We start from the raw sequence: 104,402 nt of genomic DNA on the forward strand, positions 1-104,402 counted from the left end.
CCCAATCCTGCACCGCTTCCGGATCCGACGCGCCCCATCTAGAGCGGAAACGGTCCGATGAGGCCAGGGCTGCCTCCAGCTGCGCCAGCTGCTGGGCCGCACCGGCCTTGGCGGCCACCAGCTCCTCGACCTGGTACAGCAGCCGCGCCAGGCGCTCCACGCCGATACGCACGGTCGGTTCGAAGTGCGGTGCTTCGGTCGTTGCCGCAGGTGGCGCCGCTGGGGCGGGGGCCGCGGCCGACGGGGCGGGTGTTTCGGGAGCTGCGGCTGCCGGAGCCTGCGACGGGCCGGCCTGCTCGAGCTGCTCCAGCCGCGGCAGCAGCTCGGCCATGGCGCCTGGCGGGCCGGCTCGCTCCACCAGCACCCGGGCGAGGGCCGCCACCGTGTCCTGCAGGGCGTCGGCCAGCTCCATCGACCAGGCCAGCCGGCCGCGTTGTACGCCGGCCAGCAGGTTCTCGGCCGCGTGGCACACCGACTCCACCAAGTGCTCGCCCACCGCGCGCGCCGCGCCCTTGAGGCTGTGGGCGGCGCGGAACAGGGCCTCGAGCGGCTGGCCCGCTTCGTTGCCGCCGCCCGCCTGCTCGAGCTGCGCCAGGCACACCTCCATCCGGCGGACGTGCTCGACCGCCTCGGCCTGGAAGATGGCCGCCAGCTTGCGATCGAAGTGCGGGTCGGGGTTGGGCATGGCGCAGCAGGGTGCGGCGGATCGGCTAGACGCGGAACTGTTCCACCACGCCCTTGAGCCGCAGCCCGAGGTTCTTCAGTTCGTGTGCCGCGGCCTCGCTCTGCCGGCTGGCCGCCACGTTCTGCGCACTGGCCTGGTTGATGTTCTGCATCGCGTAGGCGACCTGGTCCATGCCGATGGCCTGCTGCTGGGCCGAGGCGGCGATCAGGGCGGCGGACTGGGCCGACTCGGCGATGGTATCGGTCATCGAGCGGATCGAGCGGGCTGCCTTTTCCGACAGCTCGGCCCCGGCGCTCACCGCCTTGCCGGCCTGCTCCATGTCGAGCACCGCCGCGCTGGTCGCCTTCTGGATGTCGCCGAGCAGGGCGCGGACCTGCACGGTCGCCTGCTTGGACTGTTCGGCCAGGCTGCGGATCTCCTGCGCCACCACCCGGAAGCCGCTGCCTTCCTCGCCGGCACGCGCGGCTTCGATGGCGGCGTTGACGGACAGCAGGTTGGATTGGTCGGCCAGGTCGCTGACGGTGGCGATGATCTCGCCGATGGCCGTGCCCTGGTCGGCCAGCCGGATCACGCTGCCGGCCATGGAATCCATCTGCTGGCGGATCTGCTGCATGGCCTGGATCGATTCCTCCATGGCCTGCAGGCCCGCCTGCGAGGCCTCGACCGAGCGCTGGGCGGCACCTTGCACGTGCGTCGCCTTGTCGGAAGCCACCTGGGCCGTCTGCTTGACCTCCTCGGCCGTGGCCGAGGTCTCGGCCACCGCGGAAGCGGTCTGGGCGGAACTGGCGGAGACCTGCGCGGTCGACGCCGAGATTTCGCTGGCCGAGGAGCCCAGCACCCCGACGCCGTCGCTGATCTCGCGCATCACCTGGCGCAGCCGCTCCACCATCTGGGCGAAGGTACGGCTGAGCACGCCCATCTCGTCCTTGCGCGCATGCGTGCGCAGCTCCACCGTGAGGTCGCCGGCGGCGATCCGCTCGGCGGCGTCCGACAGTTCGCGCAGGGGGCCGGCCAGTATCCGGGTGAGCAACACGGTCAGGGCCAATCCCCCCAGCATCGCCAGCGCGGCGATCAGGACCAGCCAGCGCATTGCGGTGGTGGCCTGCCGCTCCGATTCGGCCACCGCCTCCGCGGCGCTGCGCGTGGCGTGGGCGATCAGCTGGTCGACCAGGGCCCCCATCTGCTGGTCGCGCTGCAGCTGCACCCCGGTGAACAGTTCCCGCGCCTCGTCCGTGCGGCCCTGGTCCAGCAGCGGCAGGATCTGCTGCGTGCGCAGCTGGTAGGAGGCCTCCCGGATGGCCTCGAATTCGCGCAGCAGGTTGCGCTTCTCGTCGATGCTGCCCCTGCGTGCGCTGACCCGTTGCAGCTCCGCCTGGACCTCGCGGCTCTTGGCCAGGATCCGGTCCTGCAGGTGCTCCTTGCGCACGTCCTTGCTGGCGACCATCAGCAGCGCCATGCTGGCATTGATGGCGTTCTGTTCCGCGCGGATGTCCTTGAGGGCGACCATGGTCGCCAGCTCGACGTCCACCAGGTCGCGCTGCGACTGCCGCATCGCGGACAGCGCCACGTAGGCGAACACGATGGCCGCCGCCGCGCACAGGCTGGTGAGGGTGAAGGCGATGAACAGCTTGGTTCGGGTGGGGAGGTTCAGGTAACCCTGCATCGGCGTTGTCCCTGTCATTGGAAGTGGTGGACCGGCGGACCGGGTGGCGTAGCGGCGGAACGCCCCGGCAAGGACAGCAGGCGTTCGCCGTCGAGGACGACGAGTCCGGCGGCAGTCACGCCGCGCACGATGTCCGGCCGCCAGTCGTGCAGGGGCTGGCCGCGCCGCACCGCCTCCTCGGGCAGGACGGACGGCAGCCCGTGGACCGCGGTGATGGGGACACCGAATTCGGCCTCGTGGCGGCCGAGCACCAGCAGCAGCCCCGGCGCGGGCGAGCGGTCGGATGCGTCGGCGTCCAGGCCGGGCATGTCGATCACGGGCAGCATGCGGCCGCGCAGCTGCACCAGCCGCACGGAGGGCTGCCCGGGCAGCGGCACTGCGTCCTGCAAGGGCCGGACCTCGCGCACCCAGCGCAGCTCCAGCGCGCAGCGATGGCCGGCCACGCTGAAGTCGAGCATCTCCACGCCGCCGGCTTGCGCCGTCGTGCGCGAGCGGGCCAGCGCGCGGGCCCGCTGGCGCAGCACCGATGCCTCGAGCGCGGCGTCCATCTCGTCCCCCGGCTTCACGTTCCCGCCTCGGTATTCCGGATCACGCCTTCGAGCTCGCCGGCGGTGAGGCCGCCGCTGCCTTCGAGGGGGTGGTCGGGTGCGCAGCGGGCCAGCCGGCTGCGGGCATGGGCCAGGTGGCGGCGGCCGGCCTGCGTCTCGCCCTGTCGCAGCGCCAGGCTGCCCAGGGTGAACCGGGCCAGCACGTGGTCCGGATCGAGGTAGAGCGTGCGCTGCAGGGCGGCCATCGCTTCGTCGATGGCGCCGCGCTCGTGCAGGATGGTGGCCAGCAGGTGGGTGGCTTGCGGATCCAGCTTGTCCTGCTCGATCGCCAGCCGGCACAGCTGCTCGGCACGGGCGAGGTCGCCGGCGTCGGCGTGACCGCGCGCCTGCAGCACCATCGGGATCGCGGGCGTCGGCGCTGGCGCCTCGGGGGCCAGCGGCGTGGCCGTCGATACGGCCGGACGCGGGTGCGGAGCCCGCTGGATTCTCGGACTCACCGACAGGGGACGGGCGGGCTTGGAAGGTTGGGCGTGCTCCGGCGAAGCGGACTCGCGGGAGGCGGAGCCCGAACGGCGCAGCGCCGTCAGCCCGCCCGTGATCTCGGGCTCCAGGCCGGGCAGGCCGGGGCGAGGCAGTTCCACCGGGCCGGTGACCAGCCAGCCGCCGGGGACCAGCGCGGCACCCAGCCGCTCCAGCACCGCGCGCGCCCGGGCCGGTTCGAAGTAGATCAGGACGTTGCGGCACAGCACCAGGTCCATGGACAGGGTCTGGGACGTCGCGGACGGATAGCCGTCGCCGGCGAGGTTGAGCCGGGCGAACCGGACCAGGGGGCGCAGTTCCGGCGCCACCTCGGCGCCGCCGTCGGCGCCGGGCCGCAGCCATTCGCGCGCCAGCGGCGGAACGCCGCTGCGGATCGACCAGCGGCCGTAGCGACCGGCGCGTGCCTTGCGCAGCGCCGACGCGTTGAGGTCGGTGGCGAGGATGGAGATGTTCCACTCGCGCCAGTCGGGCAGCAGGCTGGCGACCAGCATGGCCAGCGACCAGGCCTCCTCGCCGGTCGAACAGGCGGCGCTCCACAGCCGCAGGTGGCGCGAGCCGTCGCGGCGCGCCGCGACCAGCGGCCGGAGCACGTGCGTCGCGAGGTCGTCGAAGACCTGCGGGTCGCGGAAGAAATAGGTCTCGCCGACCGCCAGGCATTCCGCCACCACCTGCCAGCCGCCATCGGCCAGTCGCGACGACAGGATGGCATCGGCGCAGGCCTGCGCATCCGCCAGCCCCAGGCGTGCGGCCGCCGACGCCAGGCCGCGCTCGAGGTCGGGCCAGCGGCGCGGCCCGAAGTGCAGACCCAGGCGCGACTCCAGGCGGCGGCTGACGCCGGCCCAGGGCAGGGTGGCGGCGGTGTCAGCCATGCTCGGAAAGGGCGAAGGCCGCGGCGCGTTCCAGGGCGAGCACGTTGCGGAGGTCCTGCAGCAGGAGCGTGCCGCGCTCGTCGGCAGCGACGCCGCGAAGGCCGAGCGCACGCAGGCCGACCGAGTCGGCATGCGCGATCGACTGCGGAACCAGGGTGCCGATCACCTCGTCGACCCGGAAGGCGCAGCGCGCGTCCGCCCGCGCGAGCAGGAAGCGGTCGCTGGCACGAACGGGTTGCCCGGGCAGGCCCAGCATGCGGTGGGTGTCGAACAGCGCCACCGGCTCGCCGGCGACGTCGATGGTGCCCATCAGGCAACCCGGGGCAGCGGGCACCGCTCGCACGGCAACGGCCCGGATGGCGTGGTCGATGTCGTGAAGCGGGAAGCCCACGCGCAGGTCGCCAACGGCGGTTTCGATGTAGACGTCGTTCAAGGACCGGCAAGGGAGCGGAGGTCGCCCCGGCTGTGGCGGGAATGGTAGAGGCAGGGCCCCCTGCTGCACAGTGCAGACATTCACCTAATACGAATCGGTACGGCGGCCGGCGCGAGGGGCCGGCCCCGAGAGACGGGCCGCCGGGCCCCGGTCAGCCGGGTTCGGGGAAGGACTCCGGTCGCTGCCACAGCCAGGCCAGCACGCCGGCCATGATGGCGATGGCGAGCAGGATGAACCAGCGCGGACCGACGATCGCCAGCATGAGGACCGCGCTGGTCGCCATCAGCACCGTGGCCAGCCACTTGGACTTGCGCGCCACCACGCCGCCGCGCCGCCAGTCCGAGATGGCCGGCCCGAAGCGCGGGTGGTTCTCCAGCCATTGCAGCAGCCGCGGCGAGCTGCGCGCCGCCGCCCACGCCGACAGCAGGATGAAGGGGACGGTCGGCAGCACCGGCAGGAAGATGCCCACGATGCCCAGCGCCAGGCTGGCCAGGGCCAGCGACAGGTAGAACCAGCGCATCGCGCGGGACGGGGCAGGGCGGGTGCCGGCAGAGGGTTCGGCCATGAGGCCCGATTGTGATGGCGCGCGTACCATCGCCGGCCATGCCCGGAAGTCCCGCCACGCGCACCGGTTCCGTCCCCATCCCTGCGACCGCCGCGGTTGCGGCGGTCCTGCACTGAGGGACCGGGCTTGGCACCGGCACTGCGCGTCGCCCTCGGCCACCAGGTCCTGAACGGCATCGCCGCCGCGCTGGGCCTGCTGTTCGTGACCGTGCTGGTGCGCGCACTGGGCAACCCGTGGGCGGCCTCGGTGGCGGCCGTGGGCGCCATCGTCTGCATCCCGCCGGACACCGCGGCACCGCTGCGCGGCAAGCTGCTGCACCTGCTGCCAGCGGCGCTGTTCGGGGTGCCGCTGTTCATGGCGATGCAGCTGCTCAAGCCCTACCCGCTGCACCTGGCCCTGCTGCTTGTGCCCGCGACCTTCGTGGCCTTCCTGGCCGGCGCCTGGGGACGGCGCGGCGCGCCCCTGGCGATCTCGTTCATGTTCGCGATGGTGTTCTCGATGGCGGTGGCGGCGGGCAGCGGGCTCGACTGGGCGCTGGTGGCCGGCGGCTGGTTCGCGCTGGGCGCGGCCCTGTACATCGCCTGGGCCGTGCTCGCCAATGCGGTGCTCAACGCGCGCTACCGCAGCCAGATCCTGGCCGACACCCTGCTGGTGATGGCGGCCCTGATGCGCACCCAGGCCCGCCAGCTGGCGCCGGCCGCCGAAACGGCGCCAGGGGCGCAGCCGCTGATCGGCCGGCTGATGCAGCAACAGGCGGCACTGGCCGACCAGCTGCAGGCGGCGCGCGACCTGGTGCTGGAAGCCCCGCGCACCCCGCGGCGGCGCCAGCTCGCCGGGATGCTGCTGCACATGCTGGAGATGCGCGACCACCTGCTGGCCAGCGAGCTCGACCTGGACACGCTGCGCGCCAGCCCCGACCAGGCCGGCGCCCTGGAGGACCTGCGCCGCGAACTGGTCGCCCAGGCGGACGCGATCGAGGCCGTGGCCGACGCGCTGCTGCTCGGCCGGCTGCCACCGTCGTTCGCGTCCCCAGATCCCCGGTCGGCGCTGGTCGACGCGGAGCCCGGCGAGCCGCCGCAGGTCGCGCTGGCCCGCTCGCTGCGCAACCGCATCGGCCGGCTGCACGAGGAGACCCGGCAGCTGGTGGCGCTCGCGCGCGGCGAGGTGCAGGCCGACGTGGCCGTGGTGCGCACGGCCTGGCGGCTGTTCGTCAGCCCGACCAGCTGGTCCTGGAAACCTTTGCGAGTGCTCCGGCGCTGGGACGCGCCGCTGCTGCGGCATGCGCTGCGGGCCGCGCTGGCGATCGCCTGCGCCTATGCGCTGACCTTCGTGCTGCCCTGGAAGGCGCACGGCTACTGGCTGCTGCTGACCATCGTGGTGGTGCTGCGCGGCAGCCTGGCGCAGACCCTGGAGCGGCGCAACAGCCGCGTGGCGGGGACCGTGCTCGGCTGCGTCATTGCCGGCGCATTGCTGTGGGCCGACCCGCCGGCCTGGTCGCTGCTGCTGGTGCTCAGCGCGGCCCAGGCGGTCGCCCATGCCTTCGCCCTGCGCAAGTACGTCGTCACGGCGGTGGCCGCCACGATCCTGAGCCTGCTGCAGGCGCACATGCTGGGCCTGGGCGCCAACCCGGTGTTCGACGTGGCCGAGCGCATGGCGGACACGGTGCTGGGCGTGGCGATCGCCTGGCTGTTCGCCTACGTGCTGCCCACCTGGGAACGCGGCCAGCTGCCGGCCCTGGTGCGGCGCACGCTGCTGGCGCAGGGCCGCCATGCCCGCGAGGCGCTCGGGCTGGCGCAGCTCGATGCGGTCGACGACGAGCCGGAACTGGGCTGGCGGCTGGCGCGGCGCGAAGCCTACGACAGCCTCTCGGCGCTGGTGCAGGCCACCCAGCGGGCGCTGGTCGAGCCGCGGGCCGTGCGGCCGCCGCTGGACGCGCTGGAGCGGCTGCTGGCCCACAGCTACCTGCTGCTGGCGCAACTCACCGCGGCCAAGACCGTGCTGCTGCGCCGCGAGCGGCTGGACAGCGAGCGGCTGCGCCCCATCCTGCGCGCGTCGGCCGAGGGCGTGGGCGAGACGCTCGCCGCACCGGTGCCTTCCGCCGCACCGGGCCCGGCCGAGGAGGCTCCGCTGCCGGAGCCGCCCCCGGTGCCGGAAAGCGGCCATGACGACCTCACGCCCTGGGTGGAGCGCCGGCTGGCGCTGGCCGACCGCGCGGCGCGGCAGGTACAGCGGGACGCCCACGCGGTGCTGGCCGAGCTGGCCGCGTCGGGGCGTTGACCGCGCGGCTATCCTCCGTGCCATGACCGTGCGAGAGATCCTGAAGATGGGCGACCCGCGCCTGCTGCGCGTGGCCCAGCCGGTGGCCGCCTTCGATACCGACGAGATCCACCGGCTGGTGGCCGACATGTTCGACACCATGCGCGCTGCCAGCGGCGCCGGCCTGGCCGCGCCGCAGATCGGCGTCGACCTGCAACTGGTGATCTTCGGCACCGACGCGCCCAATCCGCGCTACCCCGATGCGCCGCTGGTGCCGCGCACCGTGCTGCTCAACCCGCGGATCACGCCGATCGGCGACGAGGAAGAGGAGGGCTGGGAAGGCTGCCTGTCGGTGCCCGGCCTGCGCGGCCTGGTGCCGCGCTGGAAGGCGATCCGCTACACCGGTTTCGACCCCTACGGCGACCCGATCGACCGCACGGTGGACGGCTTCCACGCCCGCGTGGTACAGCACGAATGCGACCACCTGGTGGGCAAGCTGTACCCGATGCGCATGCGCGACTTCACGAAGTTCGGCTTCACCGAGGTGCTGTTCCCCGGCATGGACGCCGGCGCGGACGACTGAGGCGGCGCCGCGTCAGCCTTCCAGCGCCTGCAGCAGCTCGGTCTCGATCGCGATCTGCCCGCGGTTCTGCTGCAGCTCGGCACCGTCGACCAGGAAGGTGTCCTCCACCCGTTCGCCCAGGGTGGTGATCTTGGCCAGCTGCAGGTTGATGCGGTGCCGGGCCAGCACCAGCGCGATCGAATAGAGCAGGCCCAGCCGGTCGTTGGCCGAGACCGTCAGCAGCCAGCGCTGGGCGCGCTCGTCGGGAGTGAGCTGCACGCGCGGGGTGATGGGGAAGCTCTTGACCCGGCGCGAGACCCGGCCGCGGCTGGGCGGCGGCAGCGGGCCGGCCCGCTCCAGCGCCTGCTCCAGCCCCGACTCCACCATGCTCGTGAGCTCCCGGTAGTGCTCCGGCAGCATGGGCGTGACCACCTGGAAGGTGTCCAGCGCATAGCCGTTGGTCGCCGTGTGGATGCGCGCGTGCAGGATGGAGAAGCCGGCCTGGTCGAAATAGCCACAGATGCGCGCGAACAGGTCCGCCTGGTCGGGGGCGTAGACCAGCACCTGCAGGCCTTCGCCCAGCGGCGACAGGCGGGCGCGCACGACCGCGCGGGCGCTGCCCACGTGGCGCGACAGGTGGCGCGTGTGCCAGGCGATCTCGCTGGCGTCGTGGCGCATGAAGTAGCCCACGTCCAGCGTGTCCCACAGCTTGCGGTGGGCCTGGTGCGGCAGCGCGAACAGCTGCAGCTGCACCAGCGCCTCGCGCTTGCGCGCCTCGATCTCGGCGGCCGGGTCGGGCGTGTGCCCGCCCAGCGCGCGCAGCGTGGCGCGGTACAGGTCCTCCAGCAGCTTGCCCTTCCACGCGTTCCAGACCTTGGGGCTGGTGCCGCGGATGTCGGCCACGGTCAGCAGGTACAGGGCCGTGAGGTTGCGCTCGTTGCCCACCTTGGCGGCGAAGGCGGTGACCACGGCCGGGTCGCTCAGATCCTCCTTCTGCGCGATGCGGCTCATGGACAGGTGTTCGCGCACCAGGAATTCGACCAGCCGGCAGTCCTCGGCCGGGATGGCGTGCTGGCGGCAGAACTGCCGGACCTCGCGCGCGCCCAGCTCGGAGTGGTCGCCTCCGCGGCCCTTGGCGATGTCGTGGAACAGGGCCGCCAGGTACAGCACCCAGGGCCGGTCGAAGCCGGCCGCCAGCTGCGAGCAGAACGGGTACTCGTGGGCGTGCTCGGCGATGAAGAAGCGCCGCACGTTGCGCAGCACCATCAGGATGTGCTGGTCCACGGTGTAGACGTGGAACAGGTCGTGCTGCATCTGGCCGACGATGCGGCGGAACGTCCACAGGTAGCGCCCCAGCACCGAGGTCTGGTTCATCAGCCGGAAGGCGTGGGTGATGCCCGAGGGCTGCTGCAGGATGGCCCGGAAGGTGGCGTGGTTCACCGGGTCCTTGCGGAAGCCGGCGTCCATCACGCCGCGGGCGTTGTACAGGGCGCGCAGCGTGCGCGCCGACAGGCCCTTGGCGCCCACGGTGGTCTGGTAGACGAGGAAGGTCTCCAGCACCGCGTGCGGGTGCCGCTCGTACAGGTCGTCGCTGGCCACCTCCAGCATGCCGGCCTTCATCGAGAAGCGGGCATTCAGGGGCACCGGCTCCTGGCCGCTGGGGACCAGCCGCTCCTCGATGTTGAGCAGCAGGATCTGGTTGAGCTGGCTCACCGCCTTGGCGGCCCAGTAGTAGCGCTTCATCAGCGACTCGCTGGCGCGCTGCAGCAGGCGGCCACCGGCGGTGCGGGTGCGCCAGCCGAAGGCCTCGGCGACGGCGGTCTGCAGGTCGAACACCAGCCGGTCCTCGCGCCGCCCGGCGATCGCGTGCAGCCGGGCGCGGACCAGGCGCAGCAAGGCCTCGTTGCGCTCCAGCTGCTGCGCCTCCAGCGGCGTGGCCAGGCCGTTGGCCGCCAGCTCGGACCAGCTCGCGCCGAAGCCGGCCGCCTTGGCCACCCACAGGATCACCTGCAGGTCGCGCAGGCCGCCGGGCGACTCCTTGCAGTTGGGCTCCAGCGCATAGGGCGTGTTCTCGAAGCGGTTGTGCCGCTGGCGCATCTCCAGCGTCTTGGCGACGAAGAAGGCCCGCGGATCCATCGCCTGTTCGAAGCGCGCGCGGAACTGGTCGAACAGCGCGCGGTCGCCGGCCAGGCGGCGCGCCTCCAGCAGCGAGGTCTGGATGGTCACGTCGGCGGCGGCGGTGTCCAGGCACTGCTGCACCGTGCGCACGCTGGAACCGATCTCCAGGCCGCTGTCCCAGCATTGGCGGATGAAGGCTTCCAGGCTTTCCTGGAGCGCGGGGTCCTGCTCGGGGTCGGCGCCTTCGGGCAGCAGCACCAGCACGTCGACGTCGGAGTGCGGGAACAGCTCGCCGCGGCCGTAGCCGCCGACCGCCAGCAGGGCGGTGTCGCGGGGCAGCTGCGCGTCGCGCCACAAGCCCTGCAGCGCGGCGTCGACGTGGCGGGCGAGCCGCCGCAGCACGGCGCCCACCGAGCGGGTGGGCCGGGCGGGATCGAGCAGGGCCTGGTCGATCGCCGCCTTCTGGGCCTTCAGGCGCTCGCGCAGGACGGCGGCCAGGGGCTGGTCGTCCGCTTCGCGCAGCCGGTCGCCCGCCGGTCCAGGCCTGTCTTTCGCCGCGGTCGGCACGTCAGTCATCCTCGGCCCCTCGGGTCATCCTCCTCCCCCTTCGCCAACCTCCGCGAAGAAGGAGGATCCAGGCGGGCGCCCATTCGCGCCTCAGCCGTTGACGAAGGCGGGCGGCGGCGGGCTGCCGGCGGACAGGGTCAGCACCTCGTAGCCGGTCTCGGTGACCAGGATGGTGTGCTCCCACTGGGCGGACAGCGAATGGTCCTTGGTCACGATGGTCCAGCCGTCGTTGCCCAGTTCCTTCACCTCCTTGCGGCCGGCGTTGATCATGGGCTCGATGGTGAAGGTCATGCCGGGGCGCAGTTCCTCCAGCGTGCCGGGCTTTCCGTAGTGGAGCACCTGCGGCTCCTCGTGGAAGTTGCGCCCGACGCCGTGGCCGCAGAACTCGCGCACCACCGAGAAGCCGTTGCGCTCGGCGAACTGCTGGATCGCCCAGCCGATGTCGCCCAGCCGCGCCCCCGGCTTGACCTGCACGATGCCGTGCCACATGGCGTCGTAGGTCAGGTTCACCAGGCGCCTGGCCGCGATGGACGTGTCGCCGACGATGAACATGCGGCTGGTGTCGCCGTACCAGCCGTCCTTGATGACGGTGACGTCGACGTTGACGATGTCGCCCTTCTTCAGCGGCTTGTCGTTCGGGATGCCGTGGCACACCACGTTGTTGACCGAAGTGCACAGCGAAGCGGGATAGGGCGGATAGCCCGGCGGCTGGTAGCCCAGCGTGGCCGAGGTGGTGCCCTGCTTCTTCATGCATTCGGCGGCCAGCTCGTCGATCTGCCGCGTGGTGATGCCCGGCTTGATGTGGGGGGTCAGGAAATCCAGCACCTCGGCCGCCAGCCGGCCCGCCGTGCGCATGCCCTGGATGCCTTCGGCGTCCTTGTACGTGATGCTCATGCCTCGAATTATTCCAGAGGGGTCGCGCGGCCGCAGGCGACGCCGGCCCGGCCGGTAAAATCGAAGGCCTTCAGGCGCCGCCCCAGTCAGCGGCGGCGCTCCTGCTTCCCACCACAGGTTTCACAGTGACCCTGCACATCTCCGAGTTCGAGGGCGGGCGTGCCCTCAGCCCCTTCCGTGTCCAGCAGTTCCTGCCGCGGCTGCAGGCGATCCATGACCGGGTCAGCGGGCTCTCGGCGCGCTTCGTGCACCTGGCAGCGTGGGAGCAGGCGCCCTCGGCGGCCGACCGCGAGCGGCTGGCCGCGCTGCTGGCCTACGGGGAACCGTTCGAGGGCGATGCCTCGGGCACGCTGTTCGTGGTGACGCCGCGGCTGGGCACGGTCTCGCCCTGGGCCTCCAAGGCCAGCGACATCGCGCACAACTGCGGCCTGCCGGTGCGACGCATCGAGCGGGCGGTGGAATACCGCGTCACGCTCAAGTCTTCGCTGCTGGGCAAGGCGGCGGAGTTGTCGGCGGCCCAGCGCGAGGCGATTGCGGCGCTGCTGCACGACCGCATGACGGAGAGCGTGCTGCCCGACCGGGCGTCCGCGCACCGGCTCTTCACCGAGCTGGAGGCCACGCCCATGGAAGCGGTCGACGTCCTGGCGGGCGGCCGTGCCGCGCTGGAGCGGGCCAACGTCCAGTTCGGGCTGGCCCTGGCCGAGGACGAGATCGACTACCTGCTGGAAGCCTTCCGCGGGCTGGGCCGCAACCCGACCGACGTCGAGCTGATGATGTTCGCCCAGGCCAACAGCGAGCACTGCCGGCACAAGATCTTCAACGCCGTCTTCACCATCGACGGCGTGCCGCAGGACAAGAGCCTGTTCGGCATGATCCGCCACACCCACCAGTCGCATCCGCAGCACACCATCGTCGCCTACGCGGACAACGCCTCGGTGATGGAGGGCTCCCGGGTCGAGGCCTTCCTGCCGCTGCGCGGCGACGGCCCCTCGGCCTACCAGCGCCGCCCGGCGCTGCACCACGTGCTGATGAAGGTCGAGACGCACAACCACCCGACGGCGATCTCGCCCTTCCCGGGCGCGTCCACCGGCGCCGGCGGCGAGATCCGCGACGAGGGCGCCACCGGGCGCGGCGCGCGGCCGAAGGCCGGCCTCACGGGCTTCACCGTCTCGCGCCTCTGGGACAACCCGAACGGCCGGCCGGCGCACATCGCCAGCCCGCTGCAGATCATGACCGAGGGCCCGCTGGGTGGCGCCGCCTTCAACAACGAGTTCGGCCGGCCCAACCTGCTGGGCTACTTCCGCGAGTACGAGCAGGTGGTCGACGGCGTGGTGCGCGGCTACCACAAGCCCATCATGATCGCCGGCGGGCTGGGCAGCATCGAGGCCGGCCAGACCGCCAAGGAGCGCTTCCCGGCCGGCACCCTGCTGGTGCAGCTCGGCGGCCCCGGCATGCGCATCGGCATGGGCGGCGGCGCCGCCAGTTCCATGGCCACCGGCGCCAACGCGGCCGAGCTGGACTTCGATTCGGTGCAGCGCGGCAACCCCGAGATCGAGCGCCGGGCGCAGGAGGTCATCAACCACTGCTGGTCGCTGGGCGAGGCCAATCCCATCCTGGCCATCCACGACGTGGGCGCGGGCGGACTGTCGAACGCCTTCCCGGAGTTGACCCACGACGCCGGCCGCGGCGCCCGCTTCGACCTGCGCCGCATCCCGCTGGAGGAATCCGGCCTCGCGCCCAAGGAGATCTGGTGCAACGAGAGCCAGGAGCGCTACGTGCTGGCGATCGCGCCTGCCTCGCTGGAGGCGTTCCGCGCCCTGTGCGAGCGCGAGCGCTGCCCGTTCGCGGTGGTGGGCGTGGCGACCGAGGAGCGGCAGCTGGTCGTGGGCGAGGTGGACTTGCGGGCGACCCTTGACGCCGAAGTGCCTTCTCTCCTTCCCCCTTTGGGGGAAGGTCGGGATGGGGGCATGCGCAGCGCCACTGGCGTGCCCCCACCCCAACCCTCCCCCAGCGGGGGAGGGAGCCAACCCGCCCTCGCCGTCGACATGCCCATGGACGTGCTGCTCGGCAAGCCGCCCAAGATGCACCGCGACGTGCGGTCGGTGCAGCGGACCTCGCCGCCCATCGAGCTCACCGGCGTGTCCCTGCAGGACGCCGCGATCCAGGTGCTGTCGCATCCCACGGTGGCGTCCAAGCGCTTCCTGGTCACCATCGGCGACCGCACGGTGGGCGGCCTGTCGCACCGCGACCAGATGGTCGGCCCCTGGCAGGTGCCGGTGGCCGATTGCGCGGTCACGCTGGCCGACTTCGCGGGCTTCGCCGGCGAGGCCATGAGCATGGGCGAACGCACGCCGCTGGCCGCCACCGATCCCGCCGCCTCGGGACGCATGGCGGTGGCCGAAGCCATCACCAACCTGCTGGCCGCGCCCATCGAGCTGCCGCGCGTGAAGCTGTCGGCCAACTGGATGGCCGCCTGCGGCGAGCCCGGCGAGGACGCCGCGCTGTACGAGACGGTGAAGGCGGTGGGCCTGGAGCTGTGCCCGGCGCTGGGCATCTCGATCCCGGTCGGCAAGGACAGCCTGTCCATGCGCACCCAGTGGCAGGAGGGCGGGCAGGCGAAGAAGGTGAGCTCCCCGGTGAGCCTGATTGCCAGCGCGTTCGCCACCGTGGCCGACGTGCGGGGCACGCTGACGCCGCAACTGGATGCCAGCGAAGAGACCACGCTGGTGCTGGTCGACCTGGGCAAGGGCCGCCATCGCATGGGGGGCAGCATCCTGGCCCAGGTGCTGGAGCAGCCCGGCGGCGAGGTGCCGGACCTGGACGATCCGCAGGACCTGGTGCGGCTGGTGGATGCCGTCAATGCGCTGCGGGCCCAGGGCCGCATCCTGGCCTACCACGACCGCAGCGACGGCGGCCTGTTCGCCGCCGCCTGCGAGATGGCCTTCGCGGGCCACGTGGGCATCGCGCTGAACGTGGACCTGCTGGTCACCGAGGGCGACGGCATCGCCGACAGCCGCGCCGAGTACGGCGACGCCAAGAACTGGGCCGGGCAGGTCGGCGCCCGGCGCGAGGAGCTCACGCTCAAGGCGCTGTTCAGCGAGGAGCTGGGCGTGCTGCTGCAGGTGCGCAGTGCCGAGCGCAACGCCGTGATGCAGGTGCTGCGCGAGCACGGGCTTTCGAAGCACAGCCATTTCGTCGGCCAGACCCGCCCGGCCTCGTCCGCCATCGACAAGGGCAAGGGCGAGGTGCAGGTCTGGCGCGACACCAAGGCCGTGTTCAGCGCCAGGCTGGCCGACCTGCACCAGGTCTGGGACAGCGTGAGCTGGAAGATCTGCCAGCAGCGCGACAACCCCGAGGGCGCCGACAGCGAGCATGCCCTCGCTGGCGATCCGGCCGATCCCGGCCTGCAGTTCGCGCCCAGCTTCGACCCGCGCGAGGACGTGGCCGCGCCCTTCCTGAACCTGGCACGCCCCAAGGTCGCCATCCTGCGCGAGCAGGGCGTCAACTCGCACGTGGAGATGGCGTACTGCTTCGACCTCGCCGGCTTCGAGGCGGTGGACGTGCACATGACCGACCTGCAGTCCGGCCGGGCCGAGCTGCCGCAGTTCAAGGGCTTCGTCGCCTGCGGCGGCTTCAGCTACGGCGACACGCTGGGCGCCGGCATCGGCTGGGCGCGCAGCATCACCTTCAACCCGCGCCTGTCGCAGCAGTTCCAGGCCTTCTTCGATCGCAAGGACACGTTCGCGCTGGGCGTGTGCAACGGCTGCCAGATGCTGGCCGAGCTGGCCGACATCATCCCGGGTGCGCAGGCCTGGCCACGCTTCACGACCAATCGCAGCGAGCGCTACGAGGCGCGGCTGTCGCAGGTGGAGGTGCTGGACTCGCCCAGCCTGTTCTTCGCCGGCATGGGCGGCAGCCGGCTGCCCATCGTGGTGGCGCACGGCGAGGGCTATGCCAACTTCGCCCATCGCGGCGACCCGGAGCGGGCGATCGCGGCCATGCGCTACGTGGACCACCACGGCCAGCCCACCGAGACCTATCCGCTCAACCCCAACGGCAGCCCGGGCGGGCTGACGGCGGTGACCACCGCCGACGGCCGCTTCACGGCCATGATGCCGCACGCCGAGCGCGCCTTCCGCAACATCCAGATGTCCTGGACCGGCGGCGACAAGTCCGACTTCAGCCCCTGGCTGCGGATCTGGCGCAATGCCAGGAAGTGGGTCGGATGAGCCCAATGCCCCAGTGGGGTAGGTCCCGATAGAAGGACCCGCAGCGCCGAGGGTCGAATGCAGGGATGACGTCCCTGCAGCCGCCCGCGTCGGAATCCGCCGAGTCCGCCGTGCCGCCCCGGCGCCAACTGCGCGCGGTCGCGTTCGACCATCCCTTCCGCTGGCTGGCCCGCGGCGCCCGCGACCTGCGGGCCGCGCCCGCCATCTCGCTGTTCTACGGCCTGTGCTTCTGGGGCATGGCGCTGCTGCTGGGCGCGGTGTTCCGGCGCATGCCGGAGTACACGCTGTCCTTCGTCTCCGGCTGCTTCCTGCTCGGACCCTTCCTGGCCATGGGGCTGTACGAGGTCAGCCGCCGGCGCGAGCAGGGGCTGCCGCAGGACTTCGCGGCTTCGCTGACCTGCTGGGACCGCCACCTGGGGAGCATGGGGCTGCTGGTGCTGGTCCTGCTGCTGCTGGAACTGCTCTGGGGCCGCGCCTCGCTCGTGGTCTTCGCGGTGTTCTTCGACACCGGCATGCCGACCACCGCGTCGGTGCTGCAGGCCGTGTTCAACCCGCGCAACTGGCAGTTCGTCGCGGTCTATGCGCTGGTGGGCGGCATCTTCGCCGCCCTGGTGTTCTCCACCTGCGTGGTGTCCATCCCCATGATCCTGGACCGCGATACCGACGCGATCACGGCCGGCCTCGCCAGCATCCAGGCCGTGACCGGCCGCACCGGCCCGCTGCTGCTGTGGGGCGCGCTGATCGTCGCCGTGCTGGTGGGCGCGATGCTGCTGCCCTGGGCGGTCGGCGTGCTGGTCGCCGGGCCCTGGCTGGGGCACGCCAGCTGGCACGCCTATCGCGGGTGCTTCGCCTGGGAAGCGCCTGCAGCGGGCGTGGCAGGCGCCACCGGCCGGCCGATCGCATAGGGCAGCGCCTCTTGACCGCCTCCCAGGCGGCTTGTTGAATGTCAAGCCTTCCCGCCCGCTCCGGGCCACGGAAGTCCAGCCGGCAGGAAAAGGGGCGAACGATGTTCAAGCTGTTCAAGCGCGCGGAACCCGTGGCCAAACCCTCGCGGCCCGCGCAGGCGCGAGGTGCGGCACCCGCGACCGCGGTCCCGGTTCGTCGCCACGGTGCCGTTGACAGGGCACCGATCGCGCCCCTGCCCATGTCCACGATGGAAGTCCGGGAAGACGACGACGAGTCGGCCTGGGACCTGTGGGAGCAGTCCAACTTCCAGCTCGACAGCCAGATGGGCGGCCTGTCCCCGTCCGACTCCGTGCGGGTGCGCGATGACCGCCCCAGCCAGGCCGCCGACCTGGACGATCCCTTCGCCCGCGTCGGCAAGCACCACCGCTGACGGCGCCGTCCGCGCCCCTACACTCGGGCGCGATGCCTACCGGCCGCTACGACCGAATCGATGCCCTGCGGGGCGCCGCCATCGCCTGGATGACGGCCTATCACTTCGGCTTCGACCTCAACTACTTCGGCTGGATCCGCCAGGACTTCTACCGCGACCCGGTCTGGACCTGGCAGCGCACGGCCATCGTCAGCCTGTTCCTGTTCTGCGCCGGCCTGTCGCAGGCGGTGGCGCACGCGCAGGGGCAGCGCTGGCCGCGCTTCTGGCGGCGCTGGGCCCAGATCGCCGGCTGCGCGCTGCTGGTGACGGCGGGTTCGTGGCTGATGTTCCCGCGCAGCTACATCTTCTTCGGCGTGCTGCACGGCATCGCGGCGATGCTGGTGGTGGTGCGGCTGACGGCCGGCTGGGGCCGCTGGCTGTGGCCGGCCGGAGCCCTCGCGATCGGGCTGGCATTGGCCGCACCGGCGGCGCACGCGGCCTGGCCGTCGCTGGATTTCCTGAACCGCGCCCCCTTCCATTGGCTGGGCCTGGTCAGCCGCAAGCCCGTCACCGAGGACTACGTGCCGCTGTTCCCCTGGCTGGGCGTGATGTGGTGGGGCATGGCGGCCGGGCAATGGCTGCTGGCGAACCGCCCGCAGCTGGTGCAGGGCCGCCTGCTGCCGCAAGCCCGCGCGCTGGCGTGGATGGGACGCTGGAGCCTGTCCTGGTACATGCTGCACCAGCCGGTGATGATCGGGGTGCTGGCGGGGGTGACGGCGGTGTTGCGGTAGGGGGGGTCGTCATGCCCGCGAAGGCGGGCATCCAGGGCTTCCGACTTACTGGCGCCAATGGAAAAGCGGCCTTCCGGCCGCCCTCTGGATCCCCGCCTTCGCGGGGATCGAATAACTCGCTGCGCTCGTTATTCGACCTTCGCGCTACCCCGCAGGTCCTGCTGGAACTTCGCCAGCTTCTGCTGCTGCAGCGACTGGGCGATCTGGGGCTTGATGTCGTCCAGCTTGGGCAGCTGCGCCTCGCGCACGTCGTCCAGTCGGATCACGTGCCAGCCGAACTGGGTCTTGACCGGCTGCTGGGTGAGCTGGCCCTTGGTCAGCTTGACCATGGCGTCGGAGAACTCGGGCACGTAGCTGGCCGCGGTGGCCCAGTCCAGGTCGCCGCCGTTGGCGCCGGAGCCGGGATCCTTGGACTGCTTCTTGGCGATGTCCTCGAACTTCTGGCCCTTCTTGAGGCTGGCGATGATGGCCTTGGCCTCGTCTTCCTTCTCGACCAGGATGTGGCGCGCCTTGTATTCCTTGCCGCCGTTGGCCGCCACGAACTTGTCGTACTCGGCCTTGATCTCGGCGTCGGTCACCGGGTTCTTCTTCTGCTGGTCGGCGAACAGCTCGCGGATCAGCAGCGTCTGGCGGGCCAGTTCCATCTGGTTGCGGAAATCGTCGCTGCCCTCCAGGCCGCGCTTCTGCGCTTCCTGCATGAAGACCTCGCGCGCGATGACCTCTTCCTTCAGCTGGGCGGTGACCTCCGGCGTGACCGGGCGCCCCGACTTGGCGAACTGGGCGGCCAGCGCCTCCACCCGCGCGGTGGGGACCGGCTTGCCGTTGACGACGGCGACGTTCTGCGCAGCGGCGGGCAGGGCGGCGCACAGGAAGGCAGCGGCGGCGGCCGCCAGGAGTTGCTGTTTCATCGGGGGGTCCCTTTCAAAAGGGTCTCTGGAAAGCGGGGATGTCAGGAGGTTTCGATGGCCAGGGCGTGGATGCCGGCGTCGATGAAATCTCGCAGCGCATCATACACAAGGCGATGACGCGCCACCGTGGCCTTGCCGTCGAACAGCGGGGAGGCGATCCGCACCCGGAAATGGGTGCCGACACCGGTGCCGTCCTGGCCGGCGTGGCCCAAGTGCTGGATGCTCTCGTCGATCACCTCCAGCCGGGTCGGCGACAGGCGTTCGGCCAGCCGCTGCTGCAGCGCTTGCGCGGTGATGCCGGTGCCCATGGCTACTCCGTCTCCGTCTTCGTGAACCGCGACAGGTAGGCCGCCTGGGCCAGCACGAAGGCGATCATCAGCCCCAGCCCGCCGAACAGCTTGAAGTTGACCCAGGTGTCGGTCTCGAAGGTGAAGGCCACCCACAGGTTGATCGCGCCCATGGCGGCGAAGAAGGCCACCCAGCTCCAGTTCATCACCCGCCATGCGGGCTCGGGCAGCGTCATCTGGGCGCCCATCAGGGACTTGAGCAGGTTGCGGCGGAACACCAGCTGGCCGGCCGCGAGCACGCCGCCCATCAGCCAGTACAGCACGGTGGGCTTCCACTTGATGAAGTCCTCGTTGTGCGCCAGCAGCGTGGCGCCGCCGAACACCACGATCACGCCCAGGCTGAGCCAATGCATGGGCTCGACCTTGCCGGTGGACCAGCGCACCCAGGCGATCTGCGCCACCGTCGCGGCGATGGCCACGCCGGTGGCCACCCAGATGTCGAACAGCTTGAAGGCGACGAAGAAGACGACGATGGGCAGGAAGTCGATCAGCAGTTTCATTCGGTCTTCTGGAAGTCCAGCGAGGCGGAGTTCATGCAGTAGCGCAGGCCGGTGGGCGCCGGGCCGTCCGGGAATACGTGGCCCAAGTGCGCGCCGCACTGCGCGCACACGGTCTCGGTGCGGATCATGCCGTGGCTGGTGTCGCGGATTTCCTTGATGGCGCCGGGCACCGCCTCCGAAAAGCTGGGCCAGCCGCAGCCGGCATCGAACTTGGTGACGGAATCGAACAGCTTGTTGCCGCAGCAGATGCAGTGGTAGCTGCCGTCGGCCCACACGGCTTCGTACTTGCCGGTGAACGGGCGCTCGGTGGCGGCATGTCGCGTCACCTCGAAGGCGCCGGGCTCGGCGCCCTTGCGCGCCAGGATCGCCTTCCACTCGTCGGCGGTTTTCTGAATCGGGTAGTTCATGAGGAGCAACTGATCTCGATGCGGGATGCCCAGTCGGGCGGGAAGCCGGCCAGTGCCTCGTGGGCCGGGTGTTCGTCGAAGGGCGACTGCAGGACCGCGAGCAGCTCGGCCACGCCGCCGAAGTCCTTCTGTTTCGCCCGGGCGATGGCCAGCTCGGCCAGGTGGTTGCGCAGCACGTACTTGGGATTGGTCCGCAGCATCGCAAGGCCCGCGGCTCGACGGTCGGCCGGCAGGCGGGGCGCGTAGTCTAGCAACCAGGCGTCGAAGGCCTCCCGGTCGGGGAACAGGTCGCGCACCGGCTCCAGCGGGCCGCCGGCCACGTGCTGCGACAGGCGCCGCCAGAAGATCGTGTAGTCGACGCTCCCCTTGGCCAGCAGCTGCAGGATGCCTTCGATCAGGGTGCGATCGCCCTCCTGGGCATCGGCCAGCCCCAGCTTGGCCCGCAGGCACGACTCCAGCTCGCGCGGGAACACGGCCTTGTACGACTCCAGCGCCGCCAGCGCAGTCTCCTCGTCGCCGATCAGCGGCAGCAGGGCCTGGCCGAGGGCGAACAGGTTCCAGTAGGCCACGTTGGGCTGCCGGTTGTAGGCATAGCGGCCCGTCTCGTCGCTGTGGTTGCAGACGTGGTTCGGGTCGAAGGCGTCGAGGAACTGGAACGGACCGTAGTCGATGGTCAGGCCCAGGATGCTCATGTTGTCGGTGTTCATCACGCCGTGGCAGAAGCCCACGGCCTGCCACCGGGCCAGCAGCGCCGCCGTGCGTTCGCTGACGGTTTCGAGTAGGGCGGCGTAGGCGTTGCCACCGAAGCGTCCGCTCGTGCGGCATTCGGGGAAGTGGCGGGCTATCACGTAGTCGGCCAGCCGTCGCAGTTCCTCGTCCTGCCCGCGCGAGGCGAAGTGCTCGAAATGGCCGAAGCGCACGAAGCTGGGCGACACCCGCATCACCACGGCGGCGGTCTCGACCGTCTCGCGCCGCACCGGTGCGTCGGCGCCGGTGACGCTCAACGCACGGGTGGTGGGAATGCCCAGCCCCTGCATCGCCTCGGAGCACAGGAACTCGCGGATGCTGGAGCGCAGCACCGCGCGTCCGTCGCCCATGCGCGAGTAGGGGGTGCGGCCGCTGCCCTTGAGCTGGAGTTCCTGGGCGCCGTCGGCCGAATCGAGGTCGCCGAGCAGCAGCGCGCGCCCATCGCCCAACTGGCCGGCCCAGACACCGAACTGGTGGCCGCTGTAGACACTGGCCAGTGGGCGGGTGCCGGCGATGGCCAGCGAGCCGGTGAGGGCGCGCACGCCTTCGTCGCCGGCCAGCAACGCGGGGTCCAGCCCCAGCGCCTGCGCGAGCGGCTCGTTCAGGCCCACCAGGTAGGGATCCGGCAGCGGGAGCGCGGGGAGTTCGGTGTAGAAGGCCGGGCCCAGCGACGCGAAGCCGTGCCGCCAGTGCACGCCCAGGTCCAGTTCGCGCGGGGGCGCGTCGACCATGTGGTTCATGCGCCATTGTCCCCGGGCACGGTCGTCCGCGCGGGCGTGGGGGGACTTCCCGGCCGAGGCGGGGCTGGGCGCCGCAAGGATGCGGTAGGCATTTCGCCTATGGCACGGCCGTTGACAGCGCCCGGATAATTCCCTAGCTGTTGAGCGCGCCCCGCCCCGGCGGCGCCCAGGGAGGAAAACAATGAGCAACATGTCCGTGGCCGCACCTGCGGCCCACAGGGTTTCCGATGCGCCCGCGACGGCATCCCCGCACCTGCACGCCCCGGCCGTGGCGCCGCGCGAGATCGCCATCGACGAGCTGGAGATCCGCCCCCTGCGCCGCCCCGACGAGATCGCCCACGTGCTGCACCTGCGCGAGGAGATCCACCTTCCAGCGGCCGCGCTGGCCGATCCGGCCTTCGCGAGCCGGGAAAAAAAAGAGACCAGCACGGGTTCGTCGCCGGTTTCCTCTGGCGCGGCCACTGGATTGGAACCATTCGTCTTATTCCGCTCGGGCTCGGACTGGCGCCTTGCGAGAAGCTGCTGATGAAGCAGGGCGGGACGCCGCAGCCCATGCCGGCGGCCTGGGAGGTCGGCCGGCTGGTGGTCGCGCCGGAGTACCGGGCCGGCCCGGAAGCCCTCAAGCGATGCCTGTTCCTCACGCTGGCCCACCTGCTGGACCACCTGCAGGTGGAGAACCTGTTCGCCACCTGCACGCCGCTGCTGGGGCGCCTGTACCGCCGCTTCGGCTTCTCGGTGCTGCTCAAGGACGCCTTCGAGGGGGAGGACGGCAGCTATTCGCTGATCCACGGCGACGTGGCCACGGTGTTCCGGGCGTTGGCCGGCAGCGAGCAGGAGCTGGAGCACGCCCAGCGCCGGCTGGCCACCTTGCGGCTGCACTGATCGGAGCGGCACCATGAACTGGTTCCAGCGCGTGTTCGCCCACTACGAGGCCTACCACGCCTATGGCCCGCCGCGGCTCAAGTACATGGGCTACCTGGGCGCGATCACCTACATCGCGTTCTTCTTCCTGCGCTTCACGCGCAGGAACCCGGAGATCTGGGACGACATCGGCTTCCGGATGGTGGCCATCGCGCTGTTCCTGGGCATGGGCCTGAAGGACCACTGGCCGCAGCGGCTCAGGCGCTACTACATCCGCTACTCGTACGTCGTGCTGCTGTACTGCCTGCCGTGCTTCACGGTGCTGGTGGCGCTGGAGCGGGGCGGCGGGGTGCCGGCGATCTCCAACGCCTTCATCGTGCTGTGCTTCCTGGTGATGCTCACCGACTGGCGCAACACCCTGGTGATGCTGGCGGCGGGCACCGGGCTGGCCGCGCTCTGGTACGGCTTCACGGCCCCGCAGCCGCGCGTGCCCATGGACCTGGTGGCGCAGCTGCCCGCCTATGCGCTGATCGTGATCGGCGGCAACCTGTTCAAGTTCTCCACCGAGCAGATCGACGCCGAGCGCAAGCTGCGCGCGACCCAGGGCCTGGCCGGCTCCATCGCGCACGAGCTGCGGCATCCGCTGGCCCAGGTGCGGCACAGCCTGCAGGCCATGCAGCGCGTGCTGCCGGCGCCGGGCCTCTCCGGCCAGCTCGCGCCCATCCCCCCGGCCGAGGTGGACACGCTGTACCGCCACCTGGCCCATGGGGAGCAGGCGGTGCAGCGCGGGCTGCAGGTCATCTCCATGACGCTGGACGAGGTCAGCGCCCGTCCGCTGGACACCGCCAGCTTCGCCTACCTGTCGGCCGCCGAGGTCGTCGCCAAGGCGATCGACGAGTACGGCTACGACAGCCCGGAGGAGCGCGCCGCGGTGCAGGTCCAGGTGCAGGAGGACTTCGAGTTCCTGGGCGACGAGACCGCGACCCTGTTCGTGCTCTTCAACCTGATCAAGAACGCGCTGTACTACCTGCGGCTGCAACCCGGCACCCGGGTCTGGGTCACGGTCGGTGGCCGGCAGGTGAGGGTGCGCGACAACGGTCCCGGTATCGCGCCCGAGGTGCTGCCCACCCTGTTCGAGCCGTTCCGCTCGGTCGGCAAGTCGGGCGGCACCGGGCTGGGCCTGGCGTACTGCCAGCGCGTGATGAAGGCCTTCGGCGGATCGATCCGCTGCCAGTCGCAGCCCGGCGCCTTCACCGAATTCACGCTCCAGTTCGCGCCGGTGGGCGAGCAGGCCCGCGAGGAGCACCATGCCCGCGTGCTGGAGCAGGCGCGGGCGGTGCTGGCCGGCAAGCGGCTGCTGATGGTGGAGGACGACGCGGGGCAGCGCGCCGCCAATCGCCACAAGCTGGAGCCGGTGGGGCTGGCGATCGACGAAGCGGCCGACGGCCAGCGCGCGCTGGAGCTGCTGGCCCGCCACGCCTACGATCTGGTGCTGCTGGACCTGAACATGCCGGTGCTCGACGGCTACCAGGTGGCACAGCGGCTGCGGCAGGGCCAGGCGCCCGCCAACCGCTACGTGCGCATCGTCGCCCACACCAGTGAACCGCCGCACGTGGCCCGCATGAAGACGCAGCGGGCCGGCATGGACGGCTTCATCGCCAAGCCCAGCGCCCAGCTGCCGCTGGTGCAGGCCCTGGTGCGGACCATGTCGCGCCACGGCGCCGCGGTCGCGGCCCATGCGCTGGCCGGCCGGCGCATCCTGCTGGCCGACGACAGCGCCTACAACCGTCGCGCCGTGGCGGCCTACCTGCGCGAAGCCGGCGCCGAAGTGGCCGAGGTCGACCACGGGCAGGCGGTCCTGAAGTCGCTGGCCGCCGGACCGGGATTCGACGCCGTCCTCATGGATCTGGGCATGCCCGGCATGGACGGCCTGGCGACCGCGCGCGCGGTGCGCGCCAGCCGCCAGCCATGGTCTGCCGTGCCCATCGTCGCGCTGACCGCGCATTCCGACGCGCCGGCCATTCAGGGCGCCCGTGACGCCGGCATGGACGGATTCCTGGTCAAGCCGGTCGAAGCCATGCAGCTGTACGAGGCGCTGGGCACCGTGCTGGCCGGCGGCGCCGCCCAGCCGCAAGCCGTGGCCCCCGCGGCGGTGCAGCCCGGCGACACCGATGGGCCGCTGCTCAACGAAGCCCGGCTGGAGAGCTACCGCCGGCTCGGGCTGCTGGACGAACTGCTGGCCGACTACCTGCCCGAGATCGCGCGGCTGGTCGGCACGCTCGAGCAATCCGTCCGCTCGCAGGACCTGGCCAGGGCCCAGGATGCGCTGCATTCGCTGCTGGGCATGAGCGGCGAGGCCGGCGCCCTGGCGCTATACCAGCTCGTGCGCCGGGTCTACGTGCCCGTGCTGGAGGAAAGCCGCTGGCCATCCGCGGCCGATTGGTTGCCCCAGGTGCAGGCCCTGGCTGCGCGCACCGAGGCGGCGCTGCGCGAGTACGGAGCCCGGCAGCGACGGTCGCAGGCGGTCTAGCATCCGGCCATGGAAGCAGGCATCGCGCGCGGCATCCTGTTCGTCGACGACGACGAGCGCTCGCGCAAGTGGTTCGCCCGCAGCTTCGGCGGCGAATTCGAGCTCACCACCGCCGGCAGCGCGGGCGAGGCGCTGGACATCCTGGCCGAGCGCGGAGGGCAGTTCGCGGCGCTGGTCACCGATTACCGCATGCCCGAGCAGGACGGCATGGGCCTGCTGCGCCACATGCAGCGCGAGCATCGGCACATCGTGCGCCTGCTGGCCACCGCCTACGCCGAGAAGGAGGTCGCCATCGCCGCGGTCAACCAGGGCCGGGTGCTGCGCATCCTGGAAAAGCCGCTGGAGGACCAGCCCACCCGCGAGGCGCTGCGCGAGGCGCTGGCGCTGTACCGCAAGCAGGCGCTGCAGCGTGCGGTCAACGAGGGCCGGGCGGCGTCGCTGCGGGAGACGCTCGGCTTCCTGGCGCACGAGCTGAACACGCCGCTGGCCACCGTGCGTGGCAGCGTGGCCAGCATCGCGTCGCGCTACCTGCCGCCGCATCCGGATGTCCCGGCCGGCATCGCGCGCTTCGAGGAGCACCAGCCCGGCGAACTGCTGGCTGCGCTGGAGCGGGCCGAGCGCCGCACCCAGTACTGCCAGTCACTGGTGTCCACCTTCGTGCAATCCGCGCGCGACGCCTACCCCGGCGCTGCTCCGCAGACGGTGAGCGCCGCGGCGCTGCTGGCGGCCCTGCGCGACGAGTTCCCGTTCGAGGGCGACGAGCGCAGCTGGGTCGCTACCCGGGTGCGGCAGGACTTCCGGCTGCCGGGCCGGCGCGACCTGCTGTACCTGGTGCTGTGCACGCTGGCCAAGAACGCCTTGCAGGCGCTTCGCGACACGCCGCAGCCGCGGCTGGACGTGGAGGCCGGCTGCGAGATGGGCGAGGGCGGTGCCCGCGGCTGGATCCGGTTCGCCGACAACGGGCCTGGCATAGACCCGCAGGTCCTGGAGCGCCTCACGCGCGAGCCGGTCACCACCCGCGGCGCCAGCGGCGGCAACGGCATGGGCCTGATGTTCTGCCAGCGCGTGATGCAGGACGCCGGCGGCGCGGTGCGCATCGAATCCGCCAGCGGAATAGGCACGACCGTCTCGCTGGAATTCCACCGCGCGGTGCAGCCCGCCGACTCCCCGACGGCCTGAGCGCGGTGTTCCGCGCGTGACGCGCCGCGCGAAGCGCGCGCCGGCAGTCGCCGGATTTCGTCTTAGCATCGGCCTTTTCCGGACCATGAAGCCGCACGAAAAGGAGTCACCATGCTCGGCCTGATGCAAAGCCAACCCCTGCTGATCTCGTCGCTGATCGAGTTCGCCGACCGCCACCAGGGCGACGGCGAGATCGTGTCGCGCCGGGTCGAAGGGGACATCCATCGCTATACGTGGCGCGACGTCGCCCGGCGTGCACGACAGGTGGCCGGCGCACTGGACGGCATGAAGCTGCTGTTCTCCGACCGGGTCGCGACCCTGGCGTGGAACGGCTACCGGCACCTGGAGCTGTACTTCGGCGTGTCCGGCTCCGGGCGGGTGCTGCACACCATCAACCCGCGGCTGCACCCGGACCAGATCGCCTGGATCGCCAACCACGCCGAGGACCAGGTCCTGTGCTTCGATGCGAGCTTCCTGCCGCTGGTGCAGGCCGTGCACGCGAAGTGCCCGACCATCCGCCAGTACGTGCTGCTGTGCGACGCCGGCAAGGTGCCCGCGGACACCGGCATCCCCAACCTGGTCGCCTACGAGGACTGGATCGGCGGCCAGCCGACCGACTACGAGTGGCCGCAGTTCGACGAGAACTCCGCCTCCAGCATGTGCTATACGAGCGGCACCACCGGCAATCCCAAGGCGGCGCTCTACAGCCATCGCTCGACCCTGCTGCATGCCTACGCGGCCGCGCTGCCGGACGTGATGGCGCTGTCGGCACGCGACTCGGTGCTGCCGGTCGTGCCCATGTTCCACGTCAATGCCTGGGGCATTCCGTACTCGGCCGCGCTGACCGGCTGCAAGCTGGTGTTCCCCGGGCCGGCGCTGGACGGCAAGTCGGTGTACGAGCTGATCGAGGGCGAGAAGGTGACCTTCGCCGCGGGCGTGCCCACCGTGTGGCAGATGCTGCTGGGCCACATGAAGCAGGGCGACCTGCGCTTCTCCACCCTGCAGCGCACCGTGATCGGCGGCTCGGCCTGCCCGCCGGCCATGATCGACGCCTTCCGCGAGGGCTACGGCGTGGACGTGCTGCACGCCTGGGGCATGACCGAGATGAGTCCGCTCGGCACGCTGTGCACGCTGAAGAACAAGCACCTGGCGCTGCCGCCCGAAGAGCAGATGAAGATCCGCCTGAAGCAGGGCCGCGCGATCTTCGGCGTCGACATGAAGATCGTCGGCGACGAGAACAAGGAACTGCCCTGGGACGGCAAGGCCTTCGGCGACCTGTACGTGCGCGGCCCCTGGGTGGTGCGCGAGTACTTCAAGGGCGAGGGCGGCGACCCGCTGGTGGACGGCTGGTTCCCGACCGGCGACGTGGCCACCATCGACACCGACGGCTTCATGCAGATCACCGACCGCAGCAAGGACGTGATCAAGTCCGGCGGGGAGTGGATCAGCTCCATCGACGTGGAGAACATCGCGATGGCGCACCCGGCGGTGCAGATGGCCGCCTGCGTGGGCATGAAGCACCCGAAGTGGGACGAGCGCCCCATCGTCGTCGTGGTGAAGAAGCCGGGCGCGGAAGTCACGCGCGAGGAACTGCTGAAGTTCTACGAGGGCAAGATCGCCAAGTGGCAGGTGCCCGACGACGTGGTGTTCGTCGACGCCATCCCGCTGGGCGCCACCGGCAAGATGCTCAAGACCCGGCTGCGCGAGCAGCTGAAGGACTACCGCCTGCCGGGCGCGTGATCGGCGTACCGACTGTCCCCTCCGCGATAGCGGGCGGGGACCTTACGGGCATTCCCTGACGGTCGTGCTGGACGAATACTTTTATCCTGCGTCCATTCCGAACCACCCAGGAGACTCGAGATGAGATTTGCGCCGAAGCATGTCGCCATTGCCGCCATGGTCGCCCTGTGCGGCCCCGGTCTCGCGCTGGCACAGGGCACCAAGAACGAGACGGTCCGCATCGCGTTCATGGACCCGCTCTCCGGGCCGTTCGCCAACGTGGGCCAGAACCAGCTCAAGAGCTGGCAGTTCGCCGCCGAGCAGCTGTCCGGCCGCGCGCCCTCGGGCGTGAAGTTCGAGGTGGTCGGCTTCGACAACAAGGGGTCGCCGCAGGAAAGCCTGAACACGCTGAAGGCCGCCATCGACCAGGGCTTCCGCTACGTCACCCAGGGCAACGGCTCGGGCGCCGCCACGGCCATCCTGGACGCCGTGTCCAAGCACAACGCGCGCAACCCGGGCAAGGAGATCGTCTACCTCAACTACGCCGCGGTGGACCCGGCGCTGACCAACGAGAAGTGCGACTACTGGCACTTCCGCCTGGACGCCGACACCTCCATGAAGATGGAGGCGCTGACCTCCTTCATGAAGGACCAGCCGAACGTCAAGAAGGTCTTCCTGATCAACCAGAACTACTCGCACGGCCACCAGGTCGCCAAGTACTTCAAGGACGCGATCAAGCGCAAGCGCCCTGACGTGCAGGTGGTGGGCGAAGACCTGCACCCCATCGGCCAGGTCAAGGACTTCTCGCCCTACGTGGCCAAGATCAAGCAGTCCGGTGCCGACACCATCGTCACCGGCAACTGGGGCCAGGACCTGACGCTGCTGGTCAAGGCGCTGAACGACGCCGGCCTGAAGATCCCGATGTACACCTACTACGCCGGGGTCACCGGCACGCCCACGGCGCTGGCCGCCGGCGGCGACAGCGAGGTGTACGTCGTCGCCTACGGGCATGCCAACCACACCGGCGAGCTCGGCAAGATGGCCGCCGAGTTCCACAAGAAGTTCAACGACGACTACTACACCTACGCCACCTACAACGGCATCACCCTGCTGAACCATGCGATGGCCAAGGCCGGCTCCACCGACCCGGTCAAGGTGGCCAAGGCGCTGGAAGGCCTGTCGGTCAAGAGCTTCGCCGGCGACGTGCAGATGCGCGGCTCCGACCACCAGCTGCAGCAGTCGATGTTCATCACCAAGTGGCAGAAGGCCAAGAAGGGCGAGTACAGCGTCGAGAACACCGGCTACACCTTCGTGAGCATCAAGCAGATGGATCCGTACGTGTCCAGCACGCCGACCAGCTGCCAGATGAAGCGGCCGGGAGCCTGACGGCTCACGCGCGGCGCCGCCGCGCGCCCGCCGGGACCAGGGGCTAGCGGCCAGGGAGACAGCCGTCTCGTTCCCTGGTCCTAGCCCCTCGCCGCGTCCCGGCACCTGTTGCCATGGTCCGCCTGCGTGGGCGCACCATCCTCCAAGCCCCAGCCCAGCCTCCAGCCCCTCGTGGAATTCTTCACCATCTCCCTCCTGAACGGCATCAGCTACGGGCTTCTGCTGTTCATGCTGAGCTCCGGCCTCACGCTGATCTTCAGCATGATGGGCGTGCTCAATTTCGCCCACGCCAGCTTCTACATGCTGGGGGCCTACTTCGCGTTCACCACCGCGCAACTGGTCGGCTACTGGCCCGCCCTGGTGGTGGCCCCGCTGCTGGTAGGCGTGCTGGGTGCGCTGTTCGAGCGCTACTGCCTGCGCCGGGTGCACAAGTTCGGGCACGTCGCCGAGCTGCTGATCACCTTCGGGCTGTCCTTCATCCTGCTCGAGATGGTGCAGCTGGTATGGGGCACCGGCTCGGTCGACTACCGCGTGCCCGAGGCGCTCGATGGGCCGCTGTTCACCCTGTACGGCACCCAGTTCCCGATGTACCGCGGCTTCATGATGCTGGTGGCGATCCTGATGCTGGTGGCCATCTGGCTGCTGCTCACGCGCACCCGCATCGGTCTGGTGATCCAGGCTGCGCTCACGCACCCGAGCGCGGTGGAGGCGCTGGGGCACAACGTGCCGCGCGTGTTCATGCTGGTGTTCGGCGGCGGCGCCGCGCTGGCCGGGCTGGCCGGCGTGATCGGCGGCAACGCCTTCGTCACCGAGCCCGGCATGGCCGCCACCGTGGGCTCCATCATCTTCGTGGTGGTGGTGGTCGGCGGCATGGGCTCGCTGTCCGGGGCCTTCCTGGCCTCGCTGCTGATCGGCGTGGTGCAGACCTTCGCCGTCGGCGTGGACGCCTCCATCCAGGGCGCGCTCGACACCATGGGCTGGCCGGTCACCTCCGACACCTTCGGCTATGCGCTGTGGAAGCTGAAGATCAGCCAGGTCGCGCCCATCCTGCCCTACCTGTTCCTGGTATTGATGCTGATCTTCCGGCCCAAGGGGCTGCTGGGCACGCGGGAGGGCTGAGGACATGAGCACCTTCACCGATACCCAGGACCCCGCCCAGGAGGCCACCCGCGTCGGCGTGGCCATGCCGGTGGGCGCCGCCGCCCCGGCGCGCATCCCCGCCACCAGCGACAAGGGCGCCTACTACGAGTTCAAGCCCTGGAACGTGGGCCGCTGGATCATCTGGAGCGCGTTCGCGGTGCTGCTGCTGGTGGCACCGCTGGTGTGGACGAGTTCGCTGGCGCACACCATGCTCAGCCAGATGGGCATCGCGATCATCGTTTGCCTGTCGTACAACATGCTGCTGGGGCAGGGCGGCATGCTCAGCTTCGGGCATGCGGTGCACTCCGGGCTCGGGTCCTTCCTGGCCATCCACACCCTGAACCTGGTGTCGGCCGGCACGCTGCCGCTGCCGGTCAGCCTGGTGCCGATTGCCGGCGGCCTGGCCGGCCTGGCGTTCGCGTTGTTGCTCGGTTGGGTGACCACCAAGAAGGCCGCCACGCCCTTTGCCATGATCACGCTGGGCATCGGCGAGCTGGTGTGGGCCTCCTCGCTGATGTTCCCCGAGTTCTTCGGCGGCGAGGGCGGCATCTCGGGCAACCGGGTCACTGGTTCCAAGCCGTTCGGCATCACCTTCGGGCCGCAGATCCAGCTGTACTACCTGATTGCGATCTACACCTTCATCTGCACGGCGGCCATGTACGCGTTCACGCGCACGCCGCTGGGCCGGATGATCAACGCGGTGCGCGACAACCCCGAGCGGGTGGAGTTCGTCGGCTACAACACCCAGATGGTGCGCTTCCTGGTGTTCTGCGTGGCGGCCTTCTTCGCCGGCATCTCGGGCGGGCTGGCGGCGCTGAACTTCGAGATCGTCACCTCCGAAGTGGTGAGCGGCCCGCGATCGGGCGCCTACCTGCTGTTCACCTTCCTGGGCGGCGCCACCTTCTTCTTCGGGCCCATCATCGGCGCGGTGCTGATGGTGCTGGCCTTCGTGCTGCTGTCGGAGCTGACCAAGGCCTGGCTGCTGTACCTGGGGCTGGTGTTCCTGTTCATGGTGATGTACGCACCCGGCGGCATCGCCAGCCTGATCATGATGAACGTGCGGGTGGCCGCCTTCGGCCGCCTGCGCGAGCTCTGGGTCAGCTACCTGGCCCTGGCCGCCACCGCACTGATCACGCTGCTGGGTGCGGCCGGCATGATCGAGATGGTCTACCACCTCAAGCTCAACCCCGCGCTGGGGCCGGAACTGCAGTTCCTCGGCAACACCCTCAACGCCCACGGGCTGGACAGCTGGTTCGGCTGCGGCTTCGTGATGCTCAGCGGCCTGGGCCTGTTCGAGCTCACCCGGCGCCAGTTCGTGCGCCAGTGGGGCGAGATCCAGGAGTACATCGAAAAAGAGACCAAGCGCCGGGAGAGCCAGCCATGACGGCGGAGTACGCGCTGGAGCTGCGCGATTTGCGCAAGAGTTTCGGCAAGACGGAGATCATTCGCGGGGCCAACCTGGCGGTGCGCCCGGGCGAGCGGGTGGCGGTGATCGGCCCGAACGGGGCAGGCAAGTCCACGCTGTTCAACCTGATCAGCGGCCGCTTCGAACCCACCAGCGGCGAGGTGCTGCTCAACGGCGAGCGCATCGACGGCAAGCGGCCGTTCGAGATCAACCGGCTGGGACTGTCGCGCAGCTTCCAGATCACCAACATCTTCCCCAAGCTCAGCGTCTTCGAGAACCTGCGCTGCGGGGTGCTGTGGAGCCTGGGCTACCGCTACACCTTCTTCAAGTTCCTGGCCAACCTGCACGACGCCAACGAGCGCGCCGAGCAGCTGCTGGAGATGATCCACCTGGAGCGCAAGCGCGACGTACTGGCCATGAACCTCACGTACGCCGAGCAGCGCGCGCTGGAGATCGGCATCACCATCGGCGGTGGCGCCGGCGTGATCCTGCTGGACGAGCCCACCGCCGGCATGAGCAAGAGCGAGACGCGCCGCTTCATCGAGCTGATCAAGGAAGTGACCGTCGGCAAGACGCTGCTGACGGTGGAGCACGACATGGGAGTGGTGTTCGGCCTGGCCGACAAGATCGCGGTGGTGGTCTATGGCGAGGTGATCGCCTTCGACACGCCGGAGAAGGTGCGCGCCAACCAGCGGGTGCAGGAGGCCTACCTGGGCTCCCACGTGGCCGACGCGCAGGTGGGCGCAGGGGTGCATTGATGCTCAAGATCGAGAACCTGCACGCCTTCTACGGCAAGAGCCACGTGCTGCACGGCGTGCACTTCGACGTGCGGCCGGGCGAGATCGTGGCGCTGCTGGGCCGCAACGGCTCGGGCCGCTCGACCACCGCCAAGGCCATCATGGGCATGGTCGAGTGCACCGGTACGGTGGACTTCAAGGGCCAGCCCACGCTCGGGCGCAAGCCCTACGAGATCGCCCACCTGGGCATAGGCTACGTGCCGGAGAACCGCGAGATCTTCCCGACGCTGACGGTGCACCAGAACCTGATGCTGGGGCAGAAGCACGCCGGCCAGAAGGGCCGCTGGTCCTTCGACGACATGTACGCGATGTTCCCGCGCCTGAAGGAGCGGCAGCACACCGAGGCCGGCGTGCTGTCGGGCGGCGAGCAGCAGATGCTGACCCTGTGCCGCACGCTGATGGGCGACCCGGACCTGATCATCATCGACGAGCCCACCGAAGGGCTGGCACCAAAGATCGTCGAGCTGGTCGGCGAATACCTGAAGAAGCTCAAGGAGCGCGGCCTGTCCGTGCTGCTGATCGAGCAGAAGCTGACCATCGCCATGACCGTGTCCGACCGTGCGCTGGTGATGGGACACGGCAGCATCGTCTTCCAGGGCACCCCGGACAGCCTGCGGGCGGACGCCTACACTCGCAAGGAGTGGCTGGAAGTCTAGTCACGCCCGAATCGCTACGCGATTCGCGCGTGGTTCCGATCAGTTGGACGAGGACCGGCAAAGCCGGATCCTCGTCCAAGAGGTGTCCGCGCTGCATGTTATTCCGCGCGGACGGTTCGACCTGCGGTCGGGAACGGGTCCGACAGCCCGCTGCATAGTCCCTGCGGTGACAACGCGGCGTTGCAGCGCAGCAAGCCTTTCCTAGAATCGACCGAAGCGAACGAGCGTTCTTTTTCTTTCCAGGAGCACCGCACATGACGGCTGAATACAAGGTGCACGGCGACGTGGCCGTGATCACGATGAACAACCCGCCGGTCAACGGGCTGGGCATGGCCCTGCGGCAGGCGTTTGCCGCCGGGCTGGAGCAGGCCAATGCCGATCCGGCCGTCAAGGCCATCGTGGTCACCGGTGCCGGCAAGGCCTTCTCGGGCGGAGCCGACATCAAGGAGTTCGGCTCGCCCAAGGCGATCGCCGAGCCCAACCTGCTGTCGCTGATCCTCGCGCTGGAGAACTCGGCCAAGCCGACGGTGGCGGCCGTGCACTCGGTGTGCATGGGCGGCGGCCTGGAGCTCTCGCTCGGCTGCCACTACCGCATCGCCGCCCCCGGCTGCAACGTCGCGCTGCCCGAGGTCAAGCTGGGCCTGATTCCCGGCGCCGGCGGCACGCAGCGCCTGCCGCGCGTGCTGGGCGTGGAAACGGCGCTGAACATGATCGTGTCGGGCGAGCCGGTCAAGAGCGAACTGCTGGCGCAGCAGCCCGGCCAGAAGCTGTTCGACAAGATGGCCACTTCACCCGAGTCGCTGCTCGAGGAGGCGCTGGCCTTCGCGCGCGAAGTCGCCGACAAGCGCCCGCTGCCGCGCGTGCGCGACCTGCCGTGCAAGCACCCGCGCGGCGACGCCTACTTCCAGTTCGCGCGCAACATGGTCAAGGGCATGGCGAAGAACTTCCCGGCGCCGGGCAAGTGCGTGGACGCGGTCGAAGCCGCGACGAAGAAGAAGTTCGACGACGGCATGGCCTACGAGCGCGAGGTCTTCATCAACCTGATGCTCTCGCCCGAGAGCCGGGCCCTGCGCCACATCTTCATGGCCGAGCGGGCCGCCTCCAAGATCCCCGACGTGCCGGAAGACACGCCCAAGCGCGAGATCAAGTCCGTGGCCGTCATCGGCGCCGGCACCATGGGCGGCGGCATCTCCATGAACTTCCTGAACGCCGGCATCCCGGTGACCATCCTCGAGATGAAGCAGGAGGCGCTGGACCGCGGCATCGCGACCATCCGCAAGAACTACGAGGCCCAGGTCAAGAAAGGCAAGCTCAAGCAGGACAAGTACGAGCAGCGCATGGCCCTGCTCAAGACCACGCTGTCCTACGAGGACATCAAGGACGCCGACCTGGTGATCGAGGCGGTGTTCGAGGACATGGGCGTCAAGCAGAAGGTGTTCGAGACGCTCGACAAGGTGATGAAGCCGGGCGCGATCCTGGCCTCCAACACCTCCACCCTGGACGTCAACAAGATCGCCGCCTTCACCCAGCGCCCGCAGGACGTGGTCGGCATGCACTTCTTCAGCCCGGCCAACGTGATGAAGCTGCTGGAAGTGGTGCGCGGCGAGAAGACCGGCAAGGACGTGCTGGCCACCGTGATGGCCCTCGCCAAGAAGATCAGGAAGACCGCGGTGGTGTCGGGCGTGTGCGACGGCTTCATCGGCAACCGCATGATCGAGCAGTACAGCCGCCAGGCCGGCTTCCTGCTGGACGAGGGCGCCACCCCGCAACAGGTGGACAAGGCGATCGAGAAGTTCGGCTTCGCCATGGGTCCGTTCCGCATGGGCGACCTGGCGGGCAACGACATCGGCTGGGCGATCCGCAAGCGCCGCGCCGCCGAGCGGCCCGACATGAAGTACAGCAAGTCCGCCGACAAGCTGTGCGAGCTGGGCCGCTTCGGACAGAAGACCGGCGCCGGCTGGTACGACTACCAGCCCGGCAAGCGCGACGCGATCCCGTCCAAGCTGGTCGAGGACATGGTGGCGCAGCACCGCAAGGAGCTGGGCATCGAGCCGCGCAGGATCTCCGACGAAGAGATCGTGCAGCGGCTGGTGTTCTCGCTGGTCAACGAGGCCGCGCACATCCTGGAGGAGGGCATCGCCTCCCGCGCCAGCGACATCGACATGGTCTACCTGACCGGCTACGGCTTCCCCATCCACCGCGGCGGCCCCATGCTGTATGCCGACCAGGTCGGCCTGTTCAACGTCATGCAGGCCATGAAGCGCTTCCAGCAGAACCCGCGCGACGATGCCGCCTTCTGGGAGCCCGCACCGCTGATCAAGAAGCTGGTGGCGGAGGGCAAGGGACTGACCGGCTGATCCCGCGATGCTCAAGCGCGTCCTCCTCGCGGTTCTCGGCCTGGTGCTGCTGCTCGCGGCGGCGGTGGCCGTCAACACGCTGCGCCAGGGATCCCGGCAGCTGCAGGTGCCGCCGGCGCCGCCGCTCGCCGTCGACGCGGATGCGGTGGCGGACAAGCTGGCCGGTGCGATCCGCTTCCGCACCGAGTCCAGCCAGGCCGACCCGCAGGCCAATGCCGAGGAGTTCCGCAAGCTGCATGCGTACCTGGCGCAGCGCTTCCCGCGCCTGCATGCCACGCTCCAGCGCGAGGTGGTGGGCGGCCTGAGCTTGCTCTACACCTGGCGCGGGACGGACCCTGCCGCGCGGCCCATCGCCCTGATGGCGCACCACGATGTGGTACCCATCGAGCCGGGAACCGAGAAGAACTGGACGAGCGGCCCCTATGCGGGCGAGGTGCGAGACGGGTTCGTCTGGGGCCGCGGCGCCTGGGACGACAAGGGCAACCTCGTCGCCCAGATGGAAGCGATCGAGCTCCTGCTCGCATCGGGCTTCCAGCCGCGCCAGACGGTCTACCTCATCTCCGGGGCCGACGAGGAAGTCAGCGGCCTGCGCGGCGCGCAGCAGATCGTCCAGCTGCTGAAGGAACGGAACGTCCGCCTGGAGTTCGTCATCGACGAGGGGCTGTTCGTGGCCGAGGGGCTGATGCCGGGCGTCGCCGCCCCCGTCGGCCTGATCGGCGTGGCGGAGAAGGGCTACCTGTCCGTCTCAATCAAGGCCAAGGGCACGCCCGGCCATTCGTCCGCACCGCCGCCGCCGGGCCAGACGGCGATCTCGAAGCTGACCTCTGCGTTGGGACGACTGGAACAGCAGCAGCTGCCGGCCGCCATGAAGGGCGTGGCACGCGAGATGTTCGAGACACTGGCGCCCGAGATGAGCGGTTTCCAGCGCGTGGCGCTGTCCAACCTGTGGCTGTTCGGTCCCGTCGTGCAGGGCCAGCTGGAGAAGGCCGGCAGCACCGATGCGATGCTGCGCACGACCACGGCACTCACCATCCTCCAGGCCGGCAACAAGGACAACGTCATCCCGGAAGCGGCGCAGGCGGTGGTGAACTTCCGCATCATGCCGGGCGAGACCCGCCAGAGCGTGCTGCAGCACGTGCGCGAGCAGGTGGGGGAGGGCTTCGAACTGGCCGAGATCCCCGGCGGGTCCGACCCGACCGGCATTTCGCCGACGGCGGCACCTTCGTATCAGCTGCTCAACCGCACCTTGCGCTCGCTGCATCCCGACGTGCTGGTCACGCCGGCGCTGTACGTGGCCGGCTCGGATTCGCGCCACTTCACCGGCCTGACCGACAACATCTACCGCTTCTCACCGATCCGCGTGAAGCCGGAGGACCTGCCCCGGCTGCACGGCACCAACGAGCGCATCTCGGTCGCCAACCTGGGCGAGCTCGTCCGCTTCTACCACCAGCTGCTGCGCAACCTCAACTCGCCGGCGCCCTGACAACCGGAACACCGCAAGAAAGGCAACACCCATGACCCAAGCCGTCATCGTCTCCACCGCCCGCACGCCCCTGACCAAGAGCTGGAAGGGCGCCTTCAACATGACGCACGGCGCCACGCTCGGCGGCCACGTGGTCAGGCACGCAGTCCAGCGCGCCGGCATCGAGCCCGGCGCCGTGGAGGACGTGCTCATGGGCTGTGCCAACCCCGAAGGCGCCACCGGCTCCAACATCGCGCGCCAGATCGCGCTGATGGCCGACCTGCCGATCACGGTGTCGGGCATGACCATCAACCGCTTCTGCTCCTCGGGCCTGCAGACCATCGCCATGGCCAGCCAGCGCGTCATCGCCGGCGAGGGCGAGGTGTACGTGGCGGGCGGCGTGGAGAGCATCTCCTGCGTGCAGCAGGAGATGAACCTGCACATGATCAAGGACCCGGACCTGGAGCAGAAGAAGCCCGAGATCTACTGGTCCATGCTGCAGACCGCCGAGCAGGTCGCCAAGCGCTACGGCATCGGCCGCGATGCCATGGACGAATACGGCGCCGCCAGCCAGCAGAAGGCCTGCGCGGCCCAGGCCGCCGGCAGGTTCGAGGACGAGATCGCGCCCATCACCGTCAAGGCGGGCGTCGCCGACCCGGTGATGGGCCTGCGCACCAAGGAGGTCACGGTCGGCAAGGACGAAGGCCTGCGCGAGGGCACGACCAAGGAAGGCATCAGCGGCATCAAGCCGGCGCTGCCCGGCGGCGTGATCGCGGCCGGCAATGCCAGCCAGTTCTCCGACGGGGCCGGTGCCTGCGTGGTGGTCGGCGAAGGCTATGCGTCCAGGCACAACCTCAAGCCGATCGGCCGCTTCCTCGGCTTCGCCGTCGCCGGCTGCGAGCCCGACGAGATGGGCATCGGCCCGGTGTTCGCCGTGCCCAAGGTGCTGAAGAACCTGGGCCTGAAGGTCGAGGACATCGACCTGTGGGAACTGAACGAGGCGTTCGCCGTGCAGGTGATCTACTGCCGCGACAAGCTGGGCATCCCGGCCGACCGCCTCAACGTCAACGGCGGCGCCATCGCGGTGGGCCACCCCTACGGCGTATCCGGCCAGCGCCTGACCGGCCATGCGCTGATCGAGGGCAAGCGTCGCGGGGCCAAGCGCGTCTGCGTGACCATGTGCATCGGCGGCGGCATGGGCGCAGCCGGGGTGTTCGAAGTCCTGTAAGCAGCACCGTCATTCCCGTCCCCGGCTTCGGGGTCGGCTACGGTGGGAGTCCGGGGCGCGCCCGCATCCGAAGCGCAGGCCCTGGATCCCCGCCCCGCGGGGATGACGCCGAACCACCATGTCCTCCCTCCGTCCCACCCTCGACTTCCTGCTGTACGACTGGCTGAAGGTCGACCAGCTCGCCGGCCGCGAGCGCTTCGCCGACCATTCGCGCGAGACCTTCGATGCGGTGCTGGACACCTGCGAGCGGATCGCACGCGAGAAGTACGCGCCGTTCAACCGGCTGGTCGATACCGAGGAGCCGCGCTTCGACGGCGAGAAGGTGATCCTGCCGCAGGCGACCAAGGACGCCTGGGACGCCTATGCGGGCTCCGGCATGCTCAGCGCCGCACAGGACTACGCGGTCGGCGGCATGCAGCTGCCGTACACCGTCGAAGCCGCCGCCGGCGCGTTCTTCGCGACCGCCTCGGTCAGCATAGGCGCCGGCTTGCTGACGGTGGGCAATGCCAACCTGCTGATGGCGCACGGGACGGACCTGCAGAAGCAGGTGTTCGCGGCCAACGAGTTCAGCGGGCGCTTCTCCGGGACCATGTGCCTGTCGGAGCCGCAGGCGGGCTCGTCCCTCTCCGACGTGGCCACGCGGGCCGTGCCCGACGGTCCTGACTTCGAGGCCGACCCGCTCGGGCCACGCTACCGCCTGACCGGCAACAAGATGTGGATCTCGGCCGGCGAGCACGAGCTGAGCGAGAACATCGTCCACCTGGTGTTGGCCAAGATCCCGGATCCGGACGGCAAGCTGGTGCCGGGCACGCGCGGCATCTCGCTGTTCATCTTGCCCAAGAAGCTGGTGGACGCGCAGGGCCAACTCACCGGCGAGCGCAATGACGTCGCCCTGGCCGGCCTCAACCACAAGCTGGGCTGGCGCGGCACCACCAACACGCTGCTGAATTTCGGCGAGGGCAAGTACCCGGTGCGCGGGGGTGCCGGCGCGATCGGCTATCTCGTGGGCCGGCCCGGCGAGGGCCTGCGCTGCATGTTCCACATGATGAACGAGGCGCGCATCGGCATCGGCATGGCCGCTACCGCGCTGGGGCTGGCGGGGTACTACGCCTCGCTCGACTACGCGAAGAACCGGCCGCAGGGCCGGCCGGTCGGGCCGGCGGGCAAGGACCCGGCCCAGCCACAGGTGCGCATCATCGAGCACGCCGACATCAAGCGCATGCTGCTCGCGCAGAAGGCCTACGGCGAGGGCGCGCTGGCCCTGATGCTGTACTGCGCGCGCCTGGTCGATGAACAGCACACCGGCGCCGCCGAGGCGGCCGACGAGGCCCGCCTGCTGCTGGAGGTGCTGACGCCCATCGCCAAGAGCTGGCCCAGCGAGTTCTGCCTGGAGGGCAACTCGCTGGCCATCCAGATCCACGGCGGCTACGGCTACACGCGCGACTTCCCGGTGGAGCAGTACTGGCGCGACCAGCGCCTGAATATGATCCACGAGGGCACGCACGGCATCCAGGCCGCGGACCTGCTGGGCCGCAAGGTGGTGATGGAGGGCGGACGCGGCCTGCAGCTGCTGGCCGGGCGCATCAACACCACCATCGAAGCCGCGCGGCAGCGTTCCGACCTGGCGGCGCACGGCAACGAGCTGGCCCGTGCGCTGCAGCACGTCCTCGATGCCACCCGCGCCGCCTGGGCCGGCGGCGATCCCGCCATGGCCCTGGCCAACGCCGTGCCCTACATGCAGGCTTTCGGCCACGTGGTCATCGCCTGGACCTGGCTGGACGTGCTGCTCAGCGTGCCGGCCGAAGCCAGCGCCCGCAGCCCCGCGCAGGCCGGCCGCGTGCATGCCGGGCGATACTTCTTCCACTACGAACTGCCGAAGATCGGCGCCTGGCTGAGGGTGGTCGAGACGCGCGACCCGACCTGCGTCCACATGCCGGAAGAGGCGTTCTGATCCGTCCCGATTCCAACGAGAAAGCAGCCCCATGACCCGCAAAGTCCAGCAACTCTTCGACCTCACCGGCAAGACCGCCCTCGTGACCGGCGGCTCGCGCGGCCTCGGCCTGCAACTGGCGCACGCGCTCGGCGAGGCCGGCGCGAAGATCATGCTGACCTCGCGCAAGGCCTCGGACCTGGAGGAGGCTGCGGCCGAACTGCAGGCCGCCGGCATCGACGCGCGCTGGATAGCCGCCGACGCCTCGCGCGAGGAGGACATCCGCCGCATGGCCGACGAGACGCTGGAGCGCATGGGCGACGTCCACATCCTGGTCAACAACGCCGGCGCGGCCTGGGGCGCTCCGGCCGAGGACCACCCGGTGGAGGCCTGGGACAAGCTGATGAACCTGAACGTGCGCGGCTATTTCATCCTCAGCCAGCACATCGCCAAGAAGAGCATGATCCCGCGCAAGGGCGGGCGCATCGTGAACATCGCCTCGATCGCCGGGCTGGGCGGCAATCCGCCCGAGATGCAGACCCTGGCCTACAACACGTCCAAGGGCGCGGTCATCAACTTCACCCGCGCGCTGGCCTGCGAGTGGGGCCGGTACGGCATCAACGTCAACGCCATCTGCCCCGGCTTCTTCCCCAGCAAGATGACGCGCGGCACGCTCGACCGCCTGGGCGACCAGCTGGCGGCGCACGCGCCGCTGCGGCGGCTGGGCGACGACGAGGACCTCAAGGGCACCTGCGTGCTATTCGCATCCGACGCCGGCAAGCACATCACCGGCCAGTGGCTGGCGGTGGATGGCGGCGTCAGCGTGGTGACGGGAGGCTGAGCCCGTGCATTTCGGCGCCGACATCCCCTTCGTCCAGCACCTGGGCTTCGAGCTGCAGCGGATGGAGGGGGGCGAGTCGCAGATCGCCTACGAGGCCAGGCCCGAGCACCTCAACTCCTTCGGCGTCACCCACGGCGGCGCCGTCATGACGCTGATGGACGTGGCCATGGCCGTGGCCGCGCGCAGCATCGTCAAGGACATGGGCGTGGTCACCATCGAGATGAAGACCACCTTCATGCAGCCCTCGCGCGGGCCGCTGCGCGCCCAGGGCCGGCTGATGCACCGGACCGCCACCATGGCGTTCTGCGAAGCCACCATCAGCGACCAGGCCGGCAAGGCCTGCGCGCACGCCACCGGCACCTTCAAGTACGTTCCGCGCCTGCCCGTCGGCCCCAAGGGCACGCAGGCCTTCAACGTGATCTCCACCGACTGATTTCGAGGTACGCACATGCCGACCAACCGCCAGATCCTGCTCGACAACCGCCCGACCGGGGAGGCCACGACCGGCAACTTCAAGCTGGTGAGCCGCGACACGCCGCCGCTGCAGGACGGCCAGGTGCTGGTGCGCCACCACTACCTCAGCCTCGATCCCTACATGCGCGGGCGCATGAACGAGGGCAGGAGCTACGCCCAGCCGCAGCCGCTGGGCGAGGTCATGATCGGCGGCACCGTCGGCGAGGTGGTGGAGAGCCGCCATCCCAAGTACCAGCCCGGCGACAAGGTCCAGGGCATGGGCGGCTGGCAGGAATACAGCGTGGTCGACGCCGGCCAGCCCGGCGCGCTGCGCAAGCTGGACACCACCCACGTGCCGCTGTCGCACTACCTGGGCGCCGTCGGCATGCCCGGCGTGACGGGCTGGTACGGGCTGGTGAAGATCATCGAGCCCAAGGCGGGCCAGACGGTGGCGGTCAGCGCCGCCAGCGGTGCCGTCGGCAGCGCGGTCGGCGTGCTGGCCAAGGCGCGCGGCTGCCGGGCGGTGGGCATCGCCGGCGGACCCGAGAAGTGCCGCTACGTGGTCGAGGAACTGGGCTTCGACGCCTGCATCGACTACAAGCAGCACGCCGATGCGGTCTCGCTGTCCAAGGCCCTCAAGCAGGCCTGCCCCGACGGCATCGACGGCTACTTCGAGAACGTGGGCGGCATGGTGATGGACGCCGTGATGCTTCGCATGAACGCCTTCTCGCGCATCGCGCTGTGCGGCATGATCTCGGGCTACGACGGCAAGCCGATCCCGATGTCGTACCCGCAACTGCTGCTCACCAACCGCATGCGCGTGCAGGGCTTCATCGTGAGCGAGCACATGGAGGTCTGGCCGGAGGCGCTGAAGGAGCTGGGCGATCTGGTCGGCAGCGGCAAGCTGCGCCCGCGCGAGACGGTCGCGCAGGGCCTGGAGTCGGCGCCGGAAGCCTTCCTCGGCTTGCTGCGCGGCCGCAATTTCGGCAAGCAGCTGGTCAAGCTGGTCTGAGGTGGGATCGGCCGTGGAACCGCGCAAGGGCGAGGAGTTCCGCGAAGACCTGCGGCCCGGCGCGCGCAACGCCCAGGCCCGGCGGCTGCTCACGCCGCAGGAGCTGGCGCCGCTGACCCGGCTGTCGTCCTGGCGCTCGGCGCTGTCGATCGCGCACACCTTCGGGCTGATCGCGCTGGCCCTGGCACTGGCCATCGCCACCTGGCCGAGCGCGTGGATGCTGCTGTCCATCGTGGTGATCGGCATCGCCCAGCACGGGCTGTTCATCCTGGCGCACGAAGCCGCGCACTACCGCCTGTTCCCCCACCGCGGGGCCAACGACTTCCTCGGCCGCCTGGTCGGCATGCTGGGCGGCGTGTCCATGTGCACCTACCGTGTCACGCACCGGCTGCACCACAACAACCTCTACACGGAAGAGGATCCGGACACCGCCATCCATGGCGGCTACCCGCGCGGCAAGCGCTACCTGTTCAACAAGCTGGTGCGCGACCTGGCGGGCCTGAACGCCTGGAAGACCTTCGCCTACTTCTTCGGCGCGCCGGCGATCAACGACGACACCCAGCGCGAGATCCGGCCGCTGGACGACACCTCGCCGGAACTGCGTGCTGCCGCCCGGCGCGATCGCCTGTGGGTCGCCGGCTTCCACGTGGTGGCGCCGCTCGCGGCTCTTGCGCCGGCCGGCTGGCGCGGGCTCGCGATGTATCTCGTGCTGTGGGTCGTGCCGCTGGTCACCGTGCTGCAGCCCATCCTGCGGCTGCGCGCCATCTGCGAGCACGGCGCCGCCAGCGACCTGGGCTCGCCGCTGACGGCGGCGCGCACCAACCGCACCACGGGCTCCTGGCCCAACCGGCTGGCCCGCGTGGCCCTGTTCCCGCACCATGTGAACTACCACGTGGAGCACCACCTCTATCCCGCCGTGCCGCACTTCCACCTGCCCGCGCTGCACCGGCTGCTGCGCGACAAGGGTGCGCTGGATGCAGCCGAGGTCCGCGATTTCACGAGCACCTGGCGCCTGGTGTTCGCCGCCAGGAAAACCCGAGCCTGAACCCGAGGACACCGCATGACCGAGCTGATCCTGCACCACTACCCGGAATCGCCCTTCGCCGAAAAGGCGCGCCTGGTGCTGGGGCACAAGAAGCTGGCCTGGAAATCGGTGCACATCCCAGCGGTGATGCCCAAGCCGGACGTGGTGGCCCTGACCGGGGGCTACCGCCGCACGCCGCTGCTGCAGGTCGGTGCCGACATCTACTGCGACACCGCGCTGATCGCCGACGCGCTGGAGCACGTGCAGCCCGAGCCCACGCTGTACCCGCCGCACCTCAAGGGCGTGGCCCGCGTGTTCGCGCAGTGGGCCGACAGCACGCTGTTCTGGGCGGCGATGACCTACAGCATCCAGCCCAAGTCCATGTCGCAGGTGTTCTCCAGTGGCGAGGTGGGGCAGGCCTTCGCCACCGACCGCAAGGCCATGCGCAGCAACATGACGCACCTGCGCCTGGGCGACGCCACCTCGGCCTACCGCTCCTACCTGCGCCGGCTGGCCAGCATGGCCGACGAACACGACTTCCTGTTCGGCTCCGAGGCCTGCGTGGCCGACTTCGCCGCCTACCACCCGCTGTGGTTCACCCGTACCCGGACGCCCGCGGTGGCCGACATCCTGCAGCCCACGCCCTCCCTGCTGGAGTGGATGGAGCGGGTGTCCTCGGTCGGCCACGGCCGCTTCGAGCCGCTCGATTCGGCCGATGCGGTCGAAGTGGCGCGCCGGTCCGACCCGGAACCGCCCGGCCACAACCTGCTGGTGGACAGCGCCTTCCAGGACGACCACGGCATCGCGCTGGGCACCCGCGTCACCATCGCCGCGGAATCCTTCGGCCTGGAGCCGACGGAGGGCGAACTGATCGCCGCTACCCGCACCCACTACAGCCTGCGCCGCGAGGATCCGCGCGCCGGCACCGTCCACGTCCATTTCCCGCGCATCGGGTACGTCCTGAGGAAGGCAGAGAACGCATGATCGACCACTTCGAAGGCAAGACCGCCGTGCTCACCGGTGCCGGCTCCGGATTCGGGCTGGAATGCGCCCGCATAGGCGCGCGGCTGGGCATGAACCTGGTGCTGGTGGACGTGCAGCAGGATGCGCTGGACCGCGCGCAGGCCGAGATGGAGCAGGCCGGGGCACAGGTGCTCGCAAGGCGCGTGGACGTGTCCAAGGCAGCCGAGATGGAGGCGCTGGCGCAGGCCGTGCAGCAGCGCTTCGGCGCCCCGCACTTCGTCTTCAACAACGCGGGCGTGGGCGCCGGCGGCCTGGTGTGGGAGAACAGCGTCGCCGACTGGGAGTGGGTGCTGGGCGTGAACCTTTGGGGCGTGGTGCACGGGGTGCGCCTGTTCATGCCGATGATGCTGGCGGCTGCCAAGGCCGACCCCGCCTGGCGCGGCCACATCGTGAACACCGCCAGCATGGCCGGCCTGCTGACGCCACCCAACATGGGCATCTACAACGTCAGCAAGCACGCGGTGGTGGCCCTGACCGAGACGCTGTACCAGGACCTGCGCCTGGTCACCGACCAGGTCGGTGCCAGCGTGCTGTGCCCGTACTTCGTGCCGACCGGCATCCACCAGAGCGAGCGCAACCGTCCGGGCGAACTGGCGGCAGGCCAGCCGACCCGCAGCCAGCTGATCGGCCAGGCCATGAGCGACAAGGCCGTCAGCTCCGGCAAGGTCACGGCGGCCGAGGTGGCGCAGAAGGTGTTCGACGCCGCGGCGGCCGACCGGTTCTACGTCTTCAGCCATCCCAAGGCGCTGGGCAACGTGCGCAGCCGCATGGAAGCGATCGTCGACATCCGCAATCCGCCCGACCCCTTCCTGGAGCGACCGGAGGTGGGTGAGAAGCTGCGCGCCGCGCTGCGCGAGGAGTGAGGGCAGGGCGATGGCCGACGCCGCCGCCTGCTGCCTGTTCGACACGGCCATAGGCCGCTGCGGCATCGCGTGGCTGGCCGACGGCACCATAGACGCCGTGCAGTTGCCCGAGACCACCGACGATCGCACGCTGGCGCGCATGCGCCGCTGGTGCGGTCCGGCCGCCGAGGTCGAGCCGCCGGCCAGTGTTTCGCGGGTGATCGCCCGCGTGCAGGCGCTGCTGGAAGGCGAGCATGACGCCATGCTGGACGTGCGGCTGGATTACGAGGGCGTGCCCGCCTTCCAGCAGCGGGTGTATGAACTCACGAGGGCCATCCCGCCGGGACAGGTCCGCACCTATGGCGAACTGGCGCGCGAGCTGGGCGAGCCGGGCGCGGCCCGCGCCGTGGGGCAGGCGCTGGGCGCCAACCCGTTCGCTCCCATCGTCCCCTGCCACCGGATCCTGGCCGCGCACGGCGCCAGCGGCGGCTTCTCGGCCGAGGGCGGCGCGCGCACCAAGCTGCGGATGCTGGAGATCGAAAAGGCGCCGCTGGGCCCGGACGGGCCGGGCCTGTTCGACTGAGCACTCCCTATGTCATTCCCGCGAAGGCGGGAATCCAGGGCTTCCGCCTTCGCGCCGCAGGCGCGTTGCGATACACCCCTTACCGCCCGTGCGGCGCGTGCACCGGCTCCGGTTCGACCACGCGCCCCGGCGGCACGTAGTCCGGCCGGCCGGCCATCGGCGTCTCCACGCGTTCGACCCGCTCCACAGGGGCCGGGCGACTGTCCAGTCGGCGCTCCAGTTCGCCCATGCGGGAGGTGAGCAGGTGGTACATCTGCTCCAGCTGGTTGCGCAGTTCGCGATGGTGTTGCGACAGGGTCTTCTCCAGTTCGGCATTGGCCGTCTGTTCGCGCTGGCGTGTCTCGCGCAGGTGGTTGTCCAGCACGCCGCGCAGGTCGGTGAAGCGCGAGGCCTCGGCCCGGTCGGCGAGATCGCGCTGGGCCTGCAGCTGCTTGGCGTGCTGGCGCGACTCCATCAGGCTGTGGGTGCGCATGGAAGCGGCGCTGGCCAGGAACACCAGCAGGGTCAGGCCCAGCAGCGTCAGCAGGATGAGGCCCAGCGGAGCGGTGGCCTGCACCACGCCGAAGGTCAGCTCGGTGGGCTGGGTGATCTGGGACCAGTTCTGGAAGGCGAAGCCCGCCACGACGACGATGGCGAGGGTCAGGAGCAGCATTCGGGCGCGCATCTTGTTCTCCCGTGAAAAGGATGGGGCAGGGGGCCCCAGGGTTTCCTGCATTCTGGGAAGGGCCTGCTGCGCGCCGCTGTCAGCCGCAACCCCGAATCGCTGTGCGGGCCCTGTGGCAAACTCGCGCTCCGCCCGGAAGGCCCAGCAGTACCCATGAAGAAAATCATCCGGCAGATCGCCGCCGAGATCCGCGTCGGCGAGCAGCAGGTGCAGGCGGCCGTCGACCTGCTCGACGGCGGTGCCACCGTCCCCTTCATCGCCCGCTACCGCAAGGAAGCCACGGGCGGCCTCGACGACATCCAGCTGCGTACGCTGCAGGAACGGCTCGGCTACCTTCGCGAGCTGGAGGAGCGGCGCGAGGCCGTGATCCGCAGCGTGGAGGAACAGGGCAAGCTCACCCCCGAGCTGCGCGCCGCGTTCGAGGCCGCGCCCACCAAGCAGGAACTGGAAGACCTGTACCTGCCGTTCAAGCCCAAGCGCCGCACCAAGGGGCAGATCGCCCGCGAGGCTGGGCTGGAGCCGCTGGCCGACCGCCTGTTCGCCGATCCCCAGCTGGACCCCGCCACCGAGGCCCAGGCGTTCGTGAAGGCGGAGAAGGGCGAGGGCGGCGAGGACTTCACCACCGTGCCCGCCGTGCTGGACGGCGTGCGCGACATCCTGTCCGAGCGCTGGGCCGAGGAGCCGGCGCTGGTGCAGTCGCTGCGCGAGTGGCTCTGGCAGGAGGGCCTGTTCCGCTCGCGCCTGGCCACGGGCAAGGACGAGAACCACCCCGACGTCGCCAAGTTCCGGGACTACTTCGACTACGAGGAGCCGATCGGCCGCGTGCCCTCGCACCGCGCGCTGGCCGTGTTCCGCGGCCGGCAGCTCGAATTGCTGGACGCCAAGCTGGCGCTGCCGGTGGAGCCCGAGCCGGGCAAGCCCTCGATCGCCGAGGGCCGGATCGCCGTCCAGCTCGGCTGGAGCCACCAGGGGCGACCCGCCGACGACCTGCTGCGCAAGTGCGTGGCCTGGGCCTGGCGCGTCAAGCTGTCGCTGTCGATCGAGCGCGACCTGTTCGCGCGGCTGCGCGAGGAGGCCGAGAAGGTCGCGATCAAGGTGTTCGCCGACAACCTGCGCGACCTGCTGCTGGCCGCCCCCGCGGGACCACGCGTGGTCATGGGGCTGGACCCCGGCATCCGCACCGGCGTGAAGGTGGCGGTGGTGGACGCCACCGGCAAGCTGGTGGACACCGCCACCATCTATCCGCACGAGCCGCGCCGCGACTGGGACGGCTCCCTGCACACGCTGCAGCGGCTGTGCGAGAAGCACGGCGTCAACCTGGTGGCGATCGGCAACGGCACCGCCAGCCGCGAGACCGACAAGCTGGCGGCCGACCTGGGCAAGCGCATCGAGGGGCTGCAGCGCGTGGTGGTCAGCGAGGCCGGCGCCTCGGTCTATTCGGCCAGCGAGTTCGCCTCGCAGGAGATGCCCGACGTCGACGTGAGCCTGCGCGGCGCCGCCAGCATCGCGCGCCGGCTGCAGGACCCGCTGGCCGAGCTGGTGAAGATCGATCCCAAGTCCATCGGTGTCGGCCAGTACCAGCACGACGTCAACCAGACCGAGCTGGCCCGCACGCTGGACGCCGTGGTGGAGGACTGCGTCAACTCGGTGGGCGTGGACCTGAACACGGCCAGCGTGCCGCTGCTCGCCCGCGTCTCCGGCCTGAGCGCCAGCGTGGCCAAGGCGGTGGTGCGCTGGCGCGAGGCGCACGGCGCCTTCCGCAACCGCCAGCAGCTGCTGGACGTCAGCGGCCTGGGCCCCAAGACCTTCGAGCAGAGCGCCGGCTTCCTGCGCATCCGTGGCGGCGACAACCCGCTGGACATGACCGGCGTGCATCCCGAGACCTACCCGGTGGTGGAGAAGATGATCGCCACCACCGGCAAGCCGGTCGGCGAGCTGATGGGCCGCGCCGAGATGCTGCGCACGCTCAAGCCCGAGCTGTTCGCCAACGAGCAGTTCGGGGTCATCACGGTCAAGGACATCCTGGGCGAATTGGAGAAGCCCGGCCGCGACCCGCGGCCCGACTTCAAGGTGGCGCGCTTCAACGAGGGTGTGGAGGACATCGCCGACCTGAAGGAAGGCATGGTGCTGGACGGCACGGTCAGCAACGTGGCCCAGTTCGGTGCCTTCGTCGACCTGGGCGTGCACCAGGACGGGCTGGTGCACGTCAGCCAGCTGTCCAATCGCTTCGTCAACGATGCGCGCGAGGTGGTCAAGACCGGCGACATCGTCAAGGTCAAGGTGCTGGAAGTGGACGTCGCGCGCAAGCGCATCAGCCTCACCATGAAGCTGGATGCGAAGGCTTCCCCGCGCCGCGACGGCCCGCGCGACAACCGCTATGAAGGGGCCGGGCGGGGGCAGCGGGCTCCCGCCAACCCGCAACTGAACACCGCCATGGCGGGCGCCTTCGCCAAGCTGCAGCAGCTGCGCAAGTAGGCCCATGGCGCGCGCCCTCCGCCTGTACGCCGGCCCGCGGGCGCGCCGCCACATCGAGCAGCACGGCCTGCGGCCGCAGGACATCAGCGTGGTGCCGGGCGCGGCGGGCGGGCCCAAGGGGCTGATCCTCGGCCCGCTGGACCGCTTCCTCTTCGGCGAATGGCTGCCGAAGTCGCAGCAGCCGGTGCACCTGGTCGGCGCGTCGATCGGCGCCTGGCGCATGGCCACCGCCTGTCTGGACGATGTCGTGGCTGCCTTCGAGCGCCTGGAGCGCGACTACATCGCGCAGGACTACTTGCTGGAGCCGGGCCGCAAGACGCCGACGCCGCGCCACGTCAGCGAACGGTTCGCCGCCAACCTGGCCGACTTCTATGGCGGGCGGGTGCGGCAGGTGCTGGACCATCCGCGCTACCGCGTGCACATCGTCACTGCGCGCGGACGCCACGTGCTCTCGCGCGAGCACCGCTGGGCGACGCCGCTGGGCTACATGGGTGCCTGGCTGTCCAACGGCCTGCACCGGCGTGCCCTGTGCGCCTGGCTGGAGCGGGTGGTGTTCTCCTCCGGGCCGGCGGCCGAGGCGCTGAGCCTGCCCTTCGACGACAGCGACTACCGCACGCGGCAGGTGCGCCTGACCGAGGCCAACTTCAACCTGGCGCTGCAGGCGAGCTGCTCCATCCCCTTCCTGCTGCAGGCCATCCACGACATCCCCGGCGCGCCGCCCGGCGCCTACTGGGACGGCGGCATCACGGACTACCACCTGCACCTGAACTACGCCGCGGCCCACCCGCAGGGGCTGGTGCTCTATCCGCACTTCCAGAAGGCGGTGGTGCCGGGCTGGCTGGACAAGGCCTGGCGCTGGCGGCACGGCGCGACGGCCTTCCTGGACAACACGATCGTGCTGGCGCCCGATCCGCAGTGGGTTCAGCAGCTGCCCAACGGCAAGCTGCCGGACCGCACCGACTTCACCCGCTACGGCACCGACCTGGCGGCGCGCATGAAGGCGTGGCAGGCAGCCACGTCGGCGAGCCGGCAGCTGGCGGACGAATTCGCCGAGTGGCTGGAGCGGCCGGATCCGGCGCGGATCGAAATCCTCTGAACGGCCGAAAGTCCCCGGCCTACATCGACGTCGCCAGCATCGCCTCGTAGTCCTCGACGCTGGCGATGCGGGGGTTGGTCTTGTGGCAGTGGTCGGCGAGCGCGCCTTCGATCACCTTGCCGAACCACTCGCGCTGCACGCCCATCTCGGCCAGCCCCTTGGGCAGGCCCAGGCGGGCGTTCATGTCGCGGATCGCCTCGGGGATGTCGCTGCCCGAGGACAGGCCCATGGCATGCGCCATGCGATCGAGCCGCCGGTCCTTGCGCACCGATTCGGCCTCGGCGTTGAAGCGGATCACCGCCGGCAGGAACATGGCGTTGAGCGTGCCGTGGTGCAGCCGCGGGTCCACGCCGCCCAGGCTGTGGCTGAGCGAGTGCACGCAGCCCAGCCCCTTCTGGAACGCCATCGCGCCCTGCATGGACGCGCTCATCAGGTTGGAGCGCGCCTCGCGGTCGCTGCCGTCGCGGGTGGCGCGTTCGATGTGCGCCCAGCCGCGCTCCAGGCCGTCGAGCGCGATGCCGTCGGCCGGCGGGTTGAAGGCCGCCGACATGAAGGTCTCCATGCAGTGCGCGATGGCGTCCATGCCGGTGGCGGCGGTGAGCCTGGGCGGCAGCCCCAGCGTGAGCTCCGGGTCGCAGATGGCGGCCTTGGGCAGCAGGTTCCAGGAATGGAAGCCCAGCTTGCGGTGGTCGTCCACGATGATGATGGCGCCGCGCGCCACCTCGCTGCCGGTGCCGCTGGTGGTGGGCACCGCGATCAGCGGCGCCGCCTTGTCGGTGATGCGGGGCGAGCCGCCCTCGATGGTGGCGTAGTGCGTGAGCGGGCCCTCGTGGGTGGCGGCGATGGCCACGCCCTTGGCACAGTCGATGGCCGAACCGCCGCCGACGGCGACCAGGCCGTCGCAGCGGTTGTCGCGATAGACCTGCACGGCGGCGCGCACGGCGGCCTCGGTCGGGTTGGACGGGGTCTGGTCGAACACCGCATGGGGCAGGCCCTGCAGCGCATCGATGGCCTTCTGCAGCACGCCCGCGGCCTTGACGCCGGGGTCGGTGACGATCAGCGGGCGGGTGATGCCCACGCGCTGGCATTCGTCCTTGAGCAGGCGCACGGCGCCGAAGTCGAACTGGATCTGGGTGAGGTAGTAGATCAGGGCCATGGCAGGGTTCGGTCGTAAGATGCTTTTCCCACTTTAGCCCAGAGGAGAAATCCCATGAATCGGTGGTTGTTCCCCCTTGTCGCGATGGCGATAGGCAGTGGCGCGGCGCAGGCCGCCTGCCTGACCGATGCCCAGGTGGAGCAGATGGTCGAAGCGATGGCGGCGAAGAAGCCGGCCGCCAATCCCGAAGGGCAGACCGAAGCCGACGCGGCCTGCACCCGCGCCAAGCTGACGGCCCGGCTCGCGACGACCATGGGCAAGCTGGTGGGCTACAAGGCGGGGCTGACCAACCCGGCCGTGCAGAAGCGCTTCAACTACGACAAGCCGGTGTGGGGCAAGCTGTACGAACGGATGCTGCTGCCCTCGGGCAGCGAAGTCGATGCTGCGTTCGGCGCGCGCCCGCTGTACGAGGCCGACCTGCTGGTGCGCGTCAAGAGCGAGGCGATCAACCAGGCCAAGACGCCGGAGGAGGTGCTGGATGCCATCGACCAGGTCATTCCCTTCATCGAACTGCCCGACCTGGTGGTGCAGGCCCCGCCCAGGCTGAACGGCCAGGCGATCGATGCGATCAACGTGGGCGCGCGCCTGGGCGTGGTCGGCCAGCCGATCCCGGTGCCGGCCTACCGTGGCGATCGGTACGCGATGTTGCGCGCGCTGGCCGACATGCAGGTGCGCCTGGCCGACGCGAGCGGCAACGTGGTCGGTGGCGGCAAGGGCAGCGACGTGCTGGAGCATCCGCTCAACGCGGTGGTCTGGCTGTCCGGCGCGCTGGCCAAGGAAGGCCTGACCATGAAGCCGGGCGAGTTGATCAGCCTGGGCTCGTTCTCCGCACTGCTGCCGCCCCGGCCCGGGCTGACGGTCACGGCCACCTACTACGGCCTGCCCGGCGCGCAGCCGGTCAGCGTCCGCTTCAAGTGAGCCAGGGCAGGGCAGGGGCGATCACGTGACGACGAGCTTCCTGCCCGAGTACCCCGAGCTCACCCCGAAGATGCGCTCGGTGCTCGAGCGCATGGCGCGGGTGCGGCGCGAGCCGCTGCACCTGCAGACGCCGCAACAGGCGCGGGCCGCCTACGAGGCCGCGGCCGACGTGCTGGAAGTGCCGCGCCGGCCGCTGGGCCGGGTCGAGGACATCGAGCTGCCCGCGCGCGACGGATTCCACCTGCCGGCCCGCATCTACCAGTCCGACGACCGCAGCCGCGGCGTGCTGCTGTACCTGCACGGCGGCGGCTTCACCATCGGCAGCGTGGACACGCACGACATCCTGTGCCGCGAACTGGCGGCGCTGGCCGGCTGCTCGGTGCTGTCGCTCGGCTACCGGCTCGCGCCCGAGCACCGCTTCCCGGTCGCGGTGGACGACACCTGGGACGCGCTGCAGTGGCTGGCCGACCGGCGAGCGACGCTGGGCCTGCGGGCCGACGAGCCGATCGCCGTCGGCGGCGACAGTGCCGGTGGCACGCTGGCAGCGGTCGCGGCGCTGCACGCGCGCGACATCGGCCTGCCGCTGGCGCTGCAGCTGCTGTTCTATCCCGGCACCGCGGCGCGCCAGGACAGCGCATCGCACCGCAGATACCACCAGGGGCTGGTGCTGGAGCCGGCCCACATCGAATACTTTTTCGGCCACTACATCGCGCTGGACCTGCGCGAGGACTGGCGTTTCGCGCCGCTGAACGCGCCGGACGTGGACGGCGTCGCGCCGGCCTGGATCGGCCTGGCGGGCTGCGACCCGCTGTTCGACGACGGCATCGCCTACGCCGACCGGCTGCGCGCCGCCGGGGTGGCGGTCGAGCTGGAGGTCTGGCCGGGCGTCACCCACGAATTCATCAAGATGGGGCGCGCCTTGCCCGAAGCCCGGCAGGCCCATGCGGCCGCCGCGCGCGCCCTGGTACAAGCCTTCTCCACACCATGAAACGAGACGACTTCCGCTTCTTCCACCACCTGCGCGTGCGCTGGGCCGAGGTGGACATGCAAAGGATCGTGTTCAACGCCCACTACCTGATGTACTTCGACACGGCAGTGGCGGACTACTGGCGCGCGCTGGCCCTGCCTTACGAGCAGGCCATGCACGAGCTCGGCGGCGACCTGTACGTCAAGAAGGCGACGGTGGAATTCAACGCCTCGGCGCGCATGGACGACCAGCTCGACGTCGGCCTGCGCTGCGGCCGCATCGGCAATTCGTCCATGCTGTTCGAAGGCGCCATCTTCCGCGGCGAGCAACTGCTGGTCACCTGCGAGCTGCTCTACGTCTTCGCCGACCCGGCGACCCAGACGTCCAGGCCCGTGCCGCCCCGCCTGCGCGAGATCCTCACCGGCTACGAGGCGGGCGAGCCGGTGGTGCAGGTGCGCACCGGTTCCTGGCAGGAACTGGGCGCCGACGCCGGCGCCATCCGCACCCGCGTGTTCGTCGAGGAACAGCGCATTCCCGCCGAGATGGAGTGGGACGAAGCGGATGCGGGCGCGCTGCACGCGGTGGCCTACAACCGGCTCGGCCAGCCGGTCGCGACCGGGCGCCTGCTGCAGGCCGAGCCCGGCGTGGGCCGCATCGGCCGCATGGCCGTGCTGCAGGTGCTGCGCGGATCCGGCGTGGGGCAGCAGGTGCTGCACGCGCTGCTGGATGCCGCGGTCCGGCGCGGCGACCGGCGCGCCGTCCTGCACGCGCAGCGCACGGCCCAGGGCTTCTATGCGCGGCTGGGCTTCGTGGTCGAAGGCAAACCGTTCGAGGAAGCCGGCATCCCGCACATCGGGATGACCGCGGCGCTGCCCCTGTCCACCCGCTGAGCGACGCTCGCATGGCCAAACGCAGGCGGGCCGCCGGGAAGGCCGATCCGGCGGCGGTTGCCGCAGTGCCGGGCGTGGCCGCAGGACGGGGCAGCTCCGTCGCGGCCGAGGCCGGCGAAGGCGGGCGCCCGGCTCCGGTCGTGCCCCTGCTGGCGCTGGCGATGTTCCTCGCGCCGGCGCTGGGCGTGCCCAGCGAGCTGATGCTGCAGGACACGCTGAAGTCCATCATCGTGTCCTTCGCCGCGCTGCTGGCGGCGATGCTGTTCTTCCGGCGGGCCGGCACGAACGCGCACGCCGTGCGCTGGCATCCGGTGCTCTGGCTGCCGCTGCTGCTGATGGCGTATGCGCTGGGTAGCATGGCCTGGTCGCACACCTACCTGGCCGCGGTGGAAGCGATCCGCTGGTTCGTGTTCGTCCTGCTGGCCTGGCTGGGGCTGAACACCCTCACGCGGGAACGCCTGCCGGGGCTGGCCTGGGGCATCCACGCCGGCGCGGTGGTGGCTTCGCTGTGGACGGCCTTGCAGTTCTGGGTCGACTTCCAGTTGTTCCCCCAGGGCCCCAACCCGGCCTCGACCTTCGTGAACCGCAACTTCTTCGCCGAGTTCGCGGTGTGCACGCTGCCGTTTTCCGCGCTGCTGCTGGCCCGCGCGCGCAGCAGCGCTGCGGCGGTGGCGCTGGCGGCTAGCACCGCCCTGGTGGTGGTCGCGATCCTGATGACGGGGACCCGCAGTGCGCTGATCGCGCTGTGGCTGCAGCTGCTGGGGGTGTTGCCGCTGGTGGCGTGGCGCCTGTTCGTGCATCCCGCGCGCGAAGCCGCCATCTCAGCGAACGCGGGGGTCCAGGCCTCCCAAGCCGAACTCCTCCTCGATCGTCCCCGCTGGCCCACGGGCCGCCGTGTGCTCGTCGCCGCCGTCCTGCTCGGTGCCGTGATCGGCATGGGCCTGGTCCCCACGGGCAACGCGAAGATCCAGTCGGAAGACCTCGGGACCACGGCCCTGGAACGCAGCTTCAAGCGCACCGCCTCCATCCGGCCGGGCGATACCTCGCTGCAACTGCGGCAGCTGATGTGGAAGGCCACCCTGAGGGTGATCGAGGCGCGGCCGCTCACCGGCGTGGGCGCCGGCGCCTGGGAGGTCGAAGTGCCGCTCTACCAGGCCGACAGCCAGCAACTCGAGACCGACTACTACGTGCACAACGAGGTGCTGCAGTTGCTGGCGGAGTACGGGCTGGCCGGCGCGCTGTTCCTGGCCGGCCTGTTCGGCTACCTGCTGCTGGCGGCGCACCGCACCTGGCGCCTGGCCGGCAGCCCGGATGCGGGCGAGGGTCCCTGGCGCGCCGCGGCCCTGTCCAGCCTGCTGGCACTGCTGGTCGTCAGCAACGCCGGCTTCCCGTGGCGCATGGCAGCCACGGGCGCACTGTTCGCGCTCGGGCTGGCGTTGCTGGCGGCCTCCGATGCACGCCTGGGACTTGCGGGGCGATTCGGTATCCGCCTCCTCGCCTGGAACCGCCGCCGCAACGCCGTCGCGCTGGCGGCCACGCTCGGCTGCCTGGCGCTGGCCGCCTTCATCACGCAGCGGGCGGCGGAGGTGGAGCGCAAGATCGTGCAGGCCAGCCAGATCGCCCTGCAAATCAACGCTTCGGGGCGGCCGAACGATCCGCACTGGGAGCCGGCCAAGGCCCGCCTGCTGCAACTGACCCGGGAGGCGGTCGCGATCACGCCCCACTACCGCAAGATCACGCCCATCGTGGCCGACGAACTGGCGGCCTGGGGCGACTGGCGCAATGCGACCTGGATCTGGGAGTCGGTGCTGCAGTCGCGGCCGCACGTGGTGGCCATCCTCACCAACGCCGCGCGCGGGCATGCGGCCATGAGGCAGCCGGAGCGCGCCTTCGAGTACCTGGCCCGCGCCAAGGCCATCGCGCCGCAGGCACCCTCGGTGGTGTCGCTGGAAGTCATCCTGCTGTCGCGGTTCCGCGATGCGCGCGAGGCGCTGCCGATCGCCCGCGAGGCGCTGGCGACCGGCCACTACGACCTGGACCTGCTCACCAATGCCTTCGTCATCGGCTGGCGCAGCGGCGACCACGAGCTGGCGCAACGGGCCATGCAAGCCTGGCTGCGCGACTATCCGCAGGAGCGCGTGGTGGCCTACGTGCAGCTGGGGCTGTTCCGCCTCGACGCCCTGCACGACGAGGGGGGTGCGCTGCAGGCCTGGCGCCAGGCCTATGCGCTGGGCACGCCGCGGCAGAAGCAGGGCGTGCTGCAGCAGGTGCCGCCGCGCTATCGGGACCAGGTGGTGGCGGGGGATTGAAGGGGCGCAGCCCCCGCATCCGCCTTCAGACGTCGGCCAGCAGCTCGTAGGGCAGGGGCAGCAACTCCAGCCCCGGCCCGTCGGCGGCACCCCGCGTGAGCCGCCCGCCGCCCGCCGCGCTCACCTGCATGGAGACGATCGCGTCCCAGCCGCCGCCGGGGGCGGCCGCGGCCTGCGCCACCAGGCCACAAGGCTGCTCCGGATCGCTCTCGTGGAAGACTTCCTGGCCGGCGGCCATGGGCGCCTCGCCGTGCACCCGGTACGCGCGCCGCTTGAGCGTGCCGCGGAACTGGCTGCGCGCCACCACCTCCTGGCCGGGGTAGCAGCCCTTCTTGAAGTTCACGCCGCCGACCGACTCGTAGTTGAGCATCTGCGGCACGAAGGCCTCGACAACCGGGGCAGTGACGGTGGCGACGCCGCTGCGCACCTCGCCCCACAGCCAGGCGTCCAGCGGCAGCTCGGCCGCCTCCGGCAGCGACTCGCCGGCCGCCGCGACCCACAGCGCGCGCGGGCAGTCGTCCGCGGGGTACAGCGCCACCATCTGCGCTGCGCCGGCGACCCGCTTGCTCCAAGGCTCGGGCGAGCCGTTCAGGGCGCGCCGGGCCGCATCGCCCGCGAGGCCCTGCAGCGAGAAATCGGCGGTCGCATCGACCAGCTTCACCTTGCTGCGCAGCACGAACATGGACAGGCGCTTGAGCGTGGGCGCCAGCAGGTCGCGTGCCGTCACCAGCAGGATGTCGCCGGGCGACTGCGCGATGCCGACGAAGCTCGCCAGCATGCGGCCCTTGGGGGTGCAGAGCGCCGCCAGCCGGGCCCGGTCGGGCGGCAGCAGCATGAAATCCTGGGTGAGCTGGTTGTGCAGGAAGCGCGCGGCATCCTCCCCCTGGGCGCGGATCACGCCCAGGTGCGAAAGGGCACTGCGTCCTTCGAGGGCAGGGGACATGCCTCCATTATCATGGCCGGTCCAATCCTTCCGGGTGTTCAGGGACAGTGGCGCGCTTGCTCAAGACGGTTTTCCTGCTCGGCGCGCTGGCCCTGCTGGCGTTCGCCGCGGCCGGATGGTGGTGGATCAACCAGCCGCTGCGCCTGCCGGCCGCCACGGTCGACTTCTCGGTGGAGCCGGGCACGCTGCCGCGGGCCGTCGCGCAGGGCGTGCGCGACGCCGGCGTCGACGTGGACCCGGACCTGCTCTACGCCTGGTTCCGCATCTCCGGCCAGGGTCGCCGGATCAAGGCCGGCAGCTACGAACTGGAAACCGGCATCACGCCGCGCCGGCTGCTGTCCAAGCTGGCGCGCGGCGAGGAGAGCCTGCGTGCGATCACGCTGGTGGAAGGCTGGACCTTCCGCCAGGTGCGGGCGGCGCTGGCGAAGGAGGAAAGCCTGAAGCACGACACGGCCGGCCTGGACGACGCCGCCGTGATGGCCCTGCTGGGGCGGGCCGGCCAGCATCCGGAAGGGCGCTTCTTCCCGGACACCTATGCCTACTCGCGTGGCAGCACCGAATCGCACCTGCTGGAGCGGGCGATGCGCGCCATGGACAGGCGGCTGGAGGCGGCCTGGGCGCAGCGCACGCCGCAGGCGGCCGTCAAGAGTCCGGAGGAAGCCCTGATCCTGGCCAGCATCGTCGAGAAGGAGACCGGCCGCGGCGACGACCGCCCGCTGGTGTCGGCCGTGTTCAACAACCGGCTGCGCATCGGCATGCCGCTGCAGACCGACCCCACCGTGATCTACGGCATGGGCGCCGCCTTCAAGGGCAACCTGCGCCGCATCGACCTGCAGACCGACACCCCCTGGAACACCTACACGCGCCCGGGCCTGCCGCCCACGCCCATCGCCATGCCGGGCAAGGCCTCGCTGCTGGCGGCGGTGCAGCCGGCGCCGGGCAAGGCGCTGTATTTCGTCTCGCGCGGCGACGGCAGCAGCCATTTCAGCGAGTCGCTGAACGAGCACAACCGCGCGGTCGACAAGTACCAGAGGGGGCGCTGATGCCGGGCCTGTTCATCAGCTTCGAAGGCATCGACGGGGCCGGCAAGTCCACCCACATCGAGGCCCTGGCGCAGGCGTTCCGGGATGCCGGCCGGACCGTGGTGCTCACACGCGAGCCCGGCGGCACGCCGCTGGCCGAGCAGTTGCGCGGGCTGGCCCTGAACACCGCCATGGACCCGCTGACCGAGGCGCTGCTGATGTTCGCGGCGCGGCGCGACCACCTGCAGCAGGTGATCGAGCCGGCCCTGGCGCGTGGCGACGTGGTGCTCTGCGACCGCTTCACCGACGCCACCTTCGCCTACCAGGGGGCCGGCCGCGGCTTCGACCTCGACGTGCTGGCCCAGCTCGAGCGCTGGGTGCAGTCGGTTCCGGCCCTGCCGGCGGGCCAGTTGCGCCAGCCGCACCTGACGCTGTGGTTCGAGGTCGATCCGGCCGTGGCCGCGCAGCGCCTGGCTGGCGCCCGCGCGCCCGACCGCTTCGAATCGCAACCGGCCGAGTTCTTCCGCCGCGTGGCCGAGGGTTACGCGCGGCGGGCGGATGCCGAGCCGCAGCGCTTCGCCCGGATCGACGGCAGCCGGGGGCGCGAGGCGGTCTGGCAGCAGGTGCTGGCCGCGGTGCAGGGCAGGGGGATGCTGGCGTGAGCGCCGCCACGCCGCCCTGGATCGCTCAGCAGGCGCAGGCGCTGCTGGCGCAGCGCGGCCATGCCTGGCTGCTGCACGGCCCGTCGGGGCTGGGCCAGTACACGCTGGCGCTGGCGCTGGTGCGCGCCTGGCTGTGCGAGCGGCCCACGCCCCAGGGAGCCTGCGGCGAGTGCAGCAGCTGCCATGCGATCGAGGTCCGCACCCAGGCCGACCTGTACGTGCTGATGCCCGAGACCGTCATGCTGGACCTGGGCTGGCCGTTGTCGGAAGCGGCGCAGAAGGACATCGACGACAAGAAGCGCAAGCCGAGTAGGGAAATCCGCGTCGATGCGATGCGCGATGCGGTGGAGTTCTCGCAGCGCACCAGCGCGCGCGGCCGCGGCAAGGCGGTGCTGGTCTATCCGGCCGAGCGCATGAACACCGTCACGGCCAACGCCCTGCTCAAGACGCTGGAGGAGCCGCCGGGCGACGTGCGCTTCGTGCTGGCGACCGAGGCGGCGCACCAGCTGCTGCCCACCATCCGCAGCCGCTGCCTGGCCCACACATTGCGCTGGCCGGCAGGCGACGAGAGCCTGGCCTGGCTGGCGGAGCAGGGCGTCGAGGCGGGGCAGGCGCGGGTGCTGCTGCGGGCGGCGGGCGGGCGGCCCGAGCAGGCCTTGGCGCTGGCGGCGTCCGGGCAGGGCGCCGGCGAGTGGGCGCGGCTGCCCAAGGCCCTGGCCCGCGGCGAAGTCGCCGCCTTGGGCGACCGGACCCCGGCGCAGGCGATCGACGTGCTGCAGAAGGTCTGCCACGACCTGCTGGCACTGCGCGCCCAGGGCGCTCCCCGGTTCTTCGAGCCGGCCGACCTGCCGCGCCCGGGGTCTTACGAGGCGCTGACGGCGTGGTGGCGCGAACTCGCGCAGGCGAAAAAAACGGCGGAACACCCGTTCAACGCGGGCCTGATGCTGGAAGCGCTTGTGAGCCGCGCCCGCGCCGCCCTACACTCGCAGGCCTGAATCGCCCCCGCATGAGCGCTGCCAACTCCCCCCGCCCCAGCGTCATCCAGCTCGCCATCAAGGAGAAGGCGGCGCTGTACGCGGCCTACATCCCGCTGTTTTCCGACGGCGGCGTGTTCATCCCGACCACGCGCGACTACAAGCTCGGCGACGACGTCTACGTGCTGCTGTCGCTGCCGGACGATCCGCAGCGCTATCCGGTGGCCGGCAAGGTGGCATGGGTCACGCCGCCGAGGGCAGCCGCCAACCGCACCCAGGGCGTGGGCGTGCGGTTCCCGGCCGACGAGAAGTCCAGGCTCCTGAAGCTCAAGATCGAGGAGATCCTGGGCAGCCATCTCGCATCCGAGCGGCCGACCCAGACCATCTGACGCGTTCGCCGGGCGGGCTTGTTCGCTGGTGCATGATCGGCGGATGTTCGTCGATTCGCATTGCCACCTGAGCTTTCCTGAACTGTCCAGCCGCCTGGACGAGATCCGTGCCGCCATGGCGCAGGCCGACGTCGACCGGGCCCTGTGCATCTGCACGACGCTGGAGGAATTCGAGTCCGTCCACGCGCTGGCCACCGCCCACGACAACTTCTGGGCCTCGGTTGGCGTGCACCCGGACAACGAGGGCGTCACCGAGCCGTCGCTGGACGACCTGCTCCAGCGCGCCGCGCTGCCCAGGGTTGTGGCGATCGGCGAGACCGGGCTGGACTATTACCAGATGGACGAGCGCAAGGGCGGCCGCAGCGTGGCCGACCTGGAGTGGCAGCGGGAGCGCTTCCGCACCCACATCCGCGCCGCCCGCCAATGCGGCAAGCCGCTGGTCATCCATACGCGGGCGGCGTCGGCCGACACGCTGGCCATCCTGAAGGAAGAGGGCGAAGACGGCTCCCCGGGCAGCGCCGGCGGCGTCTTCCACTGCTTTACCGAGACGGCCGCAGTGGCCCGGGCGGCCCTCGACCTGGGGTTCCACATCTCGTTCTCGGGGATCCTGACGTTCCGGAATGCCGCCGACCTGCGCGAGGTCGCGGCCTTCGTGCCGGAGGATCGGCTGCTGATCGAGACCGACAGCCCCTACCTGGCGCCGGTGCCGTTCCGCGGCAAGACCAACGATCCGTCACTGGTCGTGCACGTCGCCCGTCAGATCGCCGAGCTCCGCGGGATCCCGGTCGAGACCGTCGGGGAACTGACCAGCCGCAATTTCGAGCGGCTGTTCAAGGGGGTCACAGCATGAGAAATTACTTCAAGTTTGCCATCTATCTATGGATGGTCATTGGATTTTCATGGATCCATGCCGGGTCGTACGAAGACTTCTTCGCGGCCGTGAAGAAGGATGAGCCGGCCGTCATCGGCGAGCTGCTGCAGCGCGGTTTCGACCCCAACGTGCCCAGCCCGGACGGCCAGCACGCGCTGTACCTGGCCCTGCGCGACGGCGCGCTGAAGGTCGCCGCGGCCCTGATCGACTGGCCGGCAACCAAGGTCGACGGGCGCAACAGCCACGACGAGACGCCGCTGATGATGGCGTCGCTCAAGGGCCATCTGCCCATGGTGAAGAAGCTGCTGGCGCGCGACGCCGACGTCAACAAGCCGGGCTGGGCGCCGCTGCATTACGCCGCCACCAGCGGGCACCTGGAGGTCATGGAACTGCTGCTGGAGCACCATGCCTTCATCGACGCCGAGTCGCCGAACGGGACGACGCCGCTGATGATGGCGGCGCACTACGGCACGCCGGCGGCGGTCAAGCTGCTGCTGGACGCGGGCGCCGACACGGCCATGAAGAACCAGCTGGGCCTGACCGCCATCGACTTCGCCCGGCGCGGCAACCGGAACGACGCCGCCGAGCTGATCGCCCAGCACATCCGCGCCCAGCAGCCGCCGGGTAAGTGGTGAGCTTCGGGGCAACTCGGGAGCCGGTACGGGCTGAGAACTGGCTCCCTGGGCTGCCCCATCCATCGATTCAACTTAATACGATGTGCGTTATGTTTAATTAAGTGTCCTGTAGCTTCGCGACACACACCAGCAGCCCCCAGCCCACAGCCCCCAGCCCCCAGCCCCAGCTCCACCCCCCGTCTCCCGACTTCCGGTCCCAGCTCGCGCCACCCACCAACACCAGCGGCCACGCGACCCGCTCGACATGGCCAGCGGTACCAAATGAACCGAACGAGCCGTCCATCAGCCGGCTCCCATCCGGCTGCGACTTGAACGAAAAGGCTGCGCGTCCAGCCGCTCCGTACAAGCCCGAATGCTCCGGAATCCGAAGAATTCCAGCCATCGGACAGACAACGGAGCACCCCATGAACACCTTCGCCCTTCGCCTCAGGTCTCGCGTCAACCACGAACTGGCGGCAGCCGCCTCCGCCGAATCGATGGGGCATTTCCACACGGCTTTCCAGCACCTCGAGCGCGCCCATGTGCTGGGCCAGCCGGCCACCGTCGAGCACGTCCGCGTGCACTGGCGCATGTTCCGCTTCGCGGTGAGAAACCGGCTGGCCGGCGAGGCGTTCGGGCAGGCCTGGCGCCTCGTGGCGGCCACGGTCTTCACGCCCCTGGGGCTCGTGCCGGAAGGCAATACCGGAGGGGCCAACGTCAATGGCCTGCGCCGCATGCCCGTGGCAGAGGACCTCCAGGCGACTCTCCGGGCCGCCCGCCGGAGCCAGTCACGGGAGCCCGCGCCAGCGGTTCGGCGCGCGACCGTTGCTGGCGCAACGCTGGTCGTGCTGGCCACCCTCGGGCTGGCCGGGTGCGGCACCCCGCCCAAGGACCTGGACGTCACGCTCGACAAGCCTTCCGCCGCCGGCCTCTACCGCGTCGCCCTCGTTCCACCCGCGCAGGCACCGGCCATCAACCAGATGCACAGCTGGAAGGTGAAGCTCGCGACCGCCGACGGCCAGCCGGTCCACGGTGCCACCTTCGCGGTGGACGGCGGGATGCCCCAGCACGGCCATGGGCTGCCCACGCAACCGCGCGTCACCCGCGAACTCGCCGCCGGCACCTACCAGCTCGATGGCATGAAGTTCAGCATGACCGGCTGGTGGGAGGTGAAGCTCGGCATCGATGGGCCGCAGGGCGCCGACAAGGTGACCTTCAATACGGTCGTCGAGAACCCGAAGGTGCGGCAGTGAGCAGGCCTCGCTCCCGGCTCCGGCCTTCGAGGCTGGCTAGGACCGGCGCCGCCATCCTGGCCTGCCTCGTGACGGCAGTGGCCGCCCAGGCCCTGAACAAGCCCCCGCGGGATCGCTGGAGTGCCCAGGAAGTCGCCACCCTCGCCTCCATGCGGCTGAAGGAGGCTGGCCCGCGCCCGGCCGATCCGTCCAACGCCTACGAGCAACGGACGGACGCGGCCGCCCTGGGCCGGGCCCTGTTCGACGACACGCGCCTGAGCAGGAACGGGCAGGTCGCGTGCGCCAGCTGCCATTCGGCCGACCGGCAGTTCCAGGACGGCAAGCCGTTCGGCCAGGGAATGGGCACCGGCAAGCGCCGGACCATGCCCGTCATGGGCGCGGCGCACTCCCCTTTCCTGTTCTGGGACGGCCGCAAGGACAGCCTGTGGTCGCAGGCCCTGGGGCCGCTCGAGGATCCGGCCGAGCACGGCGGCAACCGGGTCCGCTTCGTGAAGCTCGTCCAGGGGCACTACAAGGATCGATACGAAGCGGTGTTCGGCCCCATGCCGTCTCTAGGCAAGCTCCCCGACGACGCCTCTCCGGCCGGCACCGACGCGGAGCGGGCTGCGTGGGCTGCGATGCCCGAGAGCAGCCGCCATGCGGTGAACCGCGTGTTCGCGAACATGGGCAAGGCCATCGCGGCTTTCGAGCGCAACATCTCCTACGGCGAGTCCCGCTTCGACCGGTACGCCCAGGCTACGGTCGCCGGCGACGGCCGGGGCCAGGAGGTGTTGTCGCAGCAGGAAGTGCGCGGCCTGCGGCTGTTCCTCACCAAGGGCCAGTGCGGCACCTGCCACAACGGCCCGCTGCTGACGGACCAAGCGTTCCACAACACCGGCGTGCCGCCCATCGACCGGAACCAACCCGATCGCGGCCGCGCCGACGGCCTGAAGAAGCTGCTGCGCGACGAGTTCAACTGCCTGGGCCGCTACAGCGATGCCAGGCCGGAGCAGTGCGGCGAACTCCAGTTCCTGGCGACCGACGACCCGGGGCAGCTGGCCGCCTTCCGGACGCCGAGCCTGCGCAACGTGGCCGAACGGGCGCCCTACATGCACGCCGGCCAGTTCACAACGCTGGACCAGGTCCTGCAGCACTATGCGAGCGCGCCCAAGCCGGTGCTGGGTCACAGCGAGCTGGCACAGCCGGGGGAGCAGCACGCCGACCGGCAAGCGATCCGGCTCTCCCCGGCCGACATCCAGGACCTGGCCGCCTTCCTGGGGACGCTGACCGGCCCCGTCGTTCAGCCCGAGTGAGACTGCTCGCGCGCCCGCACGCTGAGTGGGCCGCGCATCTGCAGGACCGAGGGCGGCAGCCCGAACATGGTGCGGGCCGTGCGGGACAGGTGCGCGGAGTCGGCGAAGCCGGCGGCGTGCGCCGCGGCCGACAGCGTTTCCCCTGACATGAGCAGCGTCCAGACGTGCAACAGCCGGCGCCAGAGCACGTAGGTCCTCAGCGGCATGCCCGTTTCCTCGACGAACAGGTGCCGGAAGCGCTCCGGCGAGAGGTTCGCCGCCTTGGCCACCTCGGGCAGGGACACGGTCTCGTCCACGCGCTGGCGGACGTACTCGATGGCCGCCAGGACGCGCGGGTCGGACGGCTCCCTGGGCGCCGCTCCGGACAGGTCCCGGACCAGCTGCATGCACACCGCCTGCACGGCCTCGTAGCTCTGCTCGACGCGCCAGGCCCTTTCCAGGCGCTTCGCCGTGACCGCCATTGCGTCGGCGTCCAGGAGCTCGGGCCGGCCGCGCAAGCGGGCGGAGAGTGCCTTCCCCTCCGGGGTCTCCGGCTCGATGAAGAGGACCACGCTCATGTCGCAGTCGTTCACGTCGATGGTGTGCACGGCCCGCGACGGCACCAGTGCTGCGGCACACGCCTGCCATTCGCCATGCCGGCCGAACCGGATGCGCAGGCCGGCCGGCGTGCCCAGCGCCAGCTGGATGGCGTAGTGGGCGTGCGGCTCGATCGGGGCGCCGCCGCCGCCTTCGCCCAGGAACCCACACACACCCGTCCAGGCAACGAAATCGCCGCGATAGCGGGTGGCGGTCTGGGTGTTCATGCTGGAAGCGGCTCTGCCGGCAGTCTACTGAGCGCCCTCGGCGCCGGAAAGCCTGTGATCCGCGCCAGGTTGAACGAAAAGGCTGGCGATCCAGCCTCTGCGTTCAAGTCGAAAAAGCGCCCGGCGCGAAGAATCGGGTCTTCACCAACACGCTTCCAGGAGCTCTCGACATGACTTCTTCCGCCAACCGCATCCAGGCCGCTGCCCTGGCCTCGGCCGCCTACCAATCGACGGGCTGCCGCTGCGCGCCCTGCACCTGCGCCAACGCTGGCATCGGGGCCTGCAACTGCGGCACCTGCGAGTGCGCCAGCTGCGCCTGCACGAACTGCGACTGCGCCGGCACGGCCGGCTGTGGCTGCGCCAGCTGCGCCGCCTGAACGCGCGCCTGCCGGGCTGCCGCCGCCGCGGTCGGCGTCGCACCGCCTCAACTGTGCTTGGGCGGTTCCCCGACCGGCGGCGTCTGGTCCGGCGCCGGCGGATCCTGCACCTCGGGTTCCGAGCCCGCGGGCGGTGGTGTCGGTGCCGGCGGCGGCAGCGAGGGATCGCGCGGGACGTCATGCGCCCGCGCCAGCGTCCCTCGGCCCGCGATCATCCGGCTCAGCCATTCCTGCCGATATGCCATGCCGCCAGCATGGGACGAAAGCAGGCCGCTCAGCGTCGGACGGCTTCGCCATCGAACAGCCTCGAGCGCAGGCCGCGCTCAGGCCGAGGTCGCGTAGTGCCGGCAGACCTCATCCACCAGTTCGCGCGCGAAGGTCGGCAGGGCCTCCCTGTCGCGCACCAGGATGTAGCGCTCCCGCACGCTCCAGGCGTCCGTCAGCTCGATCAGGGCCAGCTGCATGGCGGCCTGGTTGCGCCGCGCCGCGCTCTCCGGCATCACGCCCACGCCGACGCCGGCGCCGATCATCCGGCACATGGCCTCGAAGCTGCTCAGCTGCACGCGCAGCTTCAGCCGCTGGCCCATCTGCTGCGTCACCCCATCCAGGAAGGCCTGCAAGGTGCTGCCCTCCTGCATGCCCACGGCGTCCTCCTGCAGCGTCTCGGCGAAGGTGATGCGCTTGCGCCGCGCCAGCCGGTGCCGCCGCGAGGTGACCAGCACCAGCCGGTCGGTGCTGAAGTGGATGGTTCGCAGGCCCAGCGTGTCCAGCGGCCCGGCCACGATGCCGATGTCCGCCCGCCCGTCCAGCACGCCGCGCGGGATGTCAGCGTTCGGTTTCTCCTGAAGGTCCACGTTCACCCGCGGATGCGCCGCGAGGAAGGCCGGCAGGATCTCGGGCAGGAAATCGGTCACCGCCGTGGTGTTGGCGAACACGCGCACGTGGCCCCCCAGACCGTCGTTGTATTCCAGCAGGTCGGCGCGAAGCCGGTCGGCCTGCCGCAGCACGCCGCGCGCGTGGTGCAGGAACGCCTCGCCGGGCGGCGTCAGGCGCACGCCGCGCGCTTCGCGCAGGAACAGGGGCAGTCCGGACTGCGACTCCAGCGCCTTGATGCGGGCACTGGCGGCGGCCAGCGACAGGTGCTGGCGGGCCGCGGCGCGGGTGAGATTGCCCTCCTCCGCCGCGAGCACGAACAGGCGCAGGTCGGTCAGGTCGAAATGCACGCGGGAGGTCCGGCAGGGAGCGAGCGTTCAGTTTATCCGAAGGCTTGCTTGGAAATTTGCAGATAGTCCTCCTGCGCGAGAGAGGGCACCATTGGGCGATGAGCGCCCACCCCTCCGCCGTCACCATCGACGCGCAAACCCTGGCCCATCTGCAGACCTGGGTCGGCCGGACCGAGACCGTGCACGACCATGTGACCGCAACGCCCATGAAGGCGATGTCGGCCACGCTGGACCTTCCGCCCGCGGACGTCCCCGCCGGCACCCCCCTGCCGCCCCTGTGGCACTGGCTGTACTTCCTGCCGCTGTACCAGCACAGCGAACTGGGGGCCGACGGCCATGCCAGGCTCGGCGGCTTCCTGCCGCCGGTGCCGCTGCCGCGCCGCATGTGGGCCGGCGGCCGGCTGCGCTGGGAAGCGGGCAACCGGCTGGCGGCCGGCGATGCACTGCGGCGCACGTCCCGCATCGAGTCGGTCACGCACAAGGCCGGCCGCACGGGCGACCTGCTGTTCGTGATGGTGCGCCACGAGATCCACAACGACCGCGGACTGGCGCTCACCGAGGAGCACGACATCGTCTACCGGCCGCTGCCCCGGGCCGGCGACCCGGTGCCGGCGCCGACGGCGGCGCAGCAGGAGGCCGCCTGGCAGCAGACGATCGTGCCGGATCCCGTGCTGCTGTTCCGCTACTCCGCCCTCACCTTCAACGGCCACCGCATCCACTACGACCGCCGGCACGTGACCGAGGTCGAGGGCTACCCCGGCCTGGTGGTGCACGGCCCGCTGATCGCCACCCTGCTGACCGAACTGGTGCGCCGGCATGCGCCGCAGGCCTTCCTGCAGGCCTTCGAGTTCAAGGCCGTGCGACCCACCTTCGACCTCCATGCCTTCCAGGTGAAGGGCCAGCCCTCCGCCGACGGCAAGTCCGTCCGGCTCTGGGCCCACGACCACGAAGGCTGGCTCACGATGCAGGCAACCGCCACCCTGGGCTGAACACCGCGAAAGACCCCCGATGAAAACCACTCCCGACGACTACCAGGACATCCGAGACGCCGTCCGCGCGCTGTGCGCCGACTTCCCGCCCGAGTACCACCGCCAGGTCGATACCGAGCGCGCCTACCCCGAGGCCTTCGTCGATGCGCTGACCAAGGCCGGCTGGCTGGCGGCGCTGATCCCCGCCGAGTACGGCGGCTCCGGCCTGGGCCTGGCCGAGGCCTCGGTGATCATGGAGGAGATCAACCGCAGCGGCGGCAACGCCGGCGCCTGCCACGGCCAGATGTACAACATGGGCACGCTGCTGCGGCACGGCTCGCCGGAGCAGAAGCAGAAGTACCTGCCCAAGATCGCGTCCGGCGAATGGCGCCTGCAGTCCATGGGCGTGACCGAGCCGACCACCGGCACCGACACCACCAAGATCAAGACCACGGCCGTGAAGAAGGGCGACCGCTACGTGGTCAATGGCCAGAAGGTCTGGATCTCGCGCATCCAGCACTCCGACTGGATGATCCTGCTGGCGCGCACCACGCCGCTGGCCGAGGTGAAGAAGAAGTCCGAGGGCATGTCGATCTTCATGGTGGACCTGCGCGAGGCCGAGAAGAGCGGCATGACCGTGCGGCCGATCGCCAACATGGTCAACCACGAGACCAACGAGCTGTTCTTCGAGAACCTGGAGATCCCGGCCGAGAACCTGATCGGCCAGGAGGGCCAGGGCTTCAAGTACATCCTGGACGGGCTGAACGCCGAGCGCACGCTGATCGCGGCCGAGTGCATCGGCGACGGCTACTGGTTCATCGACAAGGTGTCGAAGTACGTGGGCGAGCGCATGGTGTTCGGCCGCCCGATCGGCCAGAACCAGGGCGTGCAGTTCCCGATCGCCGAGAGCTACATCGAGGTCGAGGCCGCCAACCTGATGCGCTTCAAGGCCTGCAGCCTGTTCGATGCGGGCAAGCCCTGCGGCGGCGAGGCCAACATGGCCAAGTACCTGGCCGCCAAGGCCTCCTGGGAGGCCGCCAATGCCTGCCTGCAGTTCCACGGCGGCTTCGGCTTCGCCCACGAATACGACGTCGAGCGCAAGTTCCGCGAGACCCGCCTGTACCAGGTGGCGCCGATCTCCACCAACCTGATCCTCAGCTACGTGGCCGAGCACGTGCTCGGGATGCCGCGGTCGTTCTGAGGGACAGCGGCATGGCATCGAAACCCCGCCCGCTGGACGGCATCACGGTCGTCTCGCTCGAGCACGCCATCGCGGCGCCCTTCTGCACGCGCCAGCTGGCCGACCTGGGCGCACGCGTCATCAAGGTCGAGCGCCCCCGCGTCGGCGACTTCGCGCGCGCCTACGACAGCCGGGTCAAGGGCCTGGCTTCGCACTTCGTCTGGACCAACCGCTCCAAGGAGAGCCTGACACTGGACCTCAAGCAGCCCGGCGCACTGGCCGTGCTGTGGCAGCTGGTCGCGCGGGCCGACGTGCTGGTGCAGAACCTGGCCCCCGGCGCCGCGGCCCGCATGGGGCTAGGCTACGAAGCCCTGAGCCAGCAGCATCCGCGGCTGGTCGTGTGCGACATCTCGGGCTACGGCGACGACGGCCCCTACCGCGACAAGAAGGCCTACGACCTGCTGATCCAGAGCGAGGCCGGCTTCCTCTCGGTCACCGGCACGCCCGATGCGCCCAGCAAGGCCGGCAACTCGGTGGCCGACATCGCCGCCGGCATGTACGCCTTCACCAGTGTCCTGTCGGCCCTGCTGCTGCGCGGCAAGACCGGCCAGGGCAGCCACATCGACGTCTCCATGCTGGAGTCGCTGGCCGAGTGGATGGGCTATCCCCTCTACTACGCCTTCGAGGGCGCACCGCCGCCGCAGCGCACCGGCGCATCGCACGCCAGCATCTACCCGTACGGGCCGTTCCAGGCCGGTGACGGCGGCACCGTGATGCTGGGCCTGCAGAACGAGCGCGAATGGAAGGCGTTCTGCGAAGTCGTGCTGCAGGACGCCTCCGTGGCCACCGACCCGCGCTACGCCAGCAACGCCGCGCGCAGCGAGCACCGCGAGGAGCTCAAGGCGCTCATCCTGTCCACCTTCTCCACGCTGGGCACGCAGGCGGTGCTGGACCGGCTGGACCAGGCCCAGATCGCCAACGCGCGCATGAACGACATGGCCGGGCTGTGGGCCCACCCGCAGCTGGCCGCCCGCGATCGCTGGCGCGAGGTGCAGTCGCCCGCCGGCGCCCTGCCCGCCCTGCTGCCGCCCGGTCGGTCCAGCAGCTTCGACTACCGCATGGACCCGATCCCGGCCATCGGCGAGCACACCGACGCCATCCTGCGCGAGCTGGGGCTGGGCGACGCCGAGATCGACGCCCTGCGCCAGAGCGGCGCCATCTGAACCAGGACGCACGAACATGACATCCCGAACCGCCGAACTCGCCGCCTTCGCCGCCGGCCTGACCTTCGAAAGCATTCCCGAGCCCGTGGTGCGCAAGGCCGAAGACCTGCTGGTCGACTGGTTCGGCTCCGCCGTGGCCGGCAAGGGCTCGCGCCCGGTCGAGACCCTGACCGACTTCGCGTGTGCCATGGGCCCGGAGCTGGCTGCCGAGGGCGCCGCCGAGGTGCTGGTGCGGCGCCGCTTCACTTCGCCCTACTTCGCGGCCATGGCCAATGCCGCCGCCTCCCATGTCGCCGAGCAGGACGACGTGCACAACGGCTCGGTGTTCCATCCGGCCACGGTAGTGTTCCCGGTCGCCCTGGCGCTGGCCCAGGCGCGCGGCGCCAGCGGGCGGCAGCTGCTGACGGCGGCCGTCGCCGGCTACGAGGTCGGCATCCGCGTCGGCGAGTTCCTCGGCCGCTCGCACTACAAGGTGTTCCACACCACCGGTACGGCGGGCACGCTGGCCGCGGCGGCGACCGCCGGCCACCTGCTCGGTCTCGACGCGGCCCGGATGCAGCACGCCTTCGGGTCCGCCGGCACGCAGGCGGCGGGGCTGTGGGAGTTCCTGCGCACCGCGGCGGACAGCAAGCAGCTGCACACCGCCCATGCGGCCGCGGCCGGCCTGATGGCGGCGAGCATTGCCGGCCAGGGCTTCACCGGCGCCGCCGAGATCCTGGAAGGTCCGCAGGGCATGGCCGCCGGCATGTCATCCGACGCCGACCCCTCGCGCCTGGACGACCGCCTCGGCGAGCGCTGGGCGCTGGCCGAGACCTCGTTCAAGTACCACGCGAGCTGCCGCCATACCCATCCGGCCGCCGATGCGCTGCTGCAGGTGATGCAGCGCGACAAGGTGCAGGCCGGCGACATCGAACGCGTCGTCGCCCGCGTGCACCAGGGCGCGATCGACGTGCTGGGACCGGTACGCCAGCCGGCCACCGTGCACCAGAGCAAGTTCTCCATGGGCACGGTGCTCGCCCTCGCTGCCCGCTTCGGGCACGCCGGGCTGTGCGAATTCGACGAGCACTACCTCGACGCGCCCACCCAGGCCTTCCGCGACTGCGTGACCATGGAACTGGACCCCGAGGTGGATGCGGCCTATCCGCAGCGCTGGATCGGCAAGGTCACGGTGCACACGCGCGACGGCCGCGTGCTGGACGGGCGGGTCGATGACCCCAAGGGTGACCCGGGCAACACCCTCAGCCGGGACGAGATCACCGCCAAGGCGCTGCAGCTGGCAGCCTGGAGCGGCGGGGCCGACGCCCGGGAGATGCGGGCCGCCGTGGACGCCCTTTGGCTGGTCGCGCGCTGGCCGCGGGTCAGGCCGCTGCTGGCCCGTGGAACCGGGTCTCCGCACAAGTCCTAGGGGAACATGTAAGTAATTCCCCCGCAGCGGGACGGTCGGGATTTGCCTAGCATGTGCGGGTTCTGGTCACATCGAACACCTTCAACCAAGGAGAACAGCATGACGATCACCCATCCTTCCCGCCGCAAGGTCCTGGTCACCGGCGCCGCCGTCGCCGGCGCCGTGGCCGCCCCCTTCATCGCTTCCGCCCAGTCGCCCCTGGTCGTGAAGTTCAGCCACGTGGTGGCCGACCAGACCCCCAAGGGCCAGGGCGCCCTGAAGTTCAAGGAGCTGGCCGAGAAGAAGCTGGCCGGCAAGGTCCAGGTCCAGGTGTTCCCCAACTCGCAGCTCTTCGGCGACGCCAAGGAACTCGAGGCCCTGCTGCTGGGTGACGTGCAGCTGATCGCGCCCTCGCTGTCCAAGTTCGACCGCTACACCAAGAAGATCCAGGTCTTCGACCTGCCCTTCATGTTCGACGACCTGGAGGCCGTGGACAACTTCCAGTCCAGCGCCCAGGGCAAGGCCCTGCTGGAAGCCATGGTCGGCCGCGGCCTGCGCGGCCTGGCCTACTGGCACAACGGCCTGAAGCAGCTGTCGACCAACCGCGACAAGCTGACCCGCCCCGAGGACGTCAAGGGCCTGAAGTTCCGCATCCAGGCCTCCGACGTGCTGGAAGCGCAGTTCCGCGCGCTGGGCGCCAACCCGCAGAAGATGGCCTTCGCCGAGGTCTACCAGGCGCTGCAGACCGGCGTGGTGGACGGCCAGGAGAACACCTGGTCCAACATCTACTCGCAGAAGTTCCACGAGGTGCAGAAGACCATCGCCGAGACCAACCACGGCGTGATCGACTACATGGTCGTGACCAATGCCAAGTGGTGGGACGGCCTGCCGGCCGACATCCGCAAGGGCCTGTCCGAATCCATGGCCGAAGCCACGGCGCACGCCAACAAGCTGGCTTCCGACATCAACGAGTCGGACAAGAAGAAGATCGCCGAAGCCGGCAAGGCCAAGATCCAGAAACTGTCCAAGGAGGACGTGGCGGCCTGGCGCAAGGCCATGGAGCCGGTCTGGAAGAAGTTCGAGGGCGACATCGGGGCCGACCTGATCGCCGCGGCCCAGAAGTCGAACAAGTAACCCACACACAGGCAGGGCCCGGACCTCCGGGCCCTTTTTTCGTCCAATGCGCTGGCTCGAATACTTCGAAGAGGGCCTGGTGATCGTGCTGATGGCGGCCATGACGGTGGTCACCTTCATGCAGGTGGTCGCCCGGTACGTGTTCAACTACAGCTTCGTCTGGGCGCTGGAACTGACCGGCGTCCTGTTCGCGTGGCTGATCTTCATCGGCATGTCCTATGGGGTGCGCGTCGGCGCGCACATCGGCGTGGACGTGCTGGTCAAGGCGCTGGGCCCCAAGCCGGCGCGCATCGTGGGTTCGATCGCCGCGGCGCTGTGCATCGCCTATGCGCTGATCGTCACCTGGGGCGGCTACCAGTACGTGAGCAAGATGTACGACGTCGGCATCCTGATGCAGGACATCCCGATCGCGCAGTGGATCCCCCGCCTGGTGGTGCCGCTGGGCTTCGGCCTGCTGGCCTTCCGGTTCTCCCAGGTGCTGTGGCGCCTGGCTTCCGGCCAGGAAGCCCACCTGCTCGGCGACGAGGCGAAGGAAGCGCTGAAGCTGCAGGAAGAAGACGTCGCGGAGGCCCGCAAATGACCATCGCGGTCCTGTTCATCCTGCTGTTCGTGCTGATGGTGCTGGGCATGCCCATCGCCATCGCGCTCGGCCTGTCCTCGCTCGTGACCATCATGCTGTTCGCGCGGGACTCGCTGGCCTCTCTGTCGCTCAAGCTGTACGAGACCTCCGAGCACTACACGCTGCTGGCCATCCCCTTCTTCATCCTGGGCGGCTCCTTCATGACCACCGGCGGCGTGGCGCGCCGCATGATCCGCTTCGCCAACGCCTGCATCGGCCACCTGCGCGGCGGGCTGGCCATGGCCTCGGTGCTGGCGTGCATGCTGTTCGCCGCGGTCTCCGGCTCCTCGCCGGCCACGGTGGTCGCGGTCGGCTCCATCGTGATCGCAGGCATGGTCAAGGCCGGCTACCCGCAGAACTTCGCCGCGGGCGTGATCTGCAACGCCGGTACGCTGGGCATCCTGATCCCGCCCTCCATCGTGATGGTGGTGTACGGCGCGGCGACCGAGACCTCGGTCGGCAGGCTGTTCATGGCCGGCGTGATCCCGGGCATCCTGCTCGGCCTCATGCTGATGGTCGCCATCTACGTGCGGGCGCGCATGCTCAACCTGCCGCGCCAGCCTGCCGCGTCCATGCGCGACATGCTGACGTCGGGCCGCGATTCGCTGTGGGGCCTGCTGCTGGTGGTGATCATCCTGGGCGGCATCTACGGCGGCATCTTCACGCCGACCGAGGCCGCCGCCGTGGCCGCGGTCTACGCGTTCCTCATCGCCGTGTTCGTCTACCGCGACATCGGCATGCGCGACGTGCCCAGGGTGCTGCTCGAGTCGGGCAAGGTCACGATCATGCTGATGTTCATCGTGGCCAACGCGCTGCTGTTCGCGCACGTGCTGACCACCGAGCGCATCCCGCAGACGATCGCCGAGACCATCGTCGGCTGGGGCATGCCGGCCTGGCAGTTCCTGGTGGTGGTCAACATCCTGCTGCTGATCGCCGGCATGTTCATGGAGCCGACCGGCATCATCCTGATCCTGGCGCCCATCCTGTTCCCGATCGCGACCCAGCTGGGGATCGATCCGGTGCACCTGGGCATCATCATGGTGGTGAACCTGGAGATCGGCATGGTGACGCCGCCGGTGGGGCTGAACCTGTTCGTCACGGCGGGCATCACGCGCATGTCCATCATGACCGTGGCCCGGGCGGCCTTGCCCTGGACACTGGTGCTGCTGGGCTTCCTGCTCATCATCACCTACGTGCCCACGGTCACGCTGCTGCTGCCCAACCTGCTGTTCTGAGTCAGCGCACCGCCGAGCCGTAGCGCGATACGCCGAACCGGCGCCAGACCGCCAGCACCAAGGCGGCCATCGCGGCCAGGGCCAGCGCCAGCAGGCCCCAGTGCAGCCAGCCGGGCTCGTCCAGCACGTCGCGCACCCGTCCTGCCAGCAGCAATGCGAGCAGGATGGGCGGCAGCAGGCCGACGGCGGTTCCGATCAGGAAATCGCGCGGCCGGATGCGCGAGGCGCCGGCCACCAGGTTCAGCTTGGGGAAGGACGCGATCGGCAGCAGCCGCAGCGCGGCCACCGCCAGGGGCCCGTTGCGGGCCAGCCGGCGCGTGATCTCGTTCAGCCGCGGGCCCGCGATGCGGCGCACGGCGTTTCGGCCGATCAGGCGCCCGACGGCGTAGTTGACCGCCGCGCTGAGCAGCGAACCGGCGCCGGCGTAGAACGCCGCAGCCATCGGCTCATAGGTGAAGCAGGTGGCGACGATCAGCAGCGAAACGGGCACTCCCAACAGTCCCGCCACCACGTAGGCGCCCAGCAGCGCCAGCGGCGCCTCGGGCGCATGGGCCAGCTCCTGCAGCGAGCCTGGCGCCAGCCACTCGCGCAACGGGGTCCAGCGCCACGCCATCGCGAACACGACCAGCCCCAGCAGGACGGCGCCGAATCCGGCCACCCGGCCCGCCATCGGCCGCGCCAGGTCCGGCGGGACGAACTCCTGCACCAGCACCTCGGGGTCGGCCGGCCGCTCGGGATCGATCAGCGCACTGGCCGGCAGGATCATCTCGAGCTCAGGCGTCACCGCCGGATCGATGGGCAGCAGCGTGCGACCCGGTCGCCGCAGGGCTTCCACCGCCGGCACCAGGCGGCCGTCGTGGCGGGCGATCGCTTCCGCCACCGCCTCTGGTGAGCTGTCCAGGTGCTCGGCGAGCAAGCGATTGCGCAGCCCCGCGATGGCGCGCCGGATGCGCTCGTCGCCGCCCGCCTCGATCGCCAGGTTGCACTCGGTATCGAAGCCCATGGAGCGGTTGTTGAAGTTGGCCGAGCCCACGCTGCACAGCTCGTCGTCCATCACCAGCACCTTGCTGTGCACGTTCAGCAGCTGGGGCGGCTCCAGCCCGGGCACGTGGGGATAGAACAGCCGGTAGCGGTCCTGCGCGTCGGCCGCCTGCAGCCGCTCGTGCAGCCGCGTGCGCAGCGCCCCCATGGTGCGCGCCTCCAGCCAGCCTTCCTCGGTCAGGCGCGACACGACCAGGACGTCCGGCGGGTCCGGGCCGCGTAGCCGCGCCTCCAGCGAGTTGCCGACCACGCTGGAACTGAAGTACTGGTTCTCCAGGTAGAGCGTGCGGCCGGCGGCCGCGATCGCATCCATGTACAGCTGCCGGATCTCCTCGATGGCCGGGCCCGAGGGCCAGCCGGGATCGGTGCGGGCGATGGCGACCGGCAGGTCGGTCACCTCCGGCAGCACGTGCGGCGGCCAGGGATCGTGGTCCTGTCGTCCCCCGAGTGGCACCGTGCGCTCCCCCAGCCGCGCCCATCGCTCCCGGCACAGCTGCCCCAGGGCCCGCGCGACGTCGCCGTCGACCAGGGCCTGCAGGTCGTGGTTGGGCCGGGCCTGCCGGCCCTGCACGTCCAGCCGGTACGGCTGCTCGCGCCGGTGCTCGGGCGTGTCCCAGCGGCCATGGGTCAGGTCCAGCCCGCCGACGAAGGCCACGGCGTCGTCGACCACGACCACCTTCTGGTGGTGCGAGCCGCTGGGCGGGTGGCGGGCGTCGAGCCGGAACTTCAGGCGCGGGTGCGGGCCGGCGCGCCAGCCCAGCTTGTAGAGCGGGAACCACTGGCGGTCGCCCGCCATCAGCATGGCGAAGTCCCAGCACAGCACGTACATGCGCAGGTTGCGGTTGCGCCGCACCACTTCCTGCAGGAACGCGCCCAGCGCCGGCGGCCAGCCGTCGTCCGCGCCCTGCGGCACCAGCCGGACGTCGGTGTCCATGTCCCAGCCCAGGATGAAGACGCTGTGGCGGGCCCGTGCGATCGCCGCGCGCACGGCGGCGAAATAGGCGGCGCCGTCGACCAGGAAGGCCAGCCGGCGGGCCCGTTCGACCCGCCAGCAGTTGCGGCCCGGCTGCAGCAGCACGCCGCGCTCCTTCAGGCGGGCAGCGGCCGGCCCGGCAGCTCCGGCGCCGGCGGCAGGCCGGTCACCTGCAGGATCTCCTGCTCGCCGACCGTCTCGCGCTCCAGCAGCGCCTTGACCAGCGCGTCCAGCGCCGGGCGGTGCTCGCGCAGCAGGCGCTTGGCCTGCTCGTGGCACTCGTTGATGATGCGGCTGACCTCGGCGTCGACCAGGCGCGCGGTCGCCTCGCTGAAGGGCTTGTCGCCCGCGAAGTCCGTCGGCCCGCCGAGGTAGGGGTTCTGGCGCGGCGCCAACTGCACCATGCCGACGGCATCGCTCATGCCCCAGCGCGTGACCATGCCGCGCGCAACCTGCGTGGCCTGCTCGATGTCGTTCTCGGCGCCGGTGGTGCGGGTGCCGTAGACCACCTCCTCGGCCGCCCGCCCGCCCAGCATGCCGACGATGCGGGCGCGCAGGTAGGCCTCCGGGTAGTTGTAGCGGTCGGTCGCGGGCCGCTGGTAGGTCACGCCCAGGGCCTGGCCGCGCGGCACGATGCTGACGCGGTGCACCGGGTCCGCGCCCGGCATCACCAGGCCCAGGATGGCGTGGCCGCTCTCGTGGTAGGCGATGCGCTCGCGGTCCTCGGGGCCTAGCAGCAGCGGCCGCTCGGGGCCCAGCACGATCTTCTCCAGCGCGTCCAGGAAGTCCTTGTGGCGGACCTCCTGCTCGTCGCGCCGGGCCGCCAGCAGCGCCGCCTCGTTGGCCAGGTTCTTCAGGTCGGCCCCCGAGAACCCCGGCGTGGCCGACGCGAGTTCGGACAGGTGCACGTCCGGCGCCAGCGGCACCTTGCGCGTGTGGACCTTGAGGATCGCCTCGCGGCCGACCTTGTCGGGCAGGTTCACCACCACGCGGCGGTCGAAGCGCCCCGGGCGCAGCAGGGCTCGGTCCAGCACGTCGGGCTGGTTGGTGGCGGCCAGCACGATGATGCCCTCGCGGCCGGTGAAGCCGTCCATCTCGGTCAGGATCTGCTGCAGGGTCTGCTCCTGCTCGCTGGCGCCGCCGATCGCCATCGGGCCGCGGGCCCGGCCGATGGCGTCGATCTCGTCGATGAAGATGATGGCCGGCGCATGTTCGCGCGCCTGCTTGAACAGGTCGCGCACGCGGGCGGCGCCCACGCCGACGATCATCTCCACGAATTCGGCCGCGCTCATGGAGAAGAACGGCACGCCCGCTTCGCCGGCCACCGCCTTGGCCAGCAGCGTCTTGCCGGTGCCGGGCGAACCCACCAGCAGCACGCCCTTGGGCGCCGTGCCGCCCAGCCGCGTGTACTTGTCCGGCGACTTCAGGAAGTCCACCACTTCGACCAGTTCGTTCTCGGCCTCGTCGATGCCGGCCACGTCGTCGAAGGTCACGCGCTGGGCGCCTTCGACGTCGTAGCGCCGCGCCTTGCTTCGGCCTATGCCCATCAGCCCGCCCATGCCGCCCAGGCCGCCGCCCTGGGCGGCACGGCGGTACAGCCAGACGTAGAAGGCGATGATCAGGATGGCCGGCCCGAACCCGAACAACAGCGTGGCCCAGGCGCTGCCCTCGCGGATCGGCACGGCGCTGATCTCCACGCCGTGCTCGATCAGGAACTGCTCCAGTCCGGGATCGACAAAGGCCGGCAATTCGGTGGTGAAGACCTCCGAGGTCTGGGGCTGGACCTGCTGCCAGCGCCGCGGTGCCGGTGCCCGGTTCTCCTGGCCACCTGCGGCCCCGGCGGCCGTGGGCCAGGTGACCGGCGCGGCGAAGCGGCCCTCGATGCTGGTGCCGCGGCTGTAGATCACTTCCACGTTGCGCTTGCCGGCCTCCGCCTTGAAGACGGTGTACGGCACCGACATCGGCTCGCCGGCACCGGGGAACAGCAGTCGCACCAGGAGGTAGTTGCCCAGCACGATGGCGAGGAAGACCAGCCACGACTTGCGCGGCGGAATCTGCGGGGTCTGGCCAGGGGTCCCGCCCGTGGGAGGGCGACCCGGGGAGGGCCTTCCGTTCATGCCGCCTCGCGCGCGACGCACCGCAGGCGGCGGTCGGCCGTGCGGGCGGGCGGCTGCGGAAGGGAGGATGGCGTCATCGGCACTCGCGATCTGGCCGGTTCACTCTATCAAAGCACCCTCGATCCAGGGGGCCGGCCGGCGATGCATCGAAGGTGCGCGCGGTGGGCGAATTGCTGAAATGCGGCGCACTGAAACATCTGAACATGCCGGTTCACGCTTGGTAACCAACACATGCGAGACCTTGTAGCGTTTGCGCATAAAGCCCAGCGGTTCCACGCTTGTGCGACGGGACGATGGCTCGTACCTTTGGGCCCGCCTGATCGGCACAGCATCAAGAAGGACCCATGCGCTGGTTCAAACCCAACCTCCGCAACAGCCTGTATGGCCTGCTCGGGCATCCGCAGCCCCCGAGTCCCTCCACCCTCGACAACCGGCTCGAGGACATCCGCGACGCCATGCTCGAACTGATCGGCGAGTCGGCCTCCAAGGAGTTCCCGCAACTCACGCGGCGCATCCGCTATGCCGGCGAGATCCAGGGACTGTGGTACCTGCGGGGCGAGTTGATGGCGGCCCTCGCCGAGCGCCACGGCGAGACCGTCGCGCGCCAGCAGGTCGAGCGCATCACCAGCCTGTTCAAGGGCATGTTGCCGCCGGGCCTGGCGCGGCGGCGTTCATTCGCAGGCTAGTCGCCGACCAGCGGCCCAGGCCGGGCGGGCCTCAGTGCCTGTGCCCCCACAGCAGGAAGGCATCGCGGCCTTCCACTGCCAGGTGCACCTCGGCACCGACCGGCAGCGCCACCTTGGTGGGCACGTGGCCGAACGGCAGGCCGGTGAACACCGGCGCCCGCACCTGCGTCCGCAGCCACTCGATCACGGTCTTGAGCTTGAAGCCGCGATCGTGCGGCGCCGGCTTGTAGTTGGTGAACTGGCCGAAGACGATGGCCTTCTGCTCGCCCAGCACGCCGGCATAGAGCAGCTGCGTCAGCATGCGTTCCACGCGGTACGGGTGCTCGTGCACGTCCTCGATGAACAGGATGCCGCCCTTGATGCGCGGCAGCCAGCGGGTGCCGGCCAGGGTGGCCAGGATGGCGAGGTTGCCGCCCCAGAGCAAGCCGTGCACCGGGCGCATGGTGTCCACCCGCTCGGACGCGGGCAGCTGCCAGCCGGCGCCCTCGCCCTGGCCGCTGGCCAGGTCCTCGAAGCAGGCCAGCATGATGTCGTCGGGCCCGCCCTGCGGACCGAAGTCCTCGCCGACCGCCGGCCCCGCCCAGGTCACCGCGCCGGTCTCGGCCAGGAGCGCGCACTGCAACGCCGTGAAGTCGCTCAAGCCGACCCAGCGCATGCCCTGGCGCACCGACCTGGCCATGGCCTTGTACGGCAACCGCGGCAGCAGCCGGGTCAGGCCGTAGCCGCCGCGCGTGATCAGCGCGATGTCGGCGCCGCTGGCCGCAGCGCGGCCGATGGCGGCCAGGCGCGTGTCGTCGTCGCCGGCGAAGCGCATGTGGACGGTGAACAGGTCGGGATCCAGCTCGACCTCGTGGCCGGCCGCCTTCAGCCGGGCGATGCCGCGCCGGACGGCGGCCTTGTCGCGCACTGCGCTCGACGGGGAATAGACGTAGATGTGGCTCATCAGGCGTGGAAGTATCCCACCGCCTGCCGCGCCACCGCCTCGCCGTGCTCCTGGACGAAGTGGCCGCCCTGCTCCACCAGCATGGGCTCGGGGCAGCCGCGGATCTGCCGGCGCAGCGCCTGCATCACCGGCGCGCCGAGCACGGGATCCTGCACGCCGACCGCCATGAAGCTGCGGCCCTGCCACGCGTCACGCCAGAAGTCGCGGGCGCGCCGCGAGACCTCGGCGCCGTCCGAGCCGGTTGACTCCGGCACCATGGGCGGGAAGGCGCGCAGCGCGGCGCGGTGGCCGCGGTCCGGGAACGGCGCGTCGTAGGCGGCGCACTCCGGCGGCGTGAGGTGCGGGTTGCCGCGAGCGAACAGCCGGCCGACACCGAATTCCGGGTTCTTCGCGCACATCTCGCGCCAGGCGAGGAAGCCGGGGCTGAGCGGCTCGTCGCCGGTGGCCAGCGTCGTGTTCATCGCCAGCAGGCCTCGGTAGCGCCCGGGCGCCTCCATGGGCAGCGTCAGGCCGAGCAGGCCGCCCCAGTCCTGCACCACCAGCACGACGTCATGCAGGTCCAGCCGCTCGACGAATTCCAGCAGCACCTGGCGGTGCCAGGCGAAGGTGTGGAAGCCGTCCTTCTTGGGCTTGTCGCTCTTGCCGAAGCCGACCAGGTCGGGTGCCACCACGCGGTCGCCGGCAGCGAGGAACACCGGGATCATGCGGCGGTACAGGTAGCTCCACGACGGGTTGCCATGCAGGCACAGCCAGGTGATGGGCGCCTCGCGCGGGCCTTCGTCGAGGTAGTGCATGCGCAGGCCGGCCAGCGCCGGCAGGTCGCTGAGGTAGTTCGGCGCCCAGGGGTAATCCGGCAGGCCGGCGAAGCGCTCCTCGGGCGTGCGAAGCGCGTCGTCGCGCAGCGGCTGGTTGTTCATGCGGCTCTCCTGTCGTCGCTGGAGGAAGAAACCGGACAGCAGCCGGCCGCAGTCATCGGCCAGCACGCCGCCCTGCACCTGCGTGTGGTGGTTCAGTCGCGGCTGGGCGAACAGGTCCAGCACCGAGCCGGCAGCGCCGGTCTTGGGGTCGGTGGCGCCGTACACCACCCGGGCCAGGCGCGCGTGCATCATCGCGCCGCTGCACATGGCACAGGGCTCCAGCGTCACGAACAGTTCGCAGCCGTCGAGACGGTAGTTGCCGAGGGCCCGCGCCGCCTCGCGCAAGGCTCGGATCTCGGCATGCGCCGTAGGGTCGTGCTGCGTGACCGGCGCGTTGTGGCCGCGGCCGACGATGGTGTCGCCATGCACCACCACGGCGCCCACCGGCACCTCGCCCGCCGCCTGCGCCAGCCGCCCCTGCGCGAGCGCCTCGCGCATGCAGGCCTCGTCGCGCGCCGGACCGGCAGGCGGCAGCTTCACTGGGCTTCGTCGGGCATGGGGCGCCGCTGCTGCATGGCGCCCTGCACCGCCTGCTCGAACTGCTGCAGCTGCTGCTTCGGCGTTCCCGCGGGCACGGCCACGCCGGCGGGCGCGTCCACCGACGTCGCCGGCGCCACCCCGGAGGACAGCTGCTTCTTCGCCAGCACGCCGACGACGGCCACCACGAGCAGCAGGCCCAGGAGGCTGAAGACCGCCCGCATCACGCACCTCCCAGTCCGAGCCGCTGCATCCAGCGCGCGAGCTCGCGTTCGTCCTCGTTGCCGGCGGCGTAGATCTCGCGCATGCGGGCGTGCGCCTCGGGCCGGTGCTGGTTGACCTTGAGCTTGCAGGCCCACTGCAGCACCTCCAGCTCGAAGGCTGCGATGCCGGCCAGCATCTTCTGCGCGAAGGCCTCGCCCAGGCTTTGCCACTGCGCCACGTAGTCCGGCTCGTGGTCGGCGATCAGCTTCTTCAGCAGGGCGTCCTTGGCGGGCGCGTCCTCCAGCAGCCGCGCCTGCACGCGGCAGTGCACCGCGAGGTAGTTCCAGCTCGGCACGCGCTGCAGGTCCGGATAGACCTTGGGCGACTGGTAGGCGTGCGGACCCACGAAGGTGACCAGCGCCTGGGGCCGCGCCTGCAGGTGGCGCCAGTGCGGATTCGGCTTCGCCACGTGCCCCAGCAGCACGAAGCGGCCTTCCCGCTCCTCCAGGTGCAGCGGCAAATGGGTGACGAAGGGAAAGCCGGCGTCGTCGTTCGAGATGAGGCTCGCGAACGGGTTCGCGCGCATCAGTTCCGCGGCGACGGCGGGGTCGTCGGACTTGAACTGCGGAGGCTGGTACATGGGCGGATTATGTCCGCCTCACTCCCACTCGATGGTCGCCGGCGGTTTGCTGGAGACGTCGTAGGTCACGCGGTTGATGCCGCGCACCTCGTTGATGATGCGGCCCGACACTTTCTTGAGCAGCGCATAGGGCAGCTCGGCCCAGTCGGCCGTCATGAAGTCGCTGGTCTGCACCGCGCGCAGCGCCACCACGTAGTCGTAGGTGCGGCCGTCGCCCATCACGCCCACGCTCTTGACCGGCAGGAACACGGTGAAGGCCTGGCTGGTGAGGTCGTACCAGGTCTTGCCCGTGGCCTCGTCGCGGAAGTTGCGCAGTTCCTCGATGAAGATGGCGTCGGCGCGGCGCAGCAGGTCGGCGTACTCCTTCTTCACCTCGCCCAGGATGCGCACGCCCAGGCCCGGGCCGGGGAACGGGTGCCGGTACACCATCTCCGGCGGCAGGCCCAGCGCCACGCCCAGCTCCCGCACCTCGTCCTTGAACAGGTCGCGCAACGGCTCCAGCAGCTTGAGCCCCAGCTGCTCGGGCAGGCCGCCGACGTTGTGGTGGCTCTTGATCGTGACGGCCTTCTTGCTCTTGGCGCCGCCCGACTCGATCACGTCCGGGTAGATCGTGCCCTGCGCCAGCCAGGCGACATGGCGGGCATGCGATTCCTTGATCTTGGCGGCCTCGGCCTTGAACACGTCGACGAACAGGCCGCCGATGATCTTGCGCTTCTGCTCCGGGTCGCCCACGCCGGCCAGCTTGCCCAGGAACAGCTCGCTCGCGTCCACCCGCACGACCTTGGCGTGCAGCTTGCCGGCGAACATGTCCATCACCATGTCGCCCTCGTCCAGCCGCAGCAGGCCGTGGTCCACGAACACGCAGGTGAGCTGGTCGCCGATGGCGCGGTGGATCAGCGCCGCGGCCACCGAGGAATCGACGCCGCCGGACAGGCCGAGGATCACCTCCTCGTCGCCGACCTGGCGACGGATCGCCTCCACCGCCTCGGCGATGTGGTCGCGCATCACCCAGTCGGGCCGGGCCTGGCAGATGCCCAGCACGAAGCGCTCCAGGATCGCCCGGCCCTGCACCGTGTGCGTGACCTCGGGGTGGAACTGCAGCGCATAGAAGCGGCGCGCCTCGTCGGCCATGCCAGCGATCGGGCAGCTGTCGGTGGACGCCATCAGCTTGAAGCCGGGCGGCATCTCGGCGACCTTGTCGCCGTGGCTCATCCAGACGTTGAGCATGCCGTGGCCTTCCGGCGTGGTGAAGTCGGCGATGTCGCGCAGCAGCTCGGTATGCCCGCGCGCACGCACCGCAGCGAACCCGAACTCGCGCTTGTGCCCGCCCTCGACCTTGCCGCCGAGCTGGTGGGCCATGGTCTGCATGCCGTAGCAGATGCCCAGCACCGGCACGCCCAGCTCGAACACCGCCTGCGGCGCCTTGTCGGTGCTCTCCTCGTAGACGCTGGCGTGGCTGCCCGAGAGGATCACCCCCTTCAGCCGGCCATCGGCCGCGTACTGCCGCACCCACTCGTCGCCGACGTCGCAGGGGTGGACTTCCGAGTAGACATGGGCCTCGCGCACGCGCCGGGCGATCAGCTGCGTGACCTGGGAGCCGAAATCGAGGATGAGGATCTTGTCGTGTTGCATGTCGGTTCTCCACGGCCGAAGGCGCTTCGGCCGGTGTTTCGCTTCAGGTGAGGTCCGTGATCACGGGGTGGTCCAGCTTCAGGCAGGCTTGCCGCAGGGCCCGGTCCATGGTGACCAGGGGCGCCCGCAGGTCCACCGCCACCTTCAGGTAGGCGGCGTCGTAGGTCGTCAGCCCGAGCGCCTGCGACCAGTCCCAGAACTCGAGCGGCGACAGGCGCACGGGCGCCAGCGCCACCGGCAGCCGGCTGAGCAGCCGCAGCACGTGCTGGTGGACGGATGGCGTGAATCGCCCGCGCGCCAGCGCCTTGCCGGCCGCGTGCAGGGCTTCGATGGGGAAGATGGCCGCGCTGGTGGCGCTCTCCTCTTCCGCCATCACCCGGATCAGGGCCTGGGACACCGTGTCGCCCTGCTCGTCCGGGAAGGCCCAGCTGGCGAAGGCCGACGCATCAACGACCAGCATCGGGGGCCTTCGGATCGTCGACCCAGGCAGCGCCGCGCGCGTCGCGCTCGCGCTTGTGCTCGTCCCAGAGTTGCTCGAAGGTGGGCTTGCCGGCGCCGACCTTGGCCCTCAAGGCCTGCAGCTCGGCATGGATCGCCTGCCGGCGCGCCTCGATGCTGGGCTGCTCGGTCTCCGGCTCCCGGATCAGGCGGATGACCCGCTTGCCGTGCCGGGTCAGCACCACTTCCTCGCCCTGCTCGACGGCACGGATCAGTTCCGAGAGCTGGCTCTTGGCCTGGTGGATGGGGACGGTCTGCATGGTTCTGGTCCGTTCGGATTCGAATCGGCCCATATTTTAGCCGACCTCAAGCAAAAATGGCCAGAATATTCTGGCCATTTTGATTTCGCGAACGACGGAACTCAGTCGGCCCGGTAGTTAGGCGCTTCCTTGGTGATCTGCACGTCGTGCACGTGGCTCTCGCGCATGCCCGCCGAGGTGATCTCCACGAATTCGGCTTTGCTGCGCATCTCGTCGATGGTGGCGCAGCCGCAGTAGCCCATGGCGGCGCGGATGCCGCCGGCCAGCTGGTAGACGATGGACACCAGCGAGCCCTTGTAGGGCACCCGCCCCTCGATGCCCTCGGGCACCAGCTTGTCGGCGTTCGGGTTGCCGGTGGTGGCTTCCTGGAAATAGCGGTCGGCGCTGCCCTGCTGCATGGCACCGATGGAGCCCATGCCGCGGTAGCTCTTGTAGCTGCGGCCCTGGAACAGCACGATCTCGCCCGGCGCCTCCTCGGTGCCGGCGAACATGCCGCCCATCATCACCGTGTTGGCGCCGGCGGCGATGGCCTTGGCGATGTCGCCCGAGTAGCGGATGCCGCCGTCGGCGATCAGCGGCACGCCGCTGCCGGCCAGCGCGGTCGCGACGTTGTCGATGGCGGTGATCTGCGGCACCCCGACACCGGCCACGATCCGCGTGGTGCAGATCGAACCGGGGCCTATGCCCACCTTCACCGCGTCGGCGCCGGCCTCGAGCAGCGCGCGGGCCGCGCCGCCGGTGGCGATGTTGCCGCCGATCACGTCGACGTCCGGGTAGTTCTGCTTGACCCAGCGCACCCGCTCGATCACGCCCTTGCTGTGGCCGTGGGCGGTGTCGACCACGACCACGTCCACGCCGGCCTTGACCAGCGCCTCCACGCGTTCCTCGGTGCCCTCGCCCACGCCGACGGCGGCGCCCACGCGCAGGCGGCCCGACGCATCGCGCGCGGCGTTCGGGAAGCTGGTCTGCTTGGTGATGTCCTTCACCGTGATCAGGCCCTTGAGCTCGAAGGCCTCGTTGACCACCAGCAGCCGCTCCAGCTTGTGCTTGTTCAGCAGCGCCTTGGCCTCGGCCGGGCTGGTGCCTTCCGGCACCGTGATCAGCCGCTCGCGCGGGGTCATGATCTTCTTGACCGGCACGTCGTAGCGGGTCTCGAAGCGCAGGTCGCGACCGGTCACGATGCCGACCACCTTGCCGCCATCCACCACCGGGAAGGCCGAGAAGCCCACCTGTTCGGACAGGCCGAGCACCTGCAGCACGGTGTGCTCCGGGGTGATGACCACCGGCTCGCGCACCACGCCCGACTCGTAGCGCTTGACGCGCAGCACCTCGGCGGCCTGCTGCTGCGGCGTGAGGTTCTTGTGGACGATGCCGATGCCGCCCTCCTGCGCCATCGCGATCGCCAGGCGCGCTTCCGTGACCGTGTCCATGGCGGCGGACACGAGCGGAAGGTTCAGGGAGATGTTGCGCGAGAGCCGGGTGGCGAGGGAAGTGTCCTTGGGCAGGACCTGGGAGAACGCAGGGACCAGCAACACATCGTCGAAGGTCAGCGCTTTGCCGAGAAGGCGCATTTCAGGGCTCCAAAAAAAGGATTGTATCCATGCCCCTCGGTACTAACCCCAGTGGCCGCGGCGACGGCGGGACGTGCGGCGCCTGCGGGCCGCTGCATGGCCTTGGGCACGGTTGGGGTGCGCCGCTACACTGCCCGCCATGATTGCCCTTCGCGCCCTCGCCCTCGCCTGCATCTGCATCGTGCCGCTGGCCGCCAGCGCGCAATGGCAATGGATCGACAAGGGCGGCCGCCGCGTGTTCAGCGACCAGGCGCCGCCGCCGGACGTGCCGGAGAAGAACATCCTGCGCCGGCCCGGCGAGCGGGCGCGCCCGGCCGCCCTCGCGCCCCAGGCGACGGCTTCGGAGCCGGCGGCCAAGACCGTGGCTGCGACCGCACCGACGATCAGCGGCAAGGACAAGGCGCTGGAAGAGAAGAAGAAGCAGGCCGAGGCCGCCGAGGCCGAGAAGAAGAAGGCGCAGGCCGAAGCCATCGCCAAGGCGCAGGCGGAGAACTGCGGCCGCGCCAAGCAGGCCAAGGCCCAGTACGACTCGGGCCAGCGCATCGCCCGCATGAACGACAAGGGCGAGCGCGAAATCATGGACGACGACCAGCGGGCCGCCGAGGTCAAGCGCCTGCAGGACGTGATCGCGCGCGACTGCAAGCCGGCCTAGTAGCCCGGCTTGGCGCCCGGCCGGCGCTGCGCGAACAGGCCGGCTGCGCGGCTGCCCTGTCGCTGGAAGCGCTCGCGGCGGGCCAGCTTGGGATCCACGCGCAGCGGCCGCGCGATCTCCACCCGGTCCCGATCGCGAAGCAGCTGCGTCGGCTCGGCCTTCCGGCCCCAGACCCCCACCGCTTCGCCCTCGGCAAGCTCGAGCCCGCAGGCGCGAAGCGCATCGGCCACGGTGGCTCCTTTAGCCAGTTGCAGCACCTGTTCGCGCACTTCGCGAGGCGCCGGCGAGTGCATCACGGTCACGCGCAGCATGGGGTCAGCCGTAGACGTGCTCGGCGCGCTTGACGAAGGCATCGACCAGGTTGGCCGCAATGCGGTCGAACACCGGCCCCACCACGGCGGCCAGCGCGCCGCTCTGGAAACCGTAGTTCAGGTCCAGTTCGACCTTGCAGGCGCGCGTGTCCTCGTTGCCCACGGGCAGGAAGTTCCAGCGCCCGTCCAGGTTGGAGAACGGCCCCTCGACCAGCTTCATGCCGACCTGGCGGCCCGGCACGTGTTCGTTGCGGGTGGTGAAGCTCTGGCGGATGCCGGCGAACGCGATGCCGATCTCGGCCTTCATGCCGGTGGGGTCCTCCTCCAGCACCTGGGCCCGGTCGCACCAGGGCAGGAACTTGGGGTACTGCTCCACGTCGGTGACCAGGCTGAACATCTCCTGCGCGCTGTACCAGATGAGCACGGAGCGATGGACGGATTTCATACGAGAATCAAGGACTTCGCGGGATTGTAGATACGCCCTGCGGTCCCCACCTGTCAGCCCATGGCCACCAAGCACGACGGCAGCGCGCGCATCGCCGAGAACAAGAAAGCCGCATTCAACTACTTCTTCGAGGAGCGCTTCGAGGCCGGCATGGTGCTGGAAGGCTGGGAGGTCAAGGCGCTGCGCGAGGGCAAGGTTCAGCTCACCGACGGCTACGTCGTCATCCGCGACGGCGAGCTGTTCCTCATCGGCTGCCTGATCAACCCGCTGCGCACCGCGTCCACCCACGTCAATCCGGAAGCGGCGCGCACGCGCAAGCTGCTGATGAAGAAGGACCAGATCCGCCGCCTGATCGGCAAGGTCGAGCAGAAGGGCTACACCCTGGTGCCGGTCAACCTGCACTGGAAAGGCGGCCGCGTGAAGTGCGAGGTGGCGCTGGCCAAGGGCAAGGCCGAACACGACAAGCGCGACACCATCCGCGAGCGCGAAGGCAAGCGCGAGGTCGAGCGCGCCATGAAGTCGCGGCATCGCTAGGGTTTGCCCCGATCGGGGCGCCGGAATAAACCGCGTCGCGGCGGCGTTCATCGCGTCAGGTACACCCTGGAGAAACCCATGACCCTGACCCGCCTCCCTGTCGCCCTGTCCGCCCTGGTCCTCGCGGCCGGCCTCGCCGGCTGCTCCTCCATGTCCATGGGCGGCGACGCCGCACCGGCGCGCGTCGCCGATGGCGTGCTGGTCGGCGCCAACGGCATGACCCTCTACACCTTCGACCGCGACCCGGCGGGCGCCGGCAAGTCGGTCTGCAACGGCCCCTGCGCCACCAACTGGCCGCCGCTGCGTGCCGAGTCCGGCGCCAGCAACTCCGGCAACTGGACCGTCGTCACCCGGGACGACGGCAGCAAGCAATGGGCCTACAAGGGCAAGCCGGTCTACTACTGGATCAAGGACACCAAGGCCGGCGACCGTACCGGCGATGGCGTCAACAACGTGTGGCGCCTGGCGCGTCCCTGAGGTGGCACGCGTTCTGCTCGGCGCGGCGCACGAAGCCGACGACCTGCGCCGCCACGGGCCGGACGCGCCGCTTTCGCGGCCGGCCCCGTTGCGCTAGCCTGCACGGCCATGCAGTCCGGCGAACTCGAGGCGCAGATCCCGCAGCTGCGACGCTACGCGCGCTCGCTGACGGGGGATGCCTGGGCCGCCGACGACCTGGTGCAGGACACGCTGGAGCGGGCCTGCGACCGCTGGCAGCTGTGGAAGGCCGGCAGCGACCTGCGCGCCTGGCTGTTCACGGTGATGCACAACCTGTTCGTCGACTCGGCGCGGCGGGCGCTGCGGCAGGCCGGCCAGCGGGTGGACCTCGAGGATGCGGCGCCCGAGCTGGTGGCTCCCGCCGGGGCCACCGAGCAGGTGCTGGACCTGCAGCGCTGCCTGCAGCGGCTGCCGGAGGAGCAAAGGGAGGTGCTGTTGCTGGTCACCCTGCAGGACCTGAGCTACGAAGAGGTGGCGCGCGTCACCGGGACGCCGGTCGGCACCGTGATGTCGCGCCTGTCGCGCGCGCGCAGCCGCTTGCGCGAGCTGATGGAAGGCGCGCCCGCCGCCTCCGCGGCAGCGCCGGCCGTGCTGCCGTTCAAGCGCATGAAGTGAACTTGCCATGAAACAGGACACCCCGCCGATCGACGAAGCCAGCCTGCACGCGCTGGTCGACGGACGCCTGTCCGCGCAGGAGCAGGCCGAGCTGCAGCGACGGCTGGCGCAGGACCCGGAAGCGGCCCGCACGGTGCAGGCCTGGCAGGCCCAGCGCGACGCGCTGCGTGCGCTGCACGCCGACGTGCTGCACGAGCCGGTGCCGCCGGCGCTGGCCCAGGCCGCCCGCCAGGTCGGCAACGAGGGCCGCCGCATCGACAGCTGGCAGCGCTGGGGCGGCATGGCCGCCTCGGTCGCGCTGGCCTTCGTGGCGGGCTGGCTGGCCCACCTGCAGTGGGGCGGCAGCGGCGGCGAGTTGCTGGCGCGCGGCGCCCGCCCGCTGAACGACTTCGGCCGCCAGGCGGTCGTGGCCCACGTGGTCTATTCACCCGAGGTGCGCCACCCGGTGGAGGTGCCCGCCGCGCAGCAGGAGCACCTGGTGCAGTGGCTATCCAAGCGTCTGGGACGCACGCTGAAGGTGCCCGACCTGTCCGCGCAGGGCTACGAGCTGGTGGGCGGCCGCCTGCTGCCCGGCGAACAGGGTGCGCGAGCGCAGTTCATGTACCAGAACGCGAGCGCCGAGCGCATCACGCTCTATGTTGGCGCCATCGACGCCGGCAAGGGCGGCAAGGCCGCCGCGAACGAGACCGCCTTCCGCTTCACCCACGAGGATGGGACGGCCAGCTTCTACTGGGTCGACCGGGGCTTCGGGTACGCGCTGGCCGGCCGGCTGGATCGCTCGCAGCTGCTGCCGCTGGCCGAAAGCGTCTATCGGCAGCTCTGAGGCCCGCTGGCCTCAGTCCAGCCCGCGCAGCGGGTGCGCATGGGCGGGCCAGGGGCTGCTGAAGAAGGGCTCGACCATCTCCGGCGTGACGTCCTCGACGCGCGCCGGGTTCCAGCGCGGCGCATGGTCCTTGTCGACCGCCAGGGCGCGCACGCCCTCCACCGTCTCGCTGGCGCCCGGGCGCAGGTGGAAGCAGTGGCGCACCAGGTCGCGCTCCATCCGCAGGTCGTCGGCCAGGCCCATGCCGCGCGCGCGCCGCACCTGCTCCAGCACCACGTGCAGCATCAGGGGCGAACGCTTGCGCAGCACGCCGGCCGTGTGGCGGGCCCACTCGGAGCCGTCCGCCTCCAGCGCCGCCACGATCTCGCGCACGCTCCCCAGGGCAAAAACGCGATCGATCTCGACGCGCCGGCTCGCCAACGCCGAGCCTTCCACCCGCTGCGGTGTCGGCACCGCGGCCGCGCCCTCGGTGGCGAGCTGGTCCCACAAGGCCGGCAGGTCGGCCGAGGGCAGGACGACGTCCGCCAGCCGGGCGTCCACCGCGTCGGCCGCGGCTATCACCTCGCCCGTCAGCGCCAGGTACTCGCCCAGGTGCCCGGGGCAGCGCGAGAGGAAGTAGCCGCCGCCCACGTCGGGGAACAGCCCGATGTTGGTCTCGGGCATGGCCATCCTGGTGCGCTCCGTGACGATGCGGCAGCGGGCCCCCTGCGAGATGCCCATGCCGCCGCCCATCACGATGCCGTCCATGAAGGCGACGTAGGGCTTGGGGTAGTGGTGGACCAGGTGGTTGAGCGTGTATTCCTCGGTGAAGAAGTCCTCCAGCTCCGGGTTGCCGGCCAGCGCGGCGGCGTGGAAGAAGCGGATGTCGCCGCCGGCGCAGAAGGCGCCGAACGGCCCTTCCTTGCCCGTGCCGCGGATGGTCACCACCTCCACCTGCGGATCGTCGCGCCAGGCCAGCAGCGTGGCGGTCAACTCGCGGATCATGGCCAGCGACAGCGCATTCAGCGCCCGCGGGCGGTCCAGCGTGATGCGGCCGGCCTTGCCGGCGACCTCGGTCCGTACTTCGTTCATGCGACTTGCTTCCATCCCATCAGTTCGTTCATCACCAGGGCGCCGATCACCAGCGCACCGCCCGCCAGCACGGTCCCGGTGGGCGCCTCGCCCGCGCCGACCCAGGCCAGCAGGATGCCGAAGATCACCTCCAGCAGCGCCAGCAGCGAAATCTCGGGCGCCTTGAGCACCCGCGCACAGGCCACCACCAATGCGCACGGAATGGCCAGCTGCACCAACCCCAGCAGCGCCAGCCAGCCGATGTCCAGGCGCGAGGCCTCGAATGGCAGGGCCAGCGGCAGCGTGTAGATCGTGGACAGCACGGCCCCGACCAGCACCGCCGGCACCATGTCCACCTCGTGGCCCTGCGAGTGCGAGCGCTGGTTGAGCGTCCAGTTGACCGCGGCGGCGACCGGCACGCACAGGGCCACCAGCGTACCGGCCAGGTGCCCGTTCGAGATCTGGGCGCCGTACATCCAGGCGATGCCGGCCCCGGCGACCGCGATGGCGAGCCAGGTGCGCCCCGGGATGCGGTGGCCGATGAGCGCTCGCGCGACCAGCGCGGTCAGGAAGGGCCCGACCGACATCGTCACCAGCACGTTGGCCACGCTGGTCAGGGTGAGGGCCACCATGAAGGCAGTGAACATCACGCTCCAGCACAGCCCCGACAGCCACAGCGGCGGGCCGCCGGCGCGGATCTTGGCGAACACGCCGCGCCCGTGGACGACGGGCAGGATGACCAGCAGCGACAGCGCGGTGAAGAAGCTGCGCCAGAAGGTGATCTCGAAGCTGCGCGCGTGCTCCAGGTGCCGGGTGACCACCCCGGCGATGGACCACATCAGGGTGGCGGCGACCATCAGGAAGACGGCGCGGGAGTGGGAGAGGTTCATTGTTGTTATGGGCAATGCCGGGCGCGCCGATATTGTCGTCGCTCCGACGCGCCATTACCCCCTGCCTGGTCATCCTCCCCGAAGGGGGAGGACCCCGGCGCCTACGCCGCCTCGCGCATCGCCCGCTTGCGCTCGTGCTCCTTCAGGAAGCGCTTGCGCAGACGGATCGACTTGGGCGTGATCTCCACCAGTTCGTCGTCCTCGATGAACTCGACGCCGTACTCCAGCGTCAGCTCGATCGGCGGCGTGATCTTGATGGCGTCTTCCTTGCCCGAGACGCGGAAGTTGGTCAGCTGCTTGGTGCGGGTGGCGTTCACCACCAGGTCGTTGTCGCGGCTGTGCACGCCCACGATCATGCCCTCGTACACCGGGTCGTTCGCGCGCACGAACATGCGGCCGCGATCGTCCAGCTTGCCCAGCGCGTAGGTGAAGATCTCGCCGTCGTCCATGGAGATCAGCACGCCGTTCTTGCGCCCGCCGATCTCGCCCTTGTACGGCTCGTAGCGGTCGAAGATGTTGGAGATCAGGCCCGAGCCGCGCGTCAGGTTGAGGAATTCGTTGGTGAACCCGATCAGGCCGCGCGCGGGGATGCGGTACTCCAGCCGCACCCGGCCGCGGCCGTCCGGCTCCATGTTCACCAGCTCGCCCTTGCGCTCGCCCAGCGCCTGCATCACGCCGCCCTGGTGCTGGTCCTCGATGTCGACGGTCACCAGCTCGATCGGTTCGCAGCGCTCCCCGTCGACCTCCTTGAACACGACACGCGGCTTGGACACCGCCAGTTCGTAGCCCTCCCGGCGCATGTTCTCCAGCAGGATGGTCAGGTGCAGCTCGCCCCGGCCGGACACCTCGAACACGCCCTCCTCGTCCGTCTCCCTCACCTTCAGCGCGACGTTGGATTGCAGCTCCTTCTGCAGCCGGTCCCAGATCTGGCGGCTGGTCACGTACTTGCCCTCGCGGCCAGCCAGCGGGCTGGTGTTGACGCAGAAGTTCATGGTCAGGGTCGGCTCGTCGACCTTGAGCATGGGCAGCGGCTGCGGGTCGGCCGGGTCGGTCAGCGTCACGCCGATGCCGATGTCGGCGATGCCGTTGACCAGCACGATGTCGCCCGGGCCGGCCTCGGTCACCTGCACGCGGTCAAGCCCCTGGAAGGTCAGCACCTGGTTGACGCGGCCCTTGAAGGACTTGCCGTCCGGCCCCTCCATCACCAGCACGTCCGTCGCCGGGCGCAGCGTGCCGGCGTTGACGCGACCCACGCCGATGCGGCCGACGAAGGTCGAGAAGTCCAGCGCGGAGATCTGCAGCTGCAGCGGCGCGGCCGGTTCGCCCGCGTGCGCCGGCACGTGCTGCAGGATGGTGTCGAACAGGGCCGACATGTCCGGGCCCCACTGCTCGCCGAACGCACCCTCCTCCAGCGAGCTCCAGCCATTGATGCCGGAGGCATAGACCACCGGGAAGTCCAGTTGCTCGTCGGTGGCGCCCAGCTTGTCGAACAGGTCGAAGGCGGCGTTGATCACCTTGTCCGGCGCGGCGCCGGGCTTGTCGACCTTGTTGACCACCACGATGGGCCGCAGGCCCAGGGCCAGGGCCTTCTTGGTCACGAAGCGCGTCTGCGGCATCGGGCCTTCCTGGGCGTCGATCAGCAGCAGCACGCCGTCGACCATGGACAGCGCGCGCTCGACCTCGCCGCCGAAGTCCGCGTGGCCGGGGGTGTCGACGATGTTGATGTGGGTGCCCTTCCAGCTGACCGCGCAGTTCTTGGCCAGGATGGTGATGCCGCGCTCGCGCTCGATGGCGTTGTTGTCCATCACGGTGTCGACCACCTTCTCGTGCTCGGCGAAGGTGCCCGACTGGCGCAGCAGCTGGTCGACCATGGTGGTCTTGCCGTGGTCGACGTGGGCGATGATGGCGATGTTGCGGATCTGCTTGGTGCTCATGGTTCGATGGCGTGCCCGCGGGCGCGCAGGATGTGCTGGATTTCGATGGGGCTCAGCAGACGCCCCGGGATCAGTTCGCCGGCCTTGATGTGGGCGGTGCCGAGGAGGACTTCTTCACTCCTGGCCACGGCGGGCCCTTCTTGGCTCCTCCCCCCTCCGGGGGGAGGTTGGGAGGGGGGCACGCGCTGCGGTAGTTCATGCCGCCCTGCCTGCCCCCACCCCGACCCTCCCCCAGAGGGGGAGGGAGAGAACACGGCCACATGGGCCGCATCGGGCCACGTCCCACGCCGGCGCAGGCCGGACAGAAAGCGACCCGCATCGTCCGAGCCGAGCGTGACGCGCACATGGCCGTCCAGCAGCGCCTCGGGCGGCAGCAGTGCGGCGTCGCGCGCGGCCTCGTCCATGGCGGCGAAGTCGTCCAGCGTGACGCATTGCGACACGTCGAACGGGCCGGTCGCGATCCGCCGCAGCAGCGACAGGTGCGCGCCGCAGCCCAGCGCCTCGCCGATGTCCTCGCCCAGCGTGCGGATGTAGGTGCCCTTGCTGACCCGGGCGGTGAAGCGGATCGCGGCACGGCCGGCGTCCTCCACCAGGGCCAGCCGCAGCTCGTGCACGACGATGTCGCGCGCCGCGCGCTCGACCTCCTGGCCGGCGCGCGCGTACTCGTACAGGGCCTTGCCGTCCTTCTTCAGTGCGCTGTGCATGGGCGGCACCTGGCGGATCGGCCCGGTGAACTGGCGCTCGACCTCGGCCAGCCGCTGCGGCGTGATCGCCGGCACCGGGCACTCGGCCATCACCTCGCCCTCGGCGTCGCCGGTCGTGGTCTTCACGCCCAGCACGGCCACGGCTTCATAGGCCTTGTCCGCGTCCAGGTGGACCTGGCTGAACTTGGTGGCGGCGCCGAAACACAGCGGCAGCACGCCGGTGGCCAACGGGTCCAGCGTGCCGGTGTGGCCCGCCTTCTCGGCCCGCAGCAGCCACTTGCATTTCTGCAGCGCGTCGTTGCTCGACAGGCCCTTGGGCTTGTCCAGCAGCAGCACCCCGTGCACGGGGCGCCTCACGACCCGTGCCCGTGGTGCGCCCATGCCTACTCGTCCCCGTCTTTGGAACGCGAGGCGACCGCGCGGGCGATCAGCGCATTCATGTCGGCCGCACGCTCGGTGGTGCGGTCGAACTGGAAGTGCAGCGTGGGCACGGTGTGGATGTGCAGCCGCTTGAACAGGCCGTTGCGCAGGAAGCCGGCCGCATGGTTGAGGGCGTCCTCGCATTCCTGCGGGTCGCCCACCAGCACGCTGAAGAACACCTTGGCGTGCGCGTAGTCCGGCGTCACCTCCACGGCGCTGAGCGTGACCATGCCCAGCCGGGGGTCCTTGACCTCGCGGATCAGCTCGGCCAGGTCGCGCTGGATCTGGTCCGCGATCTGGTACGAGCGGTTGGGCTTGGTGCTTTTCTTCGGCATGGCGGCAGCGGGCGGCAGGCCACGTGCCTGCCCGCCCGGCTCGTTACAGCGTGCGCGCGACTTCCCGGATCTCGAAGAACTCGAGCTGGTCGCCTTCCTTGATGTCGTTGTAGTTCTTCAGCTTGATGCCGCACTCGAAGCCTTCCTTGACCTCGCGCACGTCGTCCTTCATCCGCTTGAGCGACTCGATCTCTCCGGTGTAGACCACCACGTTGTCGCGCAGCAGGCGGAAGTGCGCCGAGCGCGTGACCATGCCCGAGGTGATGTACGAGCCGGCCACCGTGCCGATCTTGGAAGCGACGAACACGGTGCGGATCTCGGCCGAGCCGATGACTTCCTCGCGCTTCTCCGGCGCCAGCATCCCCGACATCGCGGTCTTCAGCTCGTCGACCGCGTCGTAGATGATGCTGTAGTAGCGGATGTCCACGCCGTTGCTCTCGGCCAGCTTGCGCGCGCCGGCGTCGGCACGCACGTTGAAGCCGACGATCACCGCCTTGGAGGCGATCGCCAGGTTGACGTCCGACTCGCTCACGCCGCCCACGGCCGCGTAGACCAGCTGCACCTTGACCTCGTCGGTCGACAGCTTGACCAGCGACTGCGACAGCGCCTCTTGCGAGCCCTGCACGTCGGCCTTGACGATGATGGGCAGGGTCTTGACCTCGCCGGCGGTCATGTCCGAGAACATGTTCTCCAGCTTGGCGGCCTGCTGCTTGGCCAGCTTGGTGTTGCGGAACTTGCCGGCGCGGTAGGTCGCGATCTCGCGCGCCCGGCGCTCGTCGCCCAGCACCATGAACTCGTCGCCCGCCTGCGGGACCTCGGTCAGGCCCTGGATCTCCACCGGGATCGACGGGCCGGCCGACTTGATGGTCCGGCCGTCCTCGTCGAGCATGGCGCGCACGCGGCCATAGGTCTGGCCGGCCAGCACCACGTCGCCCACCTTGAGCGTGCCGGACTGCACCAGCACCGTGGCCACCGGGCCGCGGCCCTTGTCCAGCTGGGCTTCGATGACCAGGCCCTTGGCGGCGGCATCCACCGGCGCCTTCAGCTCCAGCACCTCGGCCTGCAGCAGCACCTGCTCGAGCAGTTCGTCCACGCCCTGGCCGGTGAGCGCCGAGACGTTCACGAACGGCGAGTCGCCGCCGTAGTCCTCGGGCACCACCTCCTCTGCCACCAGTTCCTGCTTGACGCGGTCCGGGTTGGCCGACGGCTTGTCGATCTTGTTGACCGCGACCACGATGGGGACGCCCGCCGCCTTGGCGTGCTTGACCGCCTCCTTGGTCTGCGGCATCACGCCGTCGTCGGCCGCCACCACCAGGATCACGATGTCGGTGGCCTGGGCGCCGCGGGCGCGCATGGCCGTGAAGGCCTCGTGGCCCGGGGTGTCCAGGAACGAGATCACGCCGCGCGGCGTCTCCACGTGGTACGCGCCGATGTGCTGGGTGATGCCGCCGGCCTCGCCCGCGGCCACCTTGGCCCGCCGGATGTAGTCCAGCAGCGAGGTCTTGCCGTGGTCGACGTGGCCCATGACGGTGACCACCGGTGCGCGCGGCAGGGCCTCGGCATCGGCTTGCGAGACTTCCTCCTCGGTGAACGCCTCGGGGTCGTCGAGCTCCGCCGTGAGGGCCTTGTGGCCCATTTCCTCGACCACGATCATGGCCGTGTCCTGGTCCAGCGACTGGTTGATGGTGACCATCTGGCCCATCTTCATCAGCGCCTTGATCACCTCGGAGGCCTTGATCGCCATCTTGTGGGCGAGCTCGGCGACGGTGATGGTCTCGGGCACGTGCACCTCGATCACGCGCTGCTCGACCTGCACCTGCTGCGCATCGTCGCGCTGGTCGCGGTCGCTGCCGCGACGGCCGCGCGGGCCGCCACGCCAGCTGTTGCGGCCGACGCCGCCCGAGGCGTCGCCGCGGGTCGGGATCGCCTTCTTCTTGCTCGGGTCGGCGGCCCAGCTGGACGACAGCTTGGCCGACTTGACTTCCTTGCCGGCGCCTGGCGCCGCCGGTGCGCCCGCACGCGCCGAGACGGCCGGCTTGTGCAGCGTGCCCTTGGCGCCCGGCTTGGCAGCTTCGCCCGGCTTGGCTGCCGGCTTGACTTCCTCCGGCTTCTTGGCCACCAGCACCTTGCGCGGCGCGGCCATCATGGCGCGGATGGCCTCGGCCTCCGCCAGCGCCTTGCGGCGGCGCTCCTCCAGGTCCTTGGCGCGGGCTGCCTCCTCCTCGCCGCGGGCCTTGGATTCGGCATCGGCCTTGGCACGGGCTTCGGCCGCAGCCGCGGCCCGCTCGGCCGCGGCCGCAGCGGCTTCGGCGCCGGCCTCGGCCTGCGCCGAAGCCGCGGCGGCGCGCTTGGCCTCCTCGCTGGCGGCGTAGGCGGCCGCGCGCTCCTCGGCTTCGCGCTCGCGGCGCTCCTGCTCCTCGCGCGCACGGCGCTTCTCGGCCAGGTCTTCCTCCTGGCGGCGGATCAGCTCGGCCTGGCGGCGCGCCTCTTCCTCGCGGCGGGCCAGTTCGGCCTCGTCGACGCGCGGCGCCGGCGGCTCGCGCAGCTCGGGCTCGGGGGCTTCCACCACCGCGGTGTCGCTGCCGTCATCGCGCTTGACGAAGGTGCGCTTCTTGCGCACTTCCACCTGGATGGTGCGGGCCTTGCCGCTGGCGTCGGCCTGCTTGATCTCGCTGGTCGACTTCTTGACCAGGGTGATCTTCTTGCGCTCGGGCGTGGCCGTGCCGTGGCTGGCCTGCAGGTAGCCCAGCAGCTTCTGCTTGTCCGCTTCGGACAGCGCGTCGGTCGGCGCCGACTTGGAAACGCCGGCACTGCGCAGCTGCTCCAGCAGCGTCTGGGGTGATTTCTTGAGTTCGCTGGCGAACTCGGCGACGGTCGTACTGGACATAGGTATTTCGGACCCTCCCCTTTACTCTTGCGCTGCGGGGGCACTGGTGAACCAGTGCTCGCGCGCCTTCATGATCAGGGCGGTGGCTTCTTCAGCCGTCTGCCCGGTGATCTCGGTCAATTCGTCAACGGCCAGGTCGGCCAGGTCGTCGCGCGTGTGCACGCCGGCCTCGGCCAGCCGGCCGATCAGCTGCGGGTTCAACCCGTCCAGGTCGCGCAGGTCCTGGGAGACCTCGTCGACGCTCTCCTCGCGCTTGATCTCCATCGTCAGCAGCGCGTCCTTGGCGCGGGCGCGCAGCTCCTGCACGGTCTCCTCGTCGAAGGACTCGATCTCCAGCATCTCCTGGATCGGCACGTAGGCCACTTCCTCCAGGCTGGTGAAGCCCTCGGCGATCAGGATGTCGGCGATCTCCTCGTCGACGTCCAGCTTCTCCATGAACAGGGTGCGGATGGCGCTGGTCTCCTCGGCCTGCTTCTGGGCCGATTCGTTGGCGTCCATGATGTTGATCTTCCAGCCCGTCAGCTCGCTGGCCAGGCGCACGTTCTGCCCGCCGCGGCCGATGGCGATGGCGAGGTTCTCCTCGTCGACCACCACGTCCATCGCGTGCTTCTCCTCGTCGACGACGATGGAGCTGACGTTGGCCGGCGCCAGCGCGCCGATCACGAACTGCGCCGGGTCGTCGGACCACAGCACGATGTCCACCCGCTCGCCGGCCAGCTCGTTGGTGACGGCGTTGACACGGGTGCCGCGCACGCCGACGCAGGTGCCGATCGGGTCGACCCGCTTGTCGTGCGACAGCACGGCGATCTTGGCGCGGCTGCCCGGGTCGCGGGCGCAGCTCTTGATCTCCAGCAGGCCCTGCTCGATCTCGGGCACCTCCTGCCGGAACAGCTCGATCATGAACTCGGGCGCCGAGCGCGACAGGATGATGGGCGCGCCGCGCAGCGTCAGGTCCACCTCCATGATCATGGCCCGCACGCGGTCGCCGTTGCGCAGGTTCTCCTTGGGGATCATCTCGCTGCGTCGCAGGCGCCCTTCGACGCGGCCGCTCTCGACGATCACGTCGCCCTTGTCCATGCGCTTGACGGTGCCCACGAAGATCTTGTCGCCGCGCGACATGAAGTCGTTCAGCAGCATCTCGCGCTCGGCGTCGCGGATCTTCTGCAGGATCACCTGCTTGGCGGCCATGGCGCCGATGCGGCCGATCGGCAGCGACTCGATCGGCTCCTCGATGTAGTCGCCCGGCTCGACGTCGGCCACCCGGTCCCGGGCGTCCATCAGCATCTCTTCGGCATCCGGGTTCTGCAGGCCGGCGTCGTCCGGCACCACCAGCCAGCGGCGGAAGGTCTCGTAGTCGCCGCTGTCGCGGTCGATCGCCACGCGAATGTCCACCTCGCCCTCGTAGAGCTTCTTGGTGGCCTGTGCCAGCGCCGATTCGACGGCGCCGAACACCACGTCGCGCTCGACGTTCTTTTCGCGCGAGATGGCTTCCACCAGCATCAACAGTTCGCGGTTCATCCTAGTTCTCCTGATCCCTTCTTCGAGGGCCTGCGGCCCTTGAAGTCAACCACCGGCGCGAGCCGCGCCTCCTTCAATTCGTCCAGCGTGAAGCCGATCGCCTGCAGCGGCGCCGGCTCCTTCCTGCGGCTGACGCGCTGCCCCGGTTTGCGCTCGGGTTCGTCGCTCCACACCAGTTGCCAGCCGCCGTCGACCCGGCCCAGGCGGCCGCGGAACTTCTTGCGGTTGGCGGCGACCTGCCCGGCCGCCGCGGCGCCCACCGGCGCCTTCAGCGTGATGTCCACGACCTCGCCGGCGAAGCGCTCGAAATCGCGTTCGTCGCGCAGCGGCCGGTCCAGCCCCGGCGAGGACACCTCCAGCCGCTTGTAGTCGATGCCTTCGACTTCCAGCGCATACTGCAACTGCCGCGTGACCTTCTCGCAGTCCTCGACGTTGACGAAGGCCTCCTCGGCGCCCGGCGACCAGGGCAAATCGATGGTCACGCGCAGCAGGCCGCCGGCGGAGCGTTCGATCTCCACCAGCTCGTAGCCCAGCCCGGTCACGGTCTGCTGGGCGATGTCCTGCAGCGCCACGGTTTGCGTCATTCCCTGAAGTTCACCCGACCCACCTGCCGGCCGGCTCGCGCCAGGTCTTGCCGGCCAGCCAAAAAAAACGGGCGGTGAGTACCCGCCCGTCTGGTCGCGAAGCAAAGATTGTACCGTGCATGACCTGCTCGCGCAACTTGCGCGAGGCCCGTCAACCCCCCGGATCGCGCCCCGTGCGCATGAGCTTGAGCTCGGACCGGCGTCGCTTGTCCGACAACCGCTGGCGGGCGGCCGAGGCCGGCGGCCGGGTGGGCTTGCGCACGTGCGGCGGCTCGGCCGTGGCGTCCACCAGTTCCTGCAGCCGCTGCCAGGCCTCGGCCCGGTTCAGCTCCTGGCTGCGGTGCACCTGGGCCTTGATCACCAGCACGCCGGAGCGCGTGATCCGGCGATCGGCCAGGGCCAGCAGCCGCGCCTTGTGCTCGTGCGGCAGGGACGAGGCGCGGATGTCGTAGCGAAGCTGGACGGCGCTGGAGACCTTGTTGACGTTCTGGCCGCCGGCCCCCTGGGCCCGCATGGCCGTGATCTCCACCTCCTCGGGCGGGATCGGCACCGGTCGGCCCCGCAGCGGCATGGTTCAGGCCGCGGCTGCCACCAGCGCCCGCGTGTAGTCGTGCGCCGGCTGGCCCAGCACCCGCTCGACCGGGCCGGACTCCAGCACCTCGCCGTCCTTCATGACCAGCACCTCGTGCGCCATGGCCCGGATCACGTCGACGTCGTGGGTGATCAGCAGGTAGGCCAGGCCCTTCTCGCGCTGCAGGCGCTGCAGCAGGCCCAGCACCTGCTTCTGGATGGTCACGTCCAGCGCACTGGTGGGTTCGTCCAGCACCAGCAGCTGCGGTCCGACGATCAGCGCCCGGGCGATGGCCAGCCGCTGCCGCTGGCCGCCGGAGAACTCGTGCGGGTAGCGGTCCAGCAGGCCGGGGAACTGCGCATCCGTCAGGCCGACCTCCGCCAGCTGGGCCTGGACCCGCGCCCGCCGGTCCGCGACGGGCATCCCCGGCTCGTGGACCAGCAGGCCCTCGCCGACGATCTCCTCCACGGTCATGCGCGGGGACAGGGAGGAGAACGGATCCTGGAACACCACCTGCACCTGCCGGCGGATCGGCCGGTTGGCGGCGCCCCTCTTCTCCCAGCGCCGGTTCACCACGGCCAGGCTGCCGCGATGGGGGACCAGGCCCAGCGCTGCCAGCGCCAGCGTCGACTTGCCGGAACCGGACTCGCCGACCACGCCCAGGGTGCGCCGGGCCGGGATGGCGAAGTCGGCCCCCTGGACCGCGATGAACTCGCCGCGCCGGAACCAGCCACGAACGCCGGGGATGGGGATCGGGTAGGCGACCTGGAGCCGGCGGGCCTGCATCACCTCGGGCGCGACGGCCCCGCCCTCCTCCACGTCGCGAACCGGCCGGCTGTCGATCAGCTTGCGGGTGTAGGCATGCCGCGGGCCGGTGAAGACGGCATCGACGGCGCCTTCCTCGACCAGGTGGCCGTTCTCCATCACGGCAACCCGGTCGGCGAACTTGCGCACCAGGTTCAGGTCATGGGTGATCAGCAGCACCGCCATGCCGGTCTGTCGCTGCAGGTCGTCCAGCAGGCCCAAAATCTGCGCGCGCAGCGTCACGTCCAGCGCGGTGGTCGGCTCGTCGGCCAGCAGCAGGCGCGGCCGGCTGGCCAGGGCCATGGCGATCATCGCGCGCTGGCGCTGGCCGCCCGAGAGCTGGTGCGGAAAGCTGTGGGCGCGGCGGCGCGGATCGGGAATGCCGGTGGCGGCCAGGGCCTCGACGGCGGCATCCCATGCCTGTCGCCTGGTCAATGCCTGCTTGAGTTCCAGCACCTCAGCCACCTGGTCGCCCACCGTGAAGAGCGGGTTCAGGGCCGTCATCGGCTCCTGGAAGATCATGGCGATGTCGTCGCCGCGGATGCCCAGCAGCTCGCGCTCGGGCAATTGCAGCAGGTCCACCGTCCGGCCCTCCGGGCGCACGTTGGCCAGCCGGGCCGAGCCGGTGACCGTCGCGTTCTGCACAAGGCCCAGCAGGGCCAGCGCCGTGACCGTCTTGCCCGAACCCGATTCCCCCACCAGCGCCAGCTTCTCGCCTTCGGCGATCCGGAAGTCGACGCCGTGCACCACCTGCTTGGCGCCGAAGGCGACGCCGAGGTTGCGGACCTCCAGGAGCTCCTTCACAGGCCCGCCTTCCGGGGGTCCAGCGCATCCCGCAGCGCATCGCCCATGAAGGTCAGCAGGAGCAGGGTGACCGTCAGCACGGCGAAGGTCGAGATCGAGATCCACCAGGCATCGAGGTTGGCCTTGCCCTGGTTGAGCAGTTCGCCCAGCGACGGCGTGCCCGGTGGCACCCCCAGCCCGAGGAAGTCCAGCGCCGTCAGTGCCAGGATGGCCGCGCTCATGCGGAAAGGCAGGAAGGTCACCACCGGCACCATGCTGTTGGGCAGGATGTGCTTCCACATCAGGCGGCCGTTGCCCACCCCCAGCGCGCGGGCGGCGCGCACGTAGTCCATCTGCCGGTTGCGCAGGAACTCGGCCCGCACGTAGTCGGACAGGCCCATCCAGCCGAACAGCGACAGCAGGATCAGCAGCAGCGCGACGCTGGGCGCGAACACCGCGGAGAAGATGATCAGCAGGTACAGCTCGGGCATGGAGCCCCAGATCTCGATGAAGCGCTGGAATGCCAGGTCGGTCTTGCCGCCGAAGAAGCCCTGCACGGCCCCGGTGATCACGCCTACGACCACGCCGATGGCGGTGAGCGCGAGCCCGAACAGCACGCTGACGCGGAAGCCGTAGACCAGCTGCGCCAGCAGGTCGCGGCCGCGGTCGTCGGTGCCGAAGAAGTTCTCGCCCGAAGGCGCCGCCGGGTTGGGCTGGCTGGCGAAGTAGTTCAGCGTCTTCGGCCCGTAGGGGTTGGGCGGATAGATCGCCCAGTTGCCCTCCCGCGCCAGCTGCTCCTTGACGAAGGGATCCAGGTAGTCGGTGGGCGTGTGGAAGTCGCCGCCGAAGGTGGTCTCCGGATAGTCGCGAACGATGGGGAAGTAGAAGCTGCCCTCGTAGCGCACCAGCAGCGGCTTGTCGTTGGACAGGACCTCGGCGAACAGGCTCAGGACCACCAGCGTCACGAAGATCACCAGGCTGGCGAATCCCAGGCGGTTGCGGCGGAACCGTTGCCAGGCCCGCCGCGAAGGCGACAAGGAAACCGGCCCAGCCACCCGCGCGGCCTCGGCAGCGGCACTCTCAGGGCCACCGGGGATCCGGTTCTGCCGGTCCCCTGGTGGCGCCCCCCCAGGGGGGAGGCGACCGAAGGCCGGTTCGGGGGGGTCAGTCAAACTTGACACGGGGATCGACCAAGACGTAGGACAGGTCGCTGATCAGCTTGGTCACCAGCCCGATCAGCGTGAACAGGAACAGCGTGCCCAGCACCACCGGGTAGTCGCGCCGGATCACGCTCTCGTACGACAGCAGCCCCAGCCCGTCCAGCGAGAACAGGGT

The 104,402-nt window shown here is 70.3% G+C and carries 96 protein-coding genes and 1 pseudogene; 55 read left to right on the forward strand and 42 right to left on the reverse strand.

What is annotated here, in order from left to right; all coding sequences use genetic code 11:
- From VEC03_RS05695 to VEC03_RS05720, 6 genes are all read right to left on the reverse strand, one after another.
- Nucleotides 1–685 (reverse strand): Hpt domain-containing protein (locus VEC03_RS05695; RefSeq protein ID WP_324913420.1); only part of this gene is annotated, 685 nt, incomplete at its 3' end.
- Between the two features lie 25 nt (nt 686–710).
- Nucleotides 711–2,348 (reverse strand): methyl-accepting chemotaxis protein, encoded by a 1,638-nt coding sequence (locus VEC03_RS05700; RefSeq protein WP_324913422.1) that lies wholly within the window; start codon nt 2,346–2,348, stop codon nt 711–713.
- 14 nt (nt 2,349–2,362) lie between these two features.
- Nucleotides 2,363–2,914 carry a chemotaxis protein CheW gene (locus VEC03_RS05705; protein ID WP_324913424.1) on the reverse strand — a complete coding sequence of 184 codons (552 nt, stop codon included), beginning with the start codon at nt 2,912–2,914 and terminating at the stop codon, nt 2,363–2,365.
- Nucleotides 2,911–4,305 (reverse strand): CheR family methyltransferase, encoded by a 1,395-nt coding sequence (locus tag VEC03_RS05710; RefSeq protein ID WP_324913426.1) that lies wholly within the window; start codon nt 4,303–4,305, stop codon nt 2,911–2,913. Before VEC03_RS05710 ends, VEC03_RS05705 begins: the two co-directional genes overlap by 4 nt.
- Nucleotides 4,298–4,738, reverse strand: a complete 441-nt coding sequence (locus VEC03_RS05715) for a chemotaxis protein CheW (protein ID WP_324913428.1) — start codon at nt 4,736–4,738, stop codon at nt 4,298–4,300. Before VEC03_RS05715 ends, VEC03_RS05710 begins: the two co-directional genes overlap by 8 nt.
- A gap of 151 nt (nt 4,739–4,889) precedes the next feature.
- On the reverse strand, nt 4,890–5,303 hold the full coding sequence (locus VEC03_RS05720) for a YbaN family protein (RefSeq protein WP_324913430.1): 414 nt from the start codon (nt 5,301–5,303) through the stop codon (nt 4,890–4,892).
- 126 nt (nt 5,304–5,429) lie between these two features.
- Here VEC03_RS05720 and VEC03_RS05725 point away from each other — a divergent pair, with 126 nt between their 5' ends.
- Nucleotides 5,430–7,580 carry an FUSC family protein gene (locus VEC03_RS05725; protein ID WP_324913432.1) on the forward strand — a complete coding sequence of 717 codons (2,151 nt, stop codon included), beginning with the start codon at nt 5,430–5,432 and terminating at the stop codon, nt 7,578–7,580.
- Nucleotides 7,581–7,602: 22 nt separating this feature from the next.
- Nucleotides 7,603–8,142, forward strand: coding sequence for a peptide deformylase (gene def, locus VEC03_RS05730; protein WP_324913434.1), 540 nt, complete (start codon nt 7,603–7,605; stop codon nt 8,140–8,142).
- A 12-nt stretch (nt 8,143–8,154) separates the two neighbouring features.
- Here the strand turns inward: def and VEC03_RS05735 are convergent, their stop codons facing one another.
- Together VEC03_RS05735 and map are read right to left on the reverse strand one after the other, a co-directional pair.
- Nucleotides 8,155–10,815, reverse strand: coding sequence for a [protein-PII] uridylyltransferase (locus VEC03_RS05735; RefSeq protein ID WP_324913436.1), 2,661 nt, complete (start codon nt 10,813–10,815; stop codon nt 8,155–8,157).
- Nucleotides 10,816–10,896: 81 nt separating this feature from the next.
- The gene (gene map / locus VEC03_RS05740; protein WP_324913438.1) at nt 10,897–11,700 is read right to left on the reverse strand and encodes a type I methionyl aminopeptidase; all 804 of its coding nucleotides are present in this window, start codon (nt 11,698–11,700) and stop codon (nt 10,897–10,899) included.
- Nucleotides 11,701–11,825: 125 nt separating this feature from the next.
- Here map and purL point away from each other — a divergent pair, with 125 nt between their 5' ends.
- The 4 genes from purL (at nt 11,826) to VEC03_RS05760 (ending at nt 18,035) form a co-directional block, all read left to right on the forward strand.
- Nucleotides 11,826–15,929 carry a phosphoribosylformylglycinamidine synthase gene (purL, locus tag VEC03_RS05745; RefSeq protein WP_324913439.1) on the forward strand — a complete coding sequence of 1,368 codons (4,104 nt, stop codon included), beginning with the start codon at nt 11,826–11,828 and terminating at the stop codon, nt 15,927–15,929.
- A 65-nt stretch (nt 15,930–15,994) separates the two neighbouring features.
- Nucleotides 15,995–16,834 (forward strand): DUF2189 domain-containing protein, encoded by an 840-nt coding sequence (locus VEC03_RS05750; RefSeq protein ID WP_324913441.1) that lies wholly within the window; start codon nt 15,995–15,997, stop codon nt 16,832–16,834.
- A gap of 239 nt (nt 16,835–17,073) precedes the next feature.
- The gene (locus tag VEC03_RS05755) at nt 17,074–17,265 is read left to right on the forward strand and encodes a hypothetical protein (protein WP_324913443.1); all 192 of its coding nucleotides are present in this window, start codon (nt 17,074–17,076) and stop codon (nt 17,263–17,265) included.
- 32 nt (nt 17,266–17,297) lie between these two features.
- Complete coding sequence (locus VEC03_RS05760; RefSeq protein WP_324913445.1) at nt 17,298–18,035, forward strand: heparan-alpha-glucosaminide N-acetyltransferase; 738 nt, start codon at nt 17,298–17,300, stop codon at nt 18,033–18,035.
- 128 nt (nt 18,036–18,163) lie between these two features.
- Here VEC03_RS05760 and VEC03_RS05765 read toward each other — a convergent pair whose 3' ends face one another.
- The 5 genes from VEC03_RS05765 to VEC03_RS05785 are packed head-to-tail and all read right to left on the reverse strand — an operon-like array spanning nt 18,164 to nt 21,684.
- Nucleotides 18,164–18,943, reverse strand: coding sequence for a peptidylprolyl isomerase (locus VEC03_RS05765; protein WP_324913447.1), 780 nt, complete (start codon nt 18,941–18,943; stop codon nt 18,164–18,166).
- Nucleotides 18,944–18,984: 41 nt separating this feature from the next.
- Nucleotides 18,985–19,251: a BolA family protein gene (locus VEC03_RS05770; protein WP_324913449.1), complete on the reverse strand. Its 267-nt coding sequence runs from the start codon at nt 19,249–19,251 to the stop codon at nt 18,985–18,987.
- A gap of 2 nt (nt 19,252–19,253) precedes the next feature.
- Nucleotides 19,254–19,790 (reverse strand): septation protein A, encoded by a 537-nt coding sequence (locus VEC03_RS05775; protein ID WP_324913450.1) that lies wholly within the window; start codon nt 19,788–19,790, stop codon nt 19,254–19,256.
- Complete coding sequence (gene msrB, locus VEC03_RS05780; protein WP_324913452.1) at nt 19,787–20,197, reverse strand: peptide-methionine (R)-S-oxide reductase MsrB; 411 nt, start codon at nt 20,195–20,197, stop codon at nt 19,787–19,789. The genes VEC03_RS05775 and msrB overlap by 4 nt, the downstream gene beginning before the upstream one ends.
- Nucleotides 20,194–21,684, reverse strand: coding sequence for a protein adenylyltransferase SelO (locus VEC03_RS05785; RefSeq protein ID WP_414708462.1), 1,491 nt, complete (start codon nt 21,682–21,684; stop codon nt 20,194–20,196). The genes msrB and VEC03_RS05785 overlap by 4 nt, the downstream gene beginning before the upstream one ends.
- Before the next feature lie 181 nt (nt 21,685–21,865).
- Here VEC03_RS05785 and VEC03_RS05790 point away from each other — a divergent pair, with 181 nt between their 5' ends.
- The 21 genes from VEC03_RS05790 to VEC03_RS05890 all read left to right on the forward strand — a co-directional run bounded on the left by VEC03_RS05790 (nt 21,866) and on the right by VEC03_RS05890 (nt 46,112).
- On the forward strand, nt 21,866–22,210 hold the full coding sequence (locus VEC03_RS05790; RefSeq protein ID WP_324913454.1) for a hypothetical protein: 345 nt from the start codon (nt 21,866–21,868) through the stop codon (nt 22,208–22,210).
- Nucleotides 22,210–22,566, forward strand: coding sequence for an N-acetyltransferase (locus VEC03_RS05795; RefSeq protein WP_324913456.1), 357 nt, complete (start codon nt 22,210–22,212; stop codon nt 22,564–22,566). Before VEC03_RS05790 ends, VEC03_RS05795 begins: the two co-directional genes overlap by 1 nt.
- Before the next feature lie 13 nt (nt 22,567–22,579).
- Nucleotides 22,580–25,075 (forward strand): ATP-binding response regulator, encoded by a 2,496-nt coding sequence (locus VEC03_RS05800; RefSeq protein ID WP_324913458.1) that lies wholly within the window; start codon nt 22,580–22,582, stop codon nt 25,073–25,075.
- A 9-nt stretch (nt 25,076–25,084) separates the two neighbouring features.
- Nucleotides 25,085–26,254: a hybrid sensor histidine kinase/response regulator gene (locus tag VEC03_RS05805; protein WP_324913460.1), complete on the forward strand. Its 1,170-nt coding sequence runs from the start codon at nt 25,085–25,087 to the stop codon at nt 26,252–26,254.
- Nucleotides 26,255–26,365: 111 nt separating this feature from the next.
- Entirely contained in the window at nt 26,366–27,994 is a 1,629-nt protein-coding gene (locus VEC03_RS05810; RefSeq protein WP_324913462.1) for a 3-(methylthio)propionyl-CoA ligase, read from the forward strand.
- 120 nt (nt 27,995–28,114) lie between these two features.
- The gene (locus tag VEC03_RS05815) at nt 28,115–29,359 is read left to right on the forward strand and encodes a branched-chain amino acid ABC transporter substrate-binding protein (RefSeq protein WP_324913464.1); all 1,245 of its coding nucleotides are present in this window, start codon (nt 28,115–28,117) and stop codon (nt 29,357–29,359) included.
- 171 nt (nt 29,360–29,530) lie between these two features.
- The gene (locus VEC03_RS05820) at nt 29,531–30,478 is read left to right on the forward strand and encodes a branched-chain amino acid ABC transporter permease (RefSeq protein WP_324913467.1); all 948 of its coding nucleotides are present in this window, start codon (nt 29,531–29,533) and stop codon (nt 30,476–30,478) included.
- 64 nt (nt 30,479–30,542) lie between these two features.
- A complete protein-coding gene (locus tag VEC03_RS05825; RefSeq protein ID WP_324913598.1) occupies nt 30,543–31,883 on the forward strand; it encodes a branched-chain amino acid ABC transporter permease in 1,341 nt (446 codons plus the stop codon).
- Nucleotides 31,880–32,662, forward strand: a complete 783-nt coding sequence (locus VEC03_RS05830; protein ID WP_324913469.1) for an ABC transporter ATP-binding protein — start codon at nt 31,880–31,882, stop codon at nt 32,660–32,662. Before VEC03_RS05825 ends, VEC03_RS05830 begins: the two co-directional genes overlap by 4 nt.
- Nucleotides 32,662–33,357, forward strand: a complete 696-nt coding sequence (locus VEC03_RS05835; RefSeq protein WP_324913471.1) for an ABC transporter ATP-binding protein — start codon at nt 32,662–32,664, stop codon at nt 33,355–33,357. The genes VEC03_RS05830 and VEC03_RS05835 overlap by 1 nt, the downstream gene beginning before the upstream one ends.
- A 254-nt stretch (nt 33,358–33,611) precedes the next feature.
- Nucleotides 33,612–35,714 carry a 3-hydroxyacyl-CoA dehydrogenase NAD-binding domain-containing protein gene (locus tag VEC03_RS05840; RefSeq protein ID WP_324913472.1) on the forward strand — a complete coding sequence of 701 codons (2,103 nt, stop codon included), beginning with the start codon at nt 33,612–33,614 and terminating at the stop codon, nt 35,712–35,714.
- A gap of 7 nt (nt 35,715–35,721) precedes the next feature.
- Nucleotides 35,722–37,197 (forward strand): M20 family peptidase, encoded by a 1,476-nt coding sequence (locus tag VEC03_RS05845; RefSeq protein ID WP_324913474.1) that lies wholly within the window; start codon nt 35,722–35,724, stop codon nt 37,195–37,197.
- A 31-nt stretch (nt 37,198–37,228) separates the two neighbouring features.
- Nucleotides 37,229–38,404, forward strand: a complete 1,176-nt coding sequence (locus VEC03_RS05850; protein ID WP_324913475.1) for an acetyl-CoA C-acyltransferase — start codon at nt 37,229–37,231, stop codon at nt 38,402–38,404.
- A 118-nt stretch (nt 38,405–38,522) separates the two neighbouring features.
- Entirely contained in the window at nt 38,523–40,355 is a 1,833-nt protein-coding gene (locus VEC03_RS05855; protein WP_324913477.1) for an acyl-CoA dehydrogenase, read from the forward strand.
- A 31-nt stretch (nt 40,356–40,386) separates the two neighbouring features.
- Nucleotides 40,387–41,175, forward strand: a complete 789-nt coding sequence (locus VEC03_RS05860; RefSeq protein WP_324913479.1) for an SDR family oxidoreductase — start codon at nt 40,387–40,389, stop codon at nt 41,173–41,175.
- 4 nt (nt 41,176–41,179) lie between these two features.
- The gene (locus tag VEC03_RS05865; RefSeq protein ID WP_324913481.1) at nt 41,180–41,608 is read left to right on the forward strand and encodes a PaaI family thioesterase; all 429 of its coding nucleotides are present in this window, start codon (nt 41,180–41,182) and stop codon (nt 41,606–41,608) included.
- A 15-nt stretch (nt 41,609–41,623) separates the two neighbouring features.
- Nucleotides 41,624–42,640, forward strand: a complete 1,017-nt coding sequence (locus tag VEC03_RS05870; protein ID WP_324913483.1) for an NADP-dependent oxidoreductase — start codon at nt 41,624–41,626, stop codon at nt 42,638–42,640.
- 13 nt (nt 42,641–42,653) lie between these two features.
- Entirely contained in the window at nt 42,654–43,685 is a 1,032-nt protein-coding gene (locus tag VEC03_RS05875; RefSeq protein ID WP_324913485.1) for a fatty acid desaturase family protein, read from the forward strand.
- Between the two features lie 15 nt (nt 43,686–43,700).
- Entirely contained in the window at nt 43,701–44,648 is a 948-nt protein-coding gene (locus VEC03_RS05880; RefSeq protein WP_324913486.1) for a glutathione S-transferase family protein, read from the forward strand.
- On the forward strand, nt 44,645–45,550 hold the full coding sequence (locus tag VEC03_RS05885; protein WP_324913488.1) for an SDR family oxidoreductase: 906 nt from the start codon (nt 44,645–44,647) through the stop codon (nt 45,548–45,550). The genes VEC03_RS05880 and VEC03_RS05885 overlap by 4 nt, the downstream gene beginning before the upstream one ends.
- A gap of 10 nt (nt 45,551–45,560) precedes the next feature.
- Complete coding sequence (locus VEC03_RS05890) at nt 45,561–46,112, forward strand: methylated-DNA--[protein]-cysteine S-methyltransferase (RefSeq protein ID WP_324913490.1); 552 nt, start codon at nt 45,561–45,563, stop codon at nt 46,110–46,112.
- A gap of 79 nt (nt 46,113–46,191) precedes the next feature.
- On the opposite strand, the gene VEC03_RS05895 is transcribed toward VEC03_RS05890, so the two are convergent.
- Nucleotides 46,192–46,764, reverse strand: coding sequence for a hypothetical protein (locus VEC03_RS05895; protein WP_324913491.1), 573 nt, complete (start codon nt 46,762–46,764; stop codon nt 46,192–46,194).
- 165 nt (nt 46,765–46,929) lie between these two features.
- On the opposite strand from VEC03_RS05895, the gene VEC03_RS05900 reads away from it, so the two are divergent.
- Nucleotides 46,930–49,251 carry a Tex family protein gene (locus VEC03_RS05900; protein WP_324913493.1) on the forward strand — a complete coding sequence of 774 codons (2,322 nt, stop codon included), beginning with the start codon at nt 46,930–46,932 and terminating at the stop codon, nt 49,249–49,251.
- Nucleotides 49,252–49,255: 4 nt separating this feature from the next.
- Nucleotides 49,256–50,347, forward strand: coding sequence for a phospholipase (locus VEC03_RS05905; protein ID WP_324913495.1), 1,092 nt, complete (start codon nt 49,256–49,258; stop codon nt 50,345–50,347).
- A 19-nt stretch (nt 50,348–50,366) separates the two neighbouring features.
- Here VEC03_RS05905 and VEC03_RS05910 read toward each other — a convergent pair whose 3' ends face one another.
- Nucleotides 50,367–51,503, reverse strand: a complete 1,137-nt coding sequence (locus VEC03_RS05910) for an iron-containing alcohol dehydrogenase (protein ID WP_324913497.1) — start codon at nt 51,501–51,503, stop codon at nt 50,367–50,369.
- Nucleotides 51,504–51,557: 54 nt separating this feature from the next.
- Here VEC03_RS05910 and VEC03_RS05915 point away from each other — a divergent pair, with 54 nt between their 5' ends.
- The 4 genes from VEC03_RS05915 to VEC03_RS05930 all read left to right on the forward strand — a co-directional run bounded on the left by VEC03_RS05915 (nt 51,558) and on the right by VEC03_RS05930 (nt 56,587).
- Complete coding sequence (locus tag VEC03_RS05915) at nt 51,558–52,421, forward strand: fumarylacetoacetate hydrolase (RefSeq protein WP_324913499.1); 864 nt, start codon at nt 51,558–51,560, stop codon at nt 52,419–52,421.
- Nucleotides 52,422–52,491: 70 nt separating this feature from the next.
- Nucleotides 52,492–53,409: an alpha/beta hydrolase gene (locus tag VEC03_RS05920; RefSeq protein WP_324913600.1), complete on the forward strand. Its 918-nt coding sequence runs from the start codon at nt 52,492–52,494 to the stop codon at nt 53,407–53,409.
- Complete coding sequence (locus VEC03_RS05925) at nt 53,406–54,278, forward strand: YbgC/FadM family acyl-CoA thioesterase (protein ID WP_324913501.1); 873 nt, start codon at nt 53,406–53,408, stop codon at nt 54,276–54,278. The genes VEC03_RS05920 and VEC03_RS05925 overlap by 4 nt, the downstream gene beginning before the upstream one ends.
- A gap of 11 nt (nt 54,279–54,289) precedes the next feature.
- Complete coding sequence (locus VEC03_RS05930) at nt 54,290–56,587, forward strand: O-antigen ligase family protein (RefSeq protein ID WP_324913503.1); 2,298 nt, start codon at nt 54,290–54,292, stop codon at nt 56,585–56,587.
- 25 nt (nt 56,588–56,612) lie between these two features.
- On the opposite strand, the gene VEC03_RS05935 is transcribed toward VEC03_RS05930, so the two are convergent.
- The gene (locus VEC03_RS05935; RefSeq protein WP_324913504.1) at nt 56,613–57,530 is read right to left on the reverse strand and encodes a folate-binding protein; all 918 of its coding nucleotides are present in this window, start codon (nt 57,528–57,530) and stop codon (nt 56,613–56,615) included.
- 47 nt (nt 57,531–57,577) lie between these two features.
- On the opposite strand from VEC03_RS05935, the gene mltG reads away from it, so the two are divergent.
- The 8 genes from mltG to VEC03_RS05975 all read left to right on the forward strand — a co-directional run bounded on the left by mltG (nt 57,578) and on the right by VEC03_RS05975 (nt 64,607).
- Complete coding sequence (gene mltG, locus VEC03_RS05940; protein ID WP_324913506.1) at nt 57,578–58,573, forward strand: endolytic transglycosylase MltG; 996 nt, start codon at nt 57,578–57,580, stop codon at nt 58,571–58,573.
- Nucleotides 58,573–59,214: a dTMP kinase gene (gene tmk, locus VEC03_RS05945; protein WP_324913509.1), complete on the forward strand. Its 642-nt coding sequence runs from the start codon at nt 58,573–58,575 to the stop codon at nt 59,212–59,214. The genes mltG and tmk overlap by 1 nt, the downstream gene beginning before the upstream one ends.
- Nucleotides 59,211–60,209, forward strand: coding sequence for a DNA polymerase III subunit delta' (locus tag VEC03_RS05950; RefSeq protein WP_324913511.1), 999 nt, complete (start codon nt 59,211–59,213; stop codon nt 60,207–60,209). The genes tmk and VEC03_RS05950 overlap by 4 nt, the downstream gene beginning before the upstream one ends.
- A gap of 11 nt (nt 60,210–60,220) precedes the next feature.
- On the forward strand, nt 60,221–60,577 hold the full coding sequence (locus tag VEC03_RS05955) for a PilZ domain-containing protein (protein WP_324913513.1): 357 nt from the start codon (nt 60,221–60,223) through the stop codon (nt 60,575–60,577).
- A gap of 43 nt (nt 60,578–60,620) precedes the next feature.
- Complete coding sequence (locus VEC03_RS05960) at nt 60,621–61,427, forward strand: TatD family hydrolase (protein ID WP_324913515.1); 807 nt, start codon at nt 60,621–60,623, stop codon at nt 61,425–61,427.
- Nucleotides 61,424–62,083, forward strand: a complete 660-nt coding sequence (locus tag VEC03_RS05965; RefSeq protein WP_324913517.1) for an ankyrin repeat domain-containing protein — start codon at nt 61,424–61,426, stop codon at nt 62,081–62,083. The genes VEC03_RS05960 and VEC03_RS05965 overlap by 4 nt, the downstream gene beginning before the upstream one ends.
- Nucleotides 62,084–62,487: 404 nt before the next feature.
- Complete coding sequence (locus VEC03_RS05970; protein ID WP_324913519.1) at nt 62,488–63,315, forward strand: DUF3703 domain-containing protein; 828 nt, start codon at nt 62,488–62,490, stop codon at nt 63,313–63,315.
- Between the two features lie 68 nt (nt 63,316–63,383).
- Nucleotides 63,384–64,607: a cytochrome-c peroxidase gene (locus VEC03_RS05975; RefSeq protein ID WP_324913520.1), complete on the forward strand. Its 1,224-nt coding sequence runs from the start codon at nt 63,384–63,386 to the stop codon at nt 64,605–64,607.
- Here VEC03_RS05975 and VEC03_RS05980 read toward each other — a convergent pair.
- The gene (locus tag VEC03_RS05980; protein ID WP_324913521.1) at nt 64,595–65,410 is read right to left on the reverse strand and encodes an AraC family transcriptional regulator; all 816 of its coding nucleotides are present in this window, start codon (nt 65,408–65,410) and stop codon (nt 64,595–64,597) included. The genes VEC03_RS05975 and VEC03_RS05980 overlap by 13 nt on opposite strands.
- A gap of 170 nt (nt 65,411–65,580) precedes the next feature.
- On the opposite strand from VEC03_RS05980, the gene VEC03_RS05985 reads away from it, so the two are divergent.
- Complete coding sequence (locus VEC03_RS05985) at nt 65,581–65,787, forward strand: hypothetical protein (protein ID WP_324913523.1); 207 nt, start codon at nt 65,581–65,583, stop codon at nt 65,785–65,787.
- Nucleotides 65,788–66,110: 323 nt separating this feature from the next.
- Here VEC03_RS05985 and VEC03_RS05990 read toward each other — a convergent pair whose 3' ends face one another.
- Nucleotides 66,111–67,010, reverse strand: a complete 900-nt coding sequence (locus tag VEC03_RS05990) for a LysR substrate-binding domain-containing protein (protein ID WP_324913525.1) — start codon at nt 67,008–67,010, stop codon at nt 66,111–66,113.
- A 98-nt stretch (nt 67,011–67,108) separates the two neighbouring features.
- Here VEC03_RS05990 and VEC03_RS05995 point away from each other — a divergent pair, with 98 nt between their 5' ends.
- From VEC03_RS05995 to VEC03_RS06025, 7 genes are all read left to right on the forward strand, one after another.
- A complete protein-coding gene (locus tag VEC03_RS05995) occupies nt 67,109–67,999 on the forward strand; it encodes an FAS1-like dehydratase domain-containing protein (protein WP_324913527.1) in 891 nt (296 codons plus the stop codon).
- 19 nt (nt 68,000–68,018) lie between these two features.
- Nucleotides 68,019–69,179: an acyl-CoA dehydrogenase family protein gene (locus VEC03_RS06000; protein WP_324913529.1), complete on the forward strand. Its 1,161-nt coding sequence runs from the start codon at nt 68,019–68,021 to the stop codon at nt 69,177–69,179.
- A gap of 11 nt (nt 69,180–69,190) precedes the next feature.
- Complete coding sequence (locus tag VEC03_RS06005; RefSeq protein WP_324913531.1) at nt 69,191–70,381, forward strand: CaiB/BaiF CoA-transferase family protein; 1,191 nt, start codon at nt 69,191–69,193, stop codon at nt 70,379–70,381.
- Between the two features lie 16 nt (nt 70,382–70,397).
- Entirely contained in the window at nt 70,398–71,786 is a 1,389-nt protein-coding gene (locus VEC03_RS06010) for an MmgE/PrpD family protein (RefSeq protein WP_324913533.1), read from the forward strand.
- A 99-nt stretch (nt 71,787–71,885) separates the two neighbouring features.
- Nucleotides 71,886–72,899 carry a TRAP transporter substrate-binding protein gene (locus VEC03_RS06015; RefSeq protein WP_324913535.1) on the forward strand — a complete coding sequence of 338 codons (1,014 nt, stop codon included), beginning with the start codon at nt 71,886–71,888 and terminating at the stop codon, nt 72,897–72,899.
- Between the two features lie 46 nt (nt 72,900–72,945).
- Nucleotides 72,946–73,479, forward strand: coding sequence for a TRAP transporter small permease (locus tag VEC03_RS06020; RefSeq protein ID WP_324913537.1), 534 nt, complete (start codon nt 72,946–72,948; stop codon nt 73,477–73,479).
- Nucleotides 73,476–74,753 carry a TRAP transporter large permease subunit gene (locus VEC03_RS06025; protein WP_324913539.1) on the forward strand — a complete coding sequence of 426 codons (1,278 nt, stop codon included), beginning with the start codon at nt 73,476–73,478 and terminating at the stop codon, nt 74,751–74,753. The genes VEC03_RS06020 and VEC03_RS06025 overlap by 4 nt, the downstream gene beginning before the upstream one ends.
- A 1-nt stretch (nt 74,754) precedes the next feature.
- Here VEC03_RS06025 and VEC03_RS06030 read toward each other — a convergent pair whose 3' ends face one another.
- Together VEC03_RS06030 and ftsH are read right to left on the reverse strand one after the other, a co-directional pair.
- Nucleotides 74,755–76,872, reverse strand: coding sequence for a VTT domain-containing protein (locus tag VEC03_RS06030; RefSeq protein WP_324913541.1), 2,118 nt, complete (start codon nt 76,870–76,872; stop codon nt 74,755–74,757).
- 11 nt (nt 76,873–76,883) lie between these two features.
- On the reverse strand, nt 76,884–78,884 hold the full coding sequence (gene ftsH, locus VEC03_RS06035; protein WP_324913543.1) for an ATP-dependent zinc metalloprotease FtsH: 2,001 nt from the start codon (nt 78,882–78,884) through the stop codon (nt 76,884–76,886).
- Between the two features lie 344 nt (nt 78,885–79,228).
- Between ftsH and VEC03_RS06040 the strand changes: the two genes are divergently transcribed.
- Entirely contained in the window at nt 79,229–79,570 is a 342-nt protein-coding gene (locus VEC03_RS06040; protein ID WP_324913545.1) for a hypothetical protein, read from the forward strand.
- 31 nt (nt 79,571–79,601) lie between these two features.
- Here the strand turns inward: VEC03_RS06040 and VEC03_RS06045 are convergent, their stop codons facing one another.
- The 8 genes from VEC03_RS06045 to guaB form a co-directional block, all read right to left on the reverse strand.
- Nucleotides 79,602–80,513 carry an LD-carboxypeptidase gene (locus tag VEC03_RS06045; RefSeq protein WP_324913547.1) on the reverse strand — a complete coding sequence of 304 codons (912 nt, stop codon included), beginning with the start codon at nt 80,511–80,513 and terminating at the stop codon, nt 79,602–79,604.
- A complete protein-coding gene (gene tadA, locus VEC03_RS06050) occupies nt 80,513–81,910 on the reverse strand; it encodes a tRNA adenosine(34) deaminase TadA (protein WP_324913548.1) in 1,398 nt (465 codons plus the stop codon). Before tadA ends, VEC03_RS06045 begins: the two co-directional genes overlap by 1 nt.
- Entirely contained in the window at nt 81,907–82,131 is a 225-nt protein-coding gene (locus VEC03_RS06055) for a hypothetical protein (protein ID WP_324913550.1), read from the reverse strand. The genes tadA and VEC03_RS06055 overlap by 4 nt, the downstream gene beginning before the upstream one ends.
- Nucleotides 82,131–82,751 (reverse strand): FMN-binding negative transcriptional regulator, encoded by a 621-nt coding sequence (locus VEC03_RS06060; protein ID WP_324913552.1) that lies wholly within the window; start codon nt 82,749–82,751, stop codon nt 82,131–82,133. Before VEC03_RS06060 ends, VEC03_RS06055 begins: the two co-directional genes overlap by 1 nt.
- A gap of 18 nt (nt 82,752–82,769) precedes the next feature.
- Complete coding sequence (gene guaA / locus VEC03_RS06065; protein ID WP_324913554.1) at nt 82,770–84,383, reverse strand: glutamine-hydrolyzing GMP synthase; 1,614 nt, start codon at nt 84,381–84,383, stop codon at nt 82,770–82,772.
- Between the two features lie 43 nt (nt 84,384–84,426).
- The gene (locus VEC03_RS06070) at nt 84,427–84,843 is read right to left on the reverse strand and encodes a type II toxin-antitoxin system VapC family toxin (protein WP_324913556.1); all 417 of its coding nucleotides are present in this window, start codon (nt 84,841–84,843) and stop codon (nt 84,427–84,429) included.
- Nucleotides 84,830–85,141, reverse strand: coding sequence for a type II toxin-antitoxin system Phd/YefM family antitoxin (locus VEC03_RS06075; RefSeq protein ID WP_324913558.1), 312 nt, complete (start codon nt 85,139–85,141; stop codon nt 84,830–84,832). Before VEC03_RS06075 ends, VEC03_RS06070 begins: the two co-directional genes overlap by 14 nt.
- 101 nt (nt 85,142–85,242) lie before the next feature.
- The gene (gene guaB, locus VEC03_RS06080; RefSeq protein WP_324913560.1) at nt 85,243–86,712 is read right to left on the reverse strand and encodes an IMP dehydrogenase; all 1,470 of its coding nucleotides are present in this window, start codon (nt 86,710–86,712) and stop codon (nt 85,243–85,245) included.
- Between the two features lie 139 nt (nt 86,713–86,851).
- Here guaB and VEC03_RS06085 point away from each other — a divergent pair, with 139 nt between their 5' ends.
- On the forward strand, nt 86,852–87,364 hold the full coding sequence (locus VEC03_RS06085) for a DUF4124 domain-containing protein (protein ID WP_324913562.1): 513 nt from the start codon (nt 86,852–86,854) through the stop codon (nt 87,362–87,364).
- Here VEC03_RS06085 and VEC03_RS06090 read toward each other — a convergent pair.
- Together VEC03_RS06090 and VEC03_RS06095 are read right to left on the reverse strand one after the other, a co-directional pair.
- Nucleotides 87,361–87,675, reverse strand: coding sequence for an RnfH family protein (locus tag VEC03_RS06090; RefSeq protein ID WP_324913564.1), 315 nt, complete (start codon nt 87,673–87,675; stop codon nt 87,361–87,363). The two genes, VEC03_RS06085 and VEC03_RS06090, sit on opposite strands and share 4 nt — an antisense overlap.
- Before the next feature lie 4 nt (nt 87,676–87,679).
- Nucleotides 87,680–88,120: a type II toxin-antitoxin system RatA family toxin gene (locus VEC03_RS06095; protein ID WP_324913566.1), complete on the reverse strand. Its 441-nt coding sequence runs from the start codon at nt 88,118–88,120 to the stop codon at nt 87,680–87,682.
- 60 nt (nt 88,121–88,180) lie between these two features.
- On the opposite strand from VEC03_RS06095, the gene smpB reads away from it, so the two are divergent.
- The 4 genes from smpB to VEC03_RS06115 all read left to right on the forward strand — a co-directional run bounded on the left by smpB (nt 88,181) and on the right by VEC03_RS06115 (nt 90,587).
- On the forward strand, nt 88,181–88,654 hold the full coding sequence (gene smpB / locus VEC03_RS06100) for an SsrA-binding protein SmpB (protein WP_324913568.1): 474 nt from the start codon (nt 88,181–88,183) through the stop codon (nt 88,652–88,654).
- Nucleotides 88,655–88,732: 78 nt separating this feature from the next.
- A complete protein-coding gene (locus VEC03_RS06105) occupies nt 88,733–89,131 on the forward strand; it encodes a hypothetical protein (RefSeq protein ID WP_324913570.1) in 399 nt (132 codons plus the stop codon).
- 108 nt (nt 89,132–89,239) lie between these two features.
- Entirely contained in the window at nt 89,240–89,764 is a 525-nt protein-coding gene (locus tag VEC03_RS06110) for a sigma-70 family RNA polymerase sigma factor (protein WP_324913572.1), read from the forward strand.
- 7 nt (nt 89,765–89,771) lie between these two features.
- Complete coding sequence (locus VEC03_RS06115; protein ID WP_324913574.1) at nt 89,772–90,587, forward strand: anti-sigma factor; 816 nt, start codon at nt 89,772–89,774, stop codon at nt 90,585–90,587.
- A 12-nt stretch (nt 90,588–90,599) separates the two neighbouring features.
- On the opposite strand, the gene VEC03_RS06120 is transcribed toward VEC03_RS06115, so the two are convergent.
- The 12 genes and pseudogenes from VEC03_RS06120 to VEC03_RS06175 all read right to left on the reverse strand — a co-directional run.
- The gene (locus VEC03_RS06120) at nt 90,600–91,658 is read right to left on the reverse strand and encodes an enoyl-CoA hydratase/isomerase family protein (RefSeq protein WP_414708463.1); all 1,059 of its coding nucleotides are present in this window, start codon (nt 91,656–91,658) and stop codon (nt 90,600–90,602) included.
- On the reverse strand, nt 91,655–92,527 hold the full coding sequence (locus VEC03_RS06125) for a DMT family transporter (protein WP_324913578.1): 873 nt from the start codon (nt 92,525–92,527) through the stop codon (nt 91,655–91,657). The genes VEC03_RS06120 and VEC03_RS06125 overlap by 4 nt, the downstream gene beginning before the upstream one ends.
- A gap of 101 nt (nt 92,528–92,628) precedes the next feature.
- Nucleotides 92,629–94,461 (reverse strand): translational GTPase TypA, encoded by a 1,833-nt coding sequence (gene typA / locus VEC03_RS06130; protein ID WP_324913580.1) that lies wholly within the window; start codon nt 94,459–94,461, stop codon nt 92,629–92,631.
- The gene (gene truB, locus VEC03_RS06135; protein ID WP_324913583.1) at nt 94,458–95,546 is read right to left on the reverse strand and encodes a tRNA pseudouridine(55) synthase TruB; all 1,089 of its coding nucleotides are present in this window, start codon (nt 95,544–95,546) and stop codon (nt 94,458–94,460) included. Before truB ends, typA begins: the two co-directional genes overlap by 4 nt.
- 2 nt (nt 95,547–95,548) lie before the next feature.
- A complete protein-coding gene (rbfA, locus tag VEC03_RS06140) occupies nt 95,549–95,920 on the reverse strand; it encodes a 30S ribosome-binding factor RbfA (protein WP_324913585.1) in 372 nt (123 codons plus the stop codon).
- A 43-nt stretch (nt 95,921–95,963) separates the two neighbouring features.
- Nucleotides 95,964–98,807, reverse strand: coding sequence for a translation initiation factor IF-2 (gene infB / locus VEC03_RS06145; protein WP_324913586.1), 2,844 nt, complete (start codon nt 98,805–98,807; stop codon nt 95,964–95,966).
- 21 nt (nt 98,808–98,828) lie between these two features.
- The gene (gene nusA / locus VEC03_RS06150) at nt 98,829–100,325 is read right to left on the reverse strand and encodes a transcription termination factor NusA (RefSeq protein ID WP_324913588.1); all 1,497 of its coding nucleotides are present in this window, start codon (nt 100,323–100,325) and stop codon (nt 98,829–98,831) included.
- Nucleotides 100,322–100,897, reverse strand: coding sequence for a ribosome maturation factor RimP (rimP, locus tag VEC03_RS06155; protein WP_324913602.1), 576 nt, complete (start codon nt 100,895–100,897; stop codon nt 100,322–100,324). The genes nusA and rimP overlap by 4 nt, the downstream gene beginning before the upstream one ends.
- Before the next feature lie 163 nt (nt 100,898–101,060).
- Nucleotides 101,061–101,480, reverse strand: coding sequence for an alternative ribosome rescue aminoacyl-tRNA hydrolase ArfB (arfB, locus tag VEC03_RS06160; RefSeq protein WP_324913590.1), 420 nt, complete (start codon nt 101,478–101,480; stop codon nt 101,061–101,063).
- A gap of 3 nt (nt 101,481–101,483) precedes the next feature.
- Nucleotides 101,484–103,088: a dipeptide ABC transporter ATP-binding protein gene (locus VEC03_RS06165; protein WP_324913592.1), complete on the reverse strand. Its 1,605-nt coding sequence runs from the start codon at nt 103,086–103,088 to the stop codon at nt 101,484–101,486.
- Entirely contained in the window at nt 103,085–104,164 is a 1,080-nt protein-coding gene (locus VEC03_RS06170; RefSeq protein WP_414708464.1) for an ABC transporter permease, read from the reverse strand. The genes VEC03_RS06165 and VEC03_RS06170 overlap by 4 nt, the downstream gene beginning before the upstream one ends.
- 67 nt (nt 104,165–104,231) lie before the next feature.
- Nucleotides 104,232–104,402: pseudogene (locus VEC03_RS06175) on the reverse strand (microcin ABC transporter permease); the annotation flags it as partial.

Source organism: Ramlibacter sp. (assembly GCF_035627355.1).
GTDB lineage: Bacteria > Pseudomonadota > Gammaproteobacteria > Burkholderiales > Burkholderiaceae_C > Ramlibacter.

Excerpts from the sequence above, each read along its gene's own strand:
- VEC03_RS05700 (WP_324913422.1), bottom strand. The coding sequence starts at position 2,348 with ATGCAGGGTTACCTGAACCTCCCCACCCGAACCAAGCTGTTCATCGCC.
- VEC03_RS05710 (WP_324913426.1), bottom strand. The coding sequence starts at position 4,305 with ATGGCTGACACCGCCGCCACCCTGCCCTGGGCCGGCGTCAGCCGCCGC.
- VEC03_RS05720 (WP_324913430.1), bottom strand. The coding sequence starts at position 5,303 with ATGGCCGAACCCTCTGCCGGCACCCGCCCTGCCCCGTCCCGCGCGATG.
- def (WP_324913434.1), top strand. The coding sequence starts at position 7,603 with ATGACCGTGCGAGAGATCCTGAAGATGGGCGACCCGCGCCTGCTGCGC.
- VEC03_RS05735 (WP_324913436.1), bottom strand. The coding sequence starts at position 10,815 with ATGACTGACGTGCCGACCGCGGCGAAAGACAGGCCTGGACCGGCGGGC.
- map (WP_324913438.1), bottom strand. The coding sequence starts at position 11,700 with ATGAGCATCACGTACAAGGACGCCGAAGGCATCCAGGGCATGCGCACG.
- VEC03_RS05750 (WP_324913441.1), top strand. The coding sequence starts at position 15,995 with ATGACGTCCCTGCAGCCGCCCGCGTCGGAATCCGCCGAGTCCGCCGTG.
- VEC03_RS05755 (WP_324913443.1), top strand. The coding sequence starts at position 17,074 with ATGTCCACGATGGAAGTCCGGGAAGACGACGACGAGTCGGCCTGGGAC.
- VEC03_RS05760 (WP_324913445.1), top strand. The coding sequence starts at position 17,298 with ATGCCTACCGGCCGCTACGACCGAATCGATGCCCTGCGGGGCGCCGCC.
- VEC03_RS05765 (WP_324913447.1), bottom strand. The coding sequence starts at position 18,943 with ATGAAACAGCAACTCCTGGCGGCCGCCGCCGCTGCCTTCCTGTGCGCC.
- VEC03_RS05770 (WP_324913449.1), bottom strand. The coding sequence starts at position 19,251 with ATGGGCACCGGCATCACCGCGCAAGCGCTGCAGCAGCGGCTGGCCGAA.
- VEC03_RS05775 (WP_324913450.1), bottom strand. The coding sequence starts at position 19,790 with ATGAAACTGCTGATCGACTTCCTGCCCATCGTCGTCTTCTTCGTCGCC.
- msrB (WP_324913452.1), bottom strand. The coding sequence starts at position 20,197 with ATGAACTACCCGATTCAGAAAACCGCCGACGAGTGGAAGGCGATCCTG.
- VEC03_RS05785 (WP_414708462.1), bottom strand. The coding sequence starts at position 21,684 with ATGAACCACATGGTCGACGCGCCCCCGCGCGAACTGGACCTGGGCGTG.
- VEC03_RS05790 (WP_324913454.1), top strand. The coding sequence starts at position 21,866 with ATGAGCAACATGTCCGTGGCCGCACCTGCGGCCCACAGGGTTTCCGAT.
- VEC03_RS05795 (WP_324913456.1), top strand. The coding sequence starts at position 22,210 with ATGAAGCAGGGCGGGACGCCGCAGCCCATGCCGGCGGCCTGGGAGGTC.
- VEC03_RS05800 (WP_324913458.1), top strand. The coding sequence starts at position 22,580 with ATGAACTGGTTCCAGCGCGTGTTCGCCCACTACGAGGCCTACCACGCC.
- VEC03_RS05805 (WP_324913460.1), top strand. The coding sequence starts at position 25,085 with ATGGAAGCAGGCATCGCGCGCGGCATCCTGTTCGTCGACGACGACGAG.
- VEC03_RS05810 (WP_324913462.1), top strand. The coding sequence starts at position 26,366 with ATGCTCGGCCTGATGCAAAGCCAACCCCTGCTGATCTCGTCGCTGATC.
- VEC03_RS05815 (WP_324913464.1), top strand. The coding sequence starts at position 28,115 with ATGAGATTTGCGCCGAAGCATGTCGCCATTGCCGCCATGGTCGCCCTG.
- VEC03_RS05825 (WP_324913598.1), top strand. The coding sequence starts at position 30,543 with ATGCCGGTGGGCGCCGCCGCCCCGGCGCGCATCCCCGCCACCAGCGAC.
- VEC03_RS05830 (WP_324913469.1), top strand. The coding sequence starts at position 31,880 with ATGACGGCGGAGTACGCGCTGGAGCTGCGCGATTTGCGCAAGAGTTTC.
- VEC03_RS05835 (WP_324913471.1), top strand. The coding sequence starts at position 32,662 with ATGCTCAAGATCGAGAACCTGCACGCCTTCTACGGCAAGAGCCACGTG.
- VEC03_RS05840 (WP_324913472.1), top strand. The coding sequence starts at position 33,612 with ATGACGGCTGAATACAAGGTGCACGGCGACGTGGCCGTGATCACGATG.
- VEC03_RS05845 (WP_324913474.1), top strand. The coding sequence starts at position 35,722 with ATGCTCAAGCGCGTCCTCCTCGCGGTTCTCGGCCTGGTGCTGCTGCTC.
- VEC03_RS05850 (WP_324913475.1), top strand. The coding sequence starts at position 37,229 with ATGACCCAAGCCGTCATCGTCTCCACCGCCCGCACGCCCCTGACCAAG.
- VEC03_RS05855 (WP_324913477.1), top strand. The coding sequence starts at position 38,523 with ATGTCCTCCCTCCGTCCCACCCTCGACTTCCTGCTGTACGACTGGCTG.
- VEC03_RS05860 (WP_324913479.1), top strand. The coding sequence starts at position 40,387 with ATGACCCGCAAAGTCCAGCAACTCTTCGACCTCACCGGCAAGACCGCC.
- VEC03_RS05870 (WP_324913483.1), top strand. The coding sequence starts at position 41,624 with ATGCCGACCAACCGCCAGATCCTGCTCGACAACCGCCCGACCGGGGAG.
- VEC03_RS05880 (WP_324913486.1), top strand. The coding sequence starts at position 43,701 with ATGACCGAGCTGATCCTGCACCACTACCCGGAATCGCCCTTCGCCGAA.
- VEC03_RS05885 (WP_324913488.1), top strand. The coding sequence starts at position 44,645 with ATGATCGACCACTTCGAAGGCAAGACCGCCGTGCTCACCGGTGCCGGC.
- VEC03_RS05890 (WP_324913490.1), top strand. The coding sequence starts at position 45,561 with ATGGCCGACGCCGCCGCCTGCTGCCTGTTCGACACGGCCATAGGCCGC.
- VEC03_RS05895 (WP_324913491.1), bottom strand. The coding sequence starts at position 46,764 with ATGCTGCTCCTGACCCTCGCCATCGTCGTCGTGGCGGGCTTCGCCTTC.
- VEC03_RS05900 (WP_324913493.1), top strand. The coding sequence starts at position 46,930 with ATGAAGAAAATCATCCGGCAGATCGCCGCCGAGATCCGCGTCGGCGAG.
- VEC03_RS05905 (WP_324913495.1), top strand. The coding sequence starts at position 49,256 with ATGGCGCGCGCCCTCCGCCTGTACGCCGGCCCGCGGGCGCGCCGCCAC.
- VEC03_RS05910 (WP_324913497.1), bottom strand. The coding sequence starts at position 51,503 with ATGGCCCTGATCTACTACCTCACCCAGATCCAGTTCGACTTCGGCGCC.
- VEC03_RS05915 (WP_324913499.1), top strand. The coding sequence starts at position 51,558 with ATGAATCGGTGGTTGTTCCCCCTTGTCGCGATGGCGATAGGCAGTGGC.
- VEC03_RS05920 (WP_324913600.1), top strand. The coding sequence starts at position 52,492 with ATGCGCTCGGTGCTCGAGCGCATGGCGCGGGTGCGGCGCGAGCCGCTG.
- VEC03_RS05925 (WP_324913501.1), top strand. The coding sequence starts at position 53,406 with ATGAAACGAGACGACTTCCGCTTCTTCCACCACCTGCGCGTGCGCTGG.
- VEC03_RS05930 (WP_324913503.1), top strand. The coding sequence starts at position 54,290 with ATGGCCAAACGCAGGCGGGCCGCCGGGAAGGCCGATCCGGCGGCGGTT.
- VEC03_RS05935 (WP_324913504.1), bottom strand. The coding sequence starts at position 57,530 with ATGTCCCCTGCCCTCGAAGGACGCAGTGCCCTTTCGCACCTGGGCGTG.
- tmk (WP_324913509.1), top strand. The coding sequence starts at position 58,573 with ATGCCGGGCCTGTTCATCAGCTTCGAAGGCATCGACGGGGCCGGCAAG.
- VEC03_RS05955 (WP_324913513.1), top strand. The coding sequence starts at position 60,221 with ATGAGCGCTGCCAACTCCCCCCGCCCCAGCGTCATCCAGCTCGCCATC.
- VEC03_RS05960 (WP_324913515.1), top strand. The coding sequence starts at position 60,621 with ATGTTCGTCGATTCGCATTGCCACCTGAGCTTTCCTGAACTGTCCAGC.
- VEC03_RS05965 (WP_324913517.1), top strand. The coding sequence starts at position 61,424 with ATGAGAAATTACTTCAAGTTTGCCATCTATCTATGGATGGTCATTGGA.
- VEC03_RS05970 (WP_324913519.1), top strand. The coding sequence starts at position 62,488 with ATGAACACCTTCGCCCTTCGCCTCAGGTCTCGCGTCAACCACGAACTG.
- VEC03_RS05980 (WP_324913521.1), bottom strand. The coding sequence starts at position 65,410 with ATGAACACCCAGACCGCCACCCGCTATCGCGGCGATTTCGTTGCCTGG.
- VEC03_RS05985 (WP_324913523.1), top strand. The coding sequence starts at position 65,581 with ATGACTTCTTCCGCCAACCGCATCCAGGCCGCTGCCCTGGCCTCGGCC.
- VEC03_RS05995 (WP_324913527.1), top strand. The coding sequence starts at position 67,109 with ATGAGCGCCCACCCCTCCGCCGTCACCATCGACGCGCAAACCCTGGCC.
- VEC03_RS06000 (WP_324913529.1), top strand. The coding sequence starts at position 68,019 with ATGAAAACCACTCCCGACGACTACCAGGACATCCGAGACGCCGTCCGC.
- VEC03_RS06005 (WP_324913531.1), top strand. The coding sequence starts at position 69,191 with ATGGCATCGAAACCCCGCCCGCTGGACGGCATCACGGTCGTCTCGCTC.
- VEC03_RS06010 (WP_324913533.1), top strand. The coding sequence starts at position 70,398 with ATGACATCCCGAACCGCCGAACTCGCCGCCTTCGCCGCCGGCCTGACC.
- VEC03_RS06015 (WP_324913535.1), top strand. The coding sequence starts at position 71,886 with ATGACGATCACCCATCCTTCCCGCCGCAAGGTCCTGGTCACCGGCGCC.
- VEC03_RS06020 (WP_324913537.1), top strand. The coding sequence starts at position 72,946 with ATGCGCTGGCTCGAATACTTCGAAGAGGGCCTGGTGATCGTGCTGATG.
- VEC03_RS06025 (WP_324913539.1), top strand. The coding sequence starts at position 73,476 with ATGACCATCGCGGTCCTGTTCATCCTGCTGTTCGTGCTGATGGTGCTG.
- ftsH (WP_324913543.1), bottom strand. The coding sequence starts at position 78,884 with ATGAACGGAAGGCCCTCCCCGGGTCGCCCTCCCACGGGCGGGACCCCT.
- VEC03_RS06040 (WP_324913545.1), top strand. The coding sequence starts at position 79,229 with ATGCGCTGGTTCAAACCCAACCTCCGCAACAGCCTGTATGGCCTGCTC.
- VEC03_RS06045 (WP_324913547.1), bottom strand. The coding sequence starts at position 80,513 with ATGAGCCACATCTACGTCTATTCCCCGTCGAGCGCAGTGCGCGACAAG.
- VEC03_RS06055 (WP_324913550.1), bottom strand. The coding sequence starts at position 82,131 with ATGCGGGCGGTCTTCAGCCTCCTGGGCCTGCTGCTCGTGGTGGCCGTC.
- VEC03_RS06060 (WP_324913552.1), bottom strand. The coding sequence starts at position 82,751 with ATGTACCAGCCTCCGCAGTTCAAGTCCGACGACCCCGCCGTCGCCGCG.
- guaA (WP_324913554.1), bottom strand. The coding sequence starts at position 84,383 with ATGCAACACGACAAGATCCTCATCCTCGATTTCGGCTCCCAGGTCACG.
- VEC03_RS06070 (WP_324913556.1), bottom strand. The coding sequence starts at position 84,843 with ATGCTGGTCGTTGATGCGTCGGCCTTCGCCAGCTGGGCCTTCCCGGAC.
- VEC03_RS06075 (WP_324913558.1), bottom strand. The coding sequence starts at position 85,141 with ATGCAGACCGTCCCCATCCACCAGGCCAAGAGCCAGCTCTCGGAACTG.
- guaB (WP_324913560.1), bottom strand. The coding sequence starts at position 86,712 with ATGCGCCTTCTCGGCAAAGCGCTGACCTTCGACGATGTGTTGCTGGTC.
- VEC03_RS06085 (WP_324913562.1), top strand. The coding sequence starts at position 86,852 with ATGATTGCCCTTCGCGCCCTCGCCCTCGCCTGCATCTGCATCGTGCCG.
- VEC03_RS06090 (WP_324913564.1), bottom strand. The coding sequence starts at position 87,675 with ATGCTGCGCGTGACCGTGATGCACTCGCCGGCGCCTCGCGAAGTGCGC.
- VEC03_RS06095 (WP_324913566.1), bottom strand. The coding sequence starts at position 88,120 with ATGAAATCCGTCCATCGCTCCGTGCTCATCTGGTACAGCGCGCAGGAG.
- smpB (WP_324913568.1), top strand. The coding sequence starts at position 88,181 with ATGGCCACCAAGCACGACGGCAGCGCGCGCATCGCCGAGAACAAGAAA.
- VEC03_RS06105 (WP_324913570.1), top strand. The coding sequence starts at position 88,733 with ATGACCCTGACCCGCCTCCCTGTCGCCCTGTCCGCCCTGGTCCTCGCG.
- VEC03_RS06110 (WP_324913572.1), top strand. The coding sequence starts at position 89,240 with ATGCAGTCCGGCGAACTCGAGGCGCAGATCCCGCAGCTGCGACGCTAC.
- VEC03_RS06115 (WP_324913574.1), top strand. The coding sequence starts at position 89,772 with ATGAAACAGGACACCCCGCCGATCGACGAAGCCAGCCTGCACGCGCTG.
- VEC03_RS06120 (WP_414708463.1), bottom strand. The coding sequence starts at position 91,658 with ATGAACGAAGTACGGACCGAGGTCGCCGGCAAGGCCGGCCGCATCACG.
- VEC03_RS06125 (WP_324913578.1), bottom strand. The coding sequence starts at position 92,527 with ATGAACCTCTCCCACTCCCGCGCCGTCTTCCTGATGGTCGCCGCCACC.
- typA (WP_324913580.1), bottom strand. The coding sequence starts at position 94,461 with ATGAGCACCAAGCAGATCCGCAACATCGCCATCATCGCCCACGTCGAC.
- truB (WP_324913583.1), bottom strand. The coding sequence starts at position 95,546 with ATGGGCGCACCACGGGCACGGGTCGTGAGGCGCCCCGTGCACGGGGTG.
- rbfA (WP_324913585.1), bottom strand. The coding sequence starts at position 95,920 with ATGCCGAAGAAAAGCACCAAGCCCAACCGCTCGTACCAGATCGCGGAC.
- infB (WP_324913586.1), bottom strand. The coding sequence starts at position 98,807 with ATGTCCAGTACGACCGTCGCCGAGTTCGCCAGCGAACTCAAGAAATCA.
- nusA (WP_324913588.1), bottom strand. The coding sequence starts at position 100,325 with ATGAACCGCGAACTGTTGATGCTGGTGGAAGCCATCTCGCGCGAAAAG.
- arfB (WP_324913590.1), bottom strand. The coding sequence starts at position 101,480 with ATGCCGCTGCGGGGCCGACCGGTGCCGATCCCGCCCGAGGAGGTGGAG.